The sequence below is a fragment of the Arachidicoccus terrestris genome (genome assembly GCF_020042345.1).
GTDB classification, from domain to species: domain Bacteria; phylum Bacteroidota; class Bacteroidia; order Chitinophagales; family Chitinophagaceae; genus Arachidicoccus; species Arachidicoccus terrestris.
On the sequence record NZ_CP083387.1, the window covers coordinates 2,998,919 to 3,114,261 of the forward strand.

Sequence of the window (115,343 nt, forward strand, 5' to 3'; positions counted from 1 at the left end):
ATAGCTACCGGTGAAGTAAAGATGACCAGGACATTGGAACATCCGTTATCCATGCCTTTCAGTGGCATACATTGTTTGAAACATACTTTAATTGAAATACTTGCCGGGATGGACGCGTTCAAAGGTAAAGAGCCGTTTTCCATTATTGATGCCTATCTGACACTAAGTCTGACTCAGCGGATCGGTTATTTTGATCACAGTGGGTCAAAATTTATGGATACCGGAACGCCGGAACGGCTGGATGCTGCGGCTGCGTTATTTGACTGATCCAAAGTATTTGTAACGCGGCTGTAAAACAATAGATTTTAGGCGTGGCATTTGGCGCACAGGCCATTCACAATTACCTCGGTCTGCGCCTCGGTAAAGCCTGAAGGTAACTTTACGTGAGGAACATTGGTGTGTTCCAGACAATATGTTGTGTGGCATTCACTGCAAACAAAATGAACATGTTGGTCATGGTGATGGCCTTCAGAGCATTCGTCTTTGCAAAGGGCATATCGGATGGAGTTATCAGTAGTTGGTATAATATGGATAATTCCTTTTTGGACAAATGCCTGGAGCGTGCGGTAGATCGTAATGCGATCCATTTTTTCATCAGCTTCCTGTTCGATATCTGCATGAGAAAGTGCTCCGTCAGTCGCCAAAAACAAAGAAAGTATCTTTTTCCTGCTGACCGTTACACTTAAGTTGGCTGATTTTAATATGTTATTGATAATCTCGTCTTGCATAATAATCTCCTTCGTTCTCCGGATTGCTGATACAAAATTACATATTATTCCCAAATATGTTGTTGCTGAAATTGCTGCGGCCACCGGGACGTTCTTTCAACAGTATTTTGATATCTTCTTTTAATTTATTCAGATCTTTTTGCTGTAAACCGTCAAAAATCTCGCCACGCACATTCCCGTCCTTGTCGATCAACGCAAAGAACTGGGTATGAATAAACTGGTCCTCAATACTGTTTACAGGATTTTTGTTGTCATCTACCAGATAACTGTTTCTGGCCTGATAATATAAACTGTCCTTTCTGCCAGTTAGAAACACCCATTTACGATCGTTCACGCCTATAGAGTCGGCATAATGCTTTAAAACAGGTACGGAGTCCACTTCCGGCATGCAGGTATGAGAAATGATCATAAAATCTTTCTCATCCTTAAAAGTATTGTAGATATCGTCCATATTGTGGTTCATTTTAGGACAAATACCTTTGCAGGTTGTAAAAAAGTAATTTACAACACAAACTTTACCCCTCATATCGTCCTTTGTAAAAGGCTGACCGTTTTGGTTAGTAAAGCTAAAAGGCTGCACTGTGCTAAGTGTCGGCAGTTTCGTCTTCCAGTTATCGGTACCTGCAAAAAGTAAGATCCAGAATACAATACAGACCGCCACAAAAAACAGGCTATACCCAATCAGCTTTTTATACTTTTTCATTACTGAAAAATTTAATGCATTACATAAATGACCAGGGGCGACAGCTCCTTTGGTGTGCAAAGGTACGACAATCAGCTCGGCTTATCATCTGAATTGTCTTTGACTTAACAATGTATTGCAACTTTGTTGCAAAGTTGTATCTTTGCTTAAATCTTTTAAATAAATGGGCTTTAAAATCAACTGGGATGCAATGGGTATAGGGGCTTCGCTGGCCTGCGCCATCCATTGTGCCTTATTGCCGCTGATCATGACGTCACTCCCTGTTTTCGGGATAAATATCATCGAAAATAAGGGTTTTGAATATTTTATGATTTTTCTTGCATTTGCGGTAGGAGCTTATGCATTGTCCCATGGTTATCGTAAACACCATCGTAGTTTTGTTCCTATCCTGTTATTTTCTGTCGGTATACTATTTTTGCTGGCAAAGGAGATCTGGCATGACTACTCTGTTGTGCTATTGATTCCAGCCGTAACGCTTATTGTCTGGGCACATTACTATAACTTTCGGTTGTGTCGGATTGCCGGCCATCCCAACACGACGACTATCGAGTAAAAGACGATTAGACCAGCATCATATCTGGGGAATTATAAACGGATATTTATGTTTTCTGAGTGCCCCTGATTTATTCGATGCTCGAAACGGTGATACCAGGAGATATAAAGAATAAAGGCACTCGGGTAAGTATACCAAGCGCCCTTATTTATTTTTATCAGGGAGATCTCCTCACCTGACTATAGTTTACCATTGATCTGATCGGTCAGTGGCGTAATCGGGTCACCGATACAGCCACTAGGCATCTGGATGTGTAACAGAGCGGCAATTGTAGGGGCGATATCTGTCATATGAATGGTCTTATTAGTCTCGCCATGAGGCACTTTCCATCCCATAAAAACGAGCGGAATATGGACATCATACATATACCAGCTGCCATGAGTGGTACCCGTTGTGTAATGGCTGCCCAGCATTCCGGAATTATACACGATCTTGATCGCACCGGCTCTTTCGCGGTTATACCCATTGATGATCATGTCTTTAAGTCTGGATGGCAAACCGGCACCTCCAGGGTTGGTGGCATCCATGGCAAAAGCTATCTCCGGCTGTTCGTTCAAGAATTGTATCGTTGTTTTTTTGAGCTGATCTATATCAATATTGTTATCCTTTACAGCCTGGTAGTCAAAATGCACCTGTTCATTTGAAAAACTGGTGACAAGCTTAGGCTGTCCATATTTTTTCTGTAAAACCGCATTGAGCTTTTTTGTCAGGCTTGAGGTAAATCCGGTAGGCATTTTATGATGTTCCATGAAGCCTTCTGCATGGGCTCCTCCATGATCGGCACTCAGGAATACCAGATAATTACCCTTCCCGACTTTATCATCCAGGTAGCTGAAAAAGGTAGCAAGATCCTTGTCCAGGCGTAAATAGACATCTTCTACTTCTATGGCATTGGGACCCACCAGGTGACCGGAGTAATCGGTAGAAGCACAGTTGACCGTCAAAAAGTCAGTGGTATTATCAGCGCCAAGTTGTTCTCCCTGTATGGCGGCTTCTGCAAACTTTAAAGTCAACGTATTGCCAAAAGGTGTTTGCCTGAGTGAAGATTTATTTTTGGCGTATGCTGCTTTAAGGTCATAAGGGAATACAGGAGCAGAGGCGCCTGCCAGTTTCCCTTCCCAGGGTACGTTATCTTCAGTGCTTTGTGTATATTCATTAATAGGCAAGAGTGTTTTCCACTGACCGGTCATTAACTTATTTGGAAGACCCTGCTGGTTGAAGCCGGATACCCAATCTGGCAGCTGATTTTTATAATAGGTGCTGGTTATAAAATGCCCAGACTGGTCATCCAGCCAATAAGCTCCGTTCGGATTATGCCCTGCAGGCAGAATGGACGCACGGTCTTTAAGGGATACCCCTACGACTTTACCTTGAAAATTAGTAGCCAGTCTTAACTCATCGGTAATCGTTGTGGTGAGCAAGTTTCTGGGAGACATCTGCCCAGCTTTTCCGGTAGCTCCAACGGTCTGAACGGTCGAGTCATCTGTGCAATAAGTAGATTTCCCTGACCTGGTATAGACCCAGTCATTACCGGTGATGCCGTGGATAGCAGGAACAGTGCCTGTAAAGATGGTTGTATGTCCTACAGCTGTATAGGAGGGCAGGTAATCGATCAATGTATTACCACAGCTATAACCTTCCGAAAGTAACCTTTTGAAGCCTCCGTCCCCATATTGATCGTAATACCGATAGAGGTAGTCCCAACGCATCTGGTCAACAACGATACCAACGACTAGTTTTGGCCTTTCCACCTGTGCAGATCCGGAAAGAAACCCGGCCAGCAGTAAGGAAAATAATGCGATTTTTTTCATAATTACTTTGACTTTGTTTGAATAATGTGTTTACTAAAAAGCTAAGTTAAATGGGTTGGCTAAGATAAGGCATTACGTAATAATTAAATTATTTAGAATAGTTCAATATTTTGTTTAACTTAGGATTCAATAAATAAAAGCAAGTATTATATGTCCTCGATTACCCTTTCCCTGGTTCAGTCTAAGGTGTTTTGGAAGAAAAAACAGGAAAATCTCCAAATGCTGGAAGAGAAGATTACTTCGATGTCATCTCCGACGGAAATTGTTCTTTTACCCGAAATGTTCAATACCGGTTTTACTTCAGAACCCGTGAAAGTGGCAGAAACGATGGACGGCCCAACGGTTAACTGGATGCGGGATCTGGCGGCAAGCAAAAAAATTATAATAGGCGGTAGCTTAGTTATCCGTGATGGAGAAGATTTTTATAACAGACTTGTCTGGATGTTGCCTAACGGGGAAATCGGTACCTATGATAAAAGGCATCTTTTTGCCTATGGGGGAGAAGGGGCAAAATATAGTGCTGGCAAAAAAAGGTTGATTGCCAGCGTAAAAGGTTGGCGCATTAACCTGCAAATCTGTTATGACCTCAGGTTTCCGGTTTGGGCCAGGCAACAAATGGATGGCAATAACCCGGAATATGACCTTTTGATCAATGTAGCCAATTGGCCGGAAAAAAGGCAAAGTACCTGGTCTACCCTGTTAAAGGCAAGGGCCATCGAAAATATGTGTTATGTTGCTGCCGTAAACAGAGTGGGTGTCGATGGAAATAATATCGTTTACAAAGGCGGCTCCGTTGTGTTGGACCCGTTGGGTAACCCTCTTTATGAGGCTGAAGAGCGTGAGGAAATCAAAACTATTACACTCAAAAAAGAGAACTTACAGCAAATCCGGGATCAATTCTCGTTTTTGGGAGATGCAGATAGCTTCTTAATTAAATAAAGATGGTTTCAGTGGTCGACTGAATAGGTGACCACTGAAACCATCCCAATGCAATGATTAGTTGCAGTGTTTTATCTTTATAATACACCAGCTAATTTGATTGTAAAGATCTCATTGGGCAGATCTCCCGGACCGAGATCAGACAAGTCAATAATACAATCTTCCCCGGCCTGTTTTACAGGAAGGATTTTATTACTACCCAATAGCGTGGCTTTTACAGTAGATGCCGGTTTGATATTTTTTATCCTGAATTTTGTTTCATCTACCGGTAATGTGCAGTATAGATCTTTGCCTTTAGTGGTAAAAAACGCTTCGATATGAGCGGTGTCCTTTTTGGGTCTTGCCAGTTCAGCAGAGCTATACCCATTCATATAATTTCCTTCTTTTTGAGTTGGAATGATGCCTGCACTCCATTGATAAGGATGTGTATAGGCCTCTGTTCCATATATCGCTTCGCCATTAATTTTTAGCCATTCGCCGATCTCCGACAAACGTTCCTGCATAATAACCGGAATCCGGCCATCCGCCGTTGGGCCGATATCCAGTAAGAGATTGCCTCCGCGTGAGACAATATCAACCAGCATTAGTATCAGGTCTTTTCCTGTCTTATAATCACTCAATTGCTCGTTTCGGTTGTAGCCGAATGAATGGCCTATCCCTTCGCACTGTTCCCAGATGATACTCTTGTCCATACCGCTGCCGTATTCGGAAGTCGTATACATGGCACCTTTGTTTTGACCACGCGTATTACTTCCCCAGCGGTCGTCTACCACTACTTCGTTCTTCACAGGCGAATCATTGAAAAGCCAGGCCAGAAACTGGGGACTATGCCAGCCGGTATCGGGCAGATCCCATTCTCCATCTGAAAAAATGATGGAAGGTTTATATTTATTGACCAAGTCCTTTAATTGGGGAAGCATATGTTCGGTGACATATTTCTCGCGATTGGTTAACCACAGGGGGTTAAACCATTCGTATAAGGAGTAGTAGACACCCATTTTCAGGCCTTCTGCCCGGACGGCTTTAGTCAGGTCACCTAATAAGTCACGTTTCGGCGTGCCGGTAACAGCGTTCCAGGGACGTCCCCAATCGCGGTCTGCTTCAGGACTATTCCAGAGGCAATACCCTTCATGGTGTTTGGAAGTCAGTACCACATATCTGGCACCGGCTTTTTTAAATACATCTGCCCATTGCTGAGGATCATAGAGCTCTGCTTTAAACATGGGTTCAAACTGCTCGTATTTAAAATCCTTTCCATAGTGCTTATTGTGGAAATCGGTAAACATTTGCCTTGAGGCCTCATTTTGCTCCGGCCCTCCGGTATGGTCACGGCGGATTCTGCGCCAATACCACTCCGCGTAGTTATAGCCGCTATTGGGTAGAACCGGGGCATAGGCTGGGACGGAATAAAGGCCCCAATGAATAAAAATGCCAAATTTGGCCTGGTGGAACCAGGACGGCATTTTACGCGTGTTGAGTGACTTCCAGTTCGGTTGGAATCTTTGTGCATAACTGATGCCTGCAATAACCAAAGTGGCCGCGAATAAAACGAATTTTTTCATTTGAATTAAAATTTACCTGGAGCAGCACTAAGTGCCGGATTGTTGTCTTTCCCGACAAAAATATTGATTGTAAACCATATTACCTTGCGGTAGTCAGCTCCATATGGCAATAATCTCATTAATAAATGCGAATATTTTGCTATTGAATAAATGGTTTATTGGTTAATTTTGAAAAAAGAAATCACAATGAAGGCAATTCAGTTTGCAGCGCCGGGCGAAGTAGAGGTCATTGAAGTTACAGATCCTCAAATAAGGGACAACGAAGTATTATTAAAAGTAAACTATATTGGCATTTGCGGTACCGACTTAAGTACATTTAGGGGGGTAAATCCTTTAGTCCAATACCCCGTTATTCCGGGACATGAGATATCCGCTGAAGTGGTAGATAAAGGCGCAGATGTCCCTGCACATATTAAAAAAGGAATGTTAGTTACTGCCAATCCTTATACAAGTTGCGGAAAATGCCCCTCCTGCAAACGAAGACGATACAATGCCTGCGCATTTAACGAAACGATGGGTGTTCAAAGGAGAGGCGCTATGAGTGAGTTTTTGGCATTGCCGTGGGAGAAGCTATTGATTAATGAAAAGCTCAGTAAAGAACAACTGGCTTTGGTAGAACCCCTTAGCGTGGGGTTCCATTCCGTTTCACGTGGAGAAGTGACCGATATTGATACCGTAATGGTTTTAGGCTGCGGGATGATTGGTGCCGGCGCCATTATCAGGGCGGCGCTCAGGGGGGCCACGGTAGTAGCAGTCGATCTGGATGATCAAAAACTGGAAACCGCCAAAAAGCTCGGCGCCCATTATACGGTCAATGCGGCAAAAGTGAATCTTCATGAATTTTTGCACAAAATTACCGGCGGGGGCGGGCCGGATGTTGTAATAGAAGCGGTCGGCAGCCCGGCCACGTACGTCACTGCAGTAGAAGAGGTCGCTTTTACGGGGAGAGTAGTATACATTGGTTATGCTAAGCATGAAGTGGCTTTCAGTACCAAACTGTTTGTACAGAAAGAACTGGATATTCGTGGATCACGCAATGCGCTGCCTGAAGATTTTATGGCGGTCATGAACTATATGAAAAACGGCCGGCTGCCGTTGGAGTCCTTGATCTCTAAACAACTCCGGCCCGAAGAAGTGGCAGACGCCATGAAAGAATGGTCTGCAAATCCCGGTGAAGTGTTCAAGATGTTTGTGGATTTCAATAGATAGGGCCGGATGAACCTGTAGTCTGTCACTTAATTAATTCAAGGTCTATTTGTTCTCCCAACCGTTGAATCCCCTGTTCATCCAACTTACCCCAAAGTTGTTTCCACTTGCCGCTATCTTTACGGATTTGTGCAATTCTTTCCCCATTTAGATAGCAGACATACGTATCTACATCATCCGTGGATGGCTTGACATGGACATCTACCAACTGCTCGGAACCGCCCTGCTGAAACGAGATTGTAAAGTCATCTGTTTGCATAATCTATATTTAATAATCAACGAATACATACAATCCCTCAAATATGCGACCAAAACCGGTAAGCTCTCCTTACACGGAAAGTTTTTAAATGGACAACTATTTTGTCTAAATATCGGGATAAAATTATCCTTGCTCTATTTTCATGAAAATTGCATGCCTTTTTCATTTATTAACGCTAAAAATTATTTGGCTGGTGAAGAAATTAAGTTAAATTTGATTTGCATTTGTGTTATTGTAAGGTTAATGTACGATCGTTTTTCTTTCTTTTATGATTAAGCCACTCCAACCAGAAATAATAGATTCTGAAATCAATGATTCAACCGTAGCTGCTGTACCGGATGAATCGTGTGTCCCATTAAATAGCCATGACAAGGATGTGGCCGATGAAGCGGCATTATTTATAGAGATCGCCAACGGGAATGAAATTGCCTTTCGAGCGCTTTTTGAACGCTACTCGCCTTTATTTAGTTATATTATTCATAAGATTACCGGGGATGAATCTCTGATTCCCGATTACCTGCAGGATACTTTTTTAAAGATCTGGCTGAAAAGAGATATGTTAGCCACCGTTAGACATCCACGCAGATGGGCCATGCAAATCGTCTATCATTTATGTTTTAATCATCTCAAACACAAACAGGTTCAACAAAAACATTTAATATCCTCGCTTGACGATCAGATACCTGCAATAAAGCATAATGTTGTTGAAAAAGAAATTTTTCACAGGGAGACCGATCAGGTCTTAAAGCGTATTATTCTTCAGTTACCCCCTCAGACACAAAAAGTTTACCGGTTAAGCCGTGAGGAAGGAATGGATATTCAACAAATCTCGGAAAGATTGCAACTCTCTTCTCAGACCGTGCGCAACACTTTATGTCGCGCAGTGAAGAGGATCAGGCTGCTGCTTAAAGAAAAAGGAATCCTGGCTGGCCTTTTAACGCTGTTGGTGTATCTATCGACGGTGTAATTGAATTGAAGAAATAACTGGCCCCCAGTACTTTAATGTCTGTTGATCACAAAAATATTTACAACATCATATATTTTTTTTGAGCGATAGGTACATTTACGCCCTATGCTTGTCTACTTCTGGATGGAGCTTTACACTCATTGTTAATTTCTAAACACTAAAGAAGCAGTAGACAATATGCCTGTACTGGATACGAAACAAATGTGGGATTTGGCCAGAAAGGCGCTGGAGGGAAAAGCAACGGCCGCTGAACTGGATTTATTAACGGATTGTCTGCAGGGTGACCAGGGAGAGGACCTGCAAATGATGCTGGATGATCTGCTGGAAATTAACGGCAATATACAGCGGCATACAGGTAACTACAAAGAGGCTCCCGAAAAATTCGCAGCCGTATTGGAGCATGTACTCCAGATAGATAAGATCAAGAATAAAGGCAAGAACAGGCCCGCCAAGACCCTTTGGTATAAAAGTCGTTATTGGTACAGCGCAGCCGCCATTGTTTTAATTTGTGGTCTTAGCGTCCTGATTGCCCTGCGTATTCAAACAGGAAGAGAAACAGTCATGCAGAAAACCAGGCTGCCTGGCCAACAGCGTACAGCGATTCTTCCCGGAAAAAATAAAGCGATCCTCACCTTATCGGATGGCCGGCAAATTATTTTGGACAGCGTCCAAAGCGGGGTGCTGGCTGATCAAAATGGCGTGGATATCCAAAAGGTACAAAACGGTCAGCTAATCTATACGGAGAACCGGCCAGGGCACATCATAAACTCGGCGCCGATCACATTTAATTCGATTGTTACACCCCGGGGTGGTAAATATCAGCTGGTACTGCCCGATGGGACCAAGGTCTGGCTGAATGCGGATTCCAGACTGAAGTTTCCTGTCCGCTTTTCGGGTGCAGCGCGTGTCGTCTCCATGGAAGGAGAAGCCTATTTCGAGGTCGCCAAAGACGCCCGTCACCCTTTCATTGTCCACACTTCCAGAGGCATGGAAGTGCGTGTATTGGGTACTCACTTTAATATCAGCGATTATAAAGCGCAATCTAAGGTCAAGACCACACTGCTGGAAGGGTCGGTGCTTGTCCGGCGCAATAAGGACTCTCTGTTAATTGCTCCGGGACAACAGGCCATTATGAACGGTACCGGTCAGCTGTCCAGGAAGTCACATATTGACCTGGATGGCGTCATAGCGTGGAAAAACGGCCTGTTTTATTTTGATCAGATGCATATAGAGGCAATCATGGAGTCGCTCAGCAGGTGGTATGATATCACCGTCGTATATAAGGGGGCACATCCGACTGATTTATTTTCGGCGGTCATGAACCGTAGCAATGACATTCGTGAGATCCTTTCGATGCTGGAGGCGACCGAAAAAGTCCGTTTTAATATTTCGGGCAGAACCATTGAAGTACTGGCGATGAACGGACCTTAAAAAAGTAATTACAGCGTCACAGTATTTATGGCGCTATAAGGACCATCCATTTGTTGATAAACGATTAAACAGTAAGCTTATGTAAAGACTATTAAAATTCATTGAGTCATTGGCCACATCAGACAGCATGTTCTGATAAAAAAAAGGCCGTTCCAGCTCCTACCCCGGAACGGCGGCATTTAGGTCAATTTCTTAAAATCTACTAATCGACTTTATTATTTATTAAACCCAAACACAGCAAAGCTATGCATTTTAGATTGAATCATGACTTGCCTGGTGGAGTAATTACCAAAACATTCCGATTTTTTAAATTATTTGTTGCATTTGTACTGGCCGGTGTGCAACTCAGTGCGAAAAGCTATTCTCAAAAATTAACGCTTCATGAGAAAAATGCCACCATTCAAGAGATTTTCCATGACATCTGGAAACAAAATGGTGTTCAGTTCGTCTATACCAATGAGGTACTGAAAGGGGCCAGACCCATTACCATTTCTGTCAGACAGGCCGGTCTCACAGAAGTGCTCACCGTCTGCTTTAAAGATCAGCCCTTTACGTACCAGATCACCAATAAAGCTATTATTGTTAAAAGGCGCACACCGTCTGATAAAAAAACTGAGGGGGAAATAACCGTGAAGGGCTATGTGACCGATAGCCTCGGTAAGCCCATTGCCGGTGTATCCGTTGAGGTGAAGGGAACCAAGACCGGCACCACAACAGGCGAGCAGGGACAGTACATATTGAGCAATGTACCGGAAAGTGCCAGCCTTGTGTTCAGTTATGTGGGGATGCAGACCCTGGAAGTGGAGGTCAACAGTCAGATCAACATTTCTGTTGTATTAAAAGTACAGCCTTCTGATCTGGACCAGATCGTGGTGATCGGTTATGGAACACAGAAAAAGGAGTTTTTAACGGCAGCCATCAGTACGGTCTCCGGAGAGGAATTGGTCAAGGCGCCGGTGCCGAACATCAGCACGGCCCTGAAGGGTCAATTGGCGGGGTTGGTCGCGCTGCAGAATTCGGGTAAACCCGGTGCGGACGGTGCCAGGCTTACCATCCGCGGCATTGGTACATATACCGGTCAGACAGGCCCGCTTATCATGGTGGACGGTATTGCCAGGGATACTTATGATGACATAGACCCCAATGAGGTCGCGTCGATCAGTATTCTGAAAGATGCCTCGGCTACGGCAGTCTATGGGGTAAGGGGAGCCAATGGCGTCATTCTGATCACGACCAAGCGGGGTAAGATAGGCGCTCCGCAAATCAGTCTCTCCGGTCAGACGGCTATTACAAAGTTTACCAATATACCGCGGTTTGTCAATTCTTATGAATATGCTTCTCTACTTAATGAACAGAGTTTTGAAACTTATTGGATTAACCATGCTAATGATGCGGACATCAAAACCTGGGATGATTTCGTCCGCAAGAGAAACCAGAACTGGAAGCAGGAAGCTAATATATATTATTCGGGTGAGGACCTGATGTATTATAAGAACGCGCACACGCCAAAACTGGCGGATGGCCAGACCAATCCCTATTACGATCCCTATTTTCATCCCGATGTCGATTGGGTAGACCAGATCTTCAAAAAATTTACACAGGTGAGCCAGGCGAACGCTAATATTAATGGCGGAACAAAGTTTCTACGATACTTTGTCTCTCTGGGTTATCTGAATCAGGGCGGGTTATTTAAAACCGATTATCTGACCTTTCCCGATGAAATGGAGTTCAGAAAGAACCGGTATAATCTGCGGGGTAATTTTGACTTTGATGTTACGGAAGATTTTAAAGTATCGGTGAACCTGGCTGCTCAGTTTGTCAAAATTAGTGGCATGGATAACGATCAGTATACCTGGGAGAAGCGGATTTTATGGTCTACACCGCTGGCTTCGCCCGGAATGATCGATGGGAAATACGTGGTGCCCTTTAATAATCAGAACGATCAGCTGGATCCCATGTATGCTATCGAAAACAGCAATAACTATAATATTACCAATAACAGTATTCTGAATTCTTCGGTGGTATTTCAATATCAGTTGGATAAATTAACCAAAGGGCTGTCCGTAAAGGGATTGGGCTCTTATGACAGTTACTTTTCCAGCGCAGCGGGTGGCAATTACAGGCCGCTGTGGTATGGCGTCCGGGAAAACCCCAACGGCGACAGGCTGGATCCCATTCTCGTACAGTTAAATGATCCTACGCCACCTTCCAGGTGGGGCGATTATTTTAATGGTAAATGGCGTAAGCTGTACGGAGAAGTGTCCATTCACTACGACCGGACGTTCGGAGACCATGCCATCTCTGCGCTGGCACTGGGCAGCAAAGAGAAAAAATATGATCCCGGCCTGCAATATGATTTGCCACATGCTTACGAAAGCCTGGCAGGAAGAATTCATTATGCCTATGCGAATAAATACATTGCTGAATTCGATATGGGATACAACGGTTCCGAGAACTTCCCGGAAGGGAAAAGGTTCGGCTTTTTCCCTTCGTACTCCGCGGGCTGGATCGTCAGTAATGAATCCTTTTATCCTAAAAATGACTGGGTCAGTTTTTTAAAGTTCAGGGCTTCTTATGGTAAAGTAGGCAATGACAACATCGGAGGAGCGAGATACCTTTATCTGCCTGATACCTGGAAATATGAAGGCGGCTACAATTTCGGTGACCTGGACAATCGAAATTATATTCAGGGGGCAGATGAAAATGTTTTAGGCAATCCGGATGTTACCTGGGAAGTATCGCAGGACCTGGACCTGGCTGTGGAAGTGCATTTGTTCAAAAACAAACTTTCCCTTATCTATGATTATTTTAAAAATAAAAGAACCGGTATTCTTTCTTACCGGCAGACGATCCCTGATATCGTGCAGGCCAATCTGCCGCCTTATAACCTGGGATCTGTCAACAGCTGGGGCCATGATCTTGAGATAAAGTTCAATGACAAGATCGGTGATTTTAGCTATTATGTCAGAGGCAACGGAGCGATTCACAAAAACAAGATCATCTTCCAGGATGAACCCATATTAAAGGGCCAGGAATATCAGGCAGCCACCGGGCGCCCCGTAGGGCAGCAGCTGTTGCTGATGGCCGATGGACTGTATACGTCCTGGGCAGATCTGTATGCCATCGATGACAACGGCAATCCCATCCTGTCGCAGCCCGTTCTGGCACTCAAGGACGGCAAGCCTTATAAGAATGCCAATGGAGAACCGGTATTTCAGAAAGATCTTGGATACGCCGGGGTGCCCCTGCAGCCTGGATCCATACGGCTGGAAGACGTCAACGGAGACGGCCTTGTAGATGACAAAGACCGGGTCCGGACAGGAAAGACCGTGGATCCTATATATAATTTCGGACTGACCGTAGGATTCAATTATAAAGGATTTGATGTGTCGGCACTGTTTGCCGGCGTGGCCGGTGTCGCCAGAGGAGGGATGAGCGAATTGCATTTTAATAAACAGCAGTCTCTTTTTGGCGTGGATGCAAACCGATTCACACTGGAACGCTATAATAACGGTGAGCGTATTGATTTTCCGATGGCGGCTTACAATCAGCAGGCTGCCGGATCGGGGGCTGGCTATGCAGGCAACACTTTCTTTTTGATCGACGCTTCTTATGTCAGATTGCAAAATCTGGTGATCGGTTACACATTCAATAAAAGGTTTTTACACAAAATGGGGATTCGCTCCACAAGATTGTTTTTGAGCGGCGACAATCTTTATACCTGGGCGCCCAATAAGATCTGGGGCGATCCTGAGAATCTGGGCAACATCGGATATCCTTTGACCAAGACTTTTAATGTAGGTGTCAATATCAATTTTTAGTCAGCAAAAATCACTTTAAACATGAAAAAGAATTTCCTCTATATAATTATCCCTGCTTTTGTTTGGCTGCTGGTGGGTATTTGCAGTTGCAATAAGGACTTTCTGGAAAAGCCCAAAGGAGGGGCCGTTACGGTCGACACGATCTTTCATACCAAGAACCAGGCGCAGTATGCCGTCGCCCAGATGTACAATCTTTGTCTAACGACTTACTTTCCCATGAACGATCCGACACACTGCAGACCGGAGGCGATTACCGACGAATTGTACATCCTGCATCCGACTTATGACTGGGCTTGCTCCAGCATTAATGCTGGCTCCTATAATACCGGTAATGAAAGCCCTGATGCCACCATCGATAAAGGTGGCTATGGATCTCATTATCGGGGAATCAGGCAGGCCAATCTTGTTCTTAGAAATATTGATGCCGTGACAGATGCGGATGCAGGCTGGATCAGTGATGTCAAAGGGCAGGCACTCTTTTGCCGGGCATGGCAGCATTTTGAACTGTTCCGCCTGTACGGCGGCATTCCCCTGGTCACAGAGCCACTAGACGGCACGCAGGAGCTGAAGATCAGAAGAAGCGCTGTGGCAACCGTCGTGGACAGTATCGTACACTGGTGTGATGAGGCCATTGCTCTTTTGCCGCCTACCAGAAGTGCTAAGGAGTATGGAAGGATCACCAGCCTGGCTGCCCGCGCGCTCAAGGCCAGGATATTACTATATGCAGCAAGCCCTCTGTACAACACGCCGGCGGACATGAAAGCCGCTATAGCTGGCGCCCGCTATGGAGACGGGAGAGACTCCGTACTGGCCTATCCGGACTTTAGCAAGGAGCGCTGGAATACCGCCGCCCAGGCTGCGCTGGATGTCATTAACCATGCCGGCCAATCAGGGGTCGCTTTGTATAATACAGGCAAACCCAGAACAACAGGCGACAGCTATGCCAGCCTGGGGGACTATGAAGCGGTTTCCAATGTCTATGCCAATCAAGAACTGATCCTGGTCAATACCGCCAATCAGGCGCAGAGCGGTTTTTTCTGGGGCAGGTATCTGAGCTCCAAACTACGGCTTGCGGAATGGGGCGTGAAAAATAATGTCCCTGTTGAGTTTATGCAGCAATATGAAAAAGCCGATGGCACAAAATGGACCCTTCCGTCTCATGGCGCTGATTTTCCGACTGATGTTCAGGCGCTGGATCTGGATCCCAGATTCTACCAGACCATTGCCTATGACGGTATGCATTACAATAATGTCAGAGGAACGCTGGCATACTACCGGGGTGGCGATGGATATGCAGACGGTAAACTCTCTTCCAGCGACGCAGGTCTGGACGGGTTTTCCATGGAAGCCTATAAGTTTGTGGCACGCATCGACAATATGAATGACAATCATTTTGCCTGGCCTGTATTCCGGTTGGCTGAATTCTACCTGAGTTATGCGGAAGCGGAGAACGAATACAAAGGCCCCACTGCTGAGGCTGCCAGATATCTGAATCTGATCCGTGAGCGGGCCGGCATGCCGGACAAAAACATCAGCGACCAGGCTGTTTTCAGGGCGGCCGTTCAAAATGAAAGAACGATTGAGTTCGCTTATGAAGGCTTCCGGTATAATGATCTGAACCGGTGGCTAAAAGCACATATCGTGCTTAACGGGACTTTGCATGGGGTCCAGACGACCGCTAAAAAGGTGAACGGCGCCTTAAAGCGTAGCTGGCAGGTGGTTAGCTTTATTAACCGGGTGTTTCCGGTCAAGTATTATTACGTACCCTTTCCAAATAATGAAGTCAGCAAGAATTATTTAGGCGACGGCGCATCCTGGAACGGACAAAACCCGAATTGGTGAGTGTCCCGAACGCAGGCTGCGAAAGCTGCACACGGATGCTGTGTTAATGATGAATCATGCTTTCATACCAAAATAAAAACAAATGAACTTTTTATCTAAATATATTTTAATTGTAATCGGAGCCCTGCTGCTCATGACCGGTACCGTGCATGCGCAAATGATCACGGGAGCATCCCTGCCCGATACGACAAGAGCAGATAGCAGCCTGTTTACTGTTGTGGATCTTGGCCTGCGCCAGGAACAGGCATGGCGGAATACGGGGGCCGTTTATACGCTGAATGGCAAGGACCTAACACGGATGTTTACGGGTAACCTATTGAATACTTTGCAGGGCAGGATACCGGGGCTGACGGTGGTGACAGGCTCCGGAGAACCGGGATACGATAATCCTCAGTTGTATATCAGGGGCCGGTCCAGCTGGAACAACAATGCGGTACTTATTTTGCTGGATGGTTTTAGAGTTGACCGGGGCGCCCTGAGTGCGCTGTCACCTCATGAGATCGCTTCCGTTACCTTGCTGAAGGACGCCGCTTCTCTGTCTATGTATGGCCTGGAGGGAGCCGGCGGTGTTATCAGCATCCGGACGATCAAAGGCAAAGCCATGGATAGAAATAGGCTGCTCATCAATGGCCGTTACGGGATCCAGAGCCCTGTACGGCTGCCAAAGGTGATGAATGCCTACGATTATGTAAGGCTTTATAACGAGGCCCTTAAAAATGACGGGCTTCCTGAAAAATATCCAGATCCTTCTTTATATCAGAAAAGTGGAGATCCTTATCATCCCAACGTCGACTGGTATAAAGAAATGCTGAACCCTACATCGAATATTCAGGACTATAACCTGTCTTTCAGAGGCGGCAACGCGCATGCGCGGTACTTTGTGCTAATGGATTACACCAACTACAATGGCCTGTATAAAAATGCAACGGCTATCGATAAGGATTTCGGGACGAATGCCCAATATAATAAACTCAATCTTCGGGCCAATGTGGAGATTGATCTGACAAAAAATTTGCTGGTCAAGGCTAACATATCGGGTATTACCGAAGACCGGAAGACGCCGGCTGGGTTTACGGCCTCCACGCTGTTTGAAAACCTCATGCGGTTGCCCGCAGCAGCCTTTCCGGTAAAAAACCCGAATGGCAGCTGGGGCAACAACTCCGTCTTCGAATTTAACCCCGTGGAACTGCTGCAACAAAACGGCATCTATAGCGCTCACACCAGAACACTGCAGACGGACTTTACTTTCCGTCAAAAATTGGATGCACTGACACCTGGTTTAAACCTGACGGGCGGTGTGTCCTTCAATAATCAGTATGTGGGTTTTTATCAGACCCTTTTTTCTGTTCCTTCTTATGAGATTCTAAAAGATGCAGATGACCAGCCCATACTGGACGATAACGGACATCCAACCTATAAAACCATTGGTACAATTTCTCAAAGTTCCAATGACGCCGGTTCTGATCACTGGAACAGAAACACAACACGGCTGGGTCTTAACTATGACAGACGTTTCGGTATGCACCACTATACCGGTATGCTACTGGCTATGAAAAAGAACTATTCACATGATGGCCAGACATATGAAGTACATACACAGGGGCTTACCGGAAACTTTACCTATGACTATGACAGTCGGTATATATTGAATCTCACGGCCGCATATATGGGGGCAGCAGACTTTCAAAAAGGGCATCGCTATGGCCTGTCCCCGTCATTGGCGCTGGGCTGGATCGTAAGTTCCGAACCCTTTCTCAAAAATAGCCATGCCGTGGATTTTCTGAAGCTACGGGTGTCCTACGGAACAGCAGCCAGTATCAATGAAGATTACCGTTTTTTGTACCGCCAGAATGCTGTTGATGCGCCAGGCTGGATTTTCGGCAGCAACAACACTTTTAAAGGAGGTATGACCGAGGGGCGTTTTGCGAACCCTGAGGCTACCTGGGAAGAAAAACAGATTTTAAATCTGGGTGTCGATCTCAGGCTGTGGAAGCATCTGGAGGCCACCGTTGACATTTTCCATGAACACCAAACCGGCATTTACGAGATTGCCAACGGTGACGTGCCATCCTTTGCCGCTTTTTCGCTGCCTTATACCAATAGCGGTGTTGTGGATAATAACGGATTGGAAGCAGTCGTTACCTACCGGAATGAAGACCGCGCATTTACGTATTTTATCAGCGGTGCTTTTGCCTATGCCCGTAACAAGATCAAAGAGAAGTCACAGGATGCACAGCCTTTTGACTATCTATACGATAAAGGTTATCCGATTGATCAAAACAGGGGGCTTTTGTTTGATGGTTACTATGGTGAAAATGATTTTGGCCAGGACGGCAGGCTGAAAGAAGGAGTCGCTGTATCTTCCTACGGGCAGGTACATCCCGGTGACCTGAAATTTAAAGATATAGACGGCAACGGTGTCGTCAATCAGTATGACATGAAACCTATCGGATACGATATTGTGCCCGAGATCAACCTGGGTTTGCACCTGGGCTTCTCCTACAGGCATTTTGATTTTGATGCATTTGTGCAGGGCGTGATGAACCGTACAGTTACGCTTCTGGGGGCAGCTTATAATTATACACATCCTTTTGCGGGTAATAATAATATCACGCAGTTTTCTGAAAATTACTGGACACCCGGGACCGCTGGTACAGCAACGTCGCCCAGGCTGTCCACGCTTGAGAATCCCAATAATGATCAGGATGCGGATTACTGGATGCGCAACGGTAATTTCCTGAAACTACGCAGCATTGAATTAGGCTATACTTTTCAGGTAAAGAAGTGGATGAAAGGACTGGAAGGTATCCGGCTTTTTGCCAGTGGGACCAATTTATTCACCTCGGATAAAATTGACGACCTGGAGCCAGAGAATCTCTCCATGGGCTATCCCCTGACCAAAGTCGTAAGCTTTGGCTTTAATGTAAAATTCTAAAGGTCTAAATATATTGATTATGAATAAAAAAATGATTTTGGCAATGGTGGCAACGGCCACCACTACGCTGTTTTCCTGCAAAAAGGACTTTCTGGATGTAAATAATGTTCAGGCCAATGTGTCTGTGGATGAACTGTACAGTAACTATGGTTATGCTCAGCAGGTCGTATGGGATGTTTACAGCTATCTGCCAAGAGGCCTGGATGACCTGGACCTGGAGGCCACCACGGATGATGCTGAAGCTACCGGTGTATCTGACCGGTCTCAACAGTACAATAATGGTACCTGGGACCAATATGCCGATCTGGATCATAGCTGGGGTCGTAACTTCAATGGCATCCGGCAGGCGAATCAGTTTTTGAAAAACTATGACCGGATCGATATCAATTACCTGAGAGACCGGATTACCTCAACGGATTCCACAGCTTATTTTAATGCCCGCGATAATGTGAAGTTCCTCAAAGGGGAAGTCTATTTTCTGAAAGCCTATTTTTACTTTGATCTGGTCAGGCATTATGGCGGCGTACCAATTTTGAAGACCCCTTTAGACTATGCAGATAAAGATAGCTGGAAACAACAGACAAGAGCTTCAGTGAATGATTGTATTGCGTATATTAACACACTGTGTGATTCAGCGGCAGGGATCATACCGCAGGATCTGTCTCCTTATAGCTGGTATGATCTGGGAAGGGTGACCTATGGTGCGATCGGGGCCCTGCGATCCCGGGTCTTATTATATGCCGCCAGTCCGCTCTTTCAGCAGGCGGGTGCGACACAAACCTGGCAGCAGGCTGCGAAAGCGGCACATGACGTGATCGCACTTGGCAAGTACTCACTGGACGGCAGTTATGATAATCTGTTTGGATCCGGTAATACCAGCTCGCCTGAGGTCATTTTCTATCAACGTTACGGAGCTATCGGTTGGCTAGAGGAAAATAATTTTCCGATTGTCTTCCAGAACAGCAACGGCGAGAGCCTGACGCCGACAGCGGATTTTGTGGATGCCTTTGAAGTATTAGTGAAAGATAATACGGGCCAGGTGACCGGATCAAGGCCCTTTAACTGGAATAATCCTGCCGATGCGGCAAATCCTTATGCCAGCAGGGATCCCCGGCTGGGAGCAGAGGTGGTTTATAACGATATGAATTTTTCAGGTGTCGCCATAGGGACCTATACCGGCGGTAACAGCGGACTGCCGAAACTCAACGCCACGAAGACCGGGTATTACCTGAAAAAATGGATCAATCCTTCCATTGACCTGGTCAATGGAACGACGGCCAATCATGCCTGGATCTATTTTCGCTATGCGGAGATCTTACTGAATTATGCGGAGTCCATGTTGCACGCTTATGGACCGATTTCAGATCCCGAAGGGTATGGTATGACGGCCCTAGAGGCGATCAATAAGGTCAGGGCCAGATCCAAGATGCCGGCACTCACAGCAGGTGCGCTGAACCAGGAAGCTATTGAACATGAAAGAAGAGTGGAGCTTGGATTCGAAGACCAGCGGCGTTGGGATGTACGCCGCTGGAAGATCGGTGATCGTTTTAACCAGCCGGTACACAGGGCCGTGATCACCAAAACACAAGCGGGTTTTGATTACAAAATCCAGTCACTGGAAAACCGCAAGTTCTCCGATAAGATGTATTGGTTTCCTATACCGCAATCAGATATCAATAAAACCGGCTGGTCACAGAATCCCGGCTGGAATTGACCTTATCAAAACAGCACATTTAATTGACGTTAAATTACTCATTACTCATGAATATACAATGCAACAAAATCAGTATCCCGCTACGCATACTAACTGCCTGCGTAGTGGCTATGCTGTTCAATATCCAATGTAAACAGGATTTCTTACGCGGCGTTAAAACTGCTGTGAATGGGAAAATATATATCCCTGATGTCGCAGGCCGCAGAGGGCTGATCGCAGGCCTGGTGGATGGCCAGATGACAATTGACACGACCACAAAAACGGCCGATTTCTCTGTCGACGTTTTCAGAGGGGGATTTGGAGATACGAGTGCTTTTACGGTCAGCGCTGTCGTAAACAAGGAGTTGATTGGTGCCTTAATGGCCAGAGATGCCTTACCCGGTAATACGGTGGCGTTGGAAGAGGGGGATTTCACATTCGCTTCTACTCTCACCATGCAGTATGAGGATGGTGTTATGCAGGGGCATTTGCGTCCGAGGGTCAATGTTGACGCACTGTCTGCCTATAGCGGCAAAACAGCGGCCATTGCCTTAGAGTTAAAAAGTGCCGCTAAGTTTGCCATAAATGATTCAATGCGCCGGGTGGTTATTTACTTTAATGTAGATTCACTACTGGATGAAGCCGTTCCTCCGAAGAACCTGATAGATCCTTCTGCCTGGCAGATACTGCATATTGCAGGCAATGACAATGTGCGTTTTACGGTGAACCCCGATGGATCTGTTTTGGCAACCGGTGGCAATAATGGTCACCAGGGCGTGTTTCAGGCTGTAGATGTACAGGCGGGCAAGCAGTATATAATTGATCTGCATGTCAAAGGGTCGGGTGCTACAGATACGTGGTATGAGGTCTATGTGGCCGGAAAGGTACCGGTACAAGGTGTGGACTATGCCAATGATCCGGATTATATTAAGCGTCTTTCTCTGAATACCTGGTCAGGTTGTGGAAAGGTGGCCTTTGATGGATTACTTTCCAGGATTTCCTGTTCCGGAAGCGGTAATCTGATAAAATCTGATACTTCCGGTACCCTGTACATTGTGATCAAATCCGGAGGGGCCAGCCTGGGTACCGAAGGCATTCTTGCCAGTGACATTGATTTTAGGCGAGTACAATAATTCAATAGATCAAAAGCGTTAGATGATGATGAAACCATGTATTTACGGCCCGGGAAAAATAAGGGCAAAAGCGAAATGGATTATGGCCTTTTTTCTGGTCTATTGGACTGTTCAGAGCGGTCCCGCGTTCGCTGGCGGGCATCTGAACAGTCCTGCATGGCATAATGCCCTTGAATGGGGCGGCCCGAAAACTGATTCTGCCGCTTTCAAAGTCCTGGTCCTCTATGAAAACGGAGGACATCATCTGGCCTATTCCAGGGCCGCCATTCCATTTATCAGTCAGTGGGCCAGAGAGAATCATTTTTCCGTGCACTATTTGCAGGATCCGGCGACCATAGACTCGACCCTGCTGACAAGGTACCGGTTATTTATCCAGTTGGATTACCCGCCCTACAGCTGGCCTAAAAAAGCTATGCTGGCCTTTAAGTCCTTTATTACGGAAGGAAAGATCGGCTGGCTGGGGTTTCATCACGCGACTTTGCTGGGTGAGTTCGACGGCTATCCCATGTGGGATTGGTTTAGCTGGTTTATGGGTGGAATCCGGTTTCAAAATTACGTGGCGGATTTTGCCGCTGCCTACGTCGATATTTGCGACAAGGCACATCCGGTCATGCAAGGCGTTAGTCCAAGATTTCTGGTGAAGAAAGAGGAATGGTATACTTATGATACCGTTCCGGGAGATTACATCCATGTACTCGCTACGGTGGATGAATCAAGCTACAGGCCGGATACAAATATAAAAATGCATGGACTGCATCCTGTTGTCTGGACCAATACATCAGTGAAGGCCCGTAATCTCTATGTTTTCATGGGGCATGATCCAGCGCTATGGGAGAATTCAGATTATAAACGGCTTTTCTGGAATGCCCTTTTCTGGTCGGCCGGCCAGAGACCCATACACCGGTTTTCGGGAACCTTGAAGCAATAACGAATTGAATAAAGCGATAGACCGAATGATTGATTTATCTCATTAATGATATCTTATGAAACATCTTCATTTTATTAAAAGAGGCGGCTGGAAAGGCAAGCAAGCGCGGAGCATCTGGCGCATGGCCATAATCTGGAAACGAAGAGCGACCTACTGTGTGTATCTTACTGGCGGCCGAAAAGCGGGACTTTTGTTAACTGCGGCCATATTCTTATTGTGTCATAACGGTATTTTTGGACGAAGCCTGCACCCGAAGGTGCCTCCTTATCCTGAATTTAAGGTTCTTATTCTTTATTCCAATACGGTGGAGCCTGATCATGTTGATTTCAAAAGAACCGCAATTGCTTTTTTCAACGGACTTCAGGAAGGGCGGGAGTTTGATATGGATACAAGTGCTGACATGGAAACCCTTTGTACAAAACGGCTAAGCGACTATAGCCTGATTATTATGCTCAATGATTTTCCGCATACAGAGCAGCAAAGAATCGCCTTTCAGCAATACATGGAAAAAGGAGGCGGTTGGCTTGGATTTCATGTTGCGGGTTACAATGATGCGTCTACGCACTGGCCGTGGCTGGTGCATTTTTTGGGAGGTGCCGTGTTTGATGCCAACAGCTGGCCGCCAGTTCCCGCTAAACTGGTGGTGGAAGCACAGGGGCATCCGGTAACCCGGACACTGCCGTCAACTTTTATATCACCATCCAATGAATGGTACAGATGGAAACCAAGCCCCAGGCTGGACAGCAATGTTCAGGTACTGGTTTCCCTGTCAGATGAGAATTATCCACTAGGGCTAAAGGATATACTCCGCAGGGGGGACAATCCTGTAGTCTGGACAAATAAGGCCTACCGAATGGTCTATATTAATATGGGGCATGGAGGGGCTATTTTTACGGATGCGACGCAAAATAGATTAATCATTAACGCCTTTCGGTGGCTGGTTTCCAGGGACCCCAAAGGAAATGTTTTTAAATGAACAAAATGAAAACAAACGCTACCTCAAGAATCGCATCCATTGATATTATGCGGGGGCTTACGATCTTCTTGATGTTATTTGTAAATGATCTGTACGAGCCGGGTGTCCCGCACTGGCTGGTGCATGCCGGGGTATACGAGAATAGTATCGGGCTGGCCGATCTGGTATTTCCCGGCTTTCTGTTTATGGTCGGCTTGTCCGTGCCTTTTGCAATAACATCCCGGCGGCGCTCAAAGACAGACCTGCAGATTCTTCGTCATATAATATGGAGAACGGTGAGTCTGATTCTTATCAGCGTACTTATATTGAATGGTTCTGAACGGCTCAATCCCGTGCTGACAGGGACGCCTAAGTTGGTCTGGCTTTTTTTACTTTATACGGCGATCTTTCTGATCTGGAATGATTATACCGGTTTTTTCAGGTGTAGGCTGGGTAGAACGCTGTCTTTATCCGTTATACTGAAAGGGACCGGGGTGCTGCTGCTGATTTTTCTTGTCTGGAGATTTAAAAGCGGTACTGGGGACCAGCCCACCTGGCTGACGCATGGCTGGTGGGGGATACTGGGGCTGATCGGCTGGGGGTACCTTGCTGCGGCACTCGCTTATCTGTATGGGGGGAGGAAAATTATTTATGGCGTATTGTTTTGGCTGCTGGCCCTGATCCTGAATATAGCAAATCTTTCAGGTTGGCTGGATGCATTGCACAATAGCCGGTTTACGGAGCTCCTGGACGTCTGGCTGGGGGGTAATGTACCACTTATGACGCTGGCCGGCCTCGTTGTCGGGATGATCTTGCAACGCCGGTTGTTCAGCCCCGCGTTTTTTGTAAAAATCATTTTTGTGCTGGGCACACTCTGTCTCGCAGCGGGCTTCATATTACGGCACTGGTTTACTTTTTCTAAAATTATCGGTACACCGAGTTGGGCCATGGTCTGTAATGGTGCAAGCATGCTCTGTTTTGCGGGGCTTTATTACCTGATCGATATACGGAGATTTGATCGGTGGGCATATGCTTTCAGGCTCGCAGGCCGCAATGCGCTGACCACTTATCTGGCGCCGGATATGATCTATTTTATGATCTGGTATTTTGGTTGGCCGGTATTAATATATAAACAGGATGGAGCGGTCTGGTGGGCTATAGGCGGCTCGGCACTCTGGGCTGCGTTGATGATACTGTATGCTCAGCTGCTGTCGAAAATATCTATTCGGTTAAAGCTATGAAACGGTTGCCCCTATAATATGCAGGGATCATTTCAGGATATATAGCAAACATTTTATTAATGGCCGTCGCGGGAAAGTGACCGCTTATCATTCAAATTGACAATAAGATGAAAAAATTACCATACACTATTGATGTTTTTAGGGTTTTGTTTTCTTTTTTTCTTCTGGGAGCGGTGCTGCTGGCTGGCTGTGCCTGTGGCGCCGCCCCACTATCTCTAACGGACAGCACGGCTCCTTCAGGAGGGACTTATGGGAAACGGGTAGCACTTGCCTATGTCACTTCCTGGAGCAAGGGGCTCCCAGACCCAACCTATCTGACACATATCAATTATGCCTTTGGTCACGTCAATGCTACTTTTAATGGTATAGACATCTCCAACCCGGACAAATTAAAGGGGATCGTGGCGCTAAAGGCAAGATTTCCTGAATTGAAAGTGTGTTTGTCTATCGGTGGCTGGGGGAGTGGCGGTTTTAGTGAAATGGCTGCCAGAAGATCCTCGCGGGATAGTTTTGCAACAGATTGTGCGGATGTTATAGAAGCATATCGGCTGGACGGCATTGATATCGACTGGGAGTATCCGACCAGTTCGAGTGCAAAGATCAGTTCTTCTCCTGAAGATAAAGACAATTTTACATTATTAATGAAAGCTATTCGCCGCGCCATTGGTCAGCATAAACTGCTGACCCTGGCCTCTTCCGCCGGTGCCGGATATATTGACTTTAAAAGTATTGCCGGGGCGATCGATTTTGTTAACATTATGGCTTATGACATGTCAGGGGCACCGAAACATCATAGCGGCCTTTTCCGGTCTTCCCTGAGTGCCCGTCTGACGGCCGATGAGGCGGTGCGACGGCACGTTAAAGCAGGTATTGCTCCGGAAAAACTGGTCCTGGGCATTCCTTTCTATGGACATGGGAGAAAACCGCTGCCTGGCTATATCGACTATAAAAAGATCATTGCATTAAAAGGTTACAGGCATCATTGGGACGACAGTGCGAAAGCGCCCTATCTGACAGATGACACCGGCAAGGTATTGCTGAACTATGAGAATCCCGCCTCCATTACACTGAAATGCGAGTATATCATACGGCACCGGTTACTGGGGGCTATGTTTTGGGAATATGATGGCGATGCGCCCGATGGCGTGCTGCGTAAAACCGTTTTTGAAGGATTGGGACTGCGGCTGCTGACCGGGGACAATAAGCCGGCGCTTACCGATAAAGAGTTGGCTCCCGCGTTTTCGGTTCTGGCTTTTTTTACCGCAGACTATGATCCGGCGCATATAAGTTTTGCCCATGAAGCGAATCAGTGGCTGACGGCCGCCGGTCATCAGTTCCATTTCCGATACGATTCGACGAAGAACTGGGCGCTCCTTAATGACAGCAATTATATGAAGCGGTATCAGGTGGTGCTGTTTTTAGATAATGCGCCACCAGCTTTCGTCCGTGAAGGATTTGAAACGTATATGATACGAGGTGGGGGATTTATCGGATTCCATGTGAGTGCTTTTAATGACCAACAACATATTTGGGACTGGTATTATAACGAACTGCTGGGTTGCGGCCGCTTCAATGGAAACACCTGGCGGCCCATGCGGGCAATTCTGAAGGTTGATGCGCCCGGGCATCCGGTTTCCCGCCTATTGCCTCCCCTTTTTGAATCTGCGCCGAATGAGTGGTATAGATGGGAACGGAACCTTCGGACAAACCCGGATATTGAGGTCTTAATCAGTATTGATTCGTCCAGTTTTCCTCTGGGGACAGGTCCCAAGCTATTTGAAATATGGCATCATGGAGATTACCCCGTTGTCTGGACGAATAAAAAATATCACATGCTGTATGTGAACATGGGGCATAATGATCTGGATTATGAGCATAAATACGGGCCTGGGAACGGTACATTGTCCCATACCTTTTCCAGTGAACCTGAATGCCGGCTTTTGCTGAATGCTCTTTTCTGGTTAGGGGCCGGATCTGATTTACCTGACTTGCCCATTCACCCTGATGAACGGATCAGGAGTTATTAGCAGTATAAAGGTTGTATTTTATTAAATCATTATAATTTGAAATATAAATACCAATGCATCCTTATCAATTTATCTCTGGAGACAATCACGCTGTCAACCGTAAGGATATGTCAGTGCTGTATCTCTGTCTTAAGATATTCTTGTTACTCAATGTTGGCTGCCCCGTCTATCTGGCTGCGCAGCAGGGCAACGCGCCGGAGGCCATTCCTGCATTTGAGCCGGCATTGACCACCCGGCAACCGTTGAGCCTGCCGACAGAGATATCTCCGGAATTCAGATTCGATCAGTTCGCCTATGTAAGTGACCGGCCTAAAAGGATCGTGGTCGCGATGCCACGGTCCCTGATCAGAGGAGCGGCTCAGCCGGGAAGCGAACGACTGGATTCTTTTTTGGTGTACCGTGTCGTAAAGGATGAACAAAACGCTGACCAGACGCAGGCAAAACAAGTGCTCAGCGGCAGCTCAGTTTCTCCGGTTGCGGTAGTAGAATGGTTTCAGGACAGAGTTTATTACGCCCTTGATGTCTCTATGATCCATGCACCGGGCCATTACCGGATAAAAATATATCTGGGAGATAGCGCTTACACGAGTCCCGTCTTTCGTGTGGAAGCCCGTCTGGCTTTTGTCCGGACCGGCATAGGTGCATTGCTCCATTATTTTAGAAGGCAACGGGCCAATACCGCAGTTGAATGGGAACAGGATGCGCACCTGAAGCTAAAAGGAAGTTCAAAGCGGGTTGATCTCAGAGGAGGGTGGTGTGACGCTTCGGGAGATGTGAGCAAATACTTTTCCCATTTAGCTTATACTGATTTTATGAGCCCGCAGCAGATTCCGCTGGTGACCTGGTCACTGGTCCAGGCGACGGAAAAAATGCATAACGCGCTTAAACGTTGGGGAATGCTGGCTTCCATGCGTTCAGAAAGCTTGTGGGGCGCAGATTATCTGCGGCGCTCCCTGTCGGACAGTGGTTACTTTTACATGACCGTTTTTAGTTATTTTAAAAAAGATCCGTCCTACAGAGAAATTGTCGGACTGGAAGCAAATAGTGTGACAACCACGGATTACGCCTGTGCCATGCGGGAAGGGGCAGGTATGGCTATTGCAGCGCTTGCCCGGATCAGTACCTGGAAGCGAAACGGCACTTTTACATCCGGAGAGTACCTGCGTGCTGCAGAAAGCGCGTATCAACATTTGCTTGCCCATAATCGCCGTTACGATGATGACGGGGTTCCGAATATCATTGATAACTACTGTGGCCTTATGGCGGCCACAGAACTCTGGAAAGCCACCGGCCGTGATTTTTATAAGCGCCAGGCACGTATCTGGGCAGCAGATCTATGTGCCCGGTATATACCGGACGGGTATCTCCGCTCTGATGGTGAAATCCTGGCCGGCCGTATCATCAAAGGCCGGGGCATTACCGGCCGGCCTTTCTGGCATGCCAGCGACGCCGGGCTGCCCGTTGTAAGCTTGATGCGCTATCTCGACCTAGAAACCGGTAAGGCTCAAAGAGACAAAGTCATTCAGGTCATTACTGCACTGCTCAAAAGCCAGCTTCATTTAGACGGGGCCGTCCCAAACCCGTTTGATTACCCCAGACAGTACTTTGTGTTTAAAGGTCGGTTGAAGTCGGGCTTTTTTATACCACACGCGAATGAAAGCGGTTGGTGGTGGCAGGGTGAAAATGCTAGATTGGGCTCAGTTTCTACGGCATTGCTGCTCGGTAAAAATCTTTTTCATCATATTGGTAATCACTCCGACAGTGCCGGGAGCTATGAGCTGGAGGCCACTGCATCGGCCATGCACCAACTGTCCTGGATAACAGGCTGTAATCCCTACGGTATTTGTTTTCTATATGGATACGGCTATAAAAATGTGCCTTATATGCATTCAAATTATGGCCACGGCAGCGAACGAGGCGGGATCTCCAACGGGATAACCGGACTGAATGCTGATGGGACCGGTATTGCATTTAAAGCAAAGGATAACGGTAATGAATGGCGCTGGACAGAACAGTGGCTGCCGCATGCGGCCTGGTATCTCCAGGCATTAACCGCACTCGGCTGTGGCAAATGAGTTGATTAAGAGAACAGGCAAAAATCTTTGGTGAACATAAAAATGTAAAGGATGAAATGTAATTTGATTCATGGTGTTTTGGGGTTATTATTTACGGCGTGCTGGTTTCCTGCTGTTGCTCGTCTGTCCGGGACATTGGCAAAAGGAAGTGAACATACTGTCAAAGATGCAGCATCCGTCTCCTATTATCAAACTGCTCCTGAAGATACGGCAGCCTGTTATTTTACAGCGGAGCGATATGGTATACGAACTGATGGAAGTATGGATGTTTCAGATGCTTTACAGCAGGCTATTAATGGTTTAAAGCGTAACAAGAATTTTGGGGTATTGTTTATTCCAGAGGGAGAATATCTGATCAGTAAAACAATTTACATACCCGCCGCTATTCGTCTTATCGGTTACGGGGTGCACAGACCGGTCATTAAACTCAAAGATCATGCAGCCGGATTTGCGGCACCCGTTGGAGGGGACAAGGGCTCAGCTGCCTATATGTTATGGTTTACCTCATCCATCCCTGAAACAGGGAAGGGGGTTCCCAATGCGGGAGCCGGCACATTTTATAGTGCGCTCAGCAATATTGATCTGGAGATTGGTGCAGGTAATGCAGCGGCTGTGGCCCTGAGGACACATTATGCACAGCACTGTTTTATTGAACACGTCAATATCCATATCGGGTCCGGAAAAGCCGGAATCTTTGATATTGGGAATGAGATTCAGGATGTACGTTTTTATGGTGGAGATTACGGGATCTATACCACCAAATCGTCTCCTGGGTGGCCCTATATGATGCTGGATACCTATTTTGAAGGTCAGCGCAAAGCAGCCATCAAAACCCAGGAAGCCGGCCTGACCGTCGTTCGCATGCATGTCAGGAATGTTCCGGTTGTTATAGATGTGGATAAAGGCTTTTGGGAAAAACTATATATGGAAGACTGCTTGTTTGAAAATGTTGCCGATTGCGCACTTAAAATAGGTATGTCCCGTAGTCCGGAAACGCAGGTGAATTTACAAAAGATCCAATGTCGTAAGGTGCCGGAACTGGTCCGCTATAAGGATAGAGAGGGGCAGCCCGAAAGGCAACCCGGCCTTTACGTGGTGCGAAATTATACCGCCGGGCTTGTGATGGACAGTCTTCGCTGCGTTCCACATGAAAAGGTTTTCACTGACATCAAGGTTGTCGATCACTTTGTGCCTGTCCTGAAGACTGATATTGCCGACCTGCCTGCTACATCAAAATGGGTAAATATCAAGTCCCTTGGAGCAGTTGGAAATGGCTTACAGGATGAAACTGCGTTAGTACAGGCCGCGATAGATCGATATGACGTTATCTATTTTCCCGCGGGCAGGTATAAGGTATCACAAACCATTCATTTGCGAAGCAATACGGTTTTAATCGGTTTGCATCCTTTTGCTACCCAGATTTTGCTGGCGGATAATACACCAGCTTTCGGCGGCTTTGGCGGACCGGTGCCTTTAATTATCTCCGGCAAAGGAGGGCGTAATATTATTTCGGGTATAGGCCTGAATACTGGAAAGAGAAATACAAGAGCGGTGGCACTGCAATGGGAAGCAGGTGCAGCTTCATTGGTAAATGATGTCAAATTTATAGGCGGCCACGGACAAATGCACCGTCCCGGAGATCGGGACCAACGTGGGCTCTATGGCCAGGCAGAGGAGCATTTATGGGATCGCCAATACTGGAGTCTATGGGTGACCCGCAACGGCGGGGGGATCTTTAAAAATATCTGGTCCGCCAGTACTTATGCCGCTGCCGGTGTCTATATTGCAGAAACGGTCACGCCCGGGCGGATATATGCGATGTCTATCGAACATCACGTAAGAAATGAGGTTCGTTTTAATCATGTCAGCCATTGGAAAATCTATGCTATGCAGACAGAAGAGGAAAGCAGGGAAAGTTCCGAATGTCAACCGCTATTCATAGAGCGGAGCACTGATCTGCAGTTTGCCAATCTGTATATGTTCAGGGTGATCCGGGTGAAAAAACCTTATCCATATGCCATATTAACCGAAGCGTCAAAGGATATCCGGTTTCTTAATCTGCACAATTATGCCCAGACAAAATATACCAGCAGCCATAGTTTATATGACCGGAACCGGAAAGTGTTTGTCAAACCCTGGGAATTGGCGGCACTATATCTTAAAAATACAAGAACCGGCGGCCGGAACACGGTTCTCACCAGTCACCGCAAAGCAAATCTGCAACAGGTGGCGAAAGGTTTTGAAATGCCTGAAGGAATGTGTTCAGACAGTAAAGGGAATATTTATTTCTGTGAATCGGCTAGAAAGCGGATTTACAAATGGTCTGCTAAAAGCGGGCTTGTTACCCTATTATGCGATTCTCCCTGGGAGCCATTATCGCTGGCCTGTGACAGGGAGGATCATCTGTTGGCCGTGTTTAAATACCAGCCAATGGAAGGTTATCTCGTTGAGGGGAAACAAGAAGTTTTTACCAATCCGCCTGACGCGGCAGGAACGTCTTTTAGTGGATGGGGGAATTCAGGTTTTGGAATATTGGTCTATAGTATAAACACAGATAATCCTGATCACTCCATCAGGCCGCTGAAACGCGTGGCTGTGCAATCATTAGACACTATTGTACAGGCTTTTTATCCGGCCCATCGCTGGAGAGATTTTCATGACTTTGCTCAAGTCGCTGTGGCAAGGCCCGACAGTGCATGGCTGGCGCCGGATGGCGTGACTATTATTCCGATTTCTTATGATCTTGCCAGATCCACTTCACTGGCCGTGGCTGTGCCGGGCAAGCAGCTATATATCAGCGATGAATACAATGAATGTTCTTACCGGTTAGATGTCGATCGCTCTGGCTATGTATCCGACCTTAGTTTTTTTGCACCCCGGGGAAGCTTTGCCATTGTAAAAGACAAAGAAAAGCGGGTATGGATCGCTGACGGAGATGTATACAGATATGGTGAGGATGGTAAGCTGCAATGTCAATTGGCCCTTCCTGAAAGAGCTACCGGCGTCACGATAGGGGGCGAAAACAGCAATACACTAATGATCAGTACCTACGGAGGATTGTATTGCTATAGGTTATCTGAACTGGATAGCACCGGGCTGTAACAGAGGGATAAGGGCCGGCCGGGTCGCATGCATACAGACAGCAGCTGTCGGCAGAGGTGCCGTGGGTCCGGTGAGCCCGGGTCTTAAAGCCTGCGCCGTGTTTACAATCAACGATGCTTCGGGGCACAGCGGGAAGAAGTAGTATGTAAATATTGTAGATGAAATCGTCCGGTTATGACAGAACCGGAAAAGGTTGTTTTTTATTCACCCTAAATATTTGAACTATGAAAAGAATGAAGTTCTTTAGACCTCTCCTGGGCTTTGCAGGCCTGTTCGCCATGCTTGGCCTTTTGTTTCAGTGCTCAAAAAGAGCCTCGCTAAAAAGCTCGTCTGAGTTACTGAAACCTCAGGGAACAATGGCGGTGGCGAATGCGCAGGCGATAAGCAGTTTTGTACATCCCGGGGTACTGAATACCTCAGCCCATCTCGATGAAATTGCTGCGGACATGAATTCGGGCGACGGGATCCGGACGGCTGCCTACCAGAAAATACTGGATTATATTAATAGTCACACTTATCCCACTAGCTTTCCCAGTATTGTGTATGTTGGTTCTAATGGGCATACCAGTCCGTCAAAATCCCAGATCCGCTCTGATGCAGAACTGGCCTATGCACTTGCGCTGGTTTTTGCCCGTACGGGAGACTTGTATTATGCCAACAGGACAATTGGCATACTCAATGGCTGGTCCTATCATTTCCAGAGCTATGATATTATAGACCAGACAGACAATCCCAATCAGCCCGCTCTTGAAGCCTCCTGGACGACGCCGTCCTTTGTGGCTGCTGCAGAGATTATACGGTACTATCAGCCGGGTGGTGTCAGTGCCGGGTGGAGTCAGACAGATATTCAGAAGTTTAATGACTACCTGAATAATGTCAAGAATAATTACATCAATCATTGCCCTAATTACAATAATAACTGGAATGTATCTGCCGGTTATGCCAAAATGGCTATTGGCGTCTTTTTGAACAGCAGCAGTGTCTATGAAGATGGCCTGAGCCGTATCAATACGATATTGCCGACGGTGATTCATTCCGACGGTACGATGCCGGAGCTATGCGACAGACAGGACTGTGTCCATTATCAGTACTCGCTGACCGGAGTCACCTATGCCGCTGAGATCGCATCTATACAGGGAGATAACAGTCTGTACAGCGCGCTTTCCGAACGCATTAAGTCCGGCTATGATTTTATGAAGTCTGCCTATCAGCAAAATACCAGCTGTGATTACTGCAGCCTTTCCAGCCCTGTCTTTGGCGGAGTCGAAGTCGCCTATCATCACTATGGTACCGGTAATATGCAATATCTGCGAGACCTGCATGATCCTCTCGGTGTTCCAAATGATAATACTTTTCTGGGATTTACCACTTATACACACAGTGGCTTGTCTGACGCCGTTTCAGGTCCTTCCAATCCTCCCTCAGGACAGCCACCAATCGGCCAGGTGATTGCGCTGAAGGGGTTTAACGGTAAGTATGTCAGCGGAGAGAATGGAACAGATGATATGCACTGTGACCGTACGACTGCGCAGACATGGGAGCACTTTACCGTGATTGACGCCGGCGGCGGATTGATCGCGCTACGTAGCATGGGCAAATATGTATCTTCTGAAAATGGTACGAAGCCAATGACCTGTAACCGCGCAATGGTGGGAGACTGGGAAAAGTTTAGCTGGGAGGTAAATGCCGACGGAACGGTTTTCTTAAAAGGAAATAACGGAAAATATGTTTCCTCGGAAAACGGCACGCAGGCCATGACCTGTAATCGGACCACGGCTTCCGGTTGGGAAGCCTTTACCATTGAATAGTATTTTTTCTCATTAAATTTTATCGATATGAAAAGCCTGAAAAAAATGTTCTTTCTTCTGGCAGCTGGTATATTCTGCTGCCTGTCATGCACCAAGCAATCAGAAAAACCGGGGGATAAAATCGAGCCCTCGTCCATTGCAAATGCCGGAGCGGACCTCCAGCGGTCTTCGCTGGCAGCAACCGGGTTTAAAGTGATCGGTTACCTGCCTACCTGGTCAGGGGCGGTAAATGATATTCAGTTTTCTAAATTAACACATGTCAATTACGCATTTTTAATTCCTACTTCCACAGGGGGATATCAAAGCATAGAAAATCCCGGGAAGCTCTCCGATCTGGTCAGTGCGGCGCATAGTCATCAGGTAAAGGTGCTGATCTCGGTTGGTGGCGGAGGTGGCGGAAATGCCTTTCATTCTATTGTGGCCAACAGTAGTTACCGGACCAATTTTGTCAACAGCATGATTGCCTTTACGGATCAGTATAACTTAGACGGCGTGGATGTCGACTGGGAGTATCCCGGTACTTCGGAGGCCAATAATTTCTATCTCCTGATGCAGGAGTTGGCCAGTGCGATGCATAGCCGTGGAAAGCTTGCCAGTATAGCCGTTATTGCCAATAATGATGGCAATACGATTTCCGGGAATTTGTTTTCTGTTTTAGACTATATCCAGATAATGGCCTATGATGATAACAATTATCAGCATTCTACCTATAGCAGCGCCGTTAATTCACTGCATTTTTGGCTAAACCGGGGCTTGCCTGCCTCCAAAGCCATATTAGGTGTTCCCTTTTATGGACGGGATAACCGTTATGATTATGCGACCAAGAATTATAACGAGCTGCTGGATATGGGTGCAAGCCCCAATGCAGATACCTGGTCTTACTATGGGTATAATGGGATTCCGACGATTCGGAGCAAAACGCAGCTTGCCCTGGATGAGGGCGGGGGCATCATGATGTGGGAACTGTCAGGAGATGCGACCGGAAGCACTTCCCTGCTGTCCGCCATTGATGACGTGGTCCAGAATGGCAATAGTCAGCCGGGAAACACCCCTCCGATCGGTCAGGTGATTGCTCTCAAAGGATTTAATGGCAAGTATGTAAGCGGGGAGAATGGAATGGACGACATGCATTGCGATAGGGTCACTGCACAGTCTTGGGAACACTTCACCGTGATGGATGCAGGTGGTGGAAAGATCGCCTTACGCAGCATGGGCAAATATGTGTCTTCCGAGAACGGAACGCAACCGATTACCTGCAACAGGGCCGCCGTTGGGGATTGGGAGAAATTTACCTGGGAAGTCAATCCCGATGGTACGGTGTTTCTGAAGGGCAACAATGGGAAATATATTTCTTCTGAAAACGGAACACAGGCAATGACCTGTAACCGAACGACTCCTTCCGGTTGGGAAGCTTTTACGGTAAACTAATGTCATTAACATATAAATGAATAAGATGAAAAAGATAATATTAACAATGTGCTGGTCACTCATTGTCCCGATGTTTTGCCTGATTTCCTGCCAAAAACGGGTACAGCGTGATCAGGCTTCAGACAAGACCGAAAGCTTAAAACCTGTTTCTAATGCAAATAACATTTCAGAAGCTCTGGCGACCAACTATCAACTGATCTGGTCAGATGAGTTTGATGGCAATAGTGTAGACGGCAATAAATGGGGTATAGACAACGGGAATCCCGGTGTAAATAATGAAAAGGAGTATTATCAGAGTGATAATGTATCGGTTTCCGGCGGTAACTTAATCATTACAGCCCGCAATCAGTCAGTTGGCGGTCAGCCTTACACTTCCGGTAAACTCACCACCTTCGGTAAATTTCAGCCGACTTATGGACGGATAGAAGCCCGGATTAAACTGCCTGCTTTCCAGGGAAGCTGGCCGGCTTTCTGGATGTTGGGTGCAAATATTGGTGATGTTGGATGGGCTGCCTGTGGCGAGATTGATATTATGGAACAGGTGAATACCAGCTGGAATATTTTAGGTACCATGCATTGGGACGCCGGTAATGGTCATGTCCAATACGGAAACAGTACAACCGCTGACCCGACTCAATATCACGTGTATGCAATAGAGTGGGATAACAACAGTATAAAGTGGTATGTAGATAATACTTTATATAATACTGGGAATATTGCCGGTAATATTAATAATACCGCCGCTTTCCATAATCCTTTTTTTATTATACTTAATCTCGCCGTCGGCGGAGATTTACCTGGGCAGACGGTTAATACAGGCGCGTTACCTGCCAGTATGTATGTGGATTATGTCCGGGTATATGCTGCGAGTAGTACGGGTAATCCGTCTCCGCCCATCGGGCAGACTATTTCACTGAAAGGCTTCAATGGCAAATATGTCAGCGGCGAAAATGGCCAGCAGGCCATGACTTGTAACCGGACTTCGCCGCAGGATTGGGAAAAGTTCCAGGTGGTCGATGCAGGGGGCGGGAAAATCGCTCTGAAAAGTATGGGAAAGTATGTCTCGTCAGAAAACGGCCAGCAGGCGATCACCTGTAACAGAACCGCTGCCGGAGACTGGGAAAAGTTCACATGGGAGGTAAACCCGGATGGAACGGTCTTTTTAAAAGGTAATAATGGAAAATATATTTCTTCCGAGAATGGCCAGCAGGCCATGACTTGTAACAGAACAACTCCTTCCGGATGGGAAGCTTTTACGGTTGGATTGTAATGTAGATTTATCTATTATTATTTAATAATGCCCCGATATTCTGGTAAATTTTATAACCATTTACTTGAATCCGGGGCAAACTTTTATGCCTTTACAATTAATTTAAAAATAATTTCGAGCGCTGTAACGATGATGAATACTAAATTATAGAGAAGCGGTCGGGCTTGAAAAATAATTATTTCTAAAATAAATTTGTTGTTGAATTAAAAGGTATTACCTTTGCAATCCCGCGACGGAAAAGAGGGTGCTAAGGCGGGTCAGTTCTTAAGATATTTTTCTTTGTAAGGGGGTGGTTAACAGCGAGTTGCGAGTCTCAGACCTGCAAGAAAAATAAAAAAAATCTACTTAAAATATTTGGTTGGTAAATGAGTGTTTACTACCTTTGCACTCCGCCTGACGGTAGAGACTGTCAGCTGATTGGCGGGGTAAAAAAGTAGGGAGTACGGTGTGCCGTGAGGTGCATGGTATAGCAAGATAGGGATAGAGATATTTCTATAAAGATCTTTGAAAGGAAAATATAAATAACAGTAAGGAAGACACTACGAAGCGTTGAAAAAGAACACAAATTTTGACGCCTAATTTTCGAGAGAAATTTAGTCAGTTCAAACAATACATTAACAATGGAGAGTTTGATCCTGGCTCAGGATGAACGCTAGCGGCAGGCTTAATACATGCAAGTCGAGGGGTAACAGTTGAGTAGCAATACTTGAGCTGACGACCGGCAAACGGGTGCGGAACACGTGCGAAACCTTCCCTTATCTGGGGGATAGCCCGAAGAAATTCGGATTAATACCCCATAATATAATGATGTGGCATCACATGATTATTAAAACTCCGGTGGATGAGGATGGTCGCGCGTATGATTAGGTAGTTGGGGGGGTAACGGCCCACCAAGCCGACGATCATTAGCTGATGTGAGAGCATGATCAGCCACACGGGCACTGAGACACGGGCCCGACTCCTACGGGAGGCAGCAGTAAGGAATATTGGTCAATGGACGCAAGTCTGAACCAGCCATGCCGCGTGAAGGATTAAGGTCCTCTGGATTGTAAACTTCTTTTATAGGGGGCGAAACACTTTGTTTTTACAGAGCTTGACGGTACCCTATGAATAAGCACCGGCTAACTCCGTGCCAGCAGCCGCGGTAATACGGAGGGTGCAAGCGTTATCCGGATTTACTGGGTTTAAAGGGTGCGTAGGCGGACTTGTAAGTCTGAGGTGAAATCTCCGAGCTTAACTCGGAAACTGCCTTGGATACTATAGGTCTTGAATGTCGTTGAGGTCAGCGGAATATGTCATGTAGCGGTGAAATGCTTAGATATGACATAGAACACCTATTGCGAAGGCAGCTGGCTAAGCGAAAATTGACGCTGAGGCACGAAAGCGTGGGGATCAAACAGGATTAGATACCCTGGTAGTCCACGCCCTAAACGATGATTACTCGACGTGCGCGATACACAGTGCGCGTCTGAGCGAAAGCATTAAGTAATCCACCTGGGAAGTACGTTCGCAAGAATGAAACTCAAAGGAATTGGCGGGGGTCCGCACAAGCGGTGGAGTATGTGGTTTAATTCGATGATACGCGAGGAACCTTACCTGGGCTAGAATGCGAATGACGGTACCTGAAAGGGTATTTTCTAGCAATAGACATGAAGCAAGGTGCTGCATGGCTGTCGTCAGCTCGTGCCGTGAGGTGTTGGGTTAAGTCCCGCAACGAGCGCAACCCCTATCATTAGTTGCCATCAGGTTAAGCTGGGAACTCTAATGAGACTGCCGTCGTAAGACGCGAGGAAGGAGGGGATGATGTCAAGTCATCATGGCCTTTATGCCCAGGGCTACACACGTACTACAATGGGAGGGACAAAGAGCAGCCACTTGGCGACAAGGCGCGAATCTCAAAAACCCTCTCTCAGTTCGGATCGCAGTCTGCAACTCGACTGCGTGAAGCTGGAATCGCTAGTAATCGTATATCAGCAATGATACGGTGAATACGTTCCCGGACCTTGCACACACCGCCCGTCAAGCCATGAAAGCTGGGTGTACCTAAAGTCGGTAACCGTAAGGAGCTGCCTAGGGTAAAACTGGTAATTGGGGCTAAGTCGTAACAAGGTAGCCGTACCGGAAGGTGCGGCTGGAATACCTCCTTTTTAGAGCGGCGCGCCGACGCAAGTCGGAGTAGTATTACTGTTATTTATTTTCCTTTTAAACTTATTAGTTCTTTCAAACAGATAGCACTGACGGCCAACTTGAATGTAACACATGGCTATAGATTGGCGATAGGGTTCAAACAGTCACAGTCTCGTAGCTCAGTTGGTTAGAGCGCTACACTGATAATGTAGAGGTCCCCAGTTCAAATCTGGGCGGGACTACAAAAAGTTCGATGAGATTCTGAAGTGCTATACTGTAAGGTATATAAATGGGGGGTTAGCTCAGTTGGCTAGAGCATCTGCCTTGCACGCAGAGGGTCATCGGTTCGACTCCGATATCCTCCACATTAAGAAGTAAAAAGAACAGTTCTTAAATTAAGATGAGTTAAGTGTAAGCGGGTTGATTGATTACAGAGGTGATCAAAAGACAGCGGCAGCAGGAATCGGATTCCATACACTGACAGATGTGCCTGAGTCAGCGAACGGCTAGTAATAGTTAAGTAGTAGGCGTAGAGGGTAGATAAAGATCTTTGACATATTGGGAAAGCAAAAACAATAAGAGTAACGAGAGGCTTTTTTTCTGTTGTAAGACGGAAGGAGAGCTGATCAAACACATAGTGGTGGTAACATCACTACAATTTCTAAATTTTTTAAAGCAATTAAGGGCGCATGGTGGATGCCTAGGGTCTGAGAGGCGAAGAAGGACGTGGTAAGCTGCGATAAGCTGCGGAGAGTTGCACACGAGCGTTATATCCGTAGATTTCCGAATGGGACAACCTGGTATGTTGAAGACATATCACTCTGCAAAGAGAGCCAACCCCGAGAACTGAAACATCTAAGTACCGGGAGGAAAAGAAAATAAGACAATGATTCCCTAAGTAGTGGCGAGCGAACAGGGAAGAGCCCAAACCTATGAGGCGTGCCTCATAGGGGTTGTAGGACTGCATTTAGGCGGTATTATCAAGCTGAAGTATCTGGAAAGTTACATCACAGAAGGTGAAAATCCTGTAGGCATAAATTAATACCAACGAGCAGTATCCTGAGTAGCGCGGGACCGGAGGAATCCTGTGTGAATCTGCCAGCACCATCTGGTAAGGCTAAATACTCCTCAGACACCGATAGTGAACCAGTACCGTAAGGGAAAGGTGAAAAGTACCCCGAACAGGGGAGTGAAATAGTACCTGAAACCGTGCGCCTACAAGCGGTCGGAGCATCTTTATGGTGTGACGGCGTGCCTTTTGCATAATGAGCCTACGAGTTACTCCTCACTGGCGAGGTTAAGTTCTTAAATAACGGAGCCGTAGCGAAAGCGAGTCCGAATAGGGCGTTCAGTCAGTGGGGGTAGACGCGAAACTTTGTGATCTATCCATGGGCAGGTTGAAGTTTTGGTAACACAAAATGGAGGACCGAACCCGTTGACGTTGAAAAGTCTTGGGATGACCTGTGGATAGGGGTGAAAGGCCAATCAAACTGAGAGATAGCTCGTTCTCCCCGAAATGTTTTTAGGAACAGCCTCGGATATAAAGAAGTGTGTTAGAGGTAGAGCTACTGATTGGGCTAGGGGGCTTCATCGCCTACCAAACCCTGACAAACTCCGAATGCTAACACATATCTCCGGGAGTGAGGCTACGGGCGCTAAGGTCCGTGGCCGAGAGGGAAATAACCCAGATTAGCGACTAAGGTCCCCAATCCATGGCTAAGTTGAATAAACGCGGTGGGACTTCTATAACAGCCAGGATGTTTGCTCGGAAGCAGCAATTCATTTAAAGAGTGCGTAACAGCTCACTGGTCGAGAGGTCCTGCACGGAAAATAATCGGGCATCAAGCCATGAACCGAAGTCCTAAAATTGCACCTTAAGGTGTATATTGGTAGGGGAGCATTGAAAACAGCGTTGAAGATGGTGGGCGACCACTGTTGGAGCGTTTTCAAAAGAAAATGTAGGCATAAGTAACGATAATTAAAGTGAAAAACTTTAACGCCGAAAGTCTAAGGGTTCCTGATCAACGTTAATCGGATCAGGGTTAGTCTGGTCCTTAGGAAAACCCGAGAGGGGTATCTGATGGAAAGAAGGTTAATATTCCTTTACCTGCATATCAATAAAAGTGACGGATCACCGTGGTCTGTATGTCCTGACGGAATAGGGCATCTGAGTAGAACCTTCGGGGGAAGCGAACGGATAAAAGTGGTTCCAAGAAAAGCGAGATATGCAGCCAGTACCGCAAACCGACACAGGTAGACGGGATGAGTATTCTAAGGCGCTCGGGTGAGCCGTGGAGAAGGAACTAGGCAAATTAATGCTGTAACTTCGGGATAAAGCATACCATAGCGATATGGTCTCAGTAAATAGGTTCAACCAACTGTTTAACAAAAACATAGGGCCCTGCAAAATCGAAAGATGACGTATAGAGCCTGATACCTGCCCGGTGCTGGAAGGTTAAGGAAGGATGTTAGCGCGCAAGTGCGAAGCTTCTGACTGAAGCCCCAGTAAACGGCGGCCGTAACTATAACGGTCCTAAGGTAGCGAAATTCCTTGTCGGGTAAGTTCCGACCTGCACGAATGGTCTAATGAGTTGAACACTGTCTCCTCCACGAGCCCGGTGAAATTGTAGTATCGGTGAAGATGCCGGTTACCCGCCACGGGACGAAAAGACCCCGTGAACCTTCACTACAACTTTGCATTGATTTTGAGCAACCGATGTGTAGGATAGTTGGGAGACTATGAAGCATGCACGCCAGTGTGTGTGGAGTCAACGTTGAAATACCAACCTTCTGTTGCTTAGAACCTAATCCTGAACAAGGAGACATTGCATGGTGGGTAGTTTGACTGGGGTGGTCGCCTCCTAAAAAGTAACGGAGGCTTGCAAAGGTACCCTCAGTACGGTTGGTAATCGTACATAGAGCGCATTAGTATAAGGGTGCTTGACTGTGAGGCATACACGCCGAGCAGGGACGAAAGTCGGCTAAAGTGATCCGGTGGTTCTGAATGGAAGGGCCATCGCTCAAAGGATAAAAGGTACTCCGGGGATAACAGGCTGATCTTACCCAAGAGCTCATATCGACGGTAAGGTTTGGCACCTCGATGTCGGTTCGTCACATCCTGGGGCTGGAGAAGGTCCCAAGGGTTGGGCTGTTCGCCCATTAAAGTGGCACGTGAACTGGGTTCAGAACGTCGCAAGACAGTTCGGTCTCTATCTGTGGTGGGCGCAAGTAAATTGAGAGGACATGACCTTAGTACGAGAGGACCGGGTCGTATGTACCGCTGGTGAATCAGTTATGCCGCCAGGTGTAGTGCTGAGTAGCTACGTACAGCCAGGATAAACGCTGAAAGCATCTAAGCGTGAAACCTCCCTCAAGATGAGTTTACTTTTAAGGGTCGTCAGAGACGATGACGTTGATAGGCTATAGATGTAAAGGTGGTAACATCAAAGTCGAGTAGTACTAATTGCCCGTACGCTTTATTTTTTAAATCTATTTTTATTGTTGAAATGGTAAAGATAGTTGCTCTAAAGTTGAGCTTTTCCAATATGACCTTATTAAGTGTGCCGTAAGCATAGAGCATAATGCACACGAATTTTTTATGGTGGTTATTCCGAGGGTCTTCACCTCTTCCCTTACCGAACAGAGAAGTTAAACCCCTCATGGCCGATGGTACTTGGGTCTTATCCCTGGGAGAGTAGGTAGCTGCCATATTTATTTGAAAGTCTCCGTAAGCAATTACGGAGACTTTTTTTTATGCCCATGGGGAAGATGATTGGAGGCGATTTCGCTATTTTTCGCCAATTAGAGTAAGGACTTATTTTACAGTTCCGCTTATGGGATCATTTACGGTCATATAAGCTCTTTTGAGTCTCAGGGCTTTATCCAGATGGTTGTTTTGAAGCTTTATACTTGTATTTCATCTTGATTTTTAAGCCACGTGTTCTTTATTTTTTCTATTATTATTTTTTCCTGTGTTTGTTATTTCATTGGATTTCAGTTAATATGTGCATATTCCATGGAAAGTGGTACAATAATTCCACAGAAAACTGGTACAGGTGCCCGGTACACATTCATTGTTTTGAGGCATTGTTACTGAATTGTTTTTATAAGGATACGCAAACTTCTTGATTGGCGCCGTTTTACTTCCTAGCTTGGACCTATTTTACTTCCTGATTTGGCAATTATTGTTGTATCGAATGCAAATGTAATCCGGTACCGGCAAAAACCGGTACCGCCCCAGTATTGCCAGCTAAGATCAATCCATTGTCTTCAGCAGTATTATTGTTGTATCTGGCATCTTGCTTTCATTGGTATGTGTCTTGGAAATATGGCATATATCGAATCAGATCGACTCGCTTGGCACAAATGCCGTGGCGCCATATTTAACTTTAGTCATCTGTAAACTTTTTTGAGATGGTTTTTTGCCGGAGCATGTTTTTATTTTTCGGTAATTCCGTTTTATATTTTGAAATACTATTTGAATTTTAAATCGATTGGTAAAGCTAGCTCCAGGTTCTTCATTTTCACATCCACGAGTTGGGCCACTCAAATTAAACAATTTTACCGGCTGATTTACAAATTAAGCAAACGATTGAGTTCCCTGTTTACAGGTGTTTTGGGTAGTATTGCCATTCTGTGGCAGCGGTTTGATACAAAATAATTGTTATTTTCGGTGTGAAGAGCAACGTTTAAGCCTTAGGTGTAAATGCACCGGTCTATCACGCTACAAAATGACCTTGCGCGGCGCTCCCCGTGCTCTACAAAATACATATTCAGATCGTATCATATAACACCTAAATTTTTAAAATCGGATGATGAAAAAATACGGAAAATCATTATTACTTGCTGTATTTTGCCTGATTGCTGTGAGGTACGGCTTTGGACAACAAAGAAATCTTCAGTTCGCCTGGTTAACCGATATTCATATCGAAAGGGGCAGCAAGCATATTGACGACCTGAAGGCTTCTGTCGATGATATCAACAGTAATAAAGACGTGCAGTTTACGATTATTTCGGGGGATATAAGTGACTTCGGCTATGATATGGATCTTAGGATCGCTAAACAGGTTCTGGATAGACTTAAGAAGCCGTATTATATCGTCCCAGGTAATCACGATACTAAATGGTCTGAATCCGGTGCAACCGGGTTTCAGGACGTGTTTGACCATAGAAATATCGCATTTGACTATGGAGGCATTTCATTTATTGGGTTTCAGACAGGACCTATTGTAAGAAGAGGAGATGGTTATATTACACCAGATGATTTTAAATGGGTAGAAAAGGAAGTGGAGAAGGCCAAAAAACACAATCATATTATCATACCATTTACGCATTACCCATTGAATAATAGTATGAGTAACTGGTATAAGCTATCTGATTATTTTAAAGAAAATAAGGTGCCTGTTGTGTTGGTAGGGCATGGCCATCGCAATCGTAAGATGGATTTTGACGGATTGCCTGGCGTAATGGCTCGTACAAACCCTGGGCGTAAGAGTAAGGATAAGAACTCTCCCGTAGGATACACGATGGTAAAAGTAACTTCTGACAGTATTTATTTTATAGAGGTCAATCCTGAAATAAATAAACGGACTCTTTGGCATCAGCTTTCCATTAGGCCCGCAAATTATACAGACGTAAAGCATATGCCTGATTTATCCATTAATAAAAGATTTACAAATGTTAAGACCGTTTGGCAGCATCAGATCCCGGCAGGTATTTCGGCAGCAGCCTCTTATGACAAAGGTAAGATTATGGTAGGTGACCGGGCTGGCCTTATGCATTGCTTTGACCTTGTTTCCGGAAAGGAGTTATGGAAATTTAAAACCGGCAAAAGTATTTTTTCTGCACCTGCGATTTACGATGATAAAATGGTGTTTGGCTCTGCTGATGGTTTTATTTATTGTCTGAATACACAAAGCGGCAAAGTTCTGTGGAAATTTGCAGCGGATAAATGGGTTTTAGGGAACCCGGTCATTGAGGATGGTAAGGTACTGATTGGGGGCAGTGACGGCAAGTTCCGGGCTATTGACCTGCAGACGGGGAAACAGTTATGGTCTTTTGATGGAATGAAGGGCTGGATTGAGACGAAGCCAGTTGTATATGACAGCAAGGTGTATTTTGGTTGTTGGGACAATAATTTTTATGCATTGGATGTAAAAACTGGTGCATTAATCTGGAAATGGGCCCTAAATGAAATTCGTTCCGTTTCTGCTTTTTATGCACCGGCTGCTTGTTGGCCTGTAGCGTCCAATGGGAAAGTATTTATTGCTGGTCCTGACCAGATATTAACCGCCCTGGATGCCGCTACTGGGAAAGTATTGTGGCGGACGAAGGAGCAACCCAGAATAAATGAAGCTTTGGGTATTTCGGCTGATGGCAGTAAAGTCTATGTGAAAGCGCAAAAAGGCAATATGCTGTTTGCTTATAGTACAAAAACTACAGAACCTTCTATCGTTTGGCAAACTCCCGTCGAGAATGGGGCGGATGACAATCAATCTGCGATTCTGGAAATGGACGGGCACGCTTACTTTACTTTCCGCAGTGGTGTGGCTGTTTCCGCTGAAAGTGCTACCGGCACTATTAATTGGGAATTTAAATTAGGGGACGTTATGTTGAACCCTGCCACTCCGGTTGATAATGGTAGAGTGATCCTGTCGGATGTTGATGGTAACCTGGTGCTTTTGTACTGCTCAACTATGCATTAGGTTTTTCCTTTTGCATAGCCTTCGCTTCAGGCTTCACAGACTCCCCTGGTGGGAACGCCTCCGCCTGTTTTTGTTTAGTGTCCGACTGCGCACCACAGCCAGACAATATTTTAAGACCTTCCCTGAGTATGTTCCGGGCGGCATTGACATCTCTGTCATGCGTGGTATGACAGCAGCTGCAGGTCCAGGCCCTGTCTGCCAGAGTCAGGTCTTCTTTCTTTTCCCCGCAAGCATGACAGGTTTTGGAAGAGGGAAAGAACCGGTCAACTTTCACGAACTTCCGGCCATACCAGTCGCATTTGTACGCTAGCTGGGGCAATAGCTTTCCCAGTGAAGCGTCTGACAGGGACTTTGCCAGACAGTGGTTTTTCAACATGTTTTTCACCGCAAGGTCCTCTATTGCGACGGTGTCGTGATTCTTGACAATGTCGGTAGTGATCTTATGCAGGTGGTCCTCCCTGAGGTTCTTTATCCTTTCATGCAGCCAGGCTACTTTACAGCGTTGCCGTTTCCTGGATTGGCTGCCTTTCTGCTTTTTGGAGAGTTGCTTTTGTCTGTGTTTTAGTTTCTTCTCCAGTGTCTTCAGCGGTTTGATGTTTTCATACCTGGTGCCGTCCGACAGGATGGCGGCATCCCTGATCCCTACATCGACACCGGTATCCTTACCCGTACCGGCCAGTATCTCCCTGGGGACCTCACAGGTAAAGGAAACGTAATAGTTGCCTGTAGTGGTCCTGGACAGATGCAGGTATAATATTTTCCCTTTGATCTGCCTGCTTATTTTTATCCTGATCCCTGTTTTCAGTTTAGGGAGCCAGAGGTGATCACCCTCCACCCTGAAGCCCTGTGGCAGCTTAAAGCACTGACGATCGCTCCTGCACCTGAATCTGGGGTACCTGTTCTGTCCCTTAAAGAAACGCTTATAGCTATCATCTACATTTTGCATGGCCATCTGCAGTGGCTGGGCGATCACCTCGCCCAGCCACCCGGTTTCTTGCCGGCTTTTAAGGACAGGCAGCATTTTGGCGGTATCATAGTAAGACAGTGATTTGCCGGTCTCTTCATAGGTCTTTTGCCGCAGTTCAAGGGCATAATTGTACACGAACCGACAACAGCCAAATTGCCGGGCCAGAAAATTAATCTCCTCCCCTTCGGGGTAGATCCGAAATTTATAGGCTTTCAGGTGCGTGCTTTTCACAATTTAATTTTTTTACAATAGAATACCTGTACCCCTTTAATGTGGCCTTATACGACCAGGGCATGATTTCATTAATATTTGGATTGATGGCTGTTCTTACTGCTTATAGCAAAGCGGCAGATGTACAGTCAGGTCAAATCAACGAAGTAGGTTCATCATCATCTCCACCCTATTAGTATCAGTGCTTTTCGATGACAGGGGCAAAACTAAATAATTACAGTGAAAGAAGCGGAGATGGCTGTCAACTTTTAAAGACAGGTTCTTTTGTTTGGAGCTGCGCTTCGAGTAGGTGTTAAACTCGTTGCCTTTGGGTATAAGCTAATAAACTGACAACCAATTCAATAGTTATATACCTGAGTTGTTACTTATTTTTAAAAATCTATTTTTATCTGGGAAAGAGACTTTTCGGGATACTGTCTCAAAGAAATTTATTTCATGTGCGTTTTTTTACATGAATGATTTGGCCTCACTGGTTAAATAATAACCTTCTGTTTTTTGGGAGCCAATAAATTCAATTATGTTATTATCTTTTAATTGTTTTATGTATCGTCCAGTGGTTCTAATGCTTATCTGAACCATTGATGATATTTTATTAGTATCTAGTCCAGGATTCTCATTGATTACTTTTATAAGGCTTTTTATGGCCACATTTAATCTGTCATTTAATCTGTCTGTTATTGTGTTAGTCTCGACACTATCCATCTTTTCAGCCCGCCATAAAATGGTTCTAAAATTTTCTTCCTGAATATACTCAGGATTTTTAAGTCAAGCTCCCTGCATTTATTTTATGGAGACTTCATGTAGGATAGAGATTAATCTGTCTGGGGCTTCCCTCATTATATTATGCCCGCAATTTATCGTTTCAATGTGCCATTCCGGATTATGTTTCAGCGCTTCGAATTGCTTTTTAAAGGGTGTCGCTTCCCAACCACATGCGTATATGAAGACCCGGTTGCCAATTTGTTTATAATTGCCGTTTAGACGCAGGCTTTGCAAGAATGTGGCCATTGGGTGTGGCACTCTTCGACTATCTGTTCCAGCAGGAACCGCCACTGTAAACCCATCGTCGCTACATCCTGCTATAAAAAGGTCCCTATAAATGTCGCTTGTGAGCTTCCAGCACGAATCGCCATTTTCAGGGATATAAGCATCTATATAAACAAGGGCATTGATTCTCTCAGAAAGTCTGTCTGCAACTCCTGTAATGACTAAGCCGCCGTAACTGTGCCCACATAAGATTACATTATTGAGGCCTTGATCTATCAACATGTCCACTACAAACTGGATATGTGTATCCAGATTTATTATTTTATTTTGATCTGGAGCAGAGTCTTCAAGGCCTGGCAATGTAAGGGGGAATAGTTTATGCCCCATTTTTTCAAGCCTTTCCTGAATAGAGTCAAATGCCCAGCCTCCGTGCCAGCCGCCAGGAATCAATACAAATATTTTTTCGTCTTTTTTATTCACCATCATGATTTATCTGGAATTAAAGAATGTCAACGACATTTTTAAAGGTACTGTATATGGGCGGGATTTATAGAATATGACAATATTAGATGTCTGTTAATTGGCCGCAGATGATAGTAAGTCATCTTCTTTTTTGAATTGGTTTTGCCTTCTTTACTCAGAACTTATGGCCTTACTACCTTTAAAATTGATGCAGAATGCTTTTGTCTGAATATTTTTTCTTTTCTGAAAGTCTTATAAACATTGGGTTTCATAAAATAGTTTTGGATTATTTCTAAAATAAATTTGTTGTTGCAGTAAAAGGTATTACCTTTGCAATCCCGCGACGGAAAAGAGGGTGCTAAGGCGGGTCAGTTCTTAAGATATTTTTCTTTGTAAGGGGGTGGTTAACAGCAAGTTGCGAGTCTCAGACCTGCGAGAAAAATAAAAAAAATCTACTTAAAATATTTGGTTGGTAAATGCGTGTTTACTACCTTTGCACTCCGCCTGACGGTAGAGACTGTCAGAAGATTGGCGGGGTAAAAAAAGTAGGGAGTACGGTGTGCCGTGAGGTGCATGGTATAGCAAGATAGGGATAGAGATATTTCTATAAAGATCTTTGAAAGGAAAATACAAATAACAGTAAGGAAGACACTACGAAGCGTTGAAAAAGAACACAAATTTTGACGCCTAATTTTCGAGAGAAATTTAGTCAGTTCAAACAATACATTAACAATGGAGAGTTTGATCCTGGCTCAGGATGAACGCTAGCGGCAGGCTTAATACATGCAAGTCGAGGGGTAACAGTTGAGTAGCAATACTTGAGCTGACGACCGGCAAACGGGTGCGGAACACGTGCGAAACCTTCCCTTATCTGGGGGATAGCCCGAAGAAATTCGGATTAATACCCCATAATATAATGATGTGGCATCACATGATTATTAAAACTCCGGTGGATGAGGATGGTCGCGCGTATGATTAGGTAGTTGGGGGGGTAACGGCCCACCAAGCCGACGATCATTAGCTGATGTGAGAGCATGATCAGCCACACGGGCACTGAGACACGGGCCCGACTCCTACGGGAGGCAGCAGTAAGGAATATTGGTCAATGGACGCAAGTCTGAACCAGCCATGCCGCGTGAAGGATTAAGGTCCTCTGGATTGTAAACTTCTTTTATAGGGGGCGAAACACTTTGTTTTTACAGAGCTTGACGGTACCCTATGAATAAGCACCGGCTAACTCCGTGCCAGCAGCCGCGGTAATACGGAGGGTGCAAGCGTTATCCGGATTTACTGGGTTTAAAGGGTGCGTAGGCGGACTTGTAAGTCTGAGGTGAAATCTCCGAGCTTAACTCGGAAACTGCCTTGGATACTATAGGTCTTGAATGTCGTTGAGGTCAGCGGAATATGTCATGTAGCGGTGAAATGCTTAGATATGACATAGAACACCTATTGCGAAGGCAGCTGGCTAAGCGAAAATTGACGCTGAGGCACGAAAGCGTGGGGATCAAACAGGATTAGATACCCTGGTAGTCCACGCCCTAAACGATGATTACTCGACGTGCGCGATACACAGTGCGCGTCTGAGCGAAAGCATTAAGTAATCCACCTGGGAAGTACGTTCGCAAGAATGAAACTCAAAGGAATTGGCGGGGGTCCGCACAAGCGGTGGAGTATGTGGTTTAATTCGATGATACGCGAGGAACCTTACCTGGGCTAGAATGCGAATGACGGTACCTGAAAGGGTATTTTCTAGCAATAGACATGAAGCAAGGTGCTGCATGGCTGTCGTCAGCTCGTGCCGTGAGGTGTTGGGTTAAGTCCCGCAACGAGCGCAACCCCTATCATTAGTTGCCATCAGGTTAAGCTGGGAACTCTAATGAGACTGCCGTCGTAAGACGCGAGGAAGGAGGGGATGATGTCAAGTCATCATGGCCTTTATGCCCAGGGCTACACACGTACTACAATGGGAGGGACAAAGAGCAGCCACTTGGCGACAAGGCGCGAATCTCAAAAACCCTCTCTCAGTTCGGATCGCAGTCTGCAACTCGACTGCGTGAAGCTGGAATCGCTAGTAATCGTATATCAGCAATGATACGGTGAATACGTTCCCGGACCTTGCACACACCGCCCGTCAAGCCATGAAAGCTGGGTGTACCTAAAGTCGGTAACCGTAAGGAGCTGCCTAGGGTAAAACTGGTAATTGGGGCTAAGTCGTAACAAGGTAGCCGTACCGGAAGGTGCGGCTGGAATACCTCCTTTTTAGAGCGGCGCGCCGACGCAAGTCGGAGTAGCATTACTGTTATTTATTTTCCTTTTAAACTTATTAGTTCTTTCAAACAGATAGCACTGACGGCCAACTTCAATGTAACACATGGCTATAGATTGGCGATAGGGTTCAAACAGTCACAGTCTCGTAGCTCAGTTGGTTAGAGCGCTACACTGATAATGTAGAGGTCCCCAGTTCAAATCTGGGCGGGACTACAAAGAATTCGATGAGATTCTGAAGTGCTATACTGTAAGGTATATAAATGGGGGGTTAGCTCAGTTGGCTAGAGCATCTGCCTTGCACGCAGAGGGTCATCGGTTCGACTCCGATATCCTCCACATTAAGAAGTAAAAAGAACAGTTCTTAAATTAAGATGAGTTAAGTGTAAGCGGGTTGATTGATTACAGAGGTGATCAAAAGACAGCGGCAGCAGGAATCGGATTCCATACACTGACAGATGTGCCTGAGTCAGCGAACGGCTAGTAATAGTTAAGTAGTAGGCGTAGAGGGTAGATAAAGATCTTTGACATATTGGGAAAGCAAAAACAATAAGAGTAACGAGAGGCTTTTTTTCTGTTGTAAGACGGAAGGAGAGCTGATCAAACACATAGTGGTGGTAACATCACTACAATTTCTAAATTTTTTAAAGCAATTAAGGGCGCATGGTGGATGCCTAGGGTCTGAGAGGCGAAGAAGGACGTGGTAAGCTGCGATAAGCTGCGGAGAGTTGCACACGAGCGTTATATCCGTAGATTTCCGAATGGGACAACCTGGTATGTTGAAGACATATCACTCTGCAAAGAGAGCCAACCCCGAGAACTGAAACATCTAAGTACCGGGAGGAAAAGAAAATAAGACAATGATTCCCTAAGTAGTGGCGAGCGAACAGGGAAGAGCCCAAACCTATGAGGCGTGCCTCATAGGGGTTGTAGGACTGCATTTAGGCGGTATTATCAAGCTGAAGTATCTGGAAAGTTACATCACAGAAGGTGAAAATCCTGTAGGCATAAATTAATACCAACGAGCAGTATCCTGAGTAGCGCGGGACCGGAGGAATCCTGTGTGAATCTGCCAGCACCATCTGGTAAGGCTAAATACTCCTCAGACACCGATAGTGAACCAGTACCGTAAGGGAAAGGTGAAAAGTACCCCGAACAGGGGAGTGAAATAGTACCTGAAACCGTGCGCCTACAAGCGGTCGGAGCATCTTTATGGTGTGACGGCGTGCCTTTTGCATAATGAGCCTACGAGTTACTCCTCACTGGCGAGGTTAAGTTCTTAAATAACGGAGCCGTAGCGAAAGCGAGTCCGAATAGGGCGTTCAGTCAGTGGGGGTAGACGCGAAACTTTGTGATCTATCCATGGGCAGGTTGAAGTTTTGGTAACACAAAATGGAGGACCGAACCCGTTGACGTTGAAAAGTCTTGGGATGACCTGTGGATAGGGGTGAAAGGCCAATCAAACTGAGAGATAGCTCGTTCTCCCCGAAATGTTTTTAGGAACAGCCTCGGATATAAAGAAGTGTGTTAGAGGTAGAGCTACTGATTGGGCTAGGGGGCTTCATCGCCTACCAAACCCTGACAAACTCCGAATGCTAACACATATCTCCGGGAGTGAGGCTACGGGCGCTAAGGTCCGTGGCCGAGAGGGAAATAACCCAGATTAGCGACTAAGGTCCCCAATCCATGGCTAAGTTGAATAAACGCGGTGGGACTTCTATAACAGCCAGGATGTTTGCTCGGAAGCAGCAATTCATTTAAAGAGTGCGTAACAGCTCACTGGTCGAGAGGTCCTGCACGGAAAATAATCGGGCATCAAGCCATGAACCGAAGTCCTAAAATTGCACCTTAAGGTGTATATTGGTAGGGGAGCATTGAAAACAGCGTTGAAGATGGTGGGCGACCACTGTTGGAGCGTTTTCAAAAGAAAATGTAGGCATAAGTAACGATAATTAAAGTGAAAAACTTTAACGCCGAAAGTCTAAGGGTTCCTGATCAACGTTAATCGGATCAGGGTTAGTCTGGTCCTTAGGAAAACCCGAGAGGGGTATCTGATGGAAAGAAGGTTAATATTCCTTTACCTGCATATCAATAAAAGTGACGGATCACCGTGGTCTGTATGTCCTGACGGAATAGGGCATCTGAGTAGAACCTTCGGGGGAAGCGAACGGATAAAAGTGGTTCCAAGAAAAGCGAGATATGCAGCCAGTACCGCAAACCGACACAGGTAGACGGGATGAGTATTCTAAGGCGCTCGGGTGAGCCGTGGAGAAGGAACTAGGCAAATTAATGCTGTAACTTCGGGATAAAGCATACCATAGCGATATGGTCTCAGTAAATAGGTTCAACCAACTGTTTAACAAAAACATAGGGCCCTGCAAAATCGAAAGATGACGTATAGAGCCTGATACCTGCCCGGTGCTGGAAGGTTAAGGAAGGATGTTAGCGCGCAAGTGCGAAGCTTCTGACTGAAGCCCCAGTAAACGGCGGCCGTAACTATAACGGTCCTAAGGTAGCGAAATTCCTTGTCGGGTAAGTTCCGACCTGCACGAATGGTCTAATGAGTTGAACACTGTCTCCTCCACGAGCCCGGTGAAATTGTAGTATCGGTGAAGATGCCGGTTACCCGCCACGGGACGAAAAGACCCCGTGAACCTTCACTACAACTTTGCATTGATTTTGAGCAACCGATGTGTAGGATAGTTGGGAGACTATGAAGCATGCACGCCAGTGTGTGTGGAGTCAACGTTGAAATACCAACCTTCTGTTGCTTAGAACCTAATCCTGAACAAGGAGACATTGCATGGTGGGTAGTTTGACTGGGGTGGTCGCCTCCTAAAAAGTAACGGAGGCTTGCAAAGGTACCCTCAGTACGGTTGGTAATCGTACATAGAGCGCATTAGTATAAGGGTGCTTGACTGTGAGGCATACACGCCGAGCAGGGACGAAAGTCGGCTAAAGTGATCCGGTGGTTCTGAATGGAAGGGCCATCGCTCAAAGGATAAAAGGTACTCCGGGGATAACAGGCTGATCTTACCCAAGAGCTCATATCGACGGTAAGGTTTGGCACCTCGATGTCGGTTCGTCACATCCTGGGGCTGGAGAAGGTCCCAAGGGTTGGGCTGTTCGCCCATTAAAGTGGCACGTGAACTGGGTTCAGAACGTCGCAAGACAGTTCGGTCTCTATCTGTGGTGGGCGCAAGTAAATTGAGAGGACATGACCTTAGTACGAGAGGACCGGGTCGTATGTACCGCTGGTGAATCAGTTATGCCGCCAGGTGTAGTGCTGAGTAGCTACGTACAGCCAGGATAAACGCTGAAAGCATCTAAGCGTGAAACCTCCCTCAAGATGAGTTTACTTTTAAGGGTCGTCAGAGACGATGACGTTGATAGGCTATAGATGTAAAGGTGGTAACATCAAAGTCGAGTAGTACTAATTGCCCGTACGCTTTATTTTTTAAATCTATTTTTATTGTTGAAATGGTAAAGATAGTTGCTCTAAAGTTGAGCTTTTCCAATATGACCTTATTAAGTGTGCCGTAAGCATAGAGCATAATGCACACGAATTTTTTATGGTGGTTATTCCGAGGGTCTTCACCTCTTCCCTTACCGAACAGAGAAGTTAAACCCCTCATGGCCGATGGTACTTGGGTCTTATCCCTGGGAGAGTAGGTAGCTGCCATATTTATTGAAAAGTCTCCGTAATTGCTTACGGAGACTTTTTTGCTTATATATGAACCGAAAAGCGAAGAGAAAATTTGATCATAAACGGAAGCGTAAATTGCTATTGTCAAAAGAATCAATCCTTAACACAGCAGTCCTATTTTCGGCGTGTTCTTTCCGGCAGTATTAGGTATGAACTTTCACTTTTTGGGTATGTGTTCATGGATTTTTAGACTGAATATTATCCTGTATTCTTTTTTTTATTCTACTTAGGGATTGATTTTTAATACCAAGATATGATGCAATATGGAATGAAGCCACACGCTGAATGATATTTGGGTGCTGATTTAACAGATCCTGATAACGCTTTTCGTGGCTGAAAAATAAAAGCTCTTCTGCCCTTGCCTGAGAACTATGGAAGAAATATTCTGCCAGCATGCGGCCAAAACGCTCCCAGGATTTATGCTTTTGATACAAAAGCTGTAACTCCTGGTAAGATATAAACAATACTTCGGCGTCCTCAAGAGCTTCTATATAATATACACACGGATACTGTGCCAGGAAACTCCGGAAAGAAACAATGAACTGGTTTTCTGAAAAGAAGAACAGGTTCTTTTCTTCATCCGTAGCAGGATCATAATAATAGATTCTAAATATTCCCCTTACAACTATGCCTAAATCCTGACAAACAATATTTTGTTTGTTATAGAAATCCCCCTTGGCTATTGTTCTACTTTTCCACAGAGGGAGGCTAATCATAACATCCTCCGCTGTTAGCCCGCCAAAGGGTATAAGAATATTTTGCAAAAAATCTGACCAGGGATTGTCCATTTTCAATTAAAAATTAGGTCATGCATTTATTTGACGGACTCCTGAAATAGAGTTGAGTATGAAATTAAGCAATTTGCTGGAATTGCATCATTCTTTTGGATTGACGTTTAAATAAGATCATATTACTGTAGCTTATTGATTTTACATTGTTTTCGGTACTGGAGAATTGTCCCGATCACAAAAGTGGCAAAAAGGCATAACAGCGTTTTCCCAATTATAGGGTCGGAAGGCCCTGTTGCTAAAGGGTGGCCGACAGGTATGCGTGTGAAAGTCTCGTTCACTGTCGGTACCAATGAAAGGAAGAAACTGAAGGAAAGTGTAAAATTCTCAAAATGCCTGGCCCGTTTACTGCCTTTTCTTTTACGGTTTAAGTAGTAGGCGGTCAGTACCAGCATCAGGATAAATAGTGAAAATATATGGCCTGCATTGAACCCACCGTTTTTTGATAGTCCTAAGGCTGTTATTGAAGTGATGACTGTACCATATAGATATAATTTACCGGTTAAACGTTCCAGGCTTATTTTACTATATCGTGTAAAAGATATTACTGCGCTTATCAGCGAGATAAGGCCGACGATTGTGTGGAAAATCCCAAGATTTGATAGTGTCATGATTGTTTGTTTAATACAAAAGTAGAATGCCGTGGTTCGAATAAAATTCACTTAAGTTAAATTCATATTGAATATGATGTTTTTCCCGAACTCGTAAATGAAATTCTGGCTGCTTGATTAATTTCGCTTTTCTTTTCGCTATTCAAGTTATAATTAATGTCTTCTCCTAAAACCTATAGCCGGGCACTCAGGATTGTTCACTGGCTAATTGCTGGTGTCTTTCTTTTCATTATGCTCACTATCTTTTTAAGACAGAACTGGATGAACAAGGATCATATGGGTATGATACTCAGGTCAGAACTTCTTAAACGAAACATCGAGCTGTCTGGTAAAGAGGCCTCCTTAATAGGAAAATCTATCCGGGCTCCAATGTGGCAGTGGCATACAGTTGCAGGGTATATATTGCTGGGGCTATATCTTATACGGATGATCGTCCTAAAAGTTGAGGGTGCAACTTTTGAAAACCCTTTTAAAGCTGGGATCACGGGAAAGGATCGACTGAAGTCCACTATCTACCTACTTTTCTATGGCTGTTTTGCAACTTCATTATTGACCGGTATCCTTATTGTGTGGGGCAAACAATGGCATGATCTGCATAGGATAGCTGTCAAAATACATATACTGTCCATGTATTATGCTGTTGCTTTCGTTGTCCTGCATCTTGTAGGGCTTGTCTTTGCAGAGTTGGGGAAGAACAAAGGGATTATTTCACGGATGATCCATGGTGGTTCTTGACAGTGCTCGTGTTGGTTTTGAGAAAAGACAATATGATTGATATTGACTTTAACCTGTAGAGTCGCAACGATTCATATTTTTCCCATATTCGAAAATGGTTCCGTTGTCAGTGTTCTACATTTGCGCCGTATTGTTGACATTGTTTACAAAAAATTAAAAATGCGTTTATATTCCCTGTTTAGCATGAGATTAAATAAGATGCTCTATAGAGCAGCATATCTGGTACTTTTATGCATTTTGGCACTCCCGTTCGCTCCCCTTCATGCCCAGCATTCCGATAATGCAAAAGTGCATGGCATTATTCTTACCCAAGAAGGAGATCCGGCGATTGGTGTGACAGTTAGTATCCCGCAGCTACGTAAAAATACGATTACAAATGCCAGCGGTGAATTTTACTTTCATGATTTACCGGCTGGTTCTCACGTTCTATCACTTTCTTTGAGCGGTTACCATTTTAAGAAGAAAGCGTTCGAATTAGTGGGAGGCAAAACAACTGAGTTCCGCGATACGTTACTCTATTCCGCTAACAACCTGGAGGCAGTGATGGTTTCTAGCGGGGGGAACCGCTTTGCCAGAAAAGAAAGTGATGATGTGGCAAAAATGCCTCTGAAAAATATGGAGAATGCGCAAGTCTATACAGTTGTCAGCAAAGAACTGATGAACGAGCAGCTCATTACAGATTATAATAGCGCTTTTAAGAATGTTCCCGGAGCCGGAATTGCACAAGTGCGCAATCAAGGCCGCACTACTTCTATTTCAAGGGGGTTTGCGACGCCTCAATTGGTCCGCAACGGAGTGGGAAGCTTTACCTTCGCGACCATCGACCCTGCTAACCTGGAACGTATAGAAGTGATAAAGGGGCCATCGGCTACTCTTTTTGGTAGCACCATTTCATCTTTCGGCGGCTTATTCAATAGAGTTACCAAAAAACCATTTGAAAGTTTTAAGGGGGAAGTGAGTTATTCCGCGGCCAACTGGGATTTAAATCGCCTTACCTTCGACATCAATACGCCTCTTAACTCTGAGAAAACAGCTCTTTTAAGAGTGAACACGGCTTTACACAGTGAAAGAAGCTTTCAGGATGCAGGCTTTAGTAAGAACTACCTGTTCGCACCGAGCTTTTCTTATAAAGTGAATGACAGACTTACGTTGCTATTGGATGCAGAACTTAGTAGCTATAAGGCAACTTCTCCCATCAGGTTATCTCCGATCAAAACGGGAAAAGCCAAAAGCGTAGAAGAGCTGGGCATACCGTATAATCTGTCGTTTTCAAATAATACGGTTAACTATACCAGCCAGCAATATAATATTTTTGCGCAGGCAAAATATAAGATATCGGATGACTGGACTTCACAGACGGTGGTATCCAGGACGCGCTCATCGTCAGACGGATATGTTACCGCATTGTCAATCAGATCTGATTCTACACTTCGCCAGTCGGTCACTTATCAGCAGTATCCTTATTACGGAACTGATATTCAACAGAATTTTATAGGAGATTTTAAAATAGGGAGCCTTCGTAATCGATTGGTTGTGGGGTTTGATTTTTACAGTTTACGGGCTACCAGAAATGATGCAACAGTAAATATGCCTGAATTGAATTTTAAAAAGCCCGGGGCCGCGTACAGGGATTTTAATATAGAAAAAGTGGCACCCCTATTTGAAGAAGCACAATTTACCAATTTTGTATCTGTGAACGAAAGAACCTATAGCGCCTATATTTCTGATGTATTGAATATTACCGATAAGCTATTAGCAATGGCCAGTATACGGGCCGACAGGTACATTAACAAAGGGGTTTATTATCCGGATCTTGATTCCAGTGCCGGAGCCTATAAACAGACAGCCTATTCACCTAAGTTCGGATTAGTCTATCAGGTGGTCAGAGATAAGGTTTCCTTATTTTCTAATTATATGAATGGCTTTAATAATGTCAGTGGGGCAGATTTTGATGGCCATACATTTAAACCTAATGAAGCGAACCAATGGGAAGCAGGTGTTAAGGTGGATTACCCGTTTTTGAATGCGACACTCAGCTATTATAATATTAATGTATCCAATATGCTGCGCGATGATCCTGAGCATCCTGATTTTAGTATCCAGGACGGGACGCAGGTAAGTAAAGGATTTGAGCTAGAATTGATTTCTAACCCTTTACCAGGACTTAATATAATCGGCGGTTTTACCTATAATGAAAGTAAATATACGAAGAGCGATTCCTCAATATTGGGCTTAAGACCTGTAACTTCGGGGTCGCCAAGGACGGCGAATCTATGGTTAAGCTATCGTATGGTTGATGGAGCATTAAAAGGCCTTGGTTTGGGTTTTGGCGGGATATATGGAAGCGAATCTTTTCAAAGCAATACCGACAAGTTTAAATTTATTATTCCGGCTTACACGGTATTGGATGCGGCGCTGTTTTATGATCAGCCTCATTTTAGAATCGGGTTGAAGGCAGATAACCTGACCAGTGAAAGATACTGGTCCGTTCGGATGGCGCCTCAAAATCCTTTACGGATTACGGGCTCCATTACATATAAGTTTTGATCGATGGAGCTTAATAAATGACACGCTTATATTTTGACAACTGATGGTCAAACCTTAATGACGGTGTATAGCGTATTGTCTGACTCTAATGTTGGAAAGGCGGGCAAAACAGGAGATAGATTTCGTAAGACTCTCTATCCATTAATCCTGGAGATGTTTCCAAGGGGGGGGCTTATGATTGATCAAGTCATATTTACTATTTGCCTGGGTTTTCTTTTCTCAGTATTCCGTTGTCAACACTTTCATTTATAATATTCTCTGCATAAGTCGCGATGGAGGAAGATATAGCCTCATGAACATTTTGCTTTTCCATGACTTGTTGATAATCAATGTTATATTCAGCCCATGTGCCTCCGTTATTGGACACATTTTGTAATAATGGTTCGAGCCTGTCCATTGATCTGGCAAATTTAGCCTCATCGGTTTCCCCAGCTTCAAATTCTTCCCAAATGGTCATGAATTCCTGTGCTTGTTCTTTTGGCAGTAAGCCAAAGATTCGTTTGGCTGCAATCCGCTCTTCGGTTGTATTTGTATGATTTTTAGCGGTGTCAAAAATGAAAGTGTCCCCGGCATCAATTTCTACTATATCGTGAATCAATACCATCTTTAATACTTTCAGTACATCAACTGGCCTGTCAGATTGACGAGCCAGAATAATGGTCATCATGGCCAGATGCCAGCTATGTTCCGCATCATTTTCTCGTCTGTCACTGTTAAATAGTTTTGTTCTGCGCTGGATATATTTTAGTTTGTCAATTTCTTGAATAAAAGCAAGTTGCTTTAATAAATCGGCGGAACTCATAGATTTGAAATAATTGTGAGAAGGCCAAAGGTAGCCGAATATTTTTGATTCTTTATTCTTTACGAATTTATGCTGCTTACATATAGAGGATTGTAGTTAAAGCTTGAAAATGAGTCGTGTTTGCTGTATCATTGTTTAACAAATTTTTAGTCACATTTTTGCCCTAGGTGCGAAGGAAATTATTTAAGTTATTTGCTGATTATCAATGGAATATATGTTATCAATTGTATATATAATATTGATACATTTAAACTGTAATAAATTAATTATCAATACGAAAACGGTTGCGTAACTTTTTGCTAACTAATGATAATTATTAATTATCTTGAGGTTGCTATTCTTTCACATTTCTTTTTAAATTAGACCTTTATGAGAGCTCAATTGTTAAAAGTGTCCAAAGGCCCAGATTTGTCCTTTAGTGTGCGCCGGGATCGCGTTCCCTATGTAAATAACAGATGGCATTTTCATGCCGAAGTGGAACTGATTCATTTCAGAAGCGGAGAAGGTTCTCAGTTTATTGGCGATAGTGTCAAAAGATTTAAAGCTGGAGATGTGGTATTAGTCGGATCAAATTTGCCTCATTACTGGCGGTTTGACGATGTATATTTTGATGAAAATGCGGCCGTATCTGCAGATGTTACTGTTTCCCATTTTGAAGAAAATTTTTGGGGGGACCGGTTTTTAGAACTGCCGGAGAATTCGAGGCTAAAAGTGTTGCTTACAAATGCAAAAAGAGGGATTGTTCTGAGGGGAGTCACCAGACATAAAGTAGCTGGCCTTTTGGATCAATTGATCGGTGCCAACGGCTCTCAAAGAATCCTTTTGTTAATAGAAGCTTTGTCGGTAATTGCGGCGTGTACCGATATTGAGATACTGTCATCCATAGGGTTTCATCCCGAATCAATTGAAGTGGATTCTGAAAGAATCAATGCAGTTTATAATTACACTTTGAAAAATTTCAATCGCAAAATAGAACTTAAGGAAATTGCTGAAATCGCTAATATCAGCCAGAACTCTTTTTGCAGATATTTTAAGTCCAGAACGGGGAAGACTTATTCTCAGTATATTATTGAGCTGCGTGTGGGACGCGCCTGTAAGCTTTTAATTGAGAATCGCCTTTGCCTGAAACAGCTTTGCTATGAGAGCGGATTTAATAATTTTACTAGTTTCCATAAGTATTTTAAAATGATTACTGGAAAAAGCCCATTGAATTATCAGCGCCAGTTTATTTCCGGTTAAATTTGAAAGGCAATGAAATCGTTTACATATTAAAGAAATAAAGCTATTGTAAGCTTTTGAAATATAAAAAGATCTGTCAGCCTGTATGCACCTCTTGATAGGTCTTAATTTTATATTTGGGATTCAGAGCGGGTGGATAAAGACGTCCGGCCTGATTTATCATTCTTCCATTATTAAAGTAACCCGGCTATATAACTGATAGGCAGCTGATATAAGAGTGTGGATTAGCTTATACCCCTTATATAATTGCTAAAATAGGGAATTGGATTTTCCACGATACGATTAATTTTGACGATCGAAAAATTAATGTCAGAGAAGGATATACTGAGGCGCAGGATGATCAGGAAATAAATAGTGAAGTATTTATAAAATAAATATATGAAATCGATTCGTATTCTTTTTGTCGTGGCCGCTTTAATTGGCTATGCCAATTTGCCAGCGCAAACAGCTAAAATTAGTTCATTTAACAACTGGCCGGGTGGCTGCTCCCCTAAAGACATAGGAGAGAGAATTGCGGCGAAGTTTATCGCTACGCCACACACCAACTTTAATAGGACAACACCCCCTAAAGTGATTACCTATCCCGAGTCCTGTACCTGGTACGGCGCGCTGACTTTCGCGAAGGTGACTGGCAATAAAAAAATGGTTCGGCAACTGGCGGATCGTTTTGAGCCCTTGCTGGGAAATCGCGACACACTGGTACCGATACCAGATCACGTGGATTATGCTGTATTCGGATCGGTGCCGTTGGAGCTTTATATACAGACAAAGGATCCGCGTTATTTAAAACTGGGAAAGACATTTGCTGACAGACAGTGGGGACCGCCTGAAGGAAAGCGGGTGACGGCAGCATCACACCGGTTCTACGACAAGGGCCTGAGCTGGCAAACCCGGTTATGGATTGACGATATGTTTATGATTACCGCTGTTCAGTCACAGGCATACAGAGCGACTGGCAACCGGATGTATATTGACAAGGCTGCCAAAGAAATGGTGTTCTATCTGGACTCATTACAGCAGCCCAACGGGTTGTTTTATCACGCACCTGATGTGCCTTACTTCTGGGGAAGAGGAGATGGGTGGATGGCCGCCGGCATGAGTGAGTTATTGCGCTCTTTGCCTAAAGACAATCCAAACCGGCCACGTATATTGGCTGGTTATCGGAAAATGATGGCGACGCTGCTGAAATACCAGGCGAAAGACGGGATGTGGAGACAATTGATCGACGACCCGACTTCCTGGAAAGAAACATCTTGTACCGGTATGTTTACCTTTGCTTTTATTACAGGTGTTAAAGAAGGCTGGTTAGATGAAAAGATATATGGCCCTGCTGCGCGGAAAGCATGGCTCTCCCTCATTAAATATATCAATTCAGACGATAATATTACTAATGTGTGCGAAGGAACGAACAAGAAAAATGATCATCAATATTATCTTGACCGCAAACGTAATATCGGAGACCTGCACGGTCAGGCCCCCTTGTTATGGTGTGCAACTGCTTTAATTGCCCCCAGCGGCTATCTTTAGTTTTCTTCCGGACCGGAAAATCCGTCCCGCTCGTGTTACAGACAGGAAATCTTTATATACGCATCACCGGAATAGATGATTATTACTGCTGCTCCAACCTTTGTTTTAGTTGGGCCATATATAAAGATGCGGGCTGCAACCTTTTTCTGTTCAGGCCTTCCCATATACCCTGATTCCTTTCCGGGAAACGTGCTTTTCCGATACTGCCTTGCAGGCCTATACAATAATTATGACCTGAGACCCAGGGGTCCTGCACAACCGCAGCTCTGGCGCTGCAGTTCCAAAGTATCTGGGTTACGCCGCTCCAGCCATGCCCGCTCCCCCAGTTTCCCCTGTCCTGAATATTAATTTCTCCAGTAGTCTTTACATTATCGTATAAGGTGCCGGTGGCCCATCTATGGTGGGGGCCTATGTCTGCATGAGTATTATTGGCGGTACAATTATAGAAGACATTGGGCCCGCAAACTCTGGCTCCGGTGACGTAGTCATGCCTGCCTTCCGTCGCATGACAGTCCATGAAGAGATTCATTTGACCATCATTGGCAAACGAATAGCGCCTCCCGCCTGTAATGACAGATTTTGCATCCAGGCAGTTTGAATGTAATACGGAAATGTTTCTGGCACCATAACCTAAACTGACGCAGGCATAGCCAAAGTATTGAGATGTTACTTGCCGCACCCAGCTATTTTTTATTTTGTCCATACGAATGGCTATCCATCCGTGATTTTCAGCAGTATCACTTGTGTAGGTTGAGGCGCAATATAGATTTTCAATACCTACTTTTTCAATTCGTCCCGGGTAATGATAAGAAAATACGGACCCGCCTCCGTATTTGGTTTCCATTTCCATTACGATAGGATTGTCAAGAAAAATTCTGTTGTCTTCTACATGAGTGATGATTCTTTCGAATGCCAAGCCGTATTCCCGGGGGAACCATTGTCGGGTTCCTTTTCTTTCAATAATCTGGTCCATTTTTAAGTCGTGAATCCAGCTGGCTGTACCAGGGCGAAATACGATAACAGAGTCTCCTCTTTTAAAATGTTCTGCTGATGATACGCTAATTGATTTACTGCCGACCGGAACAAATTGATCAGTGATCTCCACTTGGCTTTTTTTTATTTTCCTTAAGGAACCTGTTCCGGATATATTGATCAGGCTCCTTTGTGTTGTGCCTGTTGCAATTAACCGGGTGCCATCCTTTCCTTCTCCTTCACCGCGTAATATGATTCCACTGGTATGTATTTGAATTGTCCCCTCGATTTTATAAGTACCCCTTTTAAGAAGAATGGTACCTCTGAATCCATTCTTGTCCAGAGGATAACCCGATACCTCATTGATGGCATTCTGAATTACTGCCTGGCTGCTGCCGTTTTTGGCTGCTTCAATGGTTTTCACTACAGGGATTTCAGGAGGCGTTATGCCTCCTTGCATATAGCCTACGCTACTGAAATCCGGCAGAATGTTCCCTTGTTTGTCAGGGCGGTATACTAAATGGCCGTTTGGAAGGACTTCAACAAGTTCCGATGACCAGGGCGTGATGCCTGATTTGATAAATGAAACACATAGAAGCAGGCAAAGCCCGCTGAATATTAGTGATTTAAAAGCTCTTTTTGGCATGGGCAAAGAGATTAGTTTGATGGAAGTGATATCTCGCACAATATTCGTACAAAAAAACAGTACTTTACCTCTTTTGCCATAATAGCTGAATGATTTGCAAATTTTCTTATTTCCCTGATAGCGATTAAATATTTAATTTGCTATGGGATTGAATCAGGGAAACCCTGTTTTTCTGTTTCATCGTTCCGGATTGTAAAATGCTCCGGTTGTATAGAGATATAGATTGGATGCACGCTATTATAATTATTAACGCGGGTAATAATGAAGAACTATAATTTAAGCAGTTTGCTGGGCGCAAGTAGGACTGCATTGTTATTTTGTCTGCTTTTGTCTTTGCATTTTGCAGGTACACAATTAATGGCGCAAACAAAGCTGGAACTAAGACAGGCTCCGGGAGATACGACACAGCTAAAACTACCCGCTCACTTTTCGGCGATTGTTGTTGCAGACCTGAAAGCGAAAGCCCGGCATTTGGCAATAACGGAACAGGGACTTATGTATGTGAAGCTGGCCAAGCCGATTGATGGTAAAGGTATATTGGTTTTAAAAATAGGCAAAGATGGCGCTGCCAGAAAAATTGGCGGATTTGCTAATTATGGAGGAACAGGTATTTATTTAAAGAACGGGTATCTGTATGCTTCCTCGAATAGCGAAGTGTTTCGCTATAAGTTAAATAACCAAAATGAAGTCATCAACCCGGATCAACCGGAAAAAATCATTACTGGGCTGTTAAAAGGCCGGCAACACGAGACAAAGTCGATAGTACTAGACAATGACGGCAATATCTATGTAAATATTGGGTCCCCGTTGAATTCCTGTCAGGAGAATGATCGCCAGAGGGGCTCTATGGGCATTCCGGGTTGTCCATTATTGGATTCAGCCGGTGGCATATGGCAGTTTAAAGCGGATAAACTGGACCAGTCCTATGGGCAGGGTGTGCGATATGCTACAGGATTGAGAAATGTCGTCGGACTCGACTGGAATCAGCAAAACAACACTTTGTTTGTCATGCAACACGGCAGGGACCAGTTACACGATATTTTTCCACAATACTACGATGAGAATGTATCCTCCCTGTTGCCCGCAGAGTGCATGTATATGGTGCATAAGGGAGATGACGCAGGCTTTCCTTTCATCTATTATGATCAGTTTAAGAAAGCAAAAATGCTTGCCCCTGAATACGGTGGTGATGGCAAAAAGGAAATACACGACAAATATATAGATCCGGTTGTTGCGTTTCCGGGTCATATGGCACCCAATGGCTTATTATTCTACACAGGAAGTATGTTCCCTGATCGGTATAAGAACGGTGCGTTTGTCGCTTTCCACGGATCCTGGAACCGCTCACCCAAGCCGCAGGCTGGTTATATGGTTGCATTTGTCCCTTTTAAAAATGGCAGACCTTCTGGTGACTGGGAAGTTTTTGCAGACAATTTCTCAGAATTGGCCGGCGGAGAATTGATGTCGCCAAGGCAAGCAAAATACCGGCCGTGCGGGCTGGCGCTGGGGCCGGATGGTGCCTTGTATGTAACCGATGATGCGAAGGGGAGAATATTTAAGATTGTCTACAGCAAATAAGCTGCAGTTATAAATTGTTTAATAATGAGAAAGCAAATATTGGGTATCTTTGTTGTTTTCATTTTTGTCTTTCAGTTTTTTACGACAGCGCGCTTACAAGGTATTGCCCCAGGAACAGCTAATGGTGGTTTTTCTGACTCTACTGAATCTTTTGTAAGAGGGGAAGTGTTGTATAAAAGTCATTGTATGTCTTGCCACCAATTCGATGGTGGTGGAGTTGATAACCTGAATCCCCCGCTGATTCAAACATCTTATGTGCTTGGCAGTAAGGTGGGGCTGATTAATATTGTCTTAAAGGGATTCAAGGAGCGGGTGGATATTGATGGAAATAATTACTCAAACAATATGCCTCCGCTGAACTATCTGACAGATCAACAGATTGCAGATGTGTTGACATATGTCAGAAATGATTTTGGCAACAAAGCGACTTTAATTAAGGCGGCGGATGTGAAGCGTTTAAGAAGCACCCGATAAAAGTATTAATTATTGCAAAGTGTTTCTCTTTGATGTTTAAATAGCGTGAATGTGTACGATTGTTTGCCCTATGAAAATGTAGATAAGCCTGGTATATGTTTGGTGAATCATATGATAAAATAAAAAAGGAAAATTGGTATTATTCCCCCCGCCGAAATAACGGTGGTTTACATTATACCAAAGAAGATGAAAAAAGGGATATGCTACCTGTTATCAGTGGTACTGGTGATTTTTCTGTTCGGACTTTCTTCCGCATTATCTGCCCAGCCCGGTAAAACCTTCTATAATGTCAGAGATTTCGGCGCGAAGGGGGACAGTCTTACCAATGACGGCGATGCCATCAATCGGACAATTGATATCGCCGCTAAGAACGGCGGAGGGACAATTTATTTTCCGCCCGGCATTTATGCGACTTATAGCATCCGGTTAAAAAGTAATATCTCTTTATTTCTGGATGAGGGCGCTATTTTATTGGGCGCAAAAGAAGTGAATGGTATTGGATATGACGACCCTGAACCCAAAACGGCCTATGATAAATACCAGGATTTCGGCCACAATCACTGGAAAAACAGTTTAATTTGGGGCATTGATGTTCATGATGTATCCATTACCGGGCAAGGCATGATCTGGGGCAAGGGACTTACCCGCAGCACCAGACAACCGAGAGGTGGCGGCAACAAAGCCATAGGGTTGAAGAACTGCCATAACGTGAATATTGAAGATATATCTATTCTGCACGGCGGTCATTTTGCTATTCTTGCGACAGGTGTTGATAATTTGACGCTTCATAATTTGAAAGTAGATACGGACAGGGATGGTTTCGATATTGATTGTTGTAAAAATGTACGTGTTTCCGATTGTACGGTAAATTCTCCATTTGATGATGGTATCTGCCTGAAGAGTTCATTCGCCTTGGGTTACGCAAAACCAACAGAGAACGTTACAATAACCAATTGCCAGGTAAGCGGTTATGATTTAGGATCTTTTATGAATGGTACTTTTACAAGAAACTATACCCGGTATTCTGACAAGAACCCCACTGGCAGGATAAAGTTTGGAACAGAAAGTAATGGAGGGTTTAAAAACATTGTTATTTCTAACTGCGTATTTGACTACTGCAGAGGAATTGCACTGGAGACGGTTGATGGAGGTCTTTTGGAAGACGTGACGATTTCTAATATTACCATGCGGGATGTCGTAAACGCACCGATATTTATCAGACTTGGTGCTCGGCAAAGAGGCCCGGACACGATACCAATTGGCGCTTGTAGAAGGATTATTATCAATAATCTGGTGGCATATAACGTAGACCCACGCCATGGAGCAATTATTAGCGGGGTTGCAGGCCATGACATCGAAGACCTTCAGTTAAGCAATATCCGTATTTACTATAAGGGAGGTGGCGCGAAGGATTCGATGAATAGGGTAGTGCCAGAATTTACAGATGATTACCCTGAGCCATATCGCTGGGGGACAATGCCGGCTTACGGATTTTATATTCGTCATGTCAGAAATTTAAAAATGCATGACGTTCAAACCAGTTTTATGAAAGAAGAAGGCAGGCCGCCTTTTATTCTGAATGATGTAAAGGGCGCTATCTTGTATGATATACAGAGTCAGAAATCCACAGGAACCCCTTGGGGGATTTTGCAGAACGTCAGTAACCTGAGCCTGAAAAGTGTACAGGGGATCGATGATTGTAGTCTCAAAAACGTTGCTAATAAAACACTTTGAGATTTACAGCAATGAAGATTTGCCGAAATTATTTTATAAACCCTAAAGTCAGTACAAATATGAAGACCATTATAACGAGCATCGGCCTCTTTTTGGCGTTTGAATGTTTTTCTCAAAAGCATACTATTACAAAAGTTTGGGAAACGGATACTGTTTTGGCTATTCCTGAATCGGTGCTTCCGGATTTTAAAAACGAACTTTTATATGTTTCGCTCATAGACGGAGAAGGGTGGGCCAATGATGGGAAAGGTGGGGTTGCGATTCTTTCAACGAATGGACAAATAGTAAATTCAAACTGGATAACAGGTCTTAATGCGCCCAAGGGGCTTGGCCGTATCGGTAATTTGCTATATGTAGCGGATAACGACGAGGTTGTGGTGGTTAATACAGACAGACATGCTGTTCAAGAAAAGATTCATATTAAGGGCGCTAAAAGGTTGAATGATATCGCGGTAGATTCTCGAAGCAAGGCCGTTTTTGTTGCCGATTCCAAAACAGGAAGGATTTGGCGGATAGTTGATTATCGGCCTGAGCTTTATTTGGATAGCATTAAAGGGGCCAACGGGCTCAAATTTGTCAAAGGAAATTTATTTTTTGCCAATGGAAAAACACTAATGAAAGCGGATGCCGGAAAACAGCTATCCAGGGTAGCCGAATTGCCGTCTGGCATTGACGGAATTGAACCAGTTGGCAATGGAGATTTTCTGGTAACAGCCTGGTCTGGCTTTGTATATTATGTATTTTCTAATGGTCAGTTTGAAATACTGCTGGATACGCGCATGGAAAAAAAGAACGCCGCAGATCTTGGATTTGATCCGCATAAACGGATTATTTATGTTCCTTCCTTTAATGGGAAGACAGTGGCGGCATATCAATTAAGATAATTTGTATGTTAAGGCAGTACTAAGCATCCTTCGGTGCTGAGATACAGGCTTGTCGGGTTGAAGGTATAGTGTGCCGGATAGTCTATGTAGAGCTTCTTTGTCGATGTACAAGGATGCCATGAATTCATTTTTAAACGCCTACGTTTCCTTGATTGACAGCGTTACAATAGACTGTGTTTGTTACTTGCCGCCTGATTATTCCGAGACCATCATTATTTTTTTTGAGTTTCCACGGAATTGAAATACCATGAAGGTTTTTAATCGGGATAGATTGAAATTGTGCTAAAATAGCTTAGTGCTAGGGTCATTTTATGCAATATTTGTGTTGTGATCAACTATAGCTTTGTTAAATAAGTTTCTTATTTCTCAGTACAAAAAAAATTGTCTTATGCTTGAAAAACCTTCCTGGTTAATCCGGCCCGTGCGTATGATTTATATGTACGGACTGCCGTTATTGTTTTTATTTCTTTGGGCCTTATCGCCAAGTTCAGCGGGCGCACAGAATAAACCAATTGAAGTTACAGGTACCGTCAATAATGCTGAAGGTGATCCTATTGCTTTAGCCACCGTTCTGATAAAGAATAGTAAGTTTGGCACAACAACTGACAGCTCAGGTCATTATGTTATTCGTGTTCCCGATAAAAATGCTGTTCTGGTATTTTCGTCTGTGGGTACCCTTTCACAAGAACAAGTTGTTGGCGATAAAAATGTAATCGATATCATATTGCAGCCTTCTGCTTCTGACATGGATGATGTGATTGTTATTGGCTATGGCACTCAAAAGAAGCGGGACGTAACCGGTGCGATCACTTCCATCAGCGCGAAGCAAATTGAAGAGCGGCAGGCAGTTAATATTGCCGATGCCCTGCAGGGGCAGGCCGCAGGTTTGCTGGTTATAAATAATTCGGGAGAACCCGGGGCTGAGAGCTCGGTTACCATTCGGGGAGGATCCACTTTTTCCAGTGCCGGTAATGAACCGTTGTATGTTATTGATGGAGTGGTCGGTGCCAATGGAAATGATATCAACCCCAATGATATTCAGTCCATTGAAGTGTTGAAAGATGCGGCGTCTTCCGCGATTTACGGGTCTCGTGCGGCCAATGGTGTAATTATTATTACCACTAAGCAAGGAGTCGCAGGTGCGCCAAAGATCAACGCGAGATATCTTAGAAACTATGGGTTTTTAGCGCATAAACTGCGTCAGGCAAATGCAAATGAGGTCCGGCTGTTCCGACAGAAGCAAAGCCCGACAAAGGCCAGTGCCGGAACCAGTGCAGATTCGCTAAACCCTGGATTTAACGCCGACAATGATTATCAGGATGCACTAACCAGAATGGCGATCAGAGACCAGGCAGATTTCGGGGTCAGTGGCGGAAGTAAAACTTTGAATTATTATACCAGTCTCCGGTATGTAAACGACAGAGGGTTGATTTTAAATAGTTGGGGCAAGCAGATCCAGGCGAGGACCAATCTGGATTTCAAACCTTCCTCTAAGTTCAGATTTAGTACCAGGTATCAGTTTGGCTATCGTAAACGCAATAATATTAACGAAGGGAATACGATCAATCAGACCTTCCAGCGACCGACGAACTTCACATTATATTATCCTGATGGCAGTTTGACCGGTTACGTCAGCGGCCGGCGTAATCCGCTGTCAGTCGCACTATATGAGGTGGCGCTGGAGGATCAATATGACGCGCAGTTGTTTAATGAGATGCAGTATTCATTTTTAAAGAACCTCAAATTCACGACAAACTTTACCTTTCTCTACAGGCAGGGAAGAGATGTGGATTTCTCGCCCAAGATTTTAAGTTCCAACAACCCCTTGGCCAATAGCGGAGGCGAAGCTTCGGATAGATCAACGGAGTGGCAGTATCAGGCATACTTTAATTATGATCCGATATTAGGGAAGGATCACAGCCTGAACCTGACAGCTGGTTTCAGCGCGGAAAAGAGCCAGCGTAACAGTACAAGTACCAAGGCCAGAAATTATGCCAATGAAACAATTATTGCCATTAATTCCGCAGAAACGATCTTACCCGCGCAGTTCGATGCCAGCGGGAATTCCCTTGCTTCTTTGTTTGGGAGAATCGGCTATAGTTACAAAGGTCGTTATACAATCAATAGTTCTGTCAGATATGATGGTTCTTCCAGATTTGGTAAAGATAACAGTTGGGGGTTGTTCCCCACTGTGGGCGCCGGATGGCGATTCTCCGAAGAGAATTTTATGCAGTGGGCGAAGCCGCTATTGTCTGATGGTAGATTTAGGGCAAGCTATGGAAAAGTAGGTAATGAACGCATTGGTGATTATGACGCTCTTCAACGTTATGGCTTTGGCTATTATTACAATGGTGTGGCGGGTGTCGCGTTCGGAAGTTCTTTTGGCAATCCTAAACTGGCGTGGGAGAGCCTGATTCAGACAAATATCGGATTGGATCTGAGTTTGCTTCAGAACCGAATCTCTATTGCAGTGGACTATTATGATAAGACAACAAAAGACTTACTGTATAACCGTCCCCTGGCAAAAGAAACCGGATTTAATAGTGTTCGGGTTAATTTAGGTAGTATACAGACCAAAGGCTTTGAATTCCAGATTAACACGACAGCGATCTCTAAGAAGGATTTTAGCTGGAACGTCATCGCCAACTACTCAACGTATAATAGTGTTGTCAAATCACTTTACAATCATGAATCCTTTGTTTCAGGAAACAGCGGTGATGATGGGAAGGCCGGCTGGCTGATCAGGGAAAATGGTAAATTAGGCGATTTTTATGGCTGGAAAGCTTTGGGCGTATATGCTTATGATGAGTCAAATGCCTATAATGATGATTGGGAGCGGCTGACACCTAACTTCGATGCCGCGGGGCAATTTACAGGTTACACCTATAATGGACAGCCATATACCGGAGATGTACATAGTTTATATGGAAGAGGAAGCAAACTGAGGGGTGGCGATGTTATTTTTGACAATAGGAATAAGGATAGTGTCATTGATGACCGGGATAGACAGGTTCTGGGGAATGCGCAGCCCAAGTTTTTCGCCGCACTGATCAATACCATCACGTATAAGCAATTTTCCCTGTCTTTCACTTTCAATACCACCTGGGGGAATAAGATTTACAATAACGCTGCTCAGACATTGGATAATTATAGAACGACACATATAATCCCAAGGCCGGCTACTATCTATGCAGCCTGGGCTAAACCGGGGGATATTACTGATGTCCCTGAGGTCAGCCGCCGGCAGACAACAGGGAACATGAGGATGAACGACCGGTTCCTGGAGGACGGCTCTTTCATAAGGTTGTCCTATGCCAGACTTACGTACAACCTAAAAAGCCAGTGGGTAAAACATATTTTTGCCAAAGGGGCCGGTGTATATGTCTACGGTTCGAATTTGCTTACCTGGACCAATTACAGCTGGTTTGATCCCGAGTTCCCCTCTAATGATCCACTGCAAATGGGACAGGATAACGGTCGTTACCCGAGGAGACGAGAAGTAGGTATAGGAGCCAGCATTAATTTTTAAAACAATTGTTATGAAGAAGATATTCAAGAATCTATTGATTTTAACGGCACTGGTAAGTCTGTTGAACGGATGTACGAAATTTCTGGATGAGAAGCCGCAGACGGAAATAGGATCTACCGTTTTCTGGAAGTCAGAAGATGATATCAAAGCGGGTATTGCCGCAATGTATGATGGCATACAATCCATATTTGACAATAACTATACACTCTACGGTGACGCACGTACGGATGAGGTGCGGGTAGGGCAGTATGGTAATATTTCTTATGCCATGAATGGGCTTACTGCAGGGATTACCGGGTCAAACTGGACCAATTTCTATGTTACGATCCAGCGGGCAAATCTCGGGATAAAATATATCCCTCTTGTAAAAGAAAAATATCAGTCCGGAATAGCCCAGGAGGCCATTAATCACTATCTGGCACAATGTTATACCACACGGGCACTTTGCTATTTTTGGCTGATCCGACTCTGGGGCGATGTACCTGTCTGGACCGAGCCCTATGAAGACATTAACATGAGTCCCGATAAAGCCAGGACACCACGCGACATCATTGTTGATACATTGATCCAAAAAGATTTAGAGCGGGCGGCAACCTTATCCAATCCCTCCCTAAATAATGTATTTGAAGCGAATATTGGCGCTACCTATGCGTTGGCAATGGATGTCGCTATGTGGAAAAAAGACTATCCGGCAGCCGTTGACTGGTATAATAAGCTTCTGGCACTGGATACCTATAGCCTGGAACCGACCGCGACCTGGAAGAACCTGTTTATTGCGCCCGCTTCCACAAAAGGAGCTATCTGGAGTGTCTTCTGGGACTGGACAGTGGATGGAGGAGCAGATGCCTCCACACTGATTGGGGCCGGGAATACAAACAGTGATTTTGAAGTGGAAGACTCTGTGTGGAATTACTGGACGACTATGCCGGCAGATATACGTGGTCCGCAGACCATCGATTTTAATAACGACTGGCATGATAAGATATTAAAGTTTTATGCGCCTAATCTGGACGCTAAAGGAAATCAACTTTATCCAAACGGTGCCGAAGCTAATATTCTGTTTCCGATATACCGGTGGGCAGATGTTGTCTTACTGAGAGCAGAAGCTGCCAATAAACTAAATGATCCGGTTACTGCTTTAGATCTTTTAAACCAAGTCCGTACCCGGGCTGGCGTGGAAATATACCGTGCTGATTCATTGAACAATCAAGCGATAATGGAAGATGCGATACTATCTGAAAGGAAGCTGGAATTCTTTATGGAAGCTAAAAGGTGGTTTGATTTACTAAGAACCGATAAGGTGATAGAGGTGATGGATCCGATATTAAAACAGCGTCAGGCAGAAACGGCTTCGCCTGAAGTGGGATGGGGAGATCCGAGAACCATTCTGTGGCCAATCGACGGCAATGTATTAAATGCCAATACAAAACTGGAACAGAATCCGCCGTATTAAAAGTACTTGTAACCATAAAATTACTCGAAATGAAAAATATTAAATTAGTGTTGCTGACCGGAGCGGTGTTATTGACACTTATATCGATGACAGGATGTAAAAAACTTTTGGGCCTGGAAAGGCAGAAAGACTGGCATTTTCAACCGGAAGTACTCGACCCGCATATTAATAAGACCGCCTGGCAGTTTCTTAAGGAACGCGCTTTAGGGGCTGATCCCAATGATACCATCTTTAAAATGATGTATGAGGGCATTTTGTATTCAGGTATTGATACCAATCTTTATCTTCAGAAAAATAAAACCTTTATTTTCCTGCATAACGATGCCATATTCCGGCTGAATAAGGGAAAGATTACAAATGATTGCTATTTCGGGTATCATTTAATCGGAGATCCCGCAACAACAGCTACAAAATGGGAGGACTATCCCAAGGATTCTGTCAAAAACTGGTTACTATACCTGATTGCTGACGGCGATTATACGTTTGGCACGGTGGGACCGACTCCGGTGGAAACTAAAACAATGTTGCCGGAGGGAGCGGATCCCAATAACCCGGGCAGCATCATATATTTCAGTATTGTAAATGACCAGAATATGAAGTTCCGAATTAATGATTTTATCGGCAGTGGGAGAAATACACAGGCCAGGACAGCAGGTATTATTGCCACTAACGGCCCGGTACACGTAGTAGACCGAGTGGTAGATTATATAGAGGCCGACTAGAAAATGGGCTATCAGGTCTATGTATAATGTTGTATCTTCAACAGAATAGGTAGTAGGGAACTCGAAATAAAACCAACGAAAGTTAGCTCGTCTTTATTTTAAACGGGCTAACTTTCTGTTGCATTTCTAAATGATGTGAAAATGATTAGACATTTATTGTTTGTATTATTCGTGTCGGCAAGTATTGCGATGTCCGCTCAGTCTGTACCGTCTTCCGGGAATTTGAAGCTCTGGTATAGAGCTCCGGCTTCCATATGGGAAGAGGCATTGCCCTTGGGGAACGGGAAAACGGGCGCTATGGTATTTGGAGGTGTAGGTACGGAACGTTTTCAGCTCAATGACAATACGCTTTGGTCGGGTGCACCTGATCCGGGTAATACCCCGGGCGGTCCTGCTATATTGCAGCATGTCCGTAAGCTCATTTTTGCGGGGAAGTATGACAGTGCCACTACTGTGTGGAAGAAGATGCAGGGCCCTTATTCTGCAAGATACCTGCCAATGGCTGATCTGTGGCTGAAATTGACAGCAACAGATACGGCCAGCTCAGATTATTATCGCGACCTGAATCTTACCGATGCTATTGCGACGGTAAATTATACAATGGACGGCGTAAAGTATACGCGCGAGGCATTTATCAGTTATCCGGATAAGGTGATGGCCGTGCGGATTACCGCGGACAAAAAGAATGCCATTGACCTGGCTGTCTCGCTTACGAGTAAACTAAAATACCGCGTTTCTGCCAGTGGAAATAACGGGTTGCGTTTGGAAGGAAAGGCACCCAAGTATGTGGCCAACAGGGCCTATGAAAAAAAACAGGTGGTTTATGATGACTGGAATGGAGAGGGGACTAATTTTGAAGTACTGGTTAAGGTGATGGCTGAAGGCGGTTCAGTAAAGGGTGGCAAGGATAATATCAATGTTTCCAAAGCCAACACCGTTACGATCTATCTGACCAATGCCACTAGTTTTAATGGGTTCGATAAGTCGCCGGGTAAAGATGGAAAGGATCCGCATGCAGAGGCAACAGCAAATATGCAACGGGCGGAAAGCAAGTCCTTTGATAACCTCCGTAGCGATCACATAAGTGATTATCAGCATTTATTTGACAGGGTTTCTTTTAAAATCGATAATAAGTCAGAGAATGCCACTTTGCCGACTGACCAACGATTGAAAGCGTTTACGGGAGACCCCCGTGATTATGGATTGCAAACTTTATATTATCAGTTTGGCCGTTATTTAATGATTGCGGCATCCCGGCCAGGTTCGCGGCCGACAAACCTGCAAGGTATATGGAATGATCATGTTCAACCACCGTGGGGCAGCAACTATACGACCAATATCAATACTGAAATGAATTACTGGTTGGCGGAGAACACAAATCTTTCTGAATGCCATCAGCCGTTATTTGATTTTATGAAAGAGCTGGCTGTCAACGGGGCGGTTACGGCCCGGGTAAATTATGGCATTACGGAAGGATGGGTGGTGCATCATAATTCAGATATCTGGGCCAAAACCTCGCCGCCCGGAGGGCAGGGCTGGGTGGATCCAGGTGCCCATCCCAGATGGAGTTGCTGGCCAATGGCCGGTGGCTGGTTCAGTACCCACCTATGGGAGCATTATTTATATACAGGGGATAAAGCCTTTTTAAAAGGAACCGCTTATCCTTTGATGAAAGGGGCCGCCCAGTTTTTATTACATTGGCTGGTAAAGGATCCTGCTACCGGTTATTGGGTGACCAATCCTTCGACTTCTCCCGAAAATACAATGAAAGTAAACGGCAAAGAGTATGAAGTGGGGATGGCAAGCACCATGGATATGTCCATTATCCGGGAACTGTTTACCGACGTAATAAAAGCCGCGAATACCCTACATGTAGATGCAGATTTTACTGATACACTTATCTCAGTAAAAGAGAAGTTGTATCCATTTCATATTGGACAATACGGACAACTGCAGGAGTGGTTCAAAGACTGGGACAGGCCGGATGATCATCATCGCCATCTTTCCCATCTGTTTGGCTTATATCCCGGCAGCCAGATCACACTCAGCAGAACGCCGGAACTTGCTGCGGCGGCTAAGAAGTCTCTGATCTTCCGCGGCGATGTAAGCACTGGTTGGAGCATGGCCTGGAAAGTGAATTGGTGGGCGCGCCTCCATGATGGTGATCATGCTTACAGCATTTTAAGTGATGCCTTTAATTATATCAATCCACGTGAGAAGCGGGAAACAATGGGAGGTGGAGGCACTTATCCGAATCTTTTTGATGCCCATCCGCCCTTTCAGATCGACGGGAACTTCGGAACCACCGCGGGTATGACCGAGATGCTGTTACAAAGTCATGAAGGTTACCTGTTTTTGTTGCCTGCCCTGCCTTCCGTATGGAAGAAAGGACGCATTAAGGGCCTAAGAGCGAGGGGAGATTTTGAAGTGTCCATTAGCTGGGAAGATAACAGGCTAAGTAAAGCGGTTATCTATGCCGAGAAGGGAGGGATGTGCCGTTTGCATACCTTGCAGCCGGTCAAAGTCCTTGAGGTGGCTTCAAAACAAGCTTCAGGTGTTTTGAACAACCTGCTACTAGCGCCTTATGGACTGACGCCATATGACAACAATACAGAAAAAGAATTGGTGAAAGTCAACGAGACAATTGGCTACACAATTGACTTCAAAACTGAAAAGGGTGGGCGATATACAATCGTGCCATTATAATATAACAATTATGATTTATAAAAATATACTGGTTGTTTTTCTATTTGCTTTAACTGGCAGCACCGTGGCCGCACAGCAACTTAGCTGGCAGCAGGTGGCGCCCGGCATATGGAAAGGAGTCGCCGGTTCTCCGGAGCAGTATGATTTATTGAAGGCGGCCGGTGCCCGTCCCGCTATTGCAGCCTTACATAAAATGGGGGAAGTGTCCTTCCCGCTCGACAAACAGGATATTCAAGCGACTGCCACCGACGGAAAAACCTATCTGCGATTTCCGCTCAGGCGGTCGGAGCAGTTGTTTGGCCTCGGCCTGCATTTTAAAACAGTGCATCAGCGAGGCAAAATATTAAGACTGCATGTAGATCACTACGGCGGCAAAGACAATGGGCGAACACATGCACCGGTCCCTTTTTATGTATCCAGCGCAGGGTATGGTGTATTTATTAATTCAGCGAGATATATTACCGTTTATGCCGGCTCTGCTGTAAGAAAAGACAGTAAGCACCGGCCTGCAGAGAAGAATCGTAATGAAGATAAGACCTGGAGTTCACGCCCTTATTCAGATGCTCTTGAAGTACTGGTTCCCGCGACGGGAACGGAGGTCTATATATTCGCCGGGCCGACAGCTCTGGATGCAATAAGGCGCTACAATCTGTTCAATGGTGGTGGTGCATTGCCGCCCAGGTGGGGATTGGGCTTTACACAACGGGTTAAATCACTATTTACTGCAGGTGAAGTGAAAGCAGAGGTAGATTCTTTCCGTTTAAAGGGATATCCGCTGGACTTTGTCGGGCTGGAACCTGGATGGCAAAGCCGGGCCTATCCGGGAACATTTGAGTGGGACAGCAGGCGCTATCCCGATCCGGCGGGTTTTGTCCGGGAGATGCTGGATAAGAATATACGCCTCAATCTGTGGATCAATCCTTATGTTTCCAAATCGGCCTCTTTTTATAAGGAGATTGCGCCTTATACGGGGACGCACACAGTATGGCTGGGTGAGGTGCCGGATTTTACTATTCCGGAGGCGCGTAAGATTTTCTTTGGGCAATTGAAGAAAGATCAGGTAGATATTGGTGTCAGCGGTTATAAGATTGATGAAGTGGACGGATATGATTATTATCTCTGGCCGGACGTGGCCCGGTTTCCCGGCGGGCTGACCGGTGAACAAATGCGGCAGACCTATGGCGTACTGGCCATGCGTTATAGTCTCGACTTATTCAGAAAGAGAAATGAACGCACTTATGGTTTGGTGCGCGCTTCAAATGCGGGAGCTAACCGTTTCCCTTATGTTATTTACAATGATTATTATAACCACGAGGATTTTATTACCGCACTGATCAACAGCGGTTATATTGGAGTATTATGGACCCCTGAAGTACGGGCGTCCAAGACTTCAGAGGAGTGGATACGCCGCTTTCAAACCGTTATATTCTCGCCGATGGCTATGATTAATGCCTGGTCCAGCGGTACCAAGCCGTGGTCTTATAAGGATGTTGCAGCACCCATTAAAAAACTGGCATTGTTAAGAATGCGCATGATGCCTTACTGGTATTCAGAATTCGCTAAATATCATTATGAAGGGACGCCTGTTTTTAGAGGCATGAGTCTTGAACCCGGATTTGAAAATAGCACGCATGCCTCTGTAAAGAACAATCTGGAAGACAATCCCTATCTGGAGGCTGTTTCCAAAGAGGTGAAAGATCAATATATGGCCGGGCAGTATCTGTTGGTGGCGCCCCTGTTCGCAGGTCAGCAGTCAAGAAAGGTTATATTGCCGAAAGGGAAGTGGTATGACTTTTACACTGGAAAATATGTGGGAGATGGCGAGATCATCAGCGTTGCGCCGGGGCTGGACAAGATTCCCGTGTATGTAAAAAATGGCGGAATCATTCCTATGATGCCCTCCATGTTGCATGCGCCTGAAAAAGGGCAGCAGGTGGACCTTGAGGTCAGGGTATATGGAGATATGCCAGCTACCTACCGTCTCTATGATGATGACGGGGAGACAATGGATTATGAAAAAGGCGCTTTTGATTGGCGGAAGGTCACTGTTACTAAAGATGCAAAAGGGCGATTGACAGGCTCTGTGGAGGAACCACATAACAAAGCGGTTCAGACCTATCGTAAGATAACCTTTCGTTTTATGACGGCAGAAAAATAAAAATGGAGATAGCAGACGGGCTGTGACCGAATTGTAATAATTATACAACATTTTGGGTAAAAAACATCTAGTGATGAGAAAAGTAGCGGTAGTCATTTTATGCCTTAGCTCATTTTTATCGGCAGTAGCGCAGGTAAAGGGCGATGAAGATAAGGATATGTTTAATAAAGTAGGCGACCAGCGCGATGCCAAAGCGGTGACTGCTGCGTTAAATGGCTGGTGGACGGCTTCGATGAAAAATCATGACCGGCGCATTCAGTGGTGGCGGGATGCCAGGTTCGGCATGTTTGTGCACTGGGGTATTTATTCCCTGGCCGGTGGAGAGTGGAAGGGTAAGGAGGTGGGCGGATATGCAGAACACCTGATGCGCAAGGAGAAAATTTCGCGAAAAGAATATTTAGAACTGGCCAGCAGGTTTAATCCTGTGAAATTCGATGCTGACCAGTGGATTGCTGCAGCCAAAAATGCCGGTATGCGCTATTTTGTTATAACGGCTAAGCATCATGACGGTTTTGCGATGTACCCCTCAAAGGTTTCTGACTTTAATATTAGTGCAAAGACGCCTTATAAAAAGGACCCGATGGCGGCTCTGAGAGCCGCCTGTAAAAAGCAGGGCCTTAAGTTTGGCTTTTATTACTCCCATGCCTTTGACTGGGAACATCCTGATGCGCCTGGCAATGACTGGGAGTACAAAAATCCCGGCGGGGATCTGCAGTTATATGGCGGTCGTGATTGGTATAATCTGCATCCGGACTTATTACGGAAGGTGCAGAAGTATGTCAACGGGAAAGCGATACCTCAGATATTGGAGTTGATTCAAAAATATCATCCCGATATTTTGTGGTTTGATACACCGCATAAACTGCCTTTGTCTGAAAATCTCCGCATTTTACAGGCAATCCGTAAAGTGGATTCGACTGTCGTTATAAACGGCCGGCTGGTAAGGAGCTCAGGGCATAATTTTGGTGATTATAAGAATACCGCCGACAGGCCGGCGGAGTTTTACCCGGTTGCCGGTGATTGGGAAGCGATTCCCACAACTAACGAAAGCTATGGCTACAGTAAATTTGATCATTCACATAAACCTGCCGGTCATTTTATTCGTTTACTGGCCAGCGCGGCGGCAAAGGGGGGCAATTTATTGATGAATATAGGGCCGATGGGTACCGGTGAAATGGCATCCGAGGATTTGACGATCCTGAGCGGGATCGGGCGGTGGATGCAAAACAATGGCGAAAGCATATACGGTACGACAGCAACTCCATTGCCGCTGCAAAGCTGGGGGGTCAGTACTTATAAACCGGGAAAATTATATCTGCATGTATTCAATTATCCGACTGATGGAAAATTGTATGTTGGCGGTTTAGTATCGACTTGCAAAAGGGCTTATCTTTTAACGGATAAAGGCCGGCGACTTAGCGTCAGCCGTTCTGGTAAACTGGATCTTACTATCGGCTTACCGGACAAAGCACCGGATACAGTAAACACTGTAGTGGTTCTCGAGTTGGCCACACCTGAAAAATTTGATTCGATACGTTTTCTGGCCCCTAATGTTTCAATGACCAGAATGCTGGCTTATGATGCATTGTTAGTCGGTAAAGGTTTTGGTTTTGGTGATGGGAAAAGAGATCGTTATTATGTGAATGGCTGGAGCTCCGCCTTTCAGACGCTCAGCTGGAAGTTTAGAAATGATCAGAAGCTGGCATTTCGTGTGGTGCTTAAGCGAATCAGAAATACGGAGACTGGAGGAACTTGTAACGTTCTGGTAGATGGGAAGTTACTGACAACGATTCGGACTGAACCTTCCAGAAAAGGAGATTTGATTGAAAATATGGAACTCGGCGACATCACATTAGAAGCAGGTGAACATCAGATATTGATACAGCCGACCCAGATTACGGAGCGGGAATTGATGCGCCCTCTGGAACTACAATTGATCAAAAAATAAGATAATGAAAAACAAAATATATGCAGTTGTTGTTGCCTTATTATTGTCAGGCATAGCCCAGGCTCAGAAGTTGAACATTAAGAACACGTTCAAAGATGCCGAACGACAGACTGACGTCATGTTGGCTGAGATTTCGAAAGTTAAAAATGATTCAGAGGCGTTAGTCTCTCCCAGAACAGTTGAAAAAGGACGGTTGCGTCTTGTAAGGTCCAGCGACTGGACCTCCGGTTTTTTCCCGGGAGAGCTATGGCGTCTATATGCTTATTCCAAGAATATAAAATGGCGCCGGCTTGCGGAAAAGTTTACAGCAAATATTGAGAAAGAACAGTTTAATGGCCGCACCCATGACATGGGGTTCAAAGTGTATTGCAGTGTAGGTAATGGCTACCTGCTTACAAAGAATGATCATTATAGGCAGGTACTGATCCAATCTGCGAAGACACTCAGTACTCGGTTCAATAAAACGGCCGGCGTTATCCGCTCCTGGGACCATAATAAAGACAAGTGGGCGTATCCTGTCATCATTGATAATATGCTTAATCTGGAATTATTGTTTGAAGCCGCCAAACTTACAGGAGATTCCACTTATTACAATATGGCGGTCAGCCATGCCAATAAGACCATGGAAAACCATTTTCGAAAAGATTACAGCTCCTATCATGTAGTGGATTATGATTCCAATACCGGAAAAGTGCTGAAAAAGACAACACACCAGGGATATTCTGATGAGTCCGCCTGGGCACGGGGTCAGGCCTGGGGCCTATACGGTTACACAATGTGTTACAGGGAGACGAAGGATCCGAAGTATTTACAACAGGCACAGCATATTGCCGGATTTATTTTCAATCATCCGAACCTGCCGGAGGACTTAATTCCTTACTGGGATTTTAACGCGCCTGGCATTCCGAATGAACCAAGGGATGTCTCTGCCGCCGCCGTTATGGCTTCGGCTTTACTGGAACTGAGCAGCTACAGTACAAACGGACAGTATTATAAGAGCCTGGCCGGGAAGATTTTATCTAACCTGACAAAGGCATACCGGGCCGCTGTCGGCAAAAACTATGGTTTTATCCTTTTGCATAGCACGGGTTCTAAGCCTTCTGATAGCGAAGTGGATGTCCCGTTGGCATATGCGGATTATTATTATCTGGAGGCCTTGCTAAGAGTACAGAGATTATCTGAGGGCAAAAAGCTCTTCTGATCAGGTATCTGATTGTATGGCACTCTTATGTCCGCAACGATTCTGGCCGGTGATTTTTGTGTGCAATTGAGGTAGCACTATAGAGAATGAAAGGTGCAGGCTGCGCTTTGCTAAGGACCCTGCAGCGCCAGGTAAAGGATTTGTTTTCGGTATTCATCTTAAAATGTGAATCAATATGAGATCAGTTGTTAGACGCTTTGTGATTTTTGCCTGCCTCTCTACGATGTCGTTAGGCTGCCGCCAGGAAAAGCTCTCAGCCCCCGCTACTTCTGTTCCGGTAGTTAGCAATGTCCCGGGCGCTCCCAATAATAGTGATTATGCTATTGCTCTGGAGGTTACAAAGATGACTGATGGGTATAATTGGAAATATACGCTGACAAAACAGAAAGGAGCCAGGGATATCAGTTATTTTCTGTTAAACCTGGGGAATTGTGGTGAAAGCAGCCCCACGATTGGCAGTATTCGCAATGCTAAAGTAAACGGTACCGACTGGATGGCGCATATAACCGCGGCAAATGGTAATAATCAATGTTCGGTCAATACATCCAATTTTGTAAAGTTCGAAAACTTAGGAGCCGCCAGCCAGTATATTATTGAGTTTACCCTGGATACGCTTTACTCCGAGGTGAACTCGCTTTGCTGGCTGAAGGCTGGAACATCTTGTTTAACCGTTCCTGTACCGGCACCGGGTTGTAAAGGATATCAATTGACAACTTCTATGGTTACTGATTCTGCTATGGTTGGCAAACCATATTCGGCTATCAATACTTATATGAAGACCTTTGGCTTCGATTACTCGGAACATCCCAGTTGCAGTGGAGGGTATGGTGGTCACCCAGACGGCATCCATTGCGACACAGAGTGGGATTCGTTTTTGAAGAAATATGTCTTTCGATTTAATATTCATATCGACCCGGTTATAGACGGAGACAGGTGCAGCGCGGGGACAGTTGACCGCCAGCGCAATGAAATGAAATCAGCGACAAATAATACGACTTGGGCGAAAGTGCAAGGGAACTGGGATGAATGGCAGCGGTTGGAATGGAAGTTTAAATTGCCGGCTGGTTTTCAGCCTACCAACAGTTTCTGCCATATTCATCAGTTGAAAGCACAGGATGGGCCTTATCATGGTAGTCCACTGATCACCATAACGCCACGCTCCGACAAGGATGGGGGTAATAAAAGAATACAGATTATTCACTCGGTAGACGGCGCATCTACGGGGAAAGGAAAAATTGTAGATAATATACCCTTAGCCGATTTTGAAGATCAGTGGGTACAGGTTCAGGAGGAAATGCACTTCACGCATCACGGATATTATTCCTGCAAGATTACCAGGATCAGTGATGGGAAGGTGCTGATTGATTTTAAGGACGACAATATTGATATGTGGAGAAAGGGTAGTTCATATATACGTAATAAATATGGGATTTACAGGAGTCTGGCCGGCGGAAAACTGGACCAGACACCGGTGGGGCAGAGTCCGCTGCTGAAAAATGAGTCACTGTGGCTGACAGATTTTAAAGTCTATGAAAAACATCCAAACCCCGATCCAGGAGCACCCCATGATTAATTATTTTTAATTTATATGAGAAACCAAATGATAAAGTATATTATTACTGTCTTGCTCTTCCATATCGCGACGGCCCTTATAGCCGCCCCGGTCAGCGTTGCCTCTATCAAGGATCTGCAAAATGCGGTAAGACATGCCGGACCAGGTACCATAATTACATTACGCAACGGCATCTATACCACAGATGAAGATATTGTTCTGGGCTGCTCGGGCAGCAAGAACCAGCCTGTTGTGATCCGGGCAGAGACGGTCGGAGGTGCTGTTATCGGCGGGAAAGGTGGATTTAAGTTGGTTAGTCCAGCCAGCTATGTAGTGATCAGGGGATTCCATTTTACACATCGGGCTTCTCATGCGCGCTGCGAAGCGGGGACCCGTTTTTGCCGTTGGACCCATAACATTTTTGAATTGCAAGGTAAAGGTGAGTATCTGACCATCGCTGGTAACGGCCATGAAATTGATTATAACACATTTCGGAATAAGAACAGTATGGGGCGTATTTTGGCGATCAGGGGCGAAGGGAAGCAGATTGCCGAACGCCTGCATATTCACCATAACTATTTTTTTAATTTTCGGGATCAGGGTGGCGCAAACGGTGCAGAGACGTTGCAATTTGGACTTAGCGGGTTCAGCCTGTCGACCAGCAACAGCGTTGTGGAGCATAATCTTTTCGAAAAATGCGCGGGGGAGAATGAACTGATCTCAGTTAAGGCTTCAGGAGTCATCCTGCGTTATAATACGATCCGTGACTGCCGCGCGCAATTTACCCTGCGCCATGGCAACAAATGCCTGGTATATGGCAACTATTTTTTTAAGACTCCGGGTCTCAGGATTTATGGAGATGATCACAGCATATTCAGCAATTATTTTGCATATTGCCGCCCGGCCATTACGATTGGAAACGGAGACGGTGAAGTGGCCGATGGCGCGAAGTTAACGTCCCACGACAGGCCTGATCGCATATTGATCGCTTTTAACTCGTTAGTGAACAACGATGGCAATATCACGCTGCAGGCGCGCAAAAACGGGCTGGGCGCCACAGATATCACTGTCGCGGACAATATCGTAGAAGGAGGTCCTGAGGCTGTGTCGCTCTTAGGTGTCTTAAAGAGGCCGGTCTGGAAAAATAACCTGTTCTATGGGGTAAAGCAACCCGGTGATATCCCGTTTTCAGGCTATAGGGTGAAAGATCCCCGACTGGCTAAAGACGCCAACGGTGTTTACCGTCTGTCAAAACAGAGTCCTGCTATCAGTCACGGTGACACCGAGTTCCCGGTAGTTACGGTAGACATGGACGGGCAGCCACGTGGCAGTATGCCGGATATTGGTGCAGATCAGTACCGTAAAGGGAAAATTATTGCGCAACCTCTAACCTCTGATGAAGTGGGGGCTTTTGCGAAAGGTAATAGCCAAGATAGTATTGGCAATTGATATATTCTCAAAGAAGGGGGAGAACGGAATCTCTGCACAGAAACGATATTATTAATCAAATAAATTAAATTAGAAATGAAGAAAATATTAATCGTCCTGGGTATTTGCCTGTTTGCAGGTTTTGCAAGAGGACAATCGGTGGACAAGGACATCCGGATGGCATGGTGGCGTGCTGCACGATTTGGCATGTTTATCCATTGGGGTGTTTATTCTCAATGGGGAGGTGTATACCATGGACATAAACAGGCGCATGGCGGTGCCGAATGGATCATGAATCGATGTAAGATTCCTGTAAAAGAATATCAGCAACGTGCAAAATCGTTCAATCCGGTTAACTATGATCCGGATGCCATTGTAAGAATGGCAAAGGAAGCGGGTATGAAATATATCATTATTACCTCGAAGCACCATGACGGCTTTGCTTTGTTTAAGTCAAAGGCAAGTAAATGGAATGTGGTCGATGCCACCGCCTATGGGAAAGACCTGTTGAAGCCGTTGGCAGAAGCCTGCCGGAAGTATGGTGTGAAACTGGGTTTTTACTATTCGCAGGCACAGGATTGGAATAATCCGGGAGGTGCGGCTGCACGTAAGTTAATGCGGGAAGGGTGGCCTAATCCGGATTCAGCCAAAATAGATGCGTACACTGCAGCACATAAAGGGCATTGGGACCCGTTGCAAACAAGCAAGACCTTTGATCAGTATATTAATGATGTGTCCGTACCACAGGTGAAAGAGATCCTGAGTAATTATGGAGATATTGCTGTTTTATGGTGGGACACCCCGACCAATATGACAGATGAAGCTGCACAGAAGCTAAAAGATGTTTTGAAGTTACAACCTAACATTATTACAAATGACCGCCTGAAACGCCCCAATTTTCCAGGTGATACAAAGACGCCTGAGCAAAAGATCCCGACTCAGGAACAGTTGGATGGAAAAGACTGGGAAACCTGTATGACAATGAATGGCAGTTGGGGGTATAAAAGTTGGGATCATAACTGGAAGTCTGTTACCACTCTTATCCGGAATTTAGTAGATATTGCTTCCAAAGGGGGCAATTATTTATTAAACATAGGTCCCAAGGAAGATGGTTCTGTGCCTCAGGAAAGCATCGACAGGCTGAAAGCGATCGGCAAGTGGATGAAGATCAATAGTAGTGCCATTTACGCAACCCATGCCAGTCCGCTGCATGATCTTGCATGGGGGCGCTGTACGATGAAGGACAAGGGCGAGAATACGACCTTAAATCTGTTTGTATTTGACTGGCCTGCCGATGGTAAACTGTTGATACCCGCCCTTTCCAATGATGTGGTAAGTGCGACACTGATCGCCGGCCATAAGAAATTGACGGCAAGGAATGAAAACGGTAACGTAATGATCGAAGTGCCTAAAGAAGCACCGGATTCAATAGCTTCATTAATTCAGTTGGACGTACGGGGCAGAGTAGAAAATGTGAATATAAAAGGGAAAAAGCAGATGAAAAGTGGTGCATTGGATTAATAACAGCTGATTTGAGGGCGGCGACCTGGGTATATACCGGCGATGTTAGTGTTAAAGATTACAGGGCGAAAGGGAACGGTTGCCGGTTGTTCATGCATGCTTAAGATCATCCCATTCGTCCGCCGGGCCGATCAGGTTGTATGAGTGCCTAAGGAAGGTATCCCTTTAAAATTATTTTAATAGGTTGTAAGGCTGCTGTAATTTGGCTGGCGATGCCATGTTTAAGAGTCATTATTTGTGGTATTTTAAATAGTGGTTTAATGAGATGTGTATATGAAATTAAAAAAACAGATACAGGTACTGACCGCAGCGGCACTCCTCTCGTTGATAACGATAAAGGTCTGCCATGCACAGGTTATTGCCAACGAAACAGCGTCAGTATGGAAAGGCTTTATTAAACATTGTTTTACAATTAATGGTTCTGAGGCCTGGTATGTGGCGCCCAAAAAACCGGTAAAGGGAAACCCCTGGGTCTGGCGCGCTTACTTTCCTGACTGGCATACAGATATGGACAGTATTTTACTGACCCGTGGGTTTTTTATTGCCTATGTTAAAGCGCCGGATCTGTTTGGTCATTATAGCGCGATAAATACGTGGGATGATTTTTATCATTACTTGACAAGTGTCAAAGGGTTTGCTATGAAACCGGCACTGGAAGCCGTAAGCCGTGGCGGATTATATGCTTATGGCTGGGCAAAGAGGAATCCATCTAAAGTGAGCTGCATTTATGCAGAAGCCCCGGTTTGCGACTTTACCAGCTGGCCTGGAGGGAAAGGTGCGGGAAATGGCTCTGCGGCTGATTGGAGAAAGCTATTGTCTGCATATGGTTTAACCGATAAGGAAGCAATGGGCTATAAAGACCAACCCAAGGATAATCTGGAAACACTGGCAGCTTATAAAGTACCGATCCTGCATGTAATCGGGCTGAAAGACAGCATTGTTCCTTACGCTGAAAATACTGCACTGCTGGTTCAAAATTACGTCAGGCAGGGCGGCCCTGCTACCGTAATCCCGATGACCGGGGGTCCACAGCAGCTTCATGGGCATCATTTTAAGATCGAAGACCCCGGACAGTGGGCTGATTTTATATGTCAGCATTCTTTGCCCGTTCAGCGGCCACTACATGCCTCTCAGTTTATTAAGCATTTTGGAAGCCTTGATAATGTACTGTATAAAATCAAGGAGAAGGCGGAGGTCAGGGTGGCATTTCTGGGAGGTTCCATCACCCATATGACTGGTTGGCGGGATATCGTGATGGCGTGGCTTACCGAGAGGTTCCCAAAGGTTCATTTTGATTTTATCAATGCCGGTATACCATCTTTGGGCAGCCTGCCACATGCGTTCCGTTTACAAAATGATGTATTGGATAAAGGGCGTATTGATCTTTTGTTCGTCGAATCGGCTGTGAATGATTATGTTAACAAAACCCCTGCCACTATCCAACAAAGAGCATTGGAGGGTATTATCCGGCATGCGCTGTCTTTTAATCCTTACATGGATGTGGTCTTAATGGCATTTGCAGACGAATTTAAACTGACAGACTACGCGGCAGGAAAAATACCCCGTGAGGTTCAATTGCATGAACAGCTGGCCCGTTATTACCACCTTCCTTTTATTAACCTGGCCAGGGAAGTGTATATGCGCATTCAGAATAAGGAGTTTAGCTGGAGGGATGATTTTAAAAACCTGCATCCGTCTGCCTTTGGTCAGGCATTGTATGCAAATACGATCCAGACACTTTTATATAATTCCCCCGGCAGGCAAGTCGAAAGAAAGCCCAAGAAAGCATTTTTGCCCGACCCGAAGGACCCCTTCTGCTATATGGATGGGACATATCTTTCATTAAAAGAAGCAAATTTGGTGAAAGGGTTTACACTGAATCCTTCGTGGACGCCTAAAGACAGTGCACATACACGGCCAGGTTTTGTAAAAATACCGGCGCTGGAAGCAATGCAGTCTGGCGCAACATTGGAATTAGCGTTTACAGGTACGGCTGTCGGGGTAGCCGTATTGTCCGGACCAGATGCCGGTATTATTCGCTATTCCATCGACGGAGAACCCTCGGAAATCACTGACTTATATACTGAGTGGAGCAGTGGCTTACATTTGCCATGGTATATATTATTGGGTGACGGGCTGCCGAATGGCAAACACAGGCTAGTGATTACAATAGCTGAAGGACGGAATGTTTCGTCAAATGGAAATGCAGTGCGTATCGCGCATTTTCTGATAAATAAATAGTTTTTAATATATGAAAAGATGTTTTTTATTTCTATTTTTTAGCCTGATCACGATGTGTGGTTTTACGCAAGGCATGGAAGATATGTGGGACAGTTCAACTACCGGGAAAACGCACCCGAATATTCATTGGTTCAATGAGGCAAAGTTTGGTTTGTTTATTCATTGGGGGCTCTATTCAAAATTGGCGGGAACCTGGAATGGGAAGCATTATTATGGAAGCGGTGAATGGATTATGAACCAGGCGAAGATTCCTGTAAAAGATTATCGGAAAATAGCAGCTTCGTTTAATCCTGTTAAGTTCAATGCAGATCAGTGGGCACAACTGGCTCAGGATGCGGGTGTTAGATATTTGGTCATTACTGCCAAACATCATGAGGGGTTTTCCATGTTTGATTCGAAAGTGACCGATTATGATATTGTTGACGCAACTCCTTATAAAAAGGACCCGATGAAGGCCTTAGCTGTTGCAACACGTAAACGGGGTATTCAGTTCGGATTTTACTATTCCCAGTTTCAGGATTGGTATGAGCCTAACGGAGGCCGTAATACCTGGGATTATGACGAGTCGAAAAAAGACTATCAGCTATACTACCAAAGAAAGTCCATTCCGCAACTAAAAGAATTATTGAGCAATTATGGACCATTGGGGATTGTCTGGTTTGATACGCCAGGCGGAATGACCAAGGCAGAAACCGAGGCTTTTGTGAATGAACTCCGGCGACTTCAGCCCCGGAGCTTGTTTAGCAGCCGGGTCGGGCAAGGATTGGGCGATTACAGGGATTTCGGAGATTCAGAGGTGCCGCCTACGCCAATAGGTGGTGCGTGGGAGTCTATTTATACCCATAATGATACCTGGGGATATATCGCCCATGATTTTAATTTTAAATCTCCCAAAGAAATTATACAGCTACTGGCAAATGTAGCTTCGAAAGGAGGTAATCTGATGCTGAATGTGGGACCGGACGGCGATGGCAATATTCCCTACTACTCGGCGAAATTCCTGAAGGAGACAGGCAAGTGGTTGAAAGAAAATGGTGAAAGTATTTACGGGACGACGGCGGGATTTATACCAGTGCAGCCCTGGGGCGTGACTACAGCCAAACCAGGAAAGCTCTTCTTACATGTTTTTAAACTTCCCTTAAATGACACATTGCTTGTCCCGGGTTTTTCAGCTGACGTATCGAAAGTCTATACGCTCATGGGAAAGTCACCTCTTGGTTTTTCGAAGCGGGGCCGCGATTTGTATATTTCACTTACGTCTTTACAACAATCCCATAGTCCGAATACTGTATTTGTGGTAGAGTATAAGGGGAGTAGCCCTGCTTACAACGCAATGGCGCCGGTAACTGTGTCGTCGACATATGAACAGAATCCGATACATGCGGCCAATGCACAGACGAAAGGGAAGGCAAGGGTACAATCTCTGACCTATAGTTACTATTATGGCGATTGGAAGCATACTACCTGTGTAACTGATATGAGCAGCCCCAATGATGCAGCTGAATTTTCGATTCGTGTTACTGATCCTGGAGATTACAGGTTTATTTTAGAATATGCCTGTCCGAAGGAGCAGGCCGGTCAGGAAGGGTGCCTGGAGATAGCCGGCAAAACTTTCTTTTTTCGGACGCTTCGCACCTCGGATTATGACCGAAAGGTCCCTCTTATGTTTATAAAGCATTCCGTAGCTTTGTATACAGTAGAGAAGCCCGGTGTCTACCATATTGTTGTTAAGCCTTATAAACAGGGAAAAGAATTGTTTAAGTTGAAATCCATTATAGCCGAGCCTATTTAGCGGATAAGATATGAACTACTGAATTCTATTGGCAGCCTAAACCGTTGTTTGTCTGATCTGGTAGTCAGTAGCGGCATTATTGCCGTTGCCCGCATAGAATCAATTCAATTGAGAATATATTGTCAAGAGATGCTGTTAGGCCGCTTTTAATGTCCGGTTTAATAGGCTTTTGTGAAGCCGACACGGCTTATTTATTCGTTTTTTTTGGTTCAAGCAGATCCACATCCTTACTGGTCCATTTTTTAGCGTGCCCCCAATCTGGTTTATCTAGGTTACAAGGGTCGCCTTTCTTGTTAAGAGATCTTGTCAATTTATTTTTCAGGTTGGCGACTTTAGCTATGTACTTCGATTTTCCGGATAAATCGTGTAACTCATCGGGATCATTTTTTAAATCAAAAAGTTCATTCCGGTATTGCCCTTTAACGTTGTAACAAATTAGTTTAAACCTGTCTTGAACAATCGCCCTTTGGATATTCAGGTATGCAAAGAATACGTGGTCTCTCCCCTTAAACGGTTGATCTGTAAAAGCCGCTTTTAATGACCGGGATTCGACTGAAGAAGGCACATGCTGACCAGTCAGGGCGCAAAGAGTCGGAAAGATGTCATTCAGGTAGACCAACTGGCGGACACGCTTGTTTTTGGGTATGCCGGGCCCTGCAAAGATCAAAGGAACCCGGATAGCCGATTCATAACAGTTTTGTTTACCCAGTAGTGCATGATCGCCGACAGACAGGCCGTTGTCTCCTGCAAATACAATGATCGTATTATCATATCTGCCCGTTTTTTTTAGTTCATCGATTATCCGGCCAATCTGGTAGTCCACTTCGGAGACCATGCTGTAGTATTTGGCCAGTTCGGATTTGATTCCCGCCTCTGTCCTGGGATAGGGCAGGAGCAACTCGTCACGGATATAAAGCTCGCCATTATCAAATGCCGGTTCTGCTCTAAAGGAAGCTGGCAGTTGCACCTGATCAGGCCTATAACTGTGCCCGTACCAAGTAGGAGGTGTCCTGGGATCATGAGGAGAGGTAAATGCCACATACATCAAAAATGGCTGTTGGCTGTCCTTTTGTTGTTTTAGGAAATCTATGGCAGCATCTGCAAAGTAGAGTGAGGAAAAATGATCTCCCCAAAATGGATCTTCATATTTACCTGTACTGTCGTAGTGATTCAATTTTGGCCGGTATTGTCCTCCGGTAGCAGGCGGGTTCATTCCACCAAATAGAATATTTTCTCCAGTCGTAAACGACCGGTTGAAACAGGCCTTATCCTGATGCCATTTACCTGTCCCAAAAGTAATGTAACCATTATTTTTGAACAGCTCAGGAAATGTGCTTATTCCCTCAGATACAAACTTGCCCCCCTGTTCCAGGTGAAATAGCGACTTGCCGGTCATGATCATCGCCCTGCTGGGGCAACATATCGCCCCACTGAGTCCACCCATAATATGAGCTTCTATAAAGGCGGTACCGTCATGTACCAGCCGGTCCATGTTAGGCGTTACAATCTCTGAATTACCCAAAGCATGTATCGTATTGTATCGCTGGTCATCCGTTATGATAACCAGCACGCTCGGCCGTTTATTGGACGAGTCCCTCTGCGCCTCCGTTTTTTTGAACGGTATTAAAGTCATCAATGCGCAGGCAATAGAGCCCAATAACGGTATATTTATTCTTAGGATCATTCAACTTTATTTTATTATGGAATACTCTATTTATTGAACCCTTAGCCTGCCTGTAATTTTCGCCCAGATATGCTACAGAAAACTGGGTGCATTGCTTCAACTCCAAATATAATGGCGCAATACACCCAGAAAATGACAAACCAACCACATCACTCAAAACATTATTATTCAAGCTGTCAGCCTTGAAACAGGCGCTGTTTATCAATAGCCATCATTTTGCTCGAGAATAGCTTCATTATTGTTCGTAATTTCTGTCGCAGGAATTGGCCACAGATTATGATAGGGCTCAATCGTTTTACCCGAAACAGGGTTATATTTCTTATCACGGTCATATAGTTTACCCAAACGGGTTAAAGTCACGGATCTGAATTCTTCCAGATATAGCTCTCTTAAACGTTCATCCAGAATATAATCCAGGTTTACCTGTGAAACGGTGGCGGGCAGGGCATGGGACCTTGCACGCACGACATTGATGTCGTCGACTGCCTTTTGTGTATTACCTTTATCCAGATACGCCTCCGCTCTATACAAATATGTTTCGGAAAGACGGGCAAAATATTTCTGCATAAATAGCCTGGACGCTCCGTTGAGGATGGTTCCACCAAATGGATTGGTGTCATCTGTTAATACAGAAGGGCCCGCAACAGCCACAAAGTCACCGGCAGATGGTGAAGCTTTGCGAATAATCGGATAGAAATTGCGGATAGTATCTCTAAAATCTGCCGGCAAAACTTTATCCTTATAGCCATCTTTTACGTACCACTTGCCATAATCCGGAGAAGTGGAAGGTACACCTGATATTCTTATATCCCGGACAATGTTGTAGGATGAGTTGCGGATATCTCCTGATCCCCATATTTCGTACAAGAAATGTGCTGTAGGCCTTATCCAGCCAATGCCGTTGGAAGAAAGGCTGTCTACAAACTTGCCGTTATACATAACATTCATTTTGGTCTTGGAATTTGACTCTTTAATTTTAAGGCCGCCCAGGCTGGGTACAACAGCCCATGCGGTCTGATCTCCTACGGATGAAGCATTATTTAAAGCTGTCTGGATCACTAGTAAACCTTCATGGTTACCGGTACTGTAATTCTGATTACCGTATTCGAACAGGTCTCTATATACGTCCCCTGGCTGGTTGGCGCGTCTGCCAAACCGTTCTGTCATTAGAGATACTCCAGGGTAGTCGATTACGGCAGTGGCACTGGCAATCGCACCATCGTAGTCCTTTAAAGAAATAAGCACTTCAGTAAGGATATGCTGGGCGATCTGTTTGTTTACTACTCCGTCCTTAACGCTGTCAATATTCTGTAAAAGGCCGACCGCCTGCACGAGATCTGTTTTGCATTGCTGATATACTTCTTGCCGGCTGGCCCTGGTATAATCATAGCGCGGTTCTTTCAATTCATTGAGCTCCACCGGCACGCCACCGAACAGATTAGCCAGAATATCGTAACTATACGCCCGGAAAAACAACGCCTGACCTAAATAACTATTTTTGTCTGCATCGCTCATTGTTGAGGTGGGAACCCTGTTTATAATCAGGTTGCAATTGGTAATAATCTTATAAAAAGCCGTCCAGATATTGTTCGGAATAAAATAAGAAGGTACCATGGTTGCCTTATAAGCATTCAATTTGGCTGCAGGATCGTAGTCTGTCCCGTTAAAGGCAAAGTCTGTTGCATAATACAGACCGAAGTAAGTATCCAGATTCATATTGCCCATATAAATGTTCCTGATGCCATTATAGACATTATTAATAGCATGCTGAAACTGTGTCGCATTCTGCAAAGAATTGTCCGGCGTATAAATGGATAAAGGCTTCTCATCCAGAAAACTCTTTTTACAAGCGGTAGTCAAACCTGCCAAAATAAAGAGCAGATATATAAAATTTGATTTTTTCATTGCTATTGATTTGATTTTTTGCCGTTAGAAACTAAGATTTACACCTACAGAATAGTTTTTCATGACCGGATAACCGTTCAGATCCAGTCCTAAACCGCCGGCGACGCGCAGACCGGTGGCAGATTTTTCACCGGATGGAGCACTGGATTCCGGATCCCAGCCATCCCAGTCCGTAATGGTAAAGAGGTTCTGGGCATTTACGTACACACTGGCCGATTTAAATACATTCAGTTTTTTAATCAGTTTATCGGAAAGGTTATAAGTAAGTGTTACGTCCTGCAGGCGGACAAAGCTCCTGGAAACATAAGGGCCGAAGTCCTGACCGATTACCGGCACGTAAGCAGCTATACTTCTGTATCTGGCACCTGTATTATTGGGCGTCCAGTAATCATATACAAACACGTTTTTGGATTTGGTGTTATCGGGATTACGCAGCATAACACCAGGATTGCCCAGATACCCATTTTTCCCTCCCTGAATCGTGTTGAGTGTAAATTTCAGATCAAAACCCTTAAAGGTAAACTCATTGGATAAACCCAGACTATAAGATGGGTCTAGTTTACCGAGAATCTGTTTGTCTTTGGGTGTGATCGTGCCATCTCCGTCTACATCTTCAACTTTATATTGACCCGCCTTGAATCCCTGATCTGCCAGTTTCTGAGGAATATCATCCCACAGTTGCCACATGCCTATGATCTTGTAATCGTAGACAACACCATACGGCTGACCGATAAAATAGCTAAGGATAGGGTCTGTACCATTGATCAGGTCCTTTTTTGAGCCATCAATATCCAGGATCTTATTCCGGTTCCGGAAGAAATTGGCTGATACACGCCAGCTAAATTCTTCACCTTCGACAGGGATGGCGCTGATATTTAATTCCTGGCCTCTATTTTGAATTTTACCGATATTGATCAGGAAAGAATTAAAACCGGTTATTGTCGGCGTTGCCCTGGAATTTAGCAGATTGACTGAATTGGAGAAATATAGATCCAGGCTTCCCGATAACCGGCCATTAAAAAAGCTGAAATCCGCTCCCGTGTTAAAAGACCTGGTTGTTTCCCATTTTAGGCTGGGGTTAGGCAGCTGACTTAGGAAAGACCCGAGTTCTGCGCTTCCGGCTGAGCCATATAAATACCCGCTGGCCAGTCCAACATCCATCTGGGCCAGGGTCTGATACCGTCCCACTGTCCGGTTACCGGTCTCTCCATACGAGATACGCAACTTCAGATCATCCAGATTTTGGACATTCTGCAGGAATTTCTCCTGTTTCATTCTCCAGGCAAAGGCTAACGAAGGGAAGACGGCCCATTTATTGGCATCCGAAAAGCCGGAGAAGCCGTCTCTTCTTATTGTACCTGTTAGTATATACTTTTTATTGTACGTATAGGTTGCTCTGGCCATCTGGTACAGCGACTGTTCCTGCCATGGCAGAATACTCAGGCTGTTGGATACCGTCAATCGGGCCGGGTCTCCCACGTCCAGTCTATTGTAGGACAGGGACCCGTCTGTAATACCTCCTGCAGAAGTGCTGGTCCCGTCATGCATATTTTTTTCCGCTCCATATAATAAGGTTACGTCGATCCCATGGACGCCGAAATCCCGTTTATAACTCAGGATATTATCTAGCGTCAGAAAGTAATCGGTCATATAGGTTTTGTAAGCGGTGGCCTCTTCATTAGGCGCATTATAGTTAAACCGGTTATAGTACACATAGTTATTGCCGAAATTCACCCGATAGGTCAGACCCTTGATAAACGGAACATCGGCGCTTGCAAAGAAGTTGCCGATGAAATTAAGGTTACGGTCCTTGTCTTTGGACCTTTTAAGAACTTCCAGGGCTGTTGGCGTAGTGGTATTTTTGTAAAACTCCAACATTTTGCCAGTAGCAGGATCAAAAGGCAGGGTGTATGGGTTTAAAGAGATTATATCTGAGAATGACGGAGAAACGCCGCTAAAGTCATTTATAGAAAGTCCGGTCAAGGCCCCCAGTGTCAGCCAATCAAAGGGCTTGGTTTCTATATTGAGGCGAATGCTGTTCCTTCGGTAGTTATCATTCATGATCAGGTTCATCTGGTCTAAGTAGCCGTAACCAATATAGAACTTTGTCTTCCTTGATTTGCCACTGATGCTGATGTTGTGATTTTGAATATGCGGATGCGCGTTGGTCATCAGGTCCCACCAGTTAGCCTCGATGCCGTTTTTGTAATTTTCAGCTTCCTCTGCGCCTAATTTTGTGGAGGGGTCCCAGTCCGGATTCTTTTTGGTCATGTCATTTGGATCCCTGCTTTCAGATAAATACCAGTCTCCTAATTTTCGAATTTCCTGAGCGCCATTAGCAGGTTTCATATTCTTTTGTGTCATTTCCTGTGTGGAATACTCACCCGAATAATTTACAGTCAATTGGTCGATGCCTGATGCACCGCTTTTAGTGGTAATCAACACCACTCCGTTAGAAGCCTGAGAGCCATATACAGCCGCTGCACTTGCATCTTTTAAGATATCTATGCTTGCGATATCCGATGGATTAATGGAGGTTAACGAACCCCTGTAGATTAAACCGTCCACCACAATCAAAGGGGAAGTTGTGCCGGAAATAGAATTCCTGCCACGTACCATCAGAGTGGGATCGGAGCCCGCCTTTGTCACCTGCCCTACAGTGAGGCCAGGAACGGTACCGCGAAGAGAAGACATGATATTAGGATTGGGTGACTGTTCCTGGACCTTCAGATCAGCCTTTACAACTGAACCTGTGACATCACTCCTTTTTGCAGTACCATAACCGATGACGACCAAATCATTTAAAGAGGACGTTTGTTCAGTTAATTCTACATCGACGATGTCTTTCTGTCCCACAGTGACCTCTTTATTTTCATAGCCGACAAAGGCAAACACCAGTATATCCCCCTGCTTTGCCTGAATGTGGTAAGAACCATCAGAATTGGTGACAGTTCCTCTTTTAGTCCCTTTGACCATTACGGTCGCTCCCGTTATGGGTTTACCGGTTGTGTCCGCCACTTTTCCATGGATTTCTCTTTGTTGTTTAATAGTGGCAGATGCCGTTAGGTTCTGTGCCGGTGCCGCTTTAATGATTACAACATTCCCATTGATACGGTAAGTCAAACCGCTTCCGGCCAGGCATACATCTAAGGCTGATTTAATATCCGCATTCTGTAAATCCACACTGACGTGCGGTCTGTTTTCGAGCAATGCGGGACGCCATAGAAAGGAATAGCCTGATTGCTTTTTAATGACCTCTAATGCAGATTTAAGCTTTGCGTCATTTAAATGAAGATGGATTCTTTGAGCGAGGCCTTTTGCACTAACCTGTAAACCTGTAAGCAGCAATAGGAAAACTGTTAATCGCATCACCAACAATTTTTTTGGCCTGACCATTCTTCTTTGACACAGGCGTTGATGACAATCAATTTTAATCATTTTTTCAAATTATGAGGGTTAAATAAAAGTCGGTCCATTTATAATAATACCCTGCACATGCCCTCTGATAAAAGAGCATATTAGCTGTATTATGAAGGATAATTACGGCTGAATGGCGGGGTTAATGCATCATAACATTCATATATTACTCAGGTGAAACGATAAGTGTTTTGGCGTTTAGTCTTATATGGACACCATACTCGTTCAATGACTTTATAATATCGGAAAGATTGGATCGCTTGTCAAGCATCCCTCCGAGCCTGATCTCCGGTATTTGGCCATCATATTGAATATCCACATCATACCATCTTGACAGCTGTTTCATCACCTCTTCAAAGGAGACATTGTCTAAAGAAAACTGGCCGTTCATCCAGGCGGTAATTTCGTCTGTGTCGACTTGTTTAAGTTTCAGATGACCGCCTCTATCTGTGCTGGCCTGTTGCCCAGGTTGTAAAAGGGTTTCATTGACCTTAAGTGCGCCTTCGATCAGCGTTGTTTTTACGTTGTGATCATCCTCGTAAGCCGTTACATTAAATGCAGTGCCGATGTCTTCGATTATCTGATTGCCGGCAATTACTTTAAAAGGTTGCGCCGTGTTATGTACGACTTTGAAATAGGCTTCTCCCGTCAGCTCGACAACTCGTTGTTTCTGTCCCTTAAATGAGATCGGAAAATGCAGCTTACTGCCTGCATTGAGCCATACCTCTGTACCATCAGGTAAAAACATCTGCCATTGCCTTCCTCTGTCCGTTACCACGTCGTTGTAAACGGGCTGGTCGGCGCTACCAATATATTTCAATTGCCCATTCTCTTTTACGATCTTTACATCCCCCTCCTGCAATACAACTCCGTCTTTTAAACTATCCAGAATGATTGTTTTGCCGTTGGCAAGACGGAGTTCGGCTCCCGTATGTCCTGGAACAATATTCGTATTTTCTGCGATCTTCTGCGCTTTTTGCGAAGCGTTTTGTCTAACACCAGTATCTAAAAACCAAAATGCGCCTATTATGACAATAACTATTGCTGCAATTGACAGCCATATGAACAATGAACCTTTAGTGCCTTTGGGTTTATTCTCAAGACGGATCTGGCTTTGAATGGCTACCATTAATTTATCTGCATGCGCGTCTTCGCTCGCCGCTATATTTTCCGGAAGCTCTATATCCAGATCCTGATTGCTGTTATACCAGCTTTCAAGTTCCGCCCTTTCTTCCGGGGTGATCGTTCCGTCAAACAAGCGGCCGGCCAGATTTTGATAATAGCGAATACTACGATTTGGGTATGAGCTCATGAATGGCGCTTTATATACATGTATAAAATCTGACAGCTACCCCCCAAGCCAGATGAAAAAAATAATAGAATGGATGTGTTTTGGCTTATGATAATGGGAGCGAACGAGCAGGGCCTGTTAAGTTGGAACTGTGAGAAACTGCCGGTTTGAAGAAGGCCCGATCAATTCAATATAAATAATAGTACAAGCATGCCCTGTACGGCTGTCCGCAGCTGATGCAAAGCCCTCGTTATCTGATTTTCGACAGTCTTCTCTGATATACAAAGTTTTCTGGCAATTCTCTTATTTGAATAACCTGCCTCACGACTTAACTTATAAATTATCCGACAGCGCTCGGGCAGTTTGTTTGATGCCAGCGTGATTTGCTCCTGCAGCACCTTAAACCGGTAAATGTCATCAACAGAGTGTTCCATCAATACTCTTGTGACATTTGTCAGCACTGCTTTCTTTCTCTGGAGTTTTTGTCTGGCCGCAAGCGTCGCATATACCCTGAACTTTACCGCGCCTGCCAGAAAGGATTTAAGGGAATAGGTAATTTCGATGGCCGCCCGACGATTCCATAGATCTGTAAATACATCCTGTACGGCGACTTCGGCGTCTCCGTAATCCTCTAATTTATTGACAGCCACTGAGAAGAGCAACTTCCAGTATCGCCGATAGATTTCATTAAAGGCTCCTTCATCATCTTCTCCTAGAAGGTGCATGAGTTCGGCATCCGTATGTGATTGTATTTTGGGCATAACATTACTAACGTAAATCTAGATAAAAATCGGATGCTGTGAATATTAAATACTAAAATCATTGAATGTTTGGTAAAAATAGTTGAATTTCTATTCAATGAGGTAACATGAACATGTAAAGAAATATTGCTGGCGCAAATAGCACCTGTTGACTCTATCGATTCACTTTGGGGATTGCGAAGATCGTTTGGCAGCTATGAACTCCTAATTTCGCATTCCAATTGAATGATAGCAGCGGCCCTACTATCATTTTTTTACGGTTTTATACAAGCGATTCTGTATTATTAATTGGTCAATCAGCAGCTTTATTCTTATTGCTGTGTGGATATAATAGGAGGAGACAGCTTGTTCAGTTTCGATCACCTTATGTATCAATTTCGAACATGTTATTTATTTACATACATGTTAGTATTATATAATCAATTGGTTATATCACGGCATTATTATAGATGAACTTTATTATTAGAATTTTGATTCAACAGCAATCCGTTTTTTAATTTATTTAAGACATAAAAATGTTCAAACACTATCTTAAGATTGCCTGGCGTAACATTTTCAAAAACAGAATTGCAACATTCGTTAATCTGTTCGGGCTATCTCTGGCATTGACCTCCTTTCTGTTTATTTCGCTTTGGATTAAAAACGAACTGACTTTCGATAATTATCATAAAGGTGTACAGGATATTTACCTGACAGAATTTAAATTTTCCCAGGCAGCTGATCCAAATCCAATAACCGTACTGCCACTGGCCAATGTACTTGAAAAGGATCCCCACGTTACTTCCGTGGCAAGACTCGCCCGGGATGAGAGGACTGTACACATTGGTCAACATCTTTATAAAATTGAATCGATTGGAGTTGTGGATAGTGCATGGTTTGATATTTTTGACTATACGCTCGTACATGGAAGTTTTGAAACCTTCAATAGAAATGCTTCATCACTAATATTAACCAAGTCCAAGGCGAAACAATTGTTCGGCAACATTGACCCAGTTGGCAGGCTCGTAACAATTGATTCTAATCTTCATAGCGTGGCTGCTGTAGTAGAAGATAACCCCGTCAACTCCAGCTTTCAATTTGATATGTTGATGCCTATGTCTTTCAGGCTATCGCAGCCTGGAAGAATGGATAAGGACAATACTTGGGGGAATGCAAGCTACCGGACCTTTGTTAAGCTTCGTCGTGACACGAAGCTGGCTTCTTTCCAAAGTAGTGCGAATGTCTTAATTAGAAACGCTTCGGGGCAGAAGGAAGCGTCGATCGCATTGCAGCCATTGAGAGATATGCACTTTGATAACGTTTCTTATGATCCTGTATTTAGGCGTGGTAGTTATTCTTCTGTAATCATATTTGGCATTTTGTCTTTACTGTTACTCGTAATAGCAAGCGTTAATTATATTAATCTTACAATAGCAAGTGCCAATGAAAGGTCCAGGGAAATAGGTATTAGAAAGATTATCGGCGGGACGCGCGGTCAGTTATTTGTCCAGTTTCTCACTGAGTCATTTCTGTTGTGCCTGGTCGCTTTATTCGTTTCACTGAGTTTACTGGGGTTATTGCTCCCGATTTTTAATTATATCGCTGAGTCGAGGTTTACCTTACTCCTACTTCTGCCCGTGTTATGGAAGATAATCCTAGGTACTTTACTTCTCACTACATTGTTGAACGGCGTTTTGCCTGCCCTTACGATGGCTTATTTTAAGCCTCTAAATTTCTTGAGAGGCTATTCGATACTAAAATTTAAAAGTACTTTTTTCCGAAAAGGATTAGTCGTTTTTCAGTTTGTTATTAGCTTGGTTCTGATTATTGGTACCCTGGTCGTATACTTACAGATGAGACTAGCTCAGTCATCGTCAGCCCAATACAATAGGAATCAGGTTGTAATGCTTAATTTACCTACTGAGATCCGGCGTAAACTGAAGTATAATGGTCAAAGAATCAATGAGTTTTGTCAAACATTAAAAAATGAATTACTTGCTAAAAATGTTATCCGTACTGTGGCCTTTGGAAGTACACCTATTGAAGGGAATATAATGAACTCTTCCAGCGCCCCAAATTATTATTTTCCCGGTATAGATACCAGTCTGAAGTTGTCGGTAGTTAGATTGGGGTTATCGCCTGATGCTAATGATATTTTCAGTTTCCATTTAAAAGAGGGGCGGTGGTTCAACAATGATAACAGTGATAAGGGAAACTTCATATTAAATGAGACCGCGATCCGGGAGTTAGGAATACCAGAGCCGGCTGTTGGCCGGTTTTTTGCAAAAAGATATGGAGATACTGGCCGTATCATTGGTATAATTGAAGACTATGCCTTTAGGTCGCTCTATGACAAGATTGGGCCCATGGCGATTGTAAATAGTGATGATGATTCGCGAGGTGAGATTTTTATAAAGATCGCTTCCGGTAAAATACAAGAAGGCATGAAAACTATTGAGTCGACTTGGAAAGAGTTTATACCACAAGTGCCATTTGAATATCAGTTTATGAATCAGGTGTTTGACAATTTGTATAAGGATGATCTGAAAGTTTCCAGGTTGACGTTAGCCTTCGGAGGGATTACGATGTTGATTTCGCTTTTGGGATTATTTGGTTTGGCTGCCTTTATTTCCGAACAAAAAGCCAAGGAAATAGGGATTCGTAAAGTATTCGGTGCTGGCGTTAGAAGTATAATGGTTCTACTTTCCGGCAATTTTATGAAACTCGTTCTTATAGGTTTTTTTCTCGCTATACCGCTTGCCTGGTGGGCTGCTTCTGAATGGTTGGAAAGCTTTGCGTATAAAATTCACCTGAATGTATGGATATTTATACTGCCGGGCTTGTTCGTCATGTTGATTGCTTTTTTGACGGTAAGTATGCAGACATTTCGTGCAGCTTGTGCCAACCCGGTAGAGAGTTTAAAAAATGAATAGCCCGTAAAGGAATTTAAAAAGTGGGCCATGACATTAGACGTAGCCATATTTTGTATAAAAGGATATCGGCGTTTCACCATATACTGAGGCCGATTTTCAACCATATCAATAAAAGCCTGTGCGCTTATTGTTCAATAACTCTACCATATTTAATGAGGTCTGAATTTTGGCCAATTCGCTGTAACGGCAATACTGACCATCGCCCGAGATCATTACTTCGTCAGTTGCCAAATGTTATATTAATTGCTGCAGTTTTCCGACTTATGGGTCTCACCTAAGGGTAGGATATTGCATTTTATTGTTTTTGACGTAATAGAACTTCTAATTTATCTAATTTTTCTGCCCAGAAGCCATTGAAATAGGCCATCCATTCTTGTAGCTGTTTGAATCCATCTGGTTTTAAAGTGCAATAGCGCTGGCGCCCTTTCTCCTCAATATAAATGAAGCCGGCGTTATACAGAATCTTGACATGTTTTGAAACAGCAGGTCGACTCATGTCAAAATTCTCCGCCAGAGAGTTGATTGATAAGCGATCTTTTGAAAGTAGGTATAGCATCTGCCTTCTGCTGGGGTCTGCAATGACCTGGAAAACATCCAGTGGCACCATATTTCCTGATCGATTTTGAGAGAATGTCATTTCTGTTGAATATGTGGAAATTTGTCGGCAACCAAATTAAGTTGTAAGCCATGTTCTAAATAAGCTTTTAACCCGTCCAGTACGGTTGTGAAGCCACCGGTACTGTCGATAATCTTTTTTATCAGCTCATCTCCCATTAGGTTAAAACCATAGTTTTTGATTATCACATAGGTGGTGTCATCTGTCACGGCGGTAAATTCGTAGTCGACAGTAGTTGCCGGGTTACCCCATTCAGTAGATATCAGCTTGTGGGCAACGATCTCTTTGGTCAATACATCGGACGAGACGTTATACATTTCCCATTCCCATTGGACGGTTTTGCCAACTTCGAGTGGCCCGCTTGATTTTGTAAACCAGAATTTCGTGGTTACGTCTGGATCGATAAATGCCTGGAATACCTCACTGACAGGCTTCCTGATCAGCATTTGGGTTTCTACGACCGGCGTATTTTTTGCTGTTTCCATTTTTTTAAATTTAGCGTTACGGATTGTTTTCAACGAAAGACTTAAGTAGAGAACCCATAAGCTCTGTCCAGCCTTTAGCAAAATTACTTTTGGCGAAATCAGCCAGTGGCGGAAAGGTTTCCAGACCACTATGTGTTAGTCTAAGCCGGGTGCCGCTTGCCTCTGGAAAAAGCTCGAAAGTGACATAAGAGATACCTGAGTATCCTTCGTATCGCCAACTATAAACAAGCTTCCGGGGCGGCACAGCCTCTGTTACTTCGCAAAGGTGTTTCATGTCTTGTCCGGAACTGCCCTTACCGTAAAATTCAAATGTGAAGCCCACGACGGGCTTAAATTCCTGGAGATCAAAGTACCATTGTCTCATGTCCTCTTTATCGGTAATGGCTTTCCATACTTTTTCAACGGAAGCATTATAGGTTCGCTCGATAGTAAAAGGGTGTGTATCCATTTTTTTAGATTTTTCTGGATTATTTAATTTCGCGTAACCCGGGGGTTACACAAATTTATAAGTAACTTGTGAGTTACGCAAATTTATTTTCCTCGATCATGTATGCTGGTTCAGGCAGAGAATGTCTTCCGTTTTTATAATTATCTGTTTATGAATGTTTTAGGGATGTATATAAATTTATTGATAAGATTCAGCCCATTAGTTGAGTCATCTCAATTTCTAAACCGACAATCGGCAGGGCGTTCTGCTGACATAAGTTTTGAGTCGTTTTCCGGAGGAGAGATCGTAAAGACCAATAATCGGTTTAAATCTTTGTGCGTTAATTGTTGCTTTCAGTGGCGTCCCCACCTCCTCCAAAATTCTGAAACGGGACGTTTTTCTCAATTTTGAATACTTCTTTTTCCAGAATGGTATTGAGGATGACGGCATTTCGATAGGGGCCCATTCCCAGATCGGGTGCGTTAAAACCATGGGTATGCATTTCGCCGTTCTGAATAAATAGCGAGTTGTCGTTGTCAATGCTATAGTTACGATGCACATTGTATTTACCTTGGGAATCCCAACGGATGGTAGGTTTAAGGGGACCTATAAAATTTGGTATGCCATATTTATAGCCTGTAGCCAGGATCAGTGCGTCTGTGGAATTTGAAAAAGTACTATTTGTCTCGTTATGGAAAAATGTGCAGCTGAGGCTCGCCCCTGACTGACACACTTGTTGTAAAGTGCAACCGGGTACTAGATGGTATTTCCTTTCAACCGGTTCCTCCAGCGACGACTCATATAACTTGTCATAGATGGTACTAATGAGTTCTTCGTTTATACCTTTATATAAATTCGACTGTTGAGACAGTATCCTGGATTTCGCCTCCGGTGCCAATGAATAAAAATGATCAATATAGTCCGGTGAAGTCATCTCCAAGGCAAACTTTGAATAGTCCAACGGGAAAAACCTTGCAGATCTGGTAATCCAGTGAATAGACTTATTTTTTGAAAGTAAGTCATCAAATATCTCCGCGGCACTTTGCCCTGAACCCACAATAGTAACCCTTTTGCAGTGCGTCAGAACTTCTTTTTTCTGTAAATAATCTTCAGAATGGAAGACATTTTGGAGTTCGGAAGTGATACATGAAGGGATATTAGGTCTTGTACCTACTCCGAGGACAATTCGCTTGGCCAGGTATATTTTTTTTCGCCTGGTTTTGTTGGAATATATCTGAATAGCATAGCATTTATGTTTCTTATCCAAGCTGATTTGCTGACATTTAGAGCTAAATTGAAGACTTTTGAGTTGACCGGCTACCCATCGGCAGTAGTCGTTATATTGTTTTCTCAAGGGGTAATAGACTTCCCGAATGGTAAAGCGAAATAGTGCTCCTTTTGCCTGTAAATATGATAGAAAGCTGAAGGGGCTCCTCGGATCTGCCAGTGTTACTAAATCTGCGTGAAATGGGACCTGTAGTTTGGTTCCGTTAAGAAGCATTCCTGTGTGCCAGTTAAATGACTCATTTTGATCGAAAAACATGCATTTAAGTTTTGTTTTGCTCTGGGCTAGGGCCGCAAGACCTAAATTAAATGGGCCTATGCCAATTCCAACCATATCATAAATTGTTTTCATAACTATTCATTTTAAATGTTATTTAATTTTAATTTAAACTGATCTTATTGAACTCTTGAGGCTTTCGGTTGTGTATATGTATATAAGTAGGTAAGAAAGATAGTGGTTAAAGTAACGATCAGTATGGGCAGTAATGCAGATGGAAATGTTTTCGTATGATATCCGAATACTGGTAATAGCCAGCAAACCAGGATCCATTGAATCATATATACAAAAGTTACTTGCCTGCTTAACATATTTAGAAACTGTATAATTTTGGAGGATCGAGGTGCCTTCGTGATAAGGTGGCAGCTTGTTATAAACAGTAACGCTGAACCTACATGCAGGCATGTACCGGAGGGCCCCAGCCGATAGAAATTGGTAAGCCATTCTGTTGGCTCGTAATGACTTCCAATTAATCCAAGAATACAAAATATCAAACCCGATATAGATAACAGAAGATAAGCTTTTCTCTCAGTAAAACTTTTCATTATATAACCGACAGCTAACCCGGAAATGGGATAAGCCATCCAAGGAAATACCGGAAAGAAGCTGTCTGGCGGCACGCCATTCAATAATGCGACCGGATGCACGAATATGACACCGGCTGGCTGTATATTCCAGGTGATGGGAGAGAAGAGGATAGTTAACAATGCGATACCTGCTGCCCACAGTGCATACCTCTGTACCCGATACAAGAATCCACAAATCAAATAACTGATGGCTGCCAGTTGCAGAATATCTCCAATTATTATAAGACGGAATAGACCATGGAAGTCCTTTCTGATCCCGTTTTCGATAAAAAGACTTTCAGGTAATCCCAGGCAGAGTGCTGGAATGACGAATTTTAGGACATTTAGACTGTAACCCAGTAACAGGAGTTTTAAGGATCGCCTGAGTATTTGTCTCGCCGTTTTTTGCTTTCCATGAGTGATTGCTATACCCATTGTCATCATGAATACGGGTGCAGCCTGTTCCGCAATTAATGCAAGCATTTTACCGCCTCCTGAATGGTGAACGGATGTAGAACAAAAGAATAGTACACTGTGTATGACAGGCAGTGTGATCAAAATAAGGCCCTTTGAAACGTCGAGCGTAACATTACGTTGTTTAAGCATTCTTATTAAGTTTTGAAGTTATTTTGTAATAGGTGTCGCTTTTGCGGAAAGTGACAGTATTATTGGGAGGGACGATATAGGGATAAAAAGAACTTTTTCGTTATTTTATATAGTTTCGCTTCTTTTTCTCTTAAAGTTATTTTTTTGAGAAAAGTGAAGCCTATCTGTTCTGCCAGGTTGCAGGCATGTTTGTTTTGGATATCTGGCTCCGCATAAACACTTGTCGCAGCCAGTGTATCAAACAGCATGTCGAGTACCGTGACAAGTGCTTCTGCTGCCAGCCCCCTTGTCTGCTGACCAAAAAACGTCAACAAATCTCTATACGGGGCCATTAATAGGTGGATGCCATAGTCGGAATCTTTAGCGTCAACGTGTTCAGATAGAGGGTCATTCTGGACTTGATAAATCTCAGCCTGGCTAATAGGTATATTATTAGCTGAGATGATAAAGACAAAATATTTTCCAGATTTGATCAGCCTCTCATAGTGGTCTTTAAACTCCTGAAAAGGAATATTCATTTGCCAGAACCTTGAACTGTAGGTCGCAGATGCCCAATAATGCATAGTATGCAGGTATAAAGAAGGAGTAAAGTGATGAATAGACAGTTTTAGCCGATTGAAACGCTTTAGGGGAACTTCTATTTTCTTCGTAAACGATTGACATTTTTTATCCAAAACTTTTGTATTATGTTGCTCATTTTCATCTGATTTCATATCTTTATGTTTTAGTTTAGTGATTATTATCAATTGCAAGCTACTCTACGTCGTAACAAGCAAAGTGTCCTGGAGGACATTTTTGTTATCCAAAAGGACAAAATTTTATACATGAAGGAGCTGTTTCACCTGAATGCGATAGGGTTTCCCTATATCGATTGGACAGATATGATACCTGCAACCTGCTCTGGGCTCATCATTCCGGATGCAGACGTGGCTGCTGTACAGGCGGGTTTTGGCGATATGCTGTTTCAGGGAAAACAGGGACCGCTCTTTGATGCCTGGTTGAGCGATTATGATATTATACACAGTTTTACAGGGCATTCAACGCTGGACTATCGGAGCATTGAGGTTACGACTTTGATAAAAAACAGTATAAATTATAATCACGCTCCTTTTGGATGGAAAAATCATAAAGAATATGAAGTCAATCTAGCACATTCTCTGGCCATGGACAGTCACGTAAGGTTTGAAAAGGGAGTGCACTATAGTACGTTTGATCTCCATTTTAAGCCAGGAATTTTCAAGATATTGATGGATTTTATGCCGGAGCTGGTTTATCCATTTCTAAACGACTACCACGCTGGCAGGGAGACTTCGCTTTTTGGCAAAGAGACCTTTCCTAACCAACAGATATTGCATCTTGTTCGGTCTATGATTAGGTCAATAACCAGCAAAGATCGCAGTTCACTGTTCTTTAATATACGGGGCTTTTTACTTCTGGCTCATATTTTTCTCTGGAATGCGGAAATAACACAAAGACGGGGACTCAGTGGTCGACAGGCAGAAATCGCTTCAATAATAGATCAGATAACAGGTGAGATAACTATGACTGACGAAGCATTTCAGGGTATCGCATATTATGCCAGAATGGCGGGGATGAGCCCTACATTGTTTAAAAAATCTTTTCAAAGAGAAACCGGATTTACTGTTTATGAATTTTTTCAAAACAACCGGTTCGAAGAGGTGCTGAAATCTCTGGCGTTGAGTAATGATTCCATTAAAGCAATTGCCTTGGATTCCGGTTTTGCTACGATTCAGGCGTTTGATAAGGCGTTTAAAAAGAAATTCGATATTTCTCCTTCTGACTTTCGAAAAGAGAGGGATAGAAAAAGGTAACGAAAATAAGCTATGTTGGTATATGATTTATGAATTGCATCAAGTAAATTCAAGCAGGGTGGGAAAGTGCTGATTACTTATTTTGTTAAAGACAAAGAATTTAACATTGAAGACAATGAAATGTCCTTTGTGTTTGAGAAAAAGAATGTATGGTATAAAATTTATGGAAGAGTATTTTTTTTCAAGTTAAATATCAAGCCAATGTAATTGTGAAGATGTTTATGGTTAACGATATTAATGAAGCCGTAATTGATAGAATGGTTGAGGAGTTTGGTGGGACCCGCCCCTGACATGCTTGTTTTACACTCTCAGTATTGAGTTTGCTATTCAGTAATCATAAAGTCTATTTTTTGTTTTCTTAGCAAATGCAGAACTTAATGATAGTATCTGGCAAATTGCTTTAAAGATGATTCTCGGAAGTTTTTGCCTGATTTAAAAGGGAATTATAACATAAGTGGCATCACAGGTTTTCTTTATCATGATTTAGCCGGAGGGAACAGTTCAATGAAAGTGAATGCTGACCGGCAAAAGCAACAGTTAAGTAAAATAAGTTATGAAAAAAAATATATTGCTGTTATTATCTTTTTCGTTTTCTTTTCCTGCAGTAATCATATACAAACTGGTAGCAGTTTAAGTAGGTCGGATATAGAATATATAAAGAAATTGAAACTACTAAATGAAGATGAAAAAATTTATAAATTCTATTCCGAATATAAAAATAAAGTTGCTGGTAATTTTTTCACAAATAAACGGCTGGCCACCTATTGGATTGATGAAAGAAATAAGGAGAAAGATGAAATATCATTTGCATTTTATCCTGATATTAAGTCGATAGACACAATTTATGACGCTGGACTTACTTATAGCCCGTATATGTTAGTGACTAAAAGAGATAACAGCAAGTTTAAAGTGAGTGTTAATGGAGAAAAAAAGGATATAAAGTCTTTTTTTGAGGAAGCTTTAAAACAGTGGGAACTGCATAAGGATAGTCGGGAATGCTTATTTATTAATAATACAAATTGATACGAATTGTTGTCAACTTGCAGCCATGTTGATCATCCTGTGCCAGATCATAAATCTTGCCCATTATGGGTTAGAACTCTTTATAGAGGATCTTAAAAGAATATGCTATTAACTATTCGATGCGAGGATATTGGATAGTATGGACTATGATCAAGGCTAAAATTTCGTCACTTATTTTGATGGCAAATATGAAGCTGAAAAGCGCCAAATTGAATTAAAACTCATGGAAGGCGGTTGGCAGAAGTCGAACCTTGAAAATACATTGATTTGGCGGTCACTTTTGGGCGGAAAGCCGCTGCAATATGGAATTCTGGCGATTATTACTTAATACAGAAAATTCAATTTTTGGTGTTTCCGGAGGGGATTCGATATGATCGCCAGAATGACAAATGTCGAACCACAAGAATGAATTTGTTTTTTCTATTATATGATGGATCTGGCGCGACTTCTGGCCGATAAAAAAAGCGGCGACTCCGAAAATAAATTCGATTTCGCCGCTTCGGTGGTGTGGGCCGGGATCGAACCGGCGACACAAGGATTTTCAGTCCTTTGCTCTACCGACTGAGCTACCGCACCGTTGTAAAGGAGTGCAAATGTAAATTGGAAAATAATAAAAACAAAATTCTGGGATAGTTATTTGAAAATTATTTTTCGGTAGCTGCCCTAAGCTCCAGCAGAAACCCCTTAAAATCGTTTAAAGTCTGAATCAGCTGCATGTTGACCTCGGTTTGTTCTTTATAAGATTTGAGGTGTTTAATGGCGCCGTTGATCGTCAATTTCTTTTGCCTGAGCAAATAATAGATCAGTTGTAGATTCTTGACATCTTCGGGCCTGAAAAAGCGATCGCCTTTTTTATTCTTTTTCGGTTTCAGAATTTTAAATTCGTTTTCCCAGAATCTAAGTAGAGAATTATTAACCCTGAACCATTTTGCCACAACGCTAATAGGATAGTATTGCTTTTGGAAGAGTTCTTCATCTGAGGGAATATTTATTAGGTCTACCTCCGCATCTATTTCTTTAAAAGATTTACGACCTCTTTTTCTGACAGGTACAGTTTGATCCTCTATATAGAAAGGCTTCTTGGCTGCATTTTCAGATCTATTGTCTTGATTATTAATTATTTCTCCTTCGGATGGCGTTGATCTGGTGTCAGAATGTATGATTTCATTATCTGTCAGTAAATTTGCTTCAGCGATATTTTCTTGTGGACCAGTTGCCTCTTGCTGATCAAGTTCCTGTGATGCAAATTCATCTGGAGAAAATGAAGTATCCAGCTCAGGCGATTTCCTTGCCTCTGTTTCCAAGGACGCTTCGTCATCTGGCTTGATATCTGCTTCAAGCGGCTTTGGCGGCATCCTGACAGATACCGTATCGATGGCCTTTACGACATATTTTTTTACACGAACCTGCTCATTTGAAAATATTACATCTCCAGACACTCGTTCATTATCTTTCTGCACCGGCGCCTGCGTTTCTGCTGTATTTGCTTCACCTGGATCAGGAATTTCAGATTCGTCTGATGTTGCATTCGAATCGGAGGGAATTTGTTGATCAAGTTGGGCCGCTTGCCGTGTTTCGTGCATTTCTGGGCCCGTAAAACCGTTATTGTCTGGTTGAACTATATCCGATTGTTCTCTTTCAGGGGCTACTGCTATTTCCTTTTTATCTATGTCTTTGTCTGATTGTATAGCCGTTAGGGCTGTTTCCTTTTCAGACCCAGGCTGCCCTTCTGCAGGTGGGATTGTATTTGCCAGTTCATCCAAAGCTGGACTGTTGGCTTTTATCGCATTATCGATATCCTCTACTTTAGGTTCAGAGAGGTTGTCTTTATCTGTGGCAGAGTCAGACTGCTCAATGCCACTTTTCGAAGCTTTATTTTTCTTTTCTGGCTTAGGTGCTTCTTCACCAAAATCAAATAGGGACAATTGCTGCATACTGTAAAAATAATGATCCTGAACAATTTTACCCTAAATTTATGGAGAATTGCCGTGTGAATGGCTTTAATTTGTGCAAACTTTAGCAGGACAGAAGTGGAATCGAATCCAAAAGAAACAATTTTAGTGACGGGGGCAACGGGCTTGATTGGCAGCCAGATCTTGAAGCAGTTGGATGCCAGGGCCAATAATGTAATTGGTCTGGCCAGAAATCTGCCCGAAAACCTAAATAATGACATTCAATGGATGCAATGTGACCTGTTGGATGTAGTGGCGTTGGAAGATGCGCTAAAGGGTGTGAGCCGCATTTACCATTGCGCCGGCCTGGTTTCCTTTGATCCCAAAATGAAGGAAAAGGTATATAAGACCAATGTTGAGGGTACTGCAAATCTGATTAACGGCGCTATTAAAAGGGGGGTGCAAAAATTGGTTCATGTTAGTTCGGTAGCGGCTATTGGCGAAGCTAAGGGTGCTCATACGGTGATCCATGAAAAACTGGAATGGAACGCTCATGGGGTGTCTGATTATGCCAAGTCTAAGCATCTTGCAGAGATAGAGGTATGGAGAGGTTTGTGTGAGGGATTATCTTCAGTTATAATTAATCCTTCAATTGTCATCGGGCCGGGCAATTGGGATACCGGTTCCACAGCCATGTTTAAATCGGTATATGATGGATTCCCTTGGTATACAGAAGGAGTGCATGGTTTTGTGGATGTTCGAGATGTTGCCAGCGTAGCAATCGAATTGATGCAAAGCCCCATCGTTGCAGAGCGTTTCATCGTAAACGGTGCTAATATTTCCTATAAAGAATTATTTGATAATATTGCTGACGGCTTTTCTGTTCCAAGGCCAGCCAAGAAGGTTACGCCGTTTTTAGCAGAAATTGTCTGGCGGATCAAATACGTGAAAAGCAAACTTTTAGGGGTATCATCAATATTAAATAAAAATACGGCACGTACTGCCTTGGCTGTCTGTAAATACGATGCATCAAAGCTTAGAAAAGCCCTTCCTGGTTTCAATTACAGACCCATTAAAGAAACAATAATGGAGACGTGTCAGGTATTGAAAGGAAAGTACGATTTATAGTATATTTTAACAGTTTGGCTGCGAATTTTATTCAACTTTTAGCCTTTATGGCCGTCAAAATGGGCTAAATTTGCAAGAATTCTTGAAGAATTTGCAATTTTTTTTGGAACAAAGCAATTTTTGTCCGAAAATTACATTAATAAAATAGCGATCTGTTTGGGTTTTCCGCCATTTTGGCGCAGATCATAAAAGCTATACAATATTCCATTGTTCTAGGATATTTCCGGGACAGGTTTCCGGAAAAATTAAAAACAGGTTAGAAATAGTGAAAAAATTCTTATTCCTAAGTGTGGTGGGGATCGTGATGTGTGCGTTTACAACCCCTATGACGAAAATTTCAGGCGCAGATGTTGTGCATCCAGTAGATAAAGATTTTCCATCTTTACTTCCAAACAAACCCGTAGGTCAGACAGTGGCCTATAAGTATGTTGACTCTGTTTATAACAGAATTCAGCTAAATGATTATGGATTAAAGAAGGACGTTTTTTTTAAAGCCTTTAAAGGGTTTGAATACCTGCAGAGCAAAGGAATGCTGGATAAGCCTAATCTGCTGACCGTTATTGATTATAGCCAGAGCAGCTCTCAAAAGCGTCTTTATGTAATTGACCTGAAAGCCGGGAAGGTATTGTTTAATACCTATGTATCTCATGGCAAGCGGTCCGGCGGTGAGTATGCAACAGATTTCTCTAATGTTGTAGATTCCCACAAAAGCTCATTAGGTTTTATTGTGACAGGAAAATCGTATCGTGGCGGTTCTGGTTACAGCCTGCATCTGAAGGGCGTTGAACCAGGTATCAATGATAATATTTACAAGAGATATATTGTAATGCATGGCAGTCACTATGTGAATGCCCGCCGTGCCGATGAGAATGAAACAGGGCGTAGCTTTGGCTGCCCTGCTGTTCCTTACGGCCAACAGTATGCCATTATCAACAAGATTAAGGAAGGAAGCTGTGTATTCATCTGGGCTCCGGACAATCGCTATCAGGTCTCTTCCCGTATTCTGAATGCAGCTTTTCAGTGGCCTGCATTGAAAAAGGAAAGTAAATTCAAGCAACTGCTGGCGCCTCTTAATAATACGGCAACCTCCGGATTGGAAGGCGGTGAAGCTATTAAGGATAGTAAGAATAGTTAATGCCAGAGCATAAAAATTATTAGAAAATGCCCAGTCTGAAAGATTGGGCATTTTTTGTAGAGTTAACTCAACTGTTGGTAGATTTTGGGAAATGGGCTAACTTGCCTAAAAATTTTATACTAAAAATCAAGAGCATAAAAATAATGGGAAAAGAAATTATAAATACAGACGCTGCGCCGGCACCGGTTGGCCCTTACAATCAGGCTATCAAAGCTGGAGGGGTATTATATGTCAGCGGTCAGATTGCGATAGATCCCGTCTCCAATCAATTGTTTAGCGGAGACCTGGCAGGCGAAACACATCTTGTTTTTAAAAACCTGGAGGCTGTTTTGGCGAAAGCAGGATATGCTTTTAGTGATGTGGTTAAGGCCAGTGTGTTTTTAAGTGATATGGGGTTATTTGCACAGGTGAATGAGATTTATGGGCAGTATTTTCATACGGATCCTCCCGCAAGAGAATGCGTTGCTGTGAAGACGCTACCCAAAAATGTAAATGTGGAGATTAGTGTTATCGCCTACAAGGAGTAACAGGTAAACCCTTTTGGTTGATAAAAATTAAGCCGCTCTATTATTTTCTGGTTTCAAGAAATGGAGCGGCTTAATTTGTTTAGCATCTTACTTATTCTTCAGAAATTTCTGCATCCGGTGCATTCTTCTTTACCGATGCAATACCGTTTTCCATTGCAGCAGCGCTTTCATACAATTCGCTGGTACCGATGACCTGGCCATTGCCGGCACGTAAATTAAATAGCTGCTTCCCGTTTGTGGAGGTTTTTCTTTCATACCTGCTGTCATCCTGTGAGTTGGTTTTTACGGATGCAATCCCATTATTACAAGCGGCTTTAGTTGTATAAGCTTCACTCGTTAAAATTGTTTGACCATTTCCAGCTCTCAGGCTAAAACGAAATTGATTGTCTTTACCAGTTTTAACAACAAACTTTCCCATTGTTTATTATTTTGAAGTGAACAGATAACTCAAGATAATAAAAAAACTTAAATTATACTAATTTTTAAACCAGGGTTTTGTTTTAGTTTAACATCGGCCTGTTTATTGGATAAACAGGTGTAGGAATCCACCTTTGGTCATTTTTCTGATATTGCGAGGCGAGTACCCGTACCTTGCTTTGATGCTTCTGCTGAATGATGACAGCTCGGAATAGCCATGGTCGTATGATATATCTGAAATGTTTTTTTGAGTAAAGCATATTTCGTACATCGCATTTTTGAATTTTAATTCGTCACAGAAGCTCTTTAATGAACGGTTGAAAACGGACTTTACCTTCATTTCGAACAGTTGCTTAGATGATGCAACTATTTTTCTAAAATCTTTTGATTTTGGATAGCTCAAAGTGTTCTCTATCATGAATTTCATTATCGCCTCCACTTTGGATTTGAATTCGCTATGGATATACGGCGTATTTTCGGCTTTTAATTCTACTATGAATTCTG

Annotated in this window: 73 protein-coding genes, 5 tRNA genes and 6 rRNA genes (1 of these 84 cut by a window edge); 57 read left to right on the forward strand and 27 right to left on the reverse strand. The window is 44.3% G+C overall.

The window, feature by feature from the left end:
* Positions 1–267, forward strand: partial view of a nucleotidyltransferase family protein gene (locus tag K9M52_RS11690; RefSeq protein WP_224068614.1) — the final stretch only. 477 nt of this gene lie to the left of the window's left edge; 267 of the gene's 744 nt are visible here — the last part of the coding sequence; its start codon lies beyond the left edge, outside the window; the stop codon is at positions 265–267.
* A gap of 38 nt (positions 268–305) precedes the next feature.
* Here the strand turns inward: K9M52_RS11690 and K9M52_RS11695 are convergent, their stop codons facing one another.
* Together K9M52_RS11695 and K9M52_RS11700 are read right to left on the reverse strand one after the other, a co-directional pair.
* Positions 306–728, reverse strand: a complete 423-nt coding sequence (locus tag K9M52_RS11695; protein ID WP_224068615.1) for a Fur family transcriptional regulator — start codon at positions 726–728, stop codon at positions 306–308.
* A gap of 37 nt (positions 729–765) precedes the next feature.
* Complete coding sequence (locus tag K9M52_RS11700; RefSeq protein ID WP_224068616.1) at positions 766–1,431, reverse strand: SCO family protein; 666 nt, start codon at positions 1,429–1,431, stop codon at positions 766–768.
* A 163-nt stretch (positions 1,432–1,594) separates the two neighbouring features.
* Between K9M52_RS11700 and K9M52_RS11705 the strand changes: the two genes are divergently transcribed.
* Positions 1,595–1,984 carry a MerC domain-containing protein gene (locus tag K9M52_RS11705; protein ID WP_224068617.1) on the forward strand — a complete coding sequence of 130 codons (390 nt, stop codon included), beginning with the start codon at positions 1,595–1,597 and terminating at the stop codon, positions 1,982–1,984.
* A 179-nt stretch (positions 1,985–2,163) separates the two neighbouring features.
* On the opposite strand, the gene pafA is transcribed toward K9M52_RS11705, so the two are convergent.
* On the reverse strand, positions 2,164–3,795 hold the full coding sequence (pafA, locus tag K9M52_RS11710; RefSeq protein WP_224068618.1) for an alkaline phosphatase PafA: 1,632 nt from the start codon (positions 3,793–3,795) through the stop codon (positions 2,164–2,166).
* A gap of 150 nt (positions 3,796–3,945) precedes the next feature.
* On the opposite strand from pafA, the gene K9M52_RS11715 reads away from it, so the two are divergent.
* Positions 3,946–4,734, forward strand: coding sequence for a nitrilase family protein (locus K9M52_RS11715; RefSeq protein WP_224068619.1), 789 nt, complete (start codon positions 3,946–3,948; stop codon positions 4,732–4,734).
* Positions 4,735–4,811: 77 nt separating this feature from the next.
* Here K9M52_RS11715 and K9M52_RS11720 read toward each other — a convergent pair whose 3' ends face one another.
* Positions 4,812–6,296, reverse strand: coding sequence for an alpha-L-fucosidase (locus K9M52_RS11720; RefSeq protein ID WP_224068620.1), 1,485 nt, complete (start codon positions 6,294–6,296; stop codon positions 4,812–4,814).
* A 186-nt stretch (positions 6,297–6,482) separates the two neighbouring features.
* Between K9M52_RS11720 and K9M52_RS11725 the strand changes: the two genes are divergently transcribed.
* Complete coding sequence (locus tag K9M52_RS11725) at positions 6,483–7,505, forward strand: zinc-binding alcohol dehydrogenase family protein (protein WP_224068621.1); 1,023 nt, start codon at positions 6,483–6,485, stop codon at positions 7,503–7,505.
* Positions 7,506–7,527: 22 nt separating this feature from the next.
* On the opposite strand, the gene K9M52_RS11730 is transcribed toward K9M52_RS11725, so the two are convergent.
* On the reverse strand, positions 7,528–7,761 hold the full coding sequence (locus K9M52_RS11730) for a hypothetical protein (RefSeq protein WP_224068622.1): 234 nt from the start codon (positions 7,759–7,761) through the stop codon (positions 7,528–7,530).
* Positions 7,762–8,029: 268 nt separating this feature from the next.
* On the opposite strand from K9M52_RS11730, the gene K9M52_RS11735 reads away from it, so the two are divergent.
* The 22 genes from K9M52_RS11735 to K9M52_RS11840 all read left to right on the forward strand — a co-directional run bounded on the left by K9M52_RS11735 (position 8,030) and on the right by K9M52_RS11840 (position 45,248).
* The gene (locus K9M52_RS11735) at positions 8,030–8,728 is read left to right on the forward strand and encodes an RNA polymerase sigma factor (RefSeq protein ID WP_224068623.1); all 699 of its coding nucleotides are present in this window, start codon (positions 8,030–8,032) and stop codon (positions 8,726–8,728) included.
* Positions 8,729–8,905: 177 nt separating this feature from the next.
* Positions 8,906–10,159 (forward strand): FecR domain-containing protein, encoded by a 1,254-nt coding sequence (locus K9M52_RS11740; RefSeq protein WP_224068624.1) that lies wholly within the window; start codon positions 8,906–8,908, stop codon positions 10,157–10,159.
* Positions 10,160–10,404: 245 nt separating this feature from the next.
* Entirely contained in the window at positions 10,405–13,980 is a 3,576-nt protein-coding gene (locus K9M52_RS11745; RefSeq protein ID WP_224068625.1) for a TonB-dependent receptor, read from the forward strand.
* A gap of 21 nt (positions 13,981–14,001) precedes the next feature.
* The gene (locus tag K9M52_RS11750; protein WP_224068626.1) at positions 14,002–15,822 is read left to right on the forward strand and encodes a RagB/SusD family nutrient uptake outer membrane protein; all 1,821 of its coding nucleotides are present in this window, start codon (positions 14,002–14,004) and stop codon (positions 15,820–15,822) included.
* An 82-nt stretch (positions 15,823–15,904) separates the two neighbouring features.
* Entirely contained in the window at positions 15,905–18,757 is a 2,853-nt protein-coding gene (locus K9M52_RS11755; RefSeq protein ID WP_224068627.1) for a SusC/RagA family TonB-linked outer membrane protein, read from the forward strand.
* Positions 18,758–18,776: 19 nt separating this feature from the next.
* Positions 18,777–20,471 (forward strand): RagB/SusD family nutrient uptake outer membrane protein, encoded by a 1,695-nt coding sequence (locus tag K9M52_RS11760; protein ID WP_224068628.1) that lies wholly within the window; start codon positions 18,777–18,779, stop codon positions 20,469–20,471.
* 47 nt (positions 20,472–20,518) lie between these two features.
* Entirely contained in the window at positions 20,519–21,583 is a 1,065-nt protein-coding gene (locus K9M52_RS11765) for a hypothetical protein (protein ID WP_224068629.1), read from the forward strand.
* Between the two features lie 22 nt (positions 21,584–21,605).
* Positions 21,606–22,511 (forward strand): ThuA domain-containing protein, encoded by a 906-nt coding sequence (locus K9M52_RS11770; protein ID WP_224068630.1) that lies wholly within the window; start codon positions 21,606–21,608, stop codon positions 22,509–22,511.
* Positions 22,512–22,566: 55 nt separating this feature from the next.
* A complete protein-coding gene (locus K9M52_RS11775) occupies positions 22,567–23,487 on the forward strand; it encodes a ThuA domain-containing protein (RefSeq protein ID WP_224068631.1) in 921 nt (306 codons plus the stop codon).
* Between the two features lie 5 nt (positions 23,488–23,492).
* Positions 23,493–24,707: a DUF5009 domain-containing protein gene (locus tag K9M52_RS11780; RefSeq protein ID WP_224068632.1), complete on the forward strand. Its 1,215-nt coding sequence runs from the start codon at positions 23,493–23,495 to the stop codon at positions 24,705–24,707.
* A gap of 107 nt (positions 24,708–24,814) precedes the next feature.
* Complete coding sequence (locus K9M52_RS11785; RefSeq protein WP_224068633.1) at positions 24,815–26,734, forward strand: glycosyl hydrolase family 18 protein; 1,920 nt, start codon at positions 24,815–24,817, stop codon at positions 26,732–26,734.
* 53 nt (positions 26,735–26,787) lie between these two features.
* Positions 26,788–28,809: a glycoside hydrolase family 9 protein gene (locus tag K9M52_RS11790; protein WP_224068634.1), complete on the forward strand. Its 2,022-nt coding sequence runs from the start codon at positions 26,788–26,790 to the stop codon at positions 28,807–28,809.
* A 51-nt stretch (positions 28,810–28,860) separates the two neighbouring features.
* Positions 28,861–31,911, forward strand: coding sequence for a glycosyl hydrolase family 28-related protein (locus K9M52_RS11795; protein ID WP_224068635.1), 3,051 nt, complete (start codon positions 28,861–28,863; stop codon positions 31,909–31,911).
* A gap of 224 nt (positions 31,912–32,135) precedes the next feature.
* Complete coding sequence (locus K9M52_RS11800; RefSeq protein WP_224068636.1) at positions 32,136–33,719, forward strand: alginate lyase family protein; 1,584 nt, start codon at positions 32,136–32,138, stop codon at positions 33,717–33,719.
* 27 nt (positions 33,720–33,746) lie between these two features.
* Complete coding sequence (locus K9M52_RS11805) at positions 33,747–35,147, forward strand: glycosyl hydrolase family 18 protein (RefSeq protein WP_224068637.1); 1,401 nt, start codon at positions 33,747–33,749, stop codon at positions 35,145–35,147.
* A gap of 25 nt (positions 35,148–35,172) precedes the next feature.
* Positions 35,173–36,417 carry a family 16 glycosylhydrolase gene (locus tag K9M52_RS11810; RefSeq protein ID WP_224068638.1) on the forward strand — a complete coding sequence of 415 codons (1,245 nt, stop codon included), beginning with the start codon at positions 35,173–35,175 and terminating at the stop codon, positions 36,415–36,417.
* Positions 36,418–37,034: 617 nt separating this feature from the next.
* Positions 37,035–38,564: ribosomal RNA gene (locus K9M52_RS11815) — 16S ribosomal RNA — on the forward strand.
* Positions 38,565–38,712: 148 nt separating this feature from the next.
* Positions 38,713–38,786: transfer RNA gene (locus K9M52_RS11820), tRNA-Ile, on the forward strand.
* A gap of 49 nt (positions 38,787–38,835) precedes the next feature.
* Positions 38,836–38,909 (forward strand) — tRNA-Ala (locus K9M52_RS11825).
* A 304-nt stretch (positions 38,910–39,213) separates the two neighbouring features.
* Positions 39,214–42,027: ribosomal RNA gene (locus tag K9M52_RS11830) — 23S ribosomal RNA — on the forward strand.
* 114 nt (positions 42,028–42,141) lie between these two features.
* A 5S ribosomal RNA gene (rrf, locus tag K9M52_RS11835) occupies positions 42,142–42,255 on the forward strand.
* The 16S, 23S and 5S rRNA genes sit together here with 2 tRNA genes alongside, the layout of an rRNA operon.
* Before the next feature lie 1,100 nt (positions 42,256–43,355).
* Positions 43,356–45,248: an outer membrane protein assembly factor BamB family protein gene (locus K9M52_RS11840; protein WP_224068639.1), complete on the forward strand. Its 1,893-nt coding sequence runs from the start codon at positions 43,356–43,358 to the stop codon at positions 45,246–45,248.
* Here K9M52_RS11840 and K9M52_RS11845 read toward each other — a convergent pair.
* The 3 genes from K9M52_RS11845 to K9M52_RS11855 form a co-directional block, all read right to left on the reverse strand.
* Complete coding sequence (locus K9M52_RS11845) at positions 45,238–46,446, reverse strand: RNA-guided endonuclease TnpB family protein (protein WP_224068640.1); 1,209 nt, start codon at positions 46,444–46,446, stop codon at positions 45,238–45,240. The genes K9M52_RS11840 and K9M52_RS11845 overlap by 11 nt on opposite strands.
* A 447-nt stretch (positions 46,447–46,893) precedes the next feature.
* Complete coding sequence (locus K9M52_RS19200; RefSeq protein ID WP_224068641.1) at positions 46,894–47,148, reverse strand: winged helix-turn-helix domain-containing protein; 255 nt, start codon at positions 47,146–47,148, stop codon at positions 46,894–46,896.
* 78 nt (positions 47,149–47,226) lie between these two features.
* On the reverse strand, positions 47,227–47,919 hold the full coding sequence (locus K9M52_RS11855) for an alpha/beta fold hydrolase (RefSeq protein WP_224068642.1): 693 nt from the start codon (positions 47,917–47,919) through the stop codon (positions 47,227–47,229).
* 705 nt (positions 47,920–48,624) lie between these two features.
* Here K9M52_RS11855 and K9M52_RS11860 point away from each other — a divergent pair.
* The 5 genes from K9M52_RS11860 (at position 48,625) to rrf (K9M52_RS11880) (ending at position 53,845) form a co-directional block, all read left to right on the forward strand.
* A 16S ribosomal RNA gene (locus K9M52_RS11860) occupies positions 48,625–50,154 on the forward strand.
* 148 nt (positions 50,155–50,302) lie between these two features.
* A tRNA-Ile gene (locus tag K9M52_RS11865) sits at positions 50,303–50,376 on the forward strand.
* A gap of 49 nt (positions 50,377–50,425) precedes the next feature.
* Positions 50,426–50,499, forward strand: a tRNA-Ala gene (locus K9M52_RS11870).
* A 304-nt stretch (positions 50,500–50,803) separates the two neighbouring features.
* A 23S ribosomal RNA gene (locus K9M52_RS11875) occupies positions 50,804–53,617 on the forward strand.
* Positions 53,618–53,731: 114 nt separating this feature from the next.
* Positions 53,732–53,845 (forward strand): 5S ribosomal RNA (gene rrf / locus K9M52_RS11880).
* A gap of 197 nt (positions 53,846–54,042) precedes the next feature.
* On the opposite strand, the gene K9M52_RS11885 is transcribed toward rrf (K9M52_RS11880), so the two are convergent.
* Entirely contained in the window at positions 54,043–54,654 is a 612-nt protein-coding gene (locus K9M52_RS11885) for a Crp/Fnr family transcriptional regulator (protein ID WP_224068643.1), read from the reverse strand.
* A gap of 122 nt (positions 54,655–54,776) precedes the next feature.
* Positions 54,777–55,265, reverse strand: a complete 489-nt coding sequence (locus K9M52_RS11890; RefSeq protein WP_224068644.1) for a hypothetical protein — start codon at positions 55,263–55,265, stop codon at positions 54,777–54,779.
* Positions 55,266–55,421: 156 nt separating this feature from the next.
* Here K9M52_RS11890 and K9M52_RS11895 point away from each other — a divergent pair, with 156 nt between their 5' ends.
* Both K9M52_RS11895 and K9M52_RS11900 read left to right on the forward strand, forming a co-directional pair.
* Positions 55,422–56,000 (forward strand): cytochrome b/b6 domain-containing protein, encoded by a 579-nt coding sequence (locus K9M52_RS11895; protein ID WP_224068645.1) that lies wholly within the window; start codon positions 55,422–55,424, stop codon positions 55,998–56,000.
* Between the two features lie 183 nt (positions 56,001–56,183).
* Positions 56,184–58,547: a TonB-dependent receptor gene (locus K9M52_RS11900; protein WP_224068646.1), complete on the forward strand. Its 2,364-nt coding sequence runs from the start codon at positions 56,184–56,186 to the stop codon at positions 58,545–58,547.
* Positions 58,548–58,743: 196 nt separating this feature from the next.
* Here the strand turns inward: K9M52_RS11900 and K9M52_RS11905 are convergent, their stop codons facing one another.
* A complete protein-coding gene (locus tag K9M52_RS11905) occupies positions 58,744–59,349 on the reverse strand; it encodes an HD domain-containing protein (protein ID WP_224068647.1) in 606 nt (201 codons plus the stop codon).
* A gap of 369 nt (positions 59,350–59,718) precedes the next feature.
* Between K9M52_RS11905 and K9M52_RS11910 the strand changes: the two genes are divergently transcribed.
* On the forward strand, positions 59,719–60,588 hold the full coding sequence (locus K9M52_RS11910) for an AraC family transcriptional regulator (protein WP_224068648.1): 870 nt from the start codon (positions 59,719–59,721) through the stop codon (positions 60,586–60,588).
* Positions 60,589–60,966: 378 nt separating this feature from the next.
* Positions 60,967–62,115, forward strand: coding sequence for a glycoside hydrolase family 88/105 protein (locus K9M52_RS11915; RefSeq protein ID WP_224068649.1), 1,149 nt, complete (start codon positions 60,967–60,969; stop codon positions 62,113–62,115).
* Positions 62,116–62,197: 82 nt separating this feature from the next.
* On the opposite strand, the gene K9M52_RS11920 is transcribed toward K9M52_RS11915, so the two are convergent.
* Complete coding sequence (locus K9M52_RS11920; RefSeq protein WP_224068650.1) at positions 62,198–63,733, reverse strand: hypothetical protein; 1,536 nt, start codon at positions 63,731–63,733, stop codon at positions 62,198–62,200.
* Between the two features lie 261 nt (positions 63,734–63,994).
* Between K9M52_RS11920 and K9M52_RS11925 the strand changes: the two genes are divergently transcribed.
* The 16 genes from K9M52_RS11925 (at position 63,995) to K9M52_RS12000 (ending at position 90,654) form a co-directional block, all read left to right on the forward strand.
* A complete protein-coding gene (locus tag K9M52_RS11925; protein WP_224068651.1) occupies positions 63,995–65,311 on the forward strand; it encodes a PQQ-dependent sugar dehydrogenase in 1,317 nt (438 codons plus the stop codon).
* Positions 65,312–65,335: 24 nt separating this feature from the next.
* A complete protein-coding gene (locus K9M52_RS11930) occupies positions 65,336–65,785 on the forward strand; it encodes a c-type cytochrome (RefSeq protein WP_224068652.1) in 450 nt (149 codons plus the stop codon).
* A 186-nt stretch (positions 65,786–65,971) separates the two neighbouring features.
* Positions 65,972–67,519 (forward strand): rhamnogalacturonidase, encoded by a 1,548-nt coding sequence (locus K9M52_RS11935; protein WP_224068653.1) that lies wholly within the window; start codon positions 65,972–65,974, stop codon positions 67,517–67,519.
* Between the two features lie 59 nt (positions 67,520–67,578).
* On the forward strand, positions 67,579–68,403 hold the full coding sequence (locus K9M52_RS11940; protein WP_224068654.1) for a YncE family protein: 825 nt from the start codon (positions 67,579–67,581) through the stop codon (positions 68,401–68,403).
* Positions 68,404–68,791: 388 nt separating this feature from the next.
* Positions 68,792–71,932 (forward strand): SusC/RagA family TonB-linked outer membrane protein, encoded by a 3,141-nt coding sequence (locus K9M52_RS11945; protein WP_224068655.1) that lies wholly within the window; start codon positions 68,792–68,794, stop codon positions 71,930–71,932.
* Positions 71,933–71,942: 10 nt separating this feature from the next.
* Positions 71,943–73,385, forward strand: coding sequence for a RagB/SusD family nutrient uptake outer membrane protein (locus K9M52_RS11950; RefSeq protein WP_224068656.1), 1,443 nt, complete (start codon positions 71,943–71,945; stop codon positions 73,383–73,385).
* Positions 73,386–73,414: 29 nt separating this feature from the next.
* Entirely contained in the window at positions 73,415–74,107 is a 693-nt protein-coding gene (locus K9M52_RS11955) for a hypothetical protein (RefSeq protein ID WP_224068657.1), read from the forward strand.
* A gap of 141 nt (positions 74,108–74,248) precedes the next feature.
* A complete protein-coding gene (locus tag K9M52_RS11960) occupies positions 74,249–76,813 on the forward strand; it encodes a glycoside hydrolase family 95 protein (protein ID WP_224068658.1) in 2,565 nt (854 codons plus the stop codon).
* A 10-nt stretch (positions 76,814–76,823) separates the two neighbouring features.
* Positions 76,824–78,971 (forward strand): glycoside hydrolase family 31 protein, encoded by a 2,148-nt coding sequence (locus K9M52_RS11965; RefSeq protein ID WP_224068659.1) that lies wholly within the window; start codon positions 76,824–76,826, stop codon positions 78,969–78,971.
* A gap of 73 nt (positions 78,972–79,044) precedes the next feature.
* Positions 79,045–80,919: an alpha-L-fucosidase gene (locus K9M52_RS11970; protein WP_224068660.1), complete on the forward strand. Its 1,875-nt coding sequence runs from the start codon at positions 79,045–79,047 to the stop codon at positions 80,917–80,919.
* Between the two features lie 4 nt (positions 80,920–80,923).
* Positions 80,924–82,120 carry an AGE family epimerase/isomerase gene (locus K9M52_RS11975; RefSeq protein WP_224068661.1) on the forward strand — a complete coding sequence of 399 codons (1,197 nt, stop codon included), beginning with the start codon at positions 80,924–80,926 and terminating at the stop codon, positions 82,118–82,120.
* Between the two features lie 175 nt (positions 82,121–82,295).
* Positions 82,296–83,693 carry a hypothetical protein gene (locus K9M52_RS11980; protein ID WP_224068662.1) on the forward strand — a complete coding sequence of 466 codons (1,398 nt, stop codon included), beginning with the start codon at positions 82,296–82,298 and terminating at the stop codon, positions 83,691–83,693.
* 27 nt (positions 83,694–83,720) lie between these two features.
* Positions 83,721–85,121, forward strand: a complete 1,401-nt coding sequence (locus K9M52_RS11985) for a polysaccharide lyase 6 family protein (RefSeq protein WP_224068663.1) — start codon at positions 83,721–83,723, stop codon at positions 85,119–85,121.
* 75 nt (positions 85,122–85,196) lie between these two features.
* On the forward strand, positions 85,197–86,621 hold the full coding sequence (locus K9M52_RS11990) for an alpha-L-fucosidase (RefSeq protein WP_224068664.1): 1,425 nt from the start codon (positions 85,197–85,199) through the stop codon (positions 86,619–86,621).
* A gap of 273 nt (positions 86,622–86,894) precedes the next feature.
* Positions 86,895–88,862, forward strand: coding sequence for an SGNH/GDSL hydrolase family protein (locus tag K9M52_RS11995; protein ID WP_224068665.1), 1,968 nt, complete (start codon positions 86,895–86,897; stop codon positions 88,860–88,862).
* Between the two features lie 10 nt (positions 88,863–88,872).
* The gene (locus K9M52_RS12000; protein WP_224068666.1) at positions 88,873–90,654 is read left to right on the forward strand and encodes an alpha-L-fucosidase; all 1,782 of its coding nucleotides are present in this window, start codon (positions 88,873–88,875) and stop codon (positions 90,652–90,654) included.
* A gap of 187 nt (positions 90,655–90,841) precedes the next feature.
* Here K9M52_RS12000 and K9M52_RS12005 read toward each other — a convergent pair whose 3' ends face one another.
* The 5 genes from K9M52_RS12005 to K9M52_RS12025 form a co-directional block, all read right to left on the reverse strand.
* Entirely contained in the window at positions 90,842–92,338 is a 1,497-nt protein-coding gene (locus K9M52_RS12005) for a sulfatase-like hydrolase/transferase (protein WP_224068667.1), read from the reverse strand.
* 201 nt (positions 92,339–92,539) lie between these two features.
* Positions 92,540–94,243 carry a RagB/SusD family nutrient uptake outer membrane protein gene (locus tag K9M52_RS12010; RefSeq protein ID WP_224068668.1) on the reverse strand — a complete coding sequence of 568 codons (1,704 nt, stop codon included), beginning with the start codon at positions 94,241–94,243 and terminating at the stop codon, positions 92,540–92,542.
* Between the two features lie 24 nt (positions 94,244–94,267).
* Positions 94,268–97,612, reverse strand: coding sequence for a SusC/RagA family TonB-linked outer membrane protein (locus tag K9M52_RS12015; protein WP_224068669.1), 3,345 nt, complete (start codon positions 97,610–97,612; stop codon positions 94,268–94,270).
* A 214-nt stretch (positions 97,613–97,826) separates the two neighbouring features.
* Positions 97,827–98,972, reverse strand: a complete 1,146-nt coding sequence (locus tag K9M52_RS12020) for a FecR family protein (protein WP_224068670.1) — start codon at positions 98,970–98,972, stop codon at positions 97,827–97,829.
* 161 nt (positions 98,973–99,133) lie between these two features.
* Positions 99,134–99,712, reverse strand: a complete 579-nt coding sequence (locus K9M52_RS12025) for a sigma-70 family RNA polymerase sigma factor (protein ID WP_224068671.1) — start codon at positions 99,710–99,712, stop codon at positions 99,134–99,136.
* Between the two features lie 515 nt (positions 99,713–100,227).
* Here K9M52_RS12025 and K9M52_RS12030 point away from each other — a divergent pair.
* Positions 100,228–102,624, forward strand: coding sequence for an ABC transporter permease (locus K9M52_RS12030; RefSeq protein ID WP_224068672.1), 2,397 nt, complete (start codon positions 100,228–100,230; stop codon positions 102,622–102,624).
* A 295-nt stretch (positions 102,625–102,919) separates the two neighbouring features.
* Here the strand turns inward: K9M52_RS12030 and K9M52_RS12035 are convergent, their stop codons facing one another.
* The 6 genes from K9M52_RS12035 to K9M52_RS12060 all read right to left on the reverse strand — a co-directional run bounded on the left by K9M52_RS12035 (position 102,920) and on the right by K9M52_RS12060 (position 107,598).
* Positions 102,920–103,231, reverse strand: a complete 312-nt coding sequence (locus tag K9M52_RS12035) for an ArsR/SmtB family transcription factor (RefSeq protein ID WP_224068673.1) — start codon at positions 103,229–103,231, stop codon at positions 102,920–102,922.
* A 26-nt stretch (positions 103,232–103,257) separates the two neighbouring features.
* Positions 103,258–103,725: an SRPBCC family protein gene (locus tag K9M52_RS12040; protein WP_224068674.1), complete on the reverse strand. Its 468-nt coding sequence runs from the start codon at positions 103,723–103,725 to the stop codon at positions 103,258–103,260.
* A gap of 16 nt (positions 103,726–103,741) precedes the next feature.
* On the reverse strand, positions 103,742–104,173 hold the full coding sequence (locus K9M52_RS12045; RefSeq protein ID WP_224068675.1) for an SRPBCC family protein: 432 nt from the start codon (positions 104,171–104,173) through the stop codon (positions 103,742–103,744).
* A 319-nt stretch (positions 104,174–104,492) separates the two neighbouring features.
* Complete coding sequence (locus K9M52_RS12050) at positions 104,493–105,788, reverse strand: lysine N(6)-hydroxylase/L-ornithine N(5)-oxygenase family protein (RefSeq protein WP_224068676.1); 1,296 nt, start codon at positions 105,786–105,788, stop codon at positions 104,493–104,495.
* A 44-nt stretch (positions 105,789–105,832) separates the two neighbouring features.
* Complete coding sequence (locus tag K9M52_RS12055) at positions 105,833–106,885, reverse strand: heparan-alpha-glucosaminide N-acetyltransferase domain-containing protein (RefSeq protein WP_224068677.1); 1,053 nt, start codon at positions 106,883–106,885, stop codon at positions 105,833–105,835.
* Positions 106,886–106,944: 59 nt separating this feature from the next.
* Positions 106,945–107,598 (reverse strand): GNAT family N-acetyltransferase, encoded by a 654-nt coding sequence (locus tag K9M52_RS12060; protein ID WP_224068678.1) that lies wholly within the window; start codon positions 107,596–107,598, stop codon positions 106,945–106,947.
* Positions 107,599–107,709: 111 nt separating this feature from the next.
* On the opposite strand from K9M52_RS12060, the gene K9M52_RS12065 reads away from it, so the two are divergent.
* Together K9M52_RS12065 and K9M52_RS12070 are read left to right on the forward strand one after the other, a co-directional pair.
* Positions 107,710–108,717, forward strand: a complete 1,008-nt coding sequence (locus K9M52_RS12065) for a helix-turn-helix domain-containing protein (protein ID WP_224068679.1) — start codon at positions 107,710–107,712, stop codon at positions 108,715–108,717.
* 423 nt (positions 108,718–109,140) lie between these two features.
* A complete protein-coding gene (locus K9M52_RS12070; protein WP_224068680.1) occupies positions 109,141–109,740 on the forward strand; it encodes a hypothetical protein in 600 nt (199 codons plus the stop codon).
* Positions 109,741–110,243: 503 nt separating this feature from the next.
* Here K9M52_RS12070 and K9M52_RS12075 read toward each other — a convergent pair.
* Together K9M52_RS12075 and K9M52_RS12080 are read right to left on the reverse strand one after the other, a co-directional pair.
* A tRNA-Phe gene (locus K9M52_RS12075) sits at positions 110,244–110,316 on the reverse strand.
* A gap of 68 nt (positions 110,317–110,384) precedes the next feature.
* Positions 110,385–111,674 (reverse strand): MerR family transcriptional regulator, encoded by a 1,290-nt coding sequence (locus K9M52_RS12080; protein ID WP_224068681.1) that lies wholly within the window; start codon positions 111,672–111,674, stop codon positions 110,385–110,387.
* A 60-nt stretch (positions 111,675–111,734) separates the two neighbouring features.
* Here K9M52_RS12080 and K9M52_RS12085 point away from each other — a divergent pair, with 60 nt between their 5' ends.
* The 3 genes from K9M52_RS12085 (at position 111,735) to K9M52_RS12095 (ending at position 114,422) form a co-directional block, all read left to right on the forward strand.
* A complete protein-coding gene (locus K9M52_RS12085; RefSeq protein WP_224068682.1) occupies positions 111,735–112,760 on the forward strand; it encodes an NAD-dependent epimerase/dehydratase family protein in 1,026 nt (341 codons plus the stop codon).
* 265 nt (positions 112,761–113,025) lie between these two features.
* Complete coding sequence (locus tag K9M52_RS12090; RefSeq protein ID WP_224068683.1) at positions 113,026–113,895, forward strand: murein L,D-transpeptidase catalytic domain family protein; 870 nt, start codon at positions 113,026–113,028, stop codon at positions 113,893–113,895.
* Positions 113,896–114,038: 143 nt separating this feature from the next.
* Positions 114,039–114,422, forward strand: a complete 384-nt coding sequence (locus K9M52_RS12095) for a Rid family detoxifying hydrolase (RefSeq protein WP_224068684.1) — start codon at positions 114,039–114,041, stop codon at positions 114,420–114,422.
* Between the two features lie 91 nt (positions 114,423–114,513).
* Here the strand turns inward: K9M52_RS12095 and K9M52_RS12100 are convergent, their stop codons facing one another.
* Entirely contained in the window at positions 114,514–114,840 is a 327-nt protein-coding gene (locus K9M52_RS12100; RefSeq protein ID WP_224068685.1) for a YegP family protein, read from the reverse strand.
* 102 nt (positions 114,841–114,942) lie between these two features.
* Complete coding sequence (locus K9M52_RS19205; protein ID WP_394369815.1) at positions 114,943–115,266, reverse strand: helix-turn-helix domain-containing protein; 324 nt, start codon at positions 115,264–115,266, stop codon at positions 114,943–114,945.
* Positions 115,267–115,343: the final 77 nt, after the last annotated feature.

Coding starts and splice junctions, on each gene's coding strand:
- K9M52_RS11695 (WP_224068615.1), bottom strand. CDS start 728: ATGCAAGACGAGATTATCAATAACATATTAAAATCAGCCAACTTAAGT.
- K9M52_RS11700 (WP_224068616.1), bottom strand. CDS start 1,431: ATGAAAAAGTATAAAAAGCTGATTGGGTATAGCCTGTTTTTTGTGGCG.
- K9M52_RS11705 (WP_224068617.1), top strand. CDS start 1,595: ATGGGCTTTAAAATCAACTGGGATGCAATGGGTATAGGGGCTTCGCTG.
- pafA (WP_224068618.1), bottom strand. CDS start 3,795: ATGAAAAAAATCGCATTATTTTCCTTACTGCTGGCCGGGTTTCTTTCC.
- K9M52_RS11715 (WP_224068619.1), top strand. CDS start 3,946: ATGTCCTCGATTACCCTTTCCCTGGTTCAGTCTAAGGTGTTTTGGAAG.
- K9M52_RS11720 (WP_224068620.1), bottom strand. CDS start 6,296: ATGAAAAAATTCGTTTTATTCGCGGCCACTTTGGTTATTGCAGGCATC.
- K9M52_RS11725 (WP_224068621.1), top strand. CDS start 6,483: ATGAAGGCAATTCAGTTTGCAGCGCCGGGCGAAGTAGAGGTCATTGAA.
- K9M52_RS11730 (WP_224068622.1), bottom strand. CDS start 7,761: ATGCAAACAGATGACTTTACAATCTCGTTTCAGCAGGGCGGTTCCGAG.
- K9M52_RS11735 (WP_224068623.1), top strand. CDS start 8,030: ATGATTAAGCCACTCCAACCAGAAATAATAGATTCTGAAATCAATGAT.
- K9M52_RS11740 (WP_224068624.1), top strand. CDS start 8,906: ATGCCTGTACTGGATACGAAACAAATGTGGGATTTGGCCAGAAAGGCG.
- K9M52_RS11745 (WP_224068625.1), top strand. CDS start 10,405: ATGCATTTTAGATTGAATCATGACTTGCCTGGTGGAGTAATTACCAAA.
- K9M52_RS11750 (WP_224068626.1), top strand. CDS start 14,002: ATGAAAAAGAATTTCCTCTATATAATTATCCCTGCTTTTGTTTGGCTG.
- K9M52_RS11755 (WP_224068627.1), top strand. CDS start 15,905: ATGAACTTTTTATCTAAATATATTTTAATTGTAATCGGAGCCCTGCTG.
- K9M52_RS11760 (WP_224068628.1), top strand. CDS start 18,777: ATGAATAAAAAAATGATTTTGGCAATGGTGGCAACGGCCACCACTACG.
- K9M52_RS11765 (WP_224068629.1), top strand. CDS start 20,519: ATGAATATACAATGCAACAAAATCAGTATCCCGCTACGCATACTAACT.
- K9M52_RS11770 (WP_224068630.1), top strand. CDS start 21,606: ATGATGATGAAACCATGTATTTACGGCCCGGGAAAAATAAGGGCAAAA.
- K9M52_RS11775 (WP_224068631.1), top strand. CDS start 22,567: ATGAAACATCTTCATTTTATTAAAAGAGGCGGCTGGAAAGGCAAGCAA.
- K9M52_RS11780 (WP_224068632.1), top strand. CDS start 23,493: ATGAAAACAAACGCTACCTCAAGAATCGCATCCATTGATATTATGCGG.
- K9M52_RS11785 (WP_224068633.1), top strand. CDS start 24,815: ATGAAAAAATTACCATACACTATTGATGTTTTTAGGGTTTTGTTTTCT.
- K9M52_RS11790 (WP_224068634.1), top strand. CDS start 26,788: ATGCATCCTTATCAATTTATCTCTGGAGACAATCACGCTGTCAACCGT.
- K9M52_RS11795 (WP_224068635.1), top strand. CDS start 28,861: ATGAAATGTAATTTGATTCATGGTGTTTTGGGGTTATTATTTACGGCG.
- K9M52_RS11800 (WP_224068636.1), top strand. CDS start 32,136: ATGAAAAGAATGAAGTTCTTTAGACCTCTCCTGGGCTTTGCAGGCCTG.
- K9M52_RS11805 (WP_224068637.1), top strand. CDS start 33,747: ATGAAAAGCCTGAAAAAAATGTTCTTTCTTCTGGCAGCTGGTATATTC.
- K9M52_RS11810 (WP_224068638.1), top strand. CDS start 35,173: ATGAAAAAGATAATATTAACAATGTGCTGGTCACTCATTGTCCCGATG.
- K9M52_RS11840 (WP_224068639.1), top strand. CDS start 43,356: ATGATGAAAAAATACGGAAAATCATTATTACTTGCTGTATTTTGCCTG.
- K9M52_RS19200 (WP_224068641.1), bottom strand. CDS start 47,148: ATGGATAGTGTCGAGACTAACACAATAACAGACAGATTAAATGACAGA.
- K9M52_RS11855 (WP_224068642.1), bottom strand. CDS start 47,919: ATGATGGTGAATAAAAAAGACGAAAAAATATTTGTATTGATTCCTGGC.
- K9M52_RS11885 (WP_224068643.1), bottom strand. CDS start 54,654: ATGGACAATCCCTGGTCAGATTTTTTGCAAAATATTCTTATACCCTTT.
- K9M52_RS11890 (WP_224068644.1), bottom strand. CDS start 55,265: ATGACACTATCAAATCTTGGGATTTTCCACACAATCGTCGGCCTTATC.
- K9M52_RS11895 (WP_224068645.1), top strand. CDS start 55,422: ATGTCTTCTCCTAAAACCTATAGCCGGGCACTCAGGATTGTTCACTGG.
- K9M52_RS11900 (WP_224068646.1), top strand. CDS start 56,184: ATGAGATTAAATAAGATGCTCTATAGAGCAGCATATCTGGTACTTTTA.
- K9M52_RS11905 (WP_224068647.1), bottom strand. CDS start 59,349: ATGAGTTCCGCCGATTTATTAAAGCAACTTGCTTTTATTCAAGAAATT.
- K9M52_RS11910 (WP_224068648.1), top strand. CDS start 59,719: ATGAGAGCTCAATTGTTAAAAGTGTCCAAAGGCCCAGATTTGTCCTTT.
- K9M52_RS11915 (WP_224068649.1), top strand. CDS start 60,967: ATGAAATCGATTCGTATTCTTTTTGTCGTGGCCGCTTTAATTGGCTAT.
- K9M52_RS11920 (WP_224068650.1), bottom strand. CDS start 63,733: ATGCCAAAAAGAGCTTTTAAATCACTAATATTCAGCGGGCTTTGCCTG.
- K9M52_RS11925 (WP_224068651.1), top strand. CDS start 63,995: ATGAAGAACTATAATTTAAGCAGTTTGCTGGGCGCAAGTAGGACTGCA.
- K9M52_RS11930 (WP_224068652.1), top strand. CDS start 65,336: ATGAGAAAGCAAATATTGGGTATCTTTGTTGTTTTCATTTTTGTCTTT.
- K9M52_RS11935 (WP_224068653.1), top strand. CDS start 65,972: ATGAAAAAAGGGATATGCTACCTGTTATCAGTGGTACTGGTGATTTTT.
- K9M52_RS11940 (WP_224068654.1), top strand. CDS start 67,579: ATGAAGACCATTATAACGAGCATCGGCCTCTTTTTGGCGTTTGAATGT.
- K9M52_RS11945 (WP_224068655.1), top strand. CDS start 68,792: ATGCTTGAAAAACCTTCCTGGTTAATCCGGCCCGTGCGTATGATTTAT.
- K9M52_RS11950 (WP_224068656.1), top strand. CDS start 71,943: ATGAAGAAGATATTCAAGAATCTATTGATTTTAACGGCACTGGTAAGT.
- K9M52_RS11955 (WP_224068657.1), top strand. CDS start 73,415: ATGAAAAATATTAAATTAGTGTTGCTGACCGGAGCGGTGTTATTGACA.
- K9M52_RS11960 (WP_224068658.1), top strand. CDS start 74,249: ATGATTAGACATTTATTGTTTGTATTATTCGTGTCGGCAAGTATTGCG.
- K9M52_RS11965 (WP_224068659.1), top strand. CDS start 76,824: ATGATTTATAAAAATATACTGGTTGTTTTTCTATTTGCTTTAACTGGC.
- K9M52_RS11970 (WP_224068660.1), top strand. CDS start 79,045: ATGAGAAAAGTAGCGGTAGTCATTTTATGCCTTAGCTCATTTTTATCG.
- K9M52_RS11975 (WP_224068661.1), top strand. CDS start 80,924: ATGAAAAACAAAATATATGCAGTTGTTGTTGCCTTATTATTGTCAGGC.
- K9M52_RS11980 (WP_224068662.1), top strand. CDS start 82,296: ATGAGATCAGTTGTTAGACGCTTTGTGATTTTTGCCTGCCTCTCTACG.
- K9M52_RS11985 (WP_224068663.1), top strand. CDS start 83,721: ATGATAAAGTATATTATTACTGTCTTGCTCTTCCATATCGCGACGGCC.
- K9M52_RS11990 (WP_224068664.1), top strand. CDS start 85,197: ATGAAGAAAATATTAATCGTCCTGGGTATTTGCCTGTTTGCAGGTTTT.
- K9M52_RS11995 (WP_224068665.1), top strand. CDS start 86,895: ATGAAATTAAAAAAACAGATACAGGTACTGACCGCAGCGGCACTCCTC.
- K9M52_RS12000 (WP_224068666.1), top strand. CDS start 88,873: ATGAAAAGATGTTTTTTATTTCTATTTTTTAGCCTGATCACGATGTGT.
- K9M52_RS12005 (WP_224068667.1), bottom strand. CDS start 92,338: ATGATCCTAAGAATAAATATACCGTTATTGGGCTCTATTGCCTGCGCA.
- K9M52_RS12010 (WP_224068668.1), bottom strand. CDS start 94,243: ATGAAAAAATCAAATTTTATATATCTGCTCTTTATTTTGGCAGGTTTG.
- K9M52_RS12015 (WP_224068669.1), bottom strand. CDS start 97,612: ATGCGATTAACAGTTTTCCTATTGCTGCTTACAGGTTTACAGGTTAGT.
- K9M52_RS12020 (WP_224068670.1), bottom strand. CDS start 98,972: ATGAGCTCATACCCAAATCGTAGTATTCGCTATTATCAAAATCTGGCC.
- K9M52_RS12025 (WP_224068671.1), bottom strand. CDS start 99,712: ATGCCCAAAATACAATCACATACGGATGCCGAACTCATGCACCTTCTA.
- K9M52_RS12030 (WP_224068672.1), top strand. CDS start 100,228: ATGTTCAAACACTATCTTAAGATTGCCTGGCGTAACATTTTCAAAAAC.
- K9M52_RS12035 (WP_224068673.1), bottom strand. CDS start 103,231: ATGGTGCCACTGGATGTTTTCCAGGTCATTGCAGACCCCAGCAGAAGG.
- K9M52_RS12040 (WP_224068674.1), bottom strand. CDS start 103,725: ATGGAAACAGCAAAAAATACGCCGGTCGTAGAAACCCAAATGCTGATC.
- K9M52_RS12045 (WP_224068675.1), bottom strand. CDS start 104,173: ATGGATACACACCCTTTTACTATCGAGCGAACCTATAATGCTTCCGTT.
- K9M52_RS12050 (WP_224068676.1), bottom strand. CDS start 105,788: ATGAAAACAATTTATGATATGGTTGGAATTGGCATAGGCCCATTTAAT.
- K9M52_RS12055 (WP_224068677.1), bottom strand. CDS start 106,885: ATGCTTAAACAACGTAATGTTACGCTCGACGTTTCAAAGGGCCTTATT.
- K9M52_RS12060 (WP_224068678.1), bottom strand. CDS start 107,598: ATGAAATCAGATGAAAATGAGCAACATAATACAAAAGTTTTGGATAAA.
- K9M52_RS12065 (WP_224068679.1), top strand. CDS start 107,710: ATGAAGGAGCTGTTTCACCTGAATGCGATAGGGTTTCCCTATATCGAT.
- K9M52_RS12080 (WP_224068681.1), bottom strand. CDS start 111,674: ATGCAGCAATTGTCCCTATTTGATTTTGGTGAAGAAGCACCTAAGCCA.
- K9M52_RS12085 (WP_224068682.1), top strand. CDS start 111,735: ATGGCTTTAATTTGTGCAAACTTTAGCAGGACAGAAGTGGAATCGAAT.
- K9M52_RS12095 (WP_224068684.1), top strand. CDS start 114,039: ATGGGAAAAGAAATTATAAATACAGACGCTGCGCCGGCACCGGTTGGC.
- K9M52_RS12100 (WP_224068685.1), bottom strand. CDS start 114,840: ATGGGAAAGTTTGTTGTTAAAACTGGTAAAGACAATCAATTTCGTTTT.
- K9M52_RS19205 (WP_394369815.1), bottom strand. CDS start 115,266: ATGAAATTCATGATAGAGAACACTTTGAGCTATCCAAAATCAAAAGAT.